Origin of the sequence: Burkholderia mycopellens, assembly GCF_964265025.1 — a bacterium.
Taxonomy (GTDB): domain Bacteria; phylum Pseudomonadota; class Gammaproteobacteria; order Burkholderiales; family Burkholderiaceae; genus Burkholderia.
Map to the genome: position 1 here is coordinate 2,792,994 of NZ_OZ183802.1, position 111,978 is coordinate 2,904,971.

The following is a 111,978-nucleotide window of genomic DNA, read 5'->3' on the forward strand; positions in this document are numbered from 1 at the left end:
GCGAAATCCTCAACCCGCCGAAGCAAGGCACCAATGACTAAGGACATGCTGCTACCGCTGACAGCAGGCGTCGCTCGAAAAAAGTCACTGGAATATCACCTTGCGCTTGCCTCGTTGCAGAGCGGCAGCGGAACCACTGACGCCACAGCCAAGGAATTCAAAACGCTCTACCTTGCGTATTTCGTCCATGAAGCGACCGTCGGCCGTCAGGACCTAGATCAGTTCCGGGTCGCCGAAACCACAGTGGTCGAGTGTGCGGTTGCTGCGAAGAAAACCGGGACCTTCGAAATTCCGGCCAGTGGTCGCGCCGCTGTCGAGCACATCCTGCTAATGCACGATCAGCAACTGGCGAGCGTGCCCGCCCACGTGATCGGGACGGCTCACACCCGTCTGTCTCAATTCATCGCGACCGAAAAGATGTCGCCGATCGCAGATGCGTGAGATTCTGTCGCATAGCAACTGGCCCGAACGCCGAAGCGTCGGAATCGATCGTCCTCAAGCCAGATGGCAAAGGCAAACAGTATTCCAGCGACAACCGCTCCCTGTGCAGCCCAAAGATTCTCTTGCAACGACAAGGTTTGAAGCGACCTGATAGCCTTGTCTGCGGTTGACGGCAAGGTCGAAGCCGCGATGCCCGCTTTCGCCGAAACGTGCCACATCATGGCAGAAAACGCCGTCGCCGCCGCACCAATAGTCGCAGCGGTTCGCCGCATCGATTTTTTGAACATCACGATGGCCTATATGCTTAGAGCTTCAAATGGTTGAATCGGCTTCAGGGGCTACATCGGACGGCGTGCAATCAGACCAGTTCAGATTCATTCTGCAAAGATGAACGATTTGTCCGGCGACGAGGTTTCATCGATGCGCGATTTGTGGATTTCGTCCGTCTCTCAGCGTCGTTGTTAGGGCGATTCAATCGTGTAATTCCACGCTTTTCCGTCTGACGTGATTCCGATCTATATCCGTATTTCGGCAATGGGAATTTTTCGTCAACGTTTACCAAAGCACTTGCAGACTCTGCCCCTCTAGCTAGAAACATCAGAATAAAAGTGGCGGCCGAGCCGAGAAGCATGAGAATCACGGCAGCAACCGGACGGATTGCCCTTGAGTCAGGCAACGTGAGAAACGTAACAAAGTAAATCGATAGCGACAAAAACAAGAACGCCCAAAAATTTTGCCTCACCGTGAATCTCTTAAGCCACTTAAAGCGATTATCCTTGTAGCATCCCTCTTCAGGACAAAATTTCACATATTTACCAGCATATGCGAGCGATCGAAGCAAGGCGAGCGCATTATCTCGCGCGAGTACAAATCTAATTTCATCCCCACTCAATTGCATCCCATACGCCTCTTTAACTGCGAGTTGTAGCGCACCGGATGAGATTTCACGCCACCCCTGATCCTTCATCTTCATTATTTCATATAACCGCTTCGTGCGACCTTGAGAAAAAATCTGGCTTCCGGATCGGTAATTTTTAAATAACATGATGACGCCACCAACCCCAGTCACAATCGCGATGACAGTACTAACCGTTCCTAGGGATTTGATAATATTTTCGACAATCATGCCACACCCCGAAAAATTAGTTAATTCGTGTACTGCAACTCACCTTCTATGCCACTACATGACCTCACGTTTCCAATCACAATGCGATACCTCGTCAACATAAGAAGCGAATCCACAATTTAGACGCTGGCCTTACCCCAGCAACTCATCAACATCACACATCGACCGACATGACCTGCTGCGACGCGATGAGTAACGGCGGCACCGGACACTTGCAAACGCACAGATCGTCACTCAGTGCGACGCGGCGACCGTCCGGTCCTGTCATTGGCAGTCGCGCGCCGACGCATTGAATCTTGCCGATGGTCTTGCACACAGGGCAAAACACATCGTCGTTTTCGTGCGCGATGTGCCTGCCGTCGAGCGCGAACGGCGTAGCCTTGGCTTGGACCGTTCCGGCCACCGAGGTGTGGTCGCCGTCGAGAATCAGGTATCGAATCATGATAGTTAGTCGGTGTATTTTTCATCAGGTGTCGTCCCCGCTGGCTACTTTCGATAACAAGCATAGCTTCGCCTGTCTCGAAATATCGATGGCCCCTGCTTGTGCAAGGACGGGCCGAAACCCTACTTACGTCAATACTTCTTCAAAGCCTCTTCAACTCCCTGACGGTATCTTGCGGGAACGCCGTCAGTTCCAGCCAGTAACTCTTCGAATATCAAACGCTCGTCAATTCTCTCAGAGTTCACATGCTCTTCCAGCAGCTTGTCGAGCTTCCCATGCGCAGTAAATTGACGAAAAAAGTTGACTCGAATTCCTAATGCAACATCCGCAAAAAGAGCCGGGATTCCCCAAACCAGCGTCAGCAGAGACGTTTTCGGTGTAATTGCTTGCTTGAAAATGTTGCATCTATCAACACACGAATCCAAATTCTCAAGCTCCTCGATAAGCCAGTGCCGCTGCGGCCTCACACTCGCTGCCATTATGCGCTCAGCCAGATAGTCTTGAAATCGCAAGTCTTTTTTAATGATTTCCGGACAAATTCGCTCACTGGCCCTATGAATTGCTCGGACACAGGACAAATTCCGCCCCGCAGCCTCAATAAAACCATTGTCCTTGAGCGCGGTACACACTGTACTCAAGACAAACGAATCACATACGCCCGAAATATTTTTCCTGACGATCGCTTTAATCTCATCCGCCATACGTCCCCCTTACACTACTGGTCTTGCTTCTCAGTCGGCGACCAGTGCCAGTTCGTTGTGCCCCACGAACTGCCTTCAATCACGGGCATGATTTCACCCACTTCGAAATACCGGCGACTTCCTACCTTCGCTGGTGTGTGCCACCAGCCAGCTTCCGGGCACGGGTTGCCGCCTCGCACGCTCTGGCGAGTCGGTTCGCGGCTTACGGGCGGCGGAACGATCGTCGGCGGCTCAGGAATCGGCGGAGCATCGGGCAAATCAAAGCGCGCTTGCCATGTTCGGGCGTTCTTGCTGTCCGCATTGTCGAGTTGCGGATCGTACAGATGTAGCCCATCCGGTTTCGGGTTGCGCAATTTGCGAAGCACACTGTTGACGAACACGTATGGCTCCGGCAAGCCCTCTTCGGGCGCACCCAAGCGCGGAAATGGTCCTGCCCTGACGAGAACACAGTGATTGATGCGCTCGATTTGAATGTCATCACGGTCAAGGGCCGCACGCAACGCATCATCACCACCGAGCCGTTCAACAAACAGGTTGCCAAGAATCGTGTACCAACTGACGCCTTTTATAAAACCCCATCGATGAACTTTTGCACCGGGACGAAGGTAATTGAATACTGCCGTCAGGGCGTACGGTTCTCCGTGATGCGAAACGGGATCGTATTCGTCTCGACCAAAATGGGCGCAAGCATCGACCTCGATTCCGCTGAACCGTTCGGCAATCGCCCATTCTTGCGCCTGCCACTTGTGGTAGTCGTACGCGGTCACTGCCGACAAGCCACCGTAGCCGCCCCGCACGTCAAGTTGCTCACAAACGTAGTGCAGGAAATACTCGTACTGCGCTTGACCTTCTGGTTGCGTGACCAACTCCATCGGTACGCTGAATTTCAAGAACGACAGTTCCATTTCCTCCCCTTTCGGAACCTTGTAGCCGGACGGAGCTTCGTAGTCGAATGGGTTTGCACTGCCTGTCAGCGTAGCGATTTGATAGTCGGGTGCGACGGTAGAAGTAGGGGCGCTCGATCGCATGACGCTGACTTGGACGAAGTCAGCGCTATCGCGGATCGCCTTGCGAATTTTCTCAACACCCATCGCCGTTTTTTTACTGAACTTCGCCAAGTCCTCATCTTTGCCGGTGATGAGGTGTTTGCCGAACAGTTCATCAAACTTGTCGAAGCAAGCGAGCAAGCCGCGCCGACCCTCTGGCTTCGAGCCGCCAGCAAAATACACTGTACCGATGACCCCCGGCTTGACAGCAAAGCTGTTGTCGGCCAGACGTACGCTCAACTCTTCGGCGTAGCGTGCATAGGCTGCGAATGGTGTCAGCACCACAGATTCATTGCTCATGTTGAACGTTCTGATTGAGATTCGACAGTAATTTTCCGTGCGATCACGATGCGGCTGCTGTCACGCCTAGCGCGAGCGCAAGCACGGCAAGCGTTTCCGCCGTGGCAGCTGCAACAATCGCGGCGAGCGCAAGCAGTATCGCCAGTAACGCTTCTGAAAGCACGATGATGATAACTACGCCCGCGACAACAGCGGCGACGACAACTAGCCCCTTGATGATCGACGTGCCGATCTGCGCCCAATTTATCTGTTTCAGCATTTCCCACGTCATATCCGTCGAACGGACAATCGCATCCCATCCGGCCTTGAGTTGCGCCGTCGTGTAGCGGTAAATCTCGTTGCCTTTTTCGTCCACCCATCGCCATGTTGCTGTCGCCTTGTCCGAGACCCAACTGCCAGCGGTCAGCGCCCACGGCGCGTGCTGCTGCAACCAAGCGTGCGTTTCGGCGGATAGATACGCCGCCCCGTCATTCACCGCGTCCCACGCGGCTGCAACGGCCGCATGCCCGACTTCTCCTGCTTGCCGAATCCACGCTTCGTACCACGCAGGTTGCGCAATCGGATCGGCCGATCGAATCGGAGCGCGCACTTGTCGTTCGCGACGCTTCTGACGCAACTCTGCTTCGCGTTGCTCCGGCGACATCGCAAGCGCACGTTGTCGCGCTTTCTCCAGATCGCCGTGACAGTCGCTGACATCGATCACTGACATACGACGCGTGTACTCACCCGGCTGTCCGGCAATCTTCCGGTACGCAGCTTCCTGACCTGTGCCCCAATTGTCACCAGGAAATTTAACTTCGACCAACCTTAGCGAATTATCGACGTGTGGCTTGCCGTCGTGATCAACAGGGCTACGCCCCGGCCAGCGATCCGCCGGATTGCGCACGATGATCACGTCCGGTCGACGCATCAACACGAGTTTCTCACCATTGACCACAATATTTTTTCGGCCGGAAGGAAACGGATTCAAAGTGTGCCGCCGCCCGGGACCCTGTTCTTTTTCACTGCTCAGAAACGGTATCGGGGCTTCGATTCCTCTCGACGCATAATCAGGAAACATGTCAAAGCAAACTTCAGCTTTGTACTGCCATCGGAAGTCCGCGATGTCCTCATCGATGCGGATCGCGGCTGTCATCACGACCTGCTTGAGCGCCGAAATCGTGTTCGTGCCGTCAGGCAGCTTGATGTTGACGAAATCCGGAGCTTGCAGTGCGTATTCGATCTTCTCTTGTAAATAACCCTTCGTGTCCGGCGGTAGCTCGGCGTACGTAACCCTGTCCTCATTGACGGTCGTGCAGGTCGCGACCGGTTCCATCGTGCCCGCCATACGTCAGTCCTCCAAGTAGTCGCGTTGAATCATCGGTTTGTCCGAGCCAGCAAACTGCCACGATTCGACCTGAGCAGGCTTTGCCTTCAGAGCTTGCAGCGGCACATCTTGTGCATTCGGCGTGAACACAGGCACCGTCTCGCCGAGATCGTTCGTGTGGCTGAGCACGGTTCGTCCCGATGGCAGCTTCATTTCGTAGGCGTGTCGAATCATCGGCGTGCCGTCTGTCTGATTTTTCAGGACATACCGCGCCTGATACGACGGCTTGAACTGCGGCATCGCATAAGATTCGCTGACCGGCCCGGAGAAACTGAACGACGCACCCTTGAAGTCAACGCTGCCCGGTGCGTGTATCGAGACGTTGCCGCCCTTGACGCGAATTGTCGCTCCACCGCAGTACAGTACTAGTTCCTGATCGGCCGCAATTTCCATCCGTCCGGCCACCGACAACAATTTCACAAGCTGCTGCGCGATCATTTCAAGATCGCCATCTTGCGCCTGTATTTCGACCTTGCCCTTGCCCGCTACGGCTTTGATGCCTTGATTACGCGCAAACAGGCTCAGGTGATCAATCGCGGCCGCGTGCATCGAGCCGCCCGCCGTAAGATACGAATCCTGCCCGCTGATCCAGTTCGCCTGCTGGTCTGCACTTGCGTGTAACGACTGATGCGTGGACAGACCAATCCCGGCCGGACTGCCGAGCAACAACAGCGGCTCAGCGAATGCGTTGGCGTTACCTGTTCCACCGCCCGCCGTACGGCCGCCGGACGACTCGCCCGTGGCCGACTGCTTCGTTGCGTCGGTGAACGCCGTTAGCGCATCAACGCCGGGTTTCAGGCTCTCCGCTTGATGCTGTTCGCTCGCATCCGAAATGCTGCTGAGCAAGTTTTTCGAGCGCGTAAGCTGTTCTCGCGCCTCGTCAACGTCTAGCTGATCGCTGTCGCGCGAAACAGGGTGCGCGCTAATCGACACGCCACGGCCGCCGCGCATCGACGCGTAATGGTCAGCGTGCAGAAGCAACCCCGACCCGAGATACCGCCCGCGCGTATTGCCGCTCTGCTGAATCAAATAGCCCTGCGCGATCGATGCGTAGCTGCTGCCCGTGTAGCTGACGAGCCGCGTACCACCTTGGTTCGTCGCGTCATCGTGGACGAACGCGTTAAACGCCCCCGTACCGCCGAACCCTTGCGACTGAAAACCCGACAGCAGCACATTCGAATGCCATGGGGAAGGCGTCGTGCCACCGTTGACGCGCCCCAAAATAAACGGCTTGTCGCAATCGTTTGCCCAATAGGCGACCAAAACCCACTCACCGGCGCGTGGCACGTGTACCGATCCGTAGCCGTTGCCGGTATCAGCCTGCATGGTCGACAGCAGCGGCGACGAAGCGAACGCGCCATCAGGGTTCTTGCGGTCCCATGCAAAATGAACACGTACCTGGTTCCGCTCGTTTGTCCACGCTTCCGATCCTTGCTGCGTCACGACGATGGCGTGTTCGATCGTCATGTTCGGCTTCGGGTGTGCGAGCGGGCTGCGATATTCAACACTCGCCTCTTGCGCCTCAACCTCAATGACGAAAAATCCCGCTGTTCCGTCTTGCGGGTGCTCCGGCGTCTTGAAGCGCGTCCCGTGTACCGCCAGCTGCTCGGCCAGCGTGGCGCGCAAACTGCGCGGAAATTCCGTCGCTTGTTGACCAATCGACACGTTGTTTTCGATGAACCAACGCGCCTCGATAGCGAAAAATTCACGCTTTTTCGGATCGCTGTCCGCATGGCGCGGATGGTTGTCCAACATGAACCGCAGTCCGGCATCCAGCCAACGCAGACCGCCAACGCAGACCGCCAACGCCGAAATATCTGCGCGCCCTCGAATCCCAACCCTCTACGCGCCGACGTGCACGGGCTGCACCGCTGTCCGAATCCGGGTAGCCGTACGCTGTTGGCTGGTAGACCGTCATAGGTACAGCGGGAATGCTGCGTTCCGATTGCCGCCCGCCGTCCGCCGCGTAGGTTGTGGAGTGCAGCGCGCTTTCGGTTTGAAAATGGGAGGTCGGCCGCTTGTAGTCAAACGCGCGCGACATATAGCGCAGGCTCTGCATGGTCTGCGTGACCGCCCATTGCGTGAACCCGTCGGCTTCGTGATCGGTGTTGCCGCGATAAAATTCGGCCGGTTTTGCCTCCGGCAGCGACGACACGCTATCCAGAATGATGAGCGTCGTTTTCGGCGGCTCACCTTCCTTCGTTTGCTCGTGGACCCAATGAAAATACCAGCCTTCATCTTCGAGAAGGCGGTGTACGAAATGAAGATCGGACTCACTCTGACGGCACCACGACCGCACGACGGGTTCGCGCGTCAGATTGAAGTGGAACCGCCCCTGAAGCTGCGGATACCGGTTGAGAACGTCGGAAACGATTTCGCGCGCATCCTTTTCGAGCCAACCCTCGTCGTTGTGGGACTTGCTCAGGAAAATCAGGGCGGAAGAAAATTCCAGCTGGAACGTTGATACGCTACCGTCGCCGCCCAAATAGCCAACCTGATGAACGAAACCGTGCACGGGTCGATAGACCGAATCGACGTAAAGCGCCGTCCGTTGCTGAATCCACAATGTGACGGGCTGGTGCATCAGCGACAACAAATCGGTGTCACCGCGCAGCGATGCAACGTCGATTGTCCAGTGGTAATCGCCACCGATTCCGGACGATCCGCGCGCACGCAATGGAGTCAACGCGTTCTTGCCAAGCGGCGTGTCCAGCATCAACAACCGGTCGTGTTGCAACAAGCCCCGGTGAACGGCCTCGTACAGGTCGCGACCCTTCAGGTCCCCGGGCGCGGGTGGTCTTAGTACCATTTCTCGTTGTCCTTCTCTCAGGTTCGACTACCGTCAGAGGAGTGGCGCAAAGACGGTCAGCCAGCGGCGACGTAAAATCGCTCTGGCGCGATTCTAGCTAAAGTCTGAGAAATATTGCGGGGCCTGACGATATTTGATGCAACTGAAATATCGAGCCAAGGTGCGTGCCCGGCAAGCGCAGATGTCACTCGAAGCGACTAGCTACCTGCGCGACGCGCGAAGACCGTCGTATTCGAAACAAATATGCAAACTGTTAAACAAACTGCACAACAAATGCACGTTCGTTGGCGTCGAGTCCGTGCATCGTATCGGCAATGGTTGTCAGCCGACGTTTGCCCGCTTCGCATCGATTTCCGCCGGGCATCGGGAGCGGGCGCGGGCCATTCAACTCAAAGCGCTTTTATCGCTCATTGTCTTTCTCGGCCTGAAAACGCCCCATTCATTCCGTCATCCGAAATTGAATAGCGATCGCATATCCGCATCGCCGATTGTAGACAACGCAAATTTTCCGGTATGCAACCGTTAAAATGAGTTCCTGATAAACGATACGAACGCGTGTAGAGACGATGAAAAAGAAAACACTGACGACGATCGCCGGGATCGCAATAGTCGTGTGCGTAGCCTCCAGTTATGCGAGCCCGTACATCACCTTGTATCAGATGCGATCGGCCCTGACCGACAACGATGCCGACTCGTTTTCTTCCCATGTCGATTTTCCATCGATGCGCGAAAGCCTGCGTGCGCAACTCATGACCATGATTCACGCGAAAATGGCGAATTCCCCCGAGATGAACGGCAACTCATTTGCCGACCTGGGAATGATGATGGCGATGGGTTTTGTGAACCAGGCCATCGACACAATGGTTACGCCGGCGGGAGTCATGACCATGATGGCCCAGGGAGCAGCCAAGCCCGCGCACTACAGCGTGCCGACACCCGCTCCCGAACCGTCGGAAACGGCTCATGCGGGGTCCGACGGTCGCACTGCACCGCAAACAACGAGCAGCAAGCCAAAGGCCGACTATTCGGTCGGCTATAAGAACTGGTCGACTGTCACTGCAACTGCGCGAAAAGGAACGGACGACGAGGTGACATTTATCTTCAAGCGGGACAGCCTCTGGTCCTGGAGGCTGAGCGCAGTCAATCTGCCGATCGACAAATTCGGTCCAAATTGATCGCCGCGAAGCGGGCCGGATCCGGCGCCCTTGTGTGGCCGGCCCCCGCTTCCTCATCTGGGCCGAGCGCGAAGCGAATCCCGAACACCGCACGTTAAAGATGTGTATTCTTCTGACGATATCCGAGGTTTCATCTCCGCGAGTCAGATCCATGCGATTCAGTCCACGGTTCGCCATGATGGCTGTCGCTACGACGATGCTGTCCGCTTGCGCAACGGCATTCTCGCCTGCGTCGATCAGCACCACCGTCGCGGTGACGTCTCCCCCGTCGCTCGAAAAATCGTTGCGCGACGGCGGATCGTCGACCGACCTGCCGGTCATCGGTCAGCCCGCATCTCAATTTCGCACGCTTCTTTCCGTTCGCGAATGCGCCGCCGCCAAATGTGCGGCGGGAATTTCCAAGACGACGCTCACAGTCACGGTCCAGCGCGTGTCCGAAGGACAGGCAGCGATACGCTTCTCGGTCAACGGGGAAATCGGCAGCAGCCAGACGCTGAAATCGCAAGCCGGGAAAAACACGTCGGAAGTGACCCTGTCGATCCCGTCGGGCGTGACGCCGATCAACGATCAATTTGCCGTCGAACGGGTCGCGACGATCAAGGTTGGCGAGTTTCGACACGTGGCCTTGCCACACGGCATGCGTGCCTATGTCTGCGTCGCCATCCCGAACGCCAATGGCGTGACGGATGGCAGCTGTGATTTCAGCCGGGTGCAAACGACCAAGGGAGCCGAGCCCGCAATTTCGGCGCTCTGACCGGCCCGTCACTGCGCCGGTACGGGCAGCCATGCCGAACGACCCCAGCGTCACGGATGCCGGATGTAATCCACCAGCGCCCGCGTATATTCATCCGGCTTTCGATCGAACAGACTCACGACGATCGCCACCGCAAACCCCGCCGGCACCCCGAACACCCCCGAACTGATCGGTTCGATCCCGAACCACGTGCGCCCCGCGAACCCCGTCAGCTGCGTGAAGAACGGATAGGTCGACACGATGTAGTACACGCACACCGTGAGCCCCGTCACCATCCCGGCGATCGCGCCGCGCGTCGTCGTGCGCTTCCAGAACACGCCGAGCACGAGCACCGGAAAGAAGCTCGATGCCGCCAGCGAAAACGCCGCGCCGACGAGAAACAAGATCTTCCCCGTATTGAGCGACGCGACATACGACGCGAACAGCGCGACGCCGAGCAGCAACACCTTCGAGATCGTCACGCGCCGCTGGCTCGACGCGTCGGGCGCGACCATGCAGTAGTAGACGTCGTGCGACAGCGCGTTCGCGATCGTCAGCAGCAACCCGTCCGCGGTCGACAGCGCCGCGGCAAGCGCACCGGCCGCGATCAGTCCCGACACCACATACGGCAGTCCGGCGATCTCCGGCGCGGCCAGCACGACCATGTCCGGCTGCATCTGGATTTCCGACCAGTGCACGATGCCGTCGCGAATCACCTCGACGACGCTGATCAGGTCGGGTTCGAAGTGATGCCATTGCGTGACCCACGCCGGTAGTTCGGCGAATGGCCGTCCGACGAGATTCGCGAGGATCTCGTACTTGATCAGCACCGCGAGCACCGGCACGCTGAGATAGAACAGCGCGATGAAGAACAAGGTCCAGCCGACCGAACGCCGCGCCGACGCGACCGACGTGGTCGTGTTGTAACGCGTCAGGATGTGCGGCAGGCTCGCCGTGCCGAGCGAAAGGCACAGCAGCAGCGCAAGGAAATTCCGCTCGCGCGGTTTGCGTTCGTCATCGCTCGCGGCGGGAAATGGTTCATGCATCGGCACGGGCGGCTCGGCCCGGGCCAGCAGATCGTCGCGCGCCTGCGTCCACGCGACGCGCGCCGCCGCCGGATCGCGCGGGAAGTCGGCCAGTTCGCGCTCGCGCTGGCTGATCTCGCGCAGCGGCCCGTTGTGGCGCCGCAGGTCGGCAAGCTGGTCGACGAGATGCCGGCGTGCATCCGCATAGGATGCCGGCAGCCGGTCGAGCCGCGTCTGGATATCCGCGGCTTGCCGGCGATACGCGTCGCGCACCTGCTGCTCGTCGAACGCGTCGCGCACCTGCGCCTCGCGCGCCGCGACGCGCTCCATCAGCTTGCCGTAGCTGAACTGCGGCACGGGGCCGAGCCCGTTCTTCATCGCGATCAGCGACACCGGAATCAGGATCGCGCTGATCAGGATGATGTACTGCGCGACCTGCGTCCACGTGACCGCGCGCATCCCGCCGAGAAACGAGCACACGAGAATACCCGCGAGCCCGCAGAAGATCCCGATCGCGAAATCGACGCCGATGAAGCGCGTCGCGATCAGGCCGATCCCCTGGATCTGCGCGACCAGGTACACGAACGAACACAGGATCGCCGCGCCGGCCGCCAGCGCGCGCACGGCCGTGCTCGAAAAGCGCGTCCCGAGAAAATCGGGAATCGTGTAGCGCGCGAGCTTGCGCACATAAGGCGCGAGCAGGAACGCGACGAGGCAGAACCCGCCCGTCCAGCCCATCACGTAGGCGAGCGCGTCATAGCCGGTCGAGTAGAGCGAGCCGGCCAGACCGATGAACGACGCGGCCGACAGCCAGTCGGCCGCCGTCGCCATTCCGTTGAATGCGGACGGCACGCGCCGCCCGGCCACGTAGTACTCGACGAGATCGGACGTGCGCGACAGCAGCCCGATCACCGCATACACGGCGATCGGCACGAACAGGAACACGTAGCCGATCCAGACGCCGGAGCCGGCGGCACGCTCGATCCGCCACATCAGCAGCACGAAGCCGAGAAAGCCCAGCGTGTAGAGCGCGTATGCGCGAATCAGTCGATGCGTCAGCATGAATCAGCGCCCGCCGTTCGCGTGGCCGGCGCGCGCCGCATGATCGTCGTACGCACGGCGCAGCGTGCGGTCCGCCCGTTGCATCAGCCCGATGTAGACGACGATCAGCACGAGGTACACGAGAATCGCGCCCTGCGCACCGACGTAGAACGGCAGGCTGAACCCGGCGAAGCGAACCTCGGCGAGCGCGGGCCCGTAGAACGGCACGATGAACGACACCGCAAAGCCGATCGCCATCAGCACCGCGATCAGCGCGACGTTGAAGCGCCAGTAGCGTGCGTGGGCACGCGCGAGCGGCTCGGGAACGGGCGGTGGCGCGGCGGGCGCGGGACGAGTCGGAACGGTCATGCCGTTATGTAACAAAAAGCCCCTGCGCGGGCAATCGGGATTGCCGCGCAGGGGCTCGTGCGCGTGATGCGCAACCGGTACGCTCAGCGCACTTCGGCGAGCTGCTCGAGGATGGCCGGATTCTCGAGCGTGGACGTATCCTGCGTGATCGCCTCGCCCTTCGCGAGCGAACGCAGCAGGCGCCGCATGATCTTGCCCGAGCGCGTCTTCGGCAGGTTGTCGCCGAAGCGGATGTCCTTCGGCTTCGCGATCGGCCCGATCTGCTTGCCGACCCAGTCGCGCAGCGTCTTCGCCAGCGCCGCGGCTTCCTCGCCTTCCGGACGCGAACGCTTCAGCACGACGAACGCAACCACCGCCTCGCCCGTCGTATCGTCCGGACGGCCGACCACGGCCGCCTCGGCCACGAGTTCGTGCGACACCAGCGCCGATTCGATTTCCATCGTGCCGAGCCGGTGGCCCGACACGTTCAGCACGTCGTCGATCCGGCCCATGATCGTGAAGTAGCCGGTGTCCTTGTCACGCACGGTGCCGTCGCCGGCCAGATACAGGCGCCCGCCGAGTTCCTCGGGGTAGTAGCTCTTCTTGAAGCGCTCCGGGTCGCCCCAGATCGTGCGGATCATCGCGGGCCACGGGCGCTTGACGACGAGGATGCCGCCCTGCCCGTTCGGCACGTCCTGGCCGGTTTCATCGACCACCGCGGCCATGATGCCCGGCAGCGGCAGCGTGCACGAACCGGGCACGGTCGGCGTCGCGCCCGGCAACGGCGTGATCATGTGGCCGCCCGTCTCGGTCTGCCACCACGTGTCGACGATCGGGCAGCGCTCCTGGCCGACGTGCTTGTGATACCACATCCACGCTTCCGGATTGATCGGCTCGCCAACGGTGCCGATGATGCGCAGGCTCGACAGGTCGTAGCTCTTCGGATGCACCTTGTCGTCGGCCTCGGCCGCCTTGATCAGCGAGCGGATCGCGGTCGGCGCGGTGTAGAACACGGTGACCTTGTGGTCGCCGATCATCTTCCAGAAGCGGCCGGCGTCCGGGTAGGTCGGCACGCCTTCGAACACGACCTGCGTGCCGCCGCAGGCGAGCGGGCCGTACGTGATGTACGTGTGGCCCGTGACCCAGCCGATGTCGGCCGTACACCAGAACACGTCGCTGGGCTTCCAGTCGAAGGTCCACTTCATCGTCTGCGCGGCCCACAGCAGGTAGCCGCCCGTGCTGTGCTGCACGCCCTTCGGCTTGCCGGTCGAGCCCGACGTATACAGGATGAACAGCGGATGCTCGGCGCCGACCCATTCCGGCTCGCACTGGTCGGATTCGCCGGCCGTCAGTTCGTGCATCCACAGATCGCGCTCGGCGTGCCAGTCGATCTTGCCGCCGGTGCGGCGATAGACGATCACGCTCTTCACGGCCTCGCAGCCGCCCAGCGCGATCGCTTCATCCGCGATGCTCTTCAGCGGCAGCGTCTTGCCGCCGCGCGCCTGCTCGTCGGCCGTGACGAGCGCCGTCGCGCCGACGTCGACGAGCCGCTCGTTCAACGACTTCGCGGAGAAGCCGCCGAACACGACCGAGTGCGTCGCGCCGATGCGCGCGCAGGCCTGCATCGCGACGATGCCTTCGATCGACATCGGGATATAGATGACGACGCGGTCGCCCTTGCCGATCCCGCGCTTCTTCAGGGCGTTCGCGAAACGCGATACGCGCGCGAGGAGATCCGCATAGGTGACGCGCGTGACGGTGCCGTCGTCGGCTTCGAAGATCACCGCGACGCGCTCGCCGTTGCCGGCTTCGACGTGGCGGTCGAGGCAGTTGTACGACGCGTTCAGCTCGCCATCGTCGAACCACTTGTAGAACGGCGCGTTGGACTCGTCGAGCACTTTCGTGAACGGCTTGTGCCACGCAAGACCCTCGCGCGCGAGACGCGCCCAGAATCCTTCGTAATCGTTCTCGGCCTCGGCGGCGAGCGCACGATAGGCCGGCATGCCGGAAATGGTCGCCGCCTGTTCGAGCGCCGCGGGCGGCGCAAACTGACGGGTTTCGTGAAGAACCGATTCAATCGCAGACATCGACTACCCCTTGGTGAACATGAATCCTCTGCATGGCGGCGCGATCGTGCGCGCCGCGCGTCTTGGCCGGCGCAAGCGCGCCGCTGTCTCCTACCCACCACCCGCGCACGGCCCGAAGGCTGCTGCGCGATGCTGCGCCGCACCACGTCGCGCGATGGCGACCGGGCGACCCGACAGTGTCCACAATAAGCGTTCGAACTTACCCGTCACTTACGCGGCACGGCCGTTTCGCCCGCCGGGCGGCGCCGTATGTAGCTTTACGCTGTAACGAGCGCGACCCTACAATCCTAACTGAACTCGCCTTCCGGATTCCAGCTTGAATCGCTACGCTTTCTTTCTCGTGCTGTCGATGCTGTTCGTCGGCAGCAATGTCGGTATCGGCAAATCGATCGTCGTCTTCGTCCCCGTCGCCATCCTCGCCACGCTGCGCTTCGTGATCGCGATCGCCGTGCTGTGGCCGCTGTTCAGCCCGGTGAAGATGCGCACGGTCAAGCGCGGCGAATGGCTGAACCTGTTCCTGCAGGCGTTCTTCGGCACCTTCATGTTCACGCTGCTGATGCTGAACGGCGTGCAGCGCACGAGCGCAGTCGCCGCCGGCGTGATCACCAGCACGATCCCGGCGATCGTTGCACTGTTCGCGTGGCTGATCCTGCGTGAAAAACCGAACGGCCGGGCACTCGTGTCGATTGCACTCGCGATCGCCGGCGTCGTGACGATCAACCTCGCGAACGGCAGCACGGCCGGGCACGGCGCTTCGTCGTCGCTGACCGGCAACCTGCTGATCCTCGGCGCGGTGTGCTGCGAATCGATCTACGTGATCCTGTCGCGCCGCCTCACGCAGACGCTCGCGCCGATCGACATCTGCGCATACACGCACCTGTTCGGCCTGTGCCTGATGCTGCCGCTCGGCGCGACGGCGATGTGGCATTTCGATTACGCAAGCGTGCCGGCCGGCACCTGGGTGCTCGTCGTCTGGTACGGCCTGTCGGCCAGCATCTTCTCGTTCTGGCTGTGGATGAAAGGCATCCGGCACGTGCCGGGCAGCCTCGCCGGCGTGTTCAGCGCGGTGCTGCCGGTCGCGGCCGCCGCGTATGGCATCGCGTTCCTCGGCGAGCGCCCGACGCTCGCCCACGGCATCGCGCTCGCGTGCGTCGTCACCGGTATCGTGCTTGCCAGCCTGCGCGTGAAACGCGTGCCGGCCGCCGCCTCCTGATCCGTCCCTGGAAGAGCCGGCGCGTCACTGCAATCGCGCTGGCCGACGCGTTACAATAGCGCGCCTTTTCAAGATTACCCCCGATACCTGCGCACCGCGCCCGACTTTCCACCATGTCTGCCCCGCATTCGCCCGGCCGCCCCGCGCGTCGCCCGCTTCGCCCGCTTCCCGCGCTGATTTTCATGAGCCGCTGGCTCCAGGTTCCGCTCTACCTCGGCCTGATCGTTGCGCAGGCCGTCTACGTGTTCCTGTTCCTGAAGGAAGTCTGGCACCTGCTGTCGCATGCGACCAGCCTCGACGAAATCAGCGTGATGCTCGCGGTGCTCGGCCTGATCGACGTGGTGATGATCTCGAACCTGCTGATCATGGTGATCGTCGGCGGTTACGAAACGTTCGTGTCGCGCCTCGGCATCGAGGGCCACCCCGACGAGCCCGAATGGCTCGACCACGTGAACGCGGGCGTGCTGAAGGTCAAGCTGTCGATGGCGCTGATCAGCATTTCGTCGATCCACCTGCTGAAGACGTTCATCAACCCCGACCAGCACACGATGCACGCGATCATGTGGCAGGTGATCATCCACGTGTCGTTCCTGGTGTCGGCGCTCGTGATGGCGTGGGTCGACCGCCTGACGACGCACACGCACCCGGCCCATTTCCACGAGCCGCACGCCCGCGACGCGCACGCGCCTGCAGCGAACGAGCCCCGCAAGCCGGCCGACGCAGCCGTCAACGCATAAACGCATTCCCCACAGTCCTCACAGAGTCTCAGCCATGACCGTCATCAAACAGGAAGACCTGATCCAGAGCATCGCGGATTCGCTGCAGTACATCAGCTACTACCATCCGCTCGACTACATCCAGGCCCTCGGCCGCGCGTACGAACTGGAAGAAAGCCCGGCCGCGAAGGATGCGATCGCGCAGATCCTCACGAACAGCCGCATGTGCGCGGAAGGCCGTCGCCCGATCTGCCAGGACACCGGCATCGTCACGATCTTCGTGAAGGTCGGCATGGACGTGCGCTGGGACGGCGCGACGATGGGCCTCACCGACATGATCAACGAAGGCGTGCGCCGCGGTTACACGCACCCGGACAACGTGCTGCGCGCATCGATCGTCAACCCGCCGGAAGGTGCCCGCAAGAACACGAAGGACAACACGCCGGCCGTGATCCACTACGAGATCGTGCCGGGCGACAAGGTCGACGTGCAGGTCGCGGCGAAGGGTGGCGGCTCGGAGAACAAGTCGAAGTTCGTGATGCTGAACCCGTCCGACTCGATCGTCGACTGGGTGCTGAAGACGGTCCCGACGATGGGCGCGGGCTGGTGCCCGCCCGGCATGCTGGGGATCGGCATCGGCGGCACGGCCGAAAAGGCGATGCTGATGGCGAAGGAATCGCTGATGGAGCCGATCGACATCCAGGAAATCATCGCGCGCGGCCCGAAGGACTGGGTCGAGGAACTGCGCGTCGAACTGCACGAGAAGGTCAACGCGCTCGGCATCGGCGCACAGGGCCTCGGCGGCCTGGCAACCGTGCTCGACGTGAAGATCATGGCCGCACCGACGCACGCGGCATCGAAGCCGGTCGCGCTGATCCCGAACTGCGCGGCCACGCGCCACGCGCACTTCGTGCTCGACGGCTCGGGCCCGGCCAAGCTTGAAGCGCCGTCGCTCGACGCATGGCCGAAGGTCAACTGGGAACCGAATACCGAAACCAGCAAGCGTGTCGACCTGAACACGCTGACGCCGGAAGAAGTCGCGAGCTGGACGCCGGGCCAGACGCTGCTGCTGTCGGGCAAGATGCTCACCGGCCGCGACGCCGCGCACAAGCGCATCGCCGACATGCTCGCGAAGGGCGAGAAGCTGCCGGTCGACTTCACCAACCGCGTGATCTACTACGTCGGCCCGGTCGATCCGGTCCGCGACGAAGTGGTCGGCCCGGCAGGCCCGACGACGGCCACGCGCATGGACAAGTTCACCGAGACGATGCTCGCGCAAACCGGCCTGATCTCGATGGTCGGCAAGGCCGAGCGCGGCCCGGTCGCGATCGACGCGATCAAGAAGCACAAGGCGGCCTACCTGATGGCCGTCGGCGGTGCGGCTTACCTCGTGTCGAAGGCGATCCGCGGCGCGAAGGTGCTCGCATTCGAAGACCTCGGCATGGAAGCGATCTACGAGTTCGACGTGCAGGACATGCCGGTGACGGTGGCCGTCGATTCGTCGGGCACGTCGGTGCATCAGACCGGTCCGAAGGAGTGGCAGGCGAAGATCGGCAAGATCCCGGTCGCAGCCGCTTAAGCGCGATCGAACGAAAGGCCGGACGTCCGTCCGGCCTTTTTACTTCTCATTCTCATTATTGTGTGTGGCCGGTTATTCGAGGCTGATTCTCATTACACGCAAAAGGCAGGCCCGGCAAGGCTTCGAGGCTTGGCTTTTCTCGTTCGAGCGATTATCTTTCGGGTTCTGAAGCCCCATTGAACAAGGAACAAAGCCATGCAAGGCGACAAGAAAGTCATCGAATATCTGAACGCCCAGTTGAAGAATGAACTCACGGCGATCAACCAGTACTTCCTGCATGCGCGCATGTACAAGCACTGGGGCCTCGAGAAGCTCGGCAAGCACGAATACGACGAGTCGATCGGCGAAATGAAGCACGCCGACTGGCTGATCGAGCGCGTCTTCATGCTCGACGGCCTGCCGAACCTGCAGGACCTGCACAAGCTGCTCGTCGGCGAGGAAACCGAAGAGATCCTGAAGTGCGACCTGAAGCTCGAGCTGATCTCGCAGTCCACCTGCAAGGAAGCGATCGCCTACTGCGAATCGGTTCGCGACTACGTGTCGCGCGAGATCTTCGAAAAGATCCTCGACGACACCGAAGAGCACATCGACTGGCTGGAAACGCAGATCGACCTGATCGGCAAGGTCGGCCTGCAGAACTACCAGCAAACGATGATGGGTTCGCCGGAGTAAGCTCGCTCCACGCTTTCCGTTAGCGCCCCCGGCCCGTTCATGTCGACATCTTCCGTTATTGCTGCGACGGCCACGACCGTCGCCCCCATCGGCATCTTCGATTCAGGGCTGGGCGGCCTGTCGGTGCTGCGCGCCGTGCGCGCGCAGTTGCCCGACGAATCGTTCATCTACGTCGCCGATTCGCACCATGCGCCGTATGGTCCACGCGATGAGGCGTTCATTACGGAACGCACGCTGGCAATCGGCGAGTGGCTGGCCCGCGAAGGGGCGAAAGCGCTCGTCATCGCCTGCAACACGGCGACCGCTCGCGCGATCGCCGCGACCCGCGAACACCTGTCGATGCCACTCGTCGGCGTCGAACCGGGCATCAAGCCGGCCGCCGCCGTGTCCGCGAGCGGCGTCGCGGGCGTCCTCGCCACGCAGTCGACGCTGAACAGCCCGCGCTTCCAGGCGCTGCTCGACCGCTATGGCGCCGGTCGCCGATTCATTTGCCAGCCCGGCCACGGGCTCGTCGAGGCCATCGAGCGCGGTGACACGAATTCGCCTGCCTTGCGCGCGTTGCTCGACAGCTACCTGCAACCGATGCTCGACGACGGCGCCGATACGCTGGTCCTCGGCTGCACACACTACCCGTTCTTCACGGAAACGATTCGTGACCTTGTGGGCGACCGCCTGACGCTCGTCGACACCAGCGACGCGATCGCGCGCCAGCTCATGCGGGTGCTCGACGAACGCAACCTGCGCGCACCGGCCGGCACGCGTGCGGCCCCGCCCCGCTTCTGCTCGACCAGTGACGGCCGCCAACTGCAGGTCCTCGCATCGACGCTGCTCGGCCTCGCTGCGCCGGTCGAATCCGTCACCATTTCCTCGCCCAACGCGCGCACCTGCGCGACTGCCTGACACGGGCCTGCACGCCCTCTTCCGCGTGCCGTTCCACCACCCCGGCGTTTCAAGGGTCCGATGACCTTAAAAAAAGCCCACCCCAGGCTTGTCAACGTCCGCAAATTTAATGATAATAATTCGCATTACCGTTAGCTATCGCAACTCATCATGATCGTCTGCGTGTGCAAGTCTGTTTCCGATCGCAAGATTCGCGCGTCCCTCGCGGAGGGCGTGAACTCTTTCGATGAACTCCAGTTCGAGCTTGGCGTGGCCACGTGCTGCGGCAAGTGCGAGGAGTCCGTGCGCGACCTCATGGCCGAACAAGGCGTCTGCGCGAGCCAATGCGGTGTCGAGCATCATGCTCACCCGATCCCGGTCACGTTCTACGAACGCAAGGCCGCCTGACCGGCACCGAGTGTGCGCATGCGGCCCAGGCCGCATTTTTTGTTTTGACCGTCAGCAAGCCACCGTCTGCGCGAGCCAGCGGCTTACCTGCCAAGGAGCCTGTCATGGAATTGCTGATCGGATTTGTGACCACCGTTTGCATCTCGCTGCTGATCTTCCGCAAGTGATGCCGATTCACCCGCCGCGCCCCGGGTGCGACATCGTTCTTTCAAGCTAACATGCAGGCTTCGCATCTCGCTCCTGCCGGCGTCGTGCCGGCTGCACCACGTATGAACCCCCGAGTGATCGTCGTCGCGGTCGGTGTGCTTGCCGCACACGCGATCATGCTGACGGCCGCCTGGCTCCATCGCAACGCGCCGCCGCCACCGAAGGAGATCGAGGTTCAGTCGATCACCGCACAGCTCATTCCGCCTGCGCCCCCTGCCCAGCCGGTCGCGGTCCAGTCGGCCGCGCAACAGCCTACACCGCCCAAGCCCACGCCGCGCGTGAAGCCGAAGGTCGAGCCGAAGCCGGTGCAGAAAGCGGTCCCGACGCCTCAGCCGGTCTCGCAGGCTCCGTCGCCGACGCCCGCGCCGGCAGTGGCCGATCCGACACCGGCTCCCGCAGCACCTGCGCCTGCTGCACCGGCTGCAGCACCCGGCCCGGCGCGCGAAACGATGCAGGTCAGCGCGCCGAAGAACGTGTCGGCGCTCACCTGCAATTTCGTGAAGCCGACCTATCCGCCGATGTCGCGCCGTCGCGGCGAAACGGGCACGGCCTATGTTCACTTCATCATCGGCGTGACGGGCAAGATCGAAAGCGTCCAACTGCAGAAGAGCAGCGGCTACCCGCGTCTCGACGAAGCGGCGCTCGATGCGACGCGCGCCAGTACCTGTCCGCCGTATATCGAGAACGGCCAGGCGATCCGCGCCGCCCATACGCTGCCCTTCAACTTCACGCTTGACGACTAACCCGTCATATTCGGTAGATTCAAAGGAAACAAGAAAATGCAAAGCTACGGTATCGCGCACGTCTGGGCGCAAGGTGATTTCGTCACGCGCGCCATCGCGATCACGCTGCTCGTGATGTCGATCCTGTCGTGGATCGTGATCGTCATCAAGGGCTGGAACGTGATCCGCCTGAACCGCCTGACGAAGAATGCCGAACAGGCATTCTGGCATTCGGACGACTTCGACGACGGTATCAGGAAGCTCGGGCTCGCCGCATCGACGCCGAACGACAACCCGTTCCTCGCGCTCGCGCTGTCGGGCAAGGAAGCCGCCGATCACCACCACCAGACGCAACCGCACCTGCACGACCGCATGGACGTGTCGGACTGGGTCACGCGCTGCCTCAAGGACACGATGGACGAAGGCATCTCGCGCATGCAGAGCGGTCTCGCGATCCTCGCGTCGATCGGTAGCACGGCGCCGTTCGTCGGCCTGTTCGGTACGGTCTGGGGGATCTACCACGCACTGCTCGCGATCGGCGCGTCCGGCCAGACGTCGATCGACCAGGTCGCAGGCCCGGTCGGCGAATCGCTGATCATGACCGCCTTCGGCCTGTTCGTCGCGATCCCGGCCGTGCTCGGCTACAACGCACTTACCCGTGCGAACAAGGGTGTCGTCAGCAAGCTGCGTCGCTTCGCGCACGGCCTGCACGCGTATTTTGTGACCGGCGCGAGCCTTGCCTCGTCGTCGACGCGTGACGGCCTGCGTCTCGCGACGCGCGCCAGCTGAGGCGGGGTGAACCATGGCAATGAACACCGGTTTCAGCGACGATGACGACGATGCAGTGATGAGCGAGATCAACATGACGCCGCTCGTCGACGTCATGCTCGTACTCCTGATCATTTTCCTCGTGACGATCCCGGCGATGCAGCACGCGGTGAAGATCGACCTGCCGCACGCCAGCAGCCAGCCCGTCGACGAAAAGCCGCAGACGGTCGACGTCGCGATCCAGGGTGACGGCACGATCCTGTGGGACGACCACACGGTCACGCGCGAACAATTGCAGGAACGCATCGCGGAAGCGGCAAAACGCACGCCACAACCGGAGTTGCACCTGCGTGCAGACCGCAAGGTCGCGTACGAACACGTCGCGGAAGTGATGTCGGATGCACAGGCAGGCGGCCTGACGAAGCTCGGCTTCGTGACGGAGCCGACCGCGAAAGCGAAGTAACGCACACGCTATCCGACGCGCCGGCCGCACCTCGCCGGCCGCGCACAAAGTAAAAGGCCTTCATCGCCAGATGAAGGCCTTTTTTCATGCGCACGCGGGCGCCTTCGGGCGGCGGGCTCTTTGGCGGTATCGGTTGCGCCTCGAGCAACGCAAATGCGACTCTGCCGTGGTCTGCACGGACTGCGCGTTCTGCCCTATCTGGCTCGCAATATATGCGGCCACCTGATTTCGCTCAGAACTTCCTTCACGAAATGGGATTTCAATATAGGCCCGCGCGCACGCGCATTCAAGGTTCCGGCGATTGAAACTTGCGATTGCAGGCGACGCTTCAATGACAAAACAAATTTGCCTCGCCGTGCGCGTCGTGTTCAGGTCGCCGAAACATCGGCCGCCGCTTCCTTCTTCGCTCGTTCCGGGCACCCCGGTTCCTTGTAGGCGCCGTGATCGAGCTTCTCGACCAGATAGTCGACGAACGCACGCACCGCGGGCGGCATCCCCTGCCGCGACACGAACACCGCATACAGTTGCGGCACCGGCAGCGTCCAGCCCGGCATCACCGGCGACAACTGCCCCGCACGCAGCGCGTTGCCGTACATCATCTCCGGCAGCGCCGCGATGCCGAGGCCATCGAGCACGGCTTCACGGATCGTCATCAGGTCGGCCGTCACGAGCCGCGGGTCGTGCTCGTGCACGTGGCGCGTACCGTCCGGCGCGATCAGGTTGAACACGTGCCGCCCGTCGACGCTCGGCGTATCGAGTGTCTCGAATCCGCTCAGGTCGTCCGGTGCCAGCGGCGGCGCATTCTGGCTCAGCAGGCTCGGCGCGCCGACCAGCATCTGCTCGGTACGCCATAGCGGCCGCACGACGATATTCGCGTTCTGCGGCGGCTCCGAGCGCACGCGCAGCGCGACGTCGATCGAATCCTCGAACAGGTCGATCACGCGATTCGTCACGCGGACGTGCACCTTCACCTCGGGATAGCGACGCAGGAATTCGGGCAGGATGCGCGACAGCATTGTCTGCGACAGCGTCACGGGCACGCTGACGCGCACCGAACCGCGCGGTGACGAGCGCAACTGCTGGACAGCGTTCATTGCCGCCTGTGCTTCGGCCAGCATCGCCTGGCAATGCTGGTAGAACAGTTCCCCCGCCTCGGTCAGCGCGAGCTTGCGTGTGGAGCGCTGCAGCAGGCGCACGCCGAGCGCCGCCTCGAGTTCGGTCAGGCGCCGCGACAGGCGCGATTTCGAGATGCCCAGCACGCGCTCCGCAGCCGAGAACCCACCATGTTCGACGACCTGCGAAAAGTACATGAGGTCGTTCAGGTTATGTGCATCGATAGTCATCTCATCGTTCCATTTTCAGAACAATCCATTGCGAACCGTCGCGAATCGACCGGTAAAACGCCCAATATAATAGCGCTGTGTTTCAAAAATAACGCTATTCCGATCATTTCGAGGGTATCCGCATGACGACCGCTCGCTCGCTTGACCGCACGTACCCCGCGCTTCGCACGACCGAAGGCGGCGGCTTCGTGGTTCATCGCCCGTTCCCGACCCGGCTGCTGATGGATTTCGATCCGTTCCTGCTGCTCGACGAAATGGGCCCCGTCGACTACGCACCCGGCGAGGCCAAGGGCGCCCCCGACCATCCGCATCGCGGCTTCGAGACCGTGACCTACGCACTCGACGGGCGCTTCCGCCATCGCGATTCGTCCGGCCATGCCGGCACTCTCGGCCCGGGCGACGTGCAATGGATGACGGCGGGCGCCGGCGTCGTGCACAGCGAGATGCCGGATCCTGAATTCGCGCAGGCGGGCGGCCGCTCCCACGGCTTCCAGCTGTGGGTCAACCTGCCGCGCCGAGACAAGCTGATCGCGCCGCGCTACCAGGAGATCCCTGCCGATCGTATCCCGAGCGCAACGTCGCCGGACGGCCGCGCACGCGTACGCGTGATCACCGGCGAAGCGTTCGGCGTGCGCGCCACGATCGAAACACGCACGCCGATCCTCTACCAGCATTTCACGCTGCAGCCCGGTGCATCGGTCACGCAGGCCGTCCCCGCAGGCTATCGTGTGTTTGCCTATCCGATCGACGGAACGGGCCTCTACGGGCCCGCCAGACAGGCTGTCGACGCACGACACATGGTCGTGTACGGCGACGACGGCGACACGGTCACGTTCGCCGCCGGCGACACGCCGCTCGACCTACTGCTGATCGGCGGCGTACCGCTCAACGAGCCGATCGTCCGCTACGGCCCTTTCGTGATGAATACCGAGGAAGAGATTCGGCAGGCGGTCGTCGACTATCAGACCGGTCGCATGGGCCGCATCGAAGCCTGACGCATGAACGGGCGCGCAGGCGCCGCGAAACCGCCCGTTTTGCGTCACAATTGACTTCTCGAACCACGTGGCCGCCTGCCACCAGAAGGAACCCGCCCCCTTGAACTTCGAACATCTGATCCAGATCAATTCCGACGATCCGGCCGTGCCGCCCCTCACCCGCGAACAGCTCTGGGAAGGTCTCGTGCTGCGCGCAGAACAGCCGCAACTGTTCGTGCTCGGCCTCGACAGCTGCGTCGTCCACGAACGGACGGACACGACGCTCGAACGTGAACTGCACTACGGTCACGCGACCGTGCGCGACCACGTCACGTTCACACCGAACCAGCAGGTTCGCTACGACATCCGCGCCGCCGACGGCGAGATCGGCGGCTCGCTGACGATGACGATCGAGGAACGTGACGACCACGAGCTGTTCCTGCGTTTCGAATACCGCACGACGCTGGTTGTCACGGACGACAGCGAAGACGCTCGTCAGACGCACGGGATCGTCAAGGAAGCGTACCGTACGTCGGATATCGACACGGTCCGCCTGATCCGCGAATACGCGCAGGGCCGCAAGGACCCCGATCCGCTGCACTGAACCCGATGGCGGCCCGCAGGCCGCCTCTTTGATTCACGCTATCAGATTCACCATTCCGATCGATAAAGAGTTTTTGTAAATGGGAATAGTTATCATTTAGAATTCATTCCATCGTATCGACAGTCACCGATCAACCGAATGACCGACACCATGCGCCCGACCACGCTGACCTTGCGCCGCACGACCGGCACCGCAGGCAGCAGCCGTCAGAAGACGGCAGCGGTCACCACGCCGGCGAAACCCGCCGGCAACCGCGATGCAGGCACGCGGGTCGTCAGCAGCGATACGCTGCTGCAAGGCCAAAGCCACGTCAGCATCGCGCATAACGGAGAGACCTATCAGTTGCGCGCCACCCGGCTGGGCAAACTGATCCTGACGAAGTAACGACAGAGTATTGTGGGGACCACCTCCCTGAGAGGTGTTGGGCAGTAGCCAGCGTAACGGCTTGCACGCGAGATCTAGACCCCTTCGTGCAAACACACTCAAGCAGCCGTTGCAGCAAGCCAAGCCACTTTTTTTGGTTCTCGCACAAGGAAGAGAAAAGCGACACGTCCTTCGACGTGTCGCTTTTTTGTTTGGGCGGCCAATGCGTGAAGCACGCCGCCCAGCTTCGTTACCGCATCGATGCCTGACCGCCGCAGCGGCACGCGATCCGCTTAGAAACCCCAGAACATCAACCACCATGCGCTGTCGATGACGGCAAGCCCGACGGCGAACCACGCGAACGCCGCAAGCCGGCGCGGCCAGGCCGCATAGCGCCCCGTCACGTTCCACGCGAGCCACGCACTCCATGCGTTGGCACCGACCAGGATCGCGATGCGCACATCGGCCGCCCAGCCGAGCGGCACATGCTCGGCACGCAGCAGCGACAGTGTCGTGGCCGACAGGCCAAGAAATACGCCCGCACCCGCGATCGGGATCAATGCCTGCGCAAGATGATGCAGCCGCACGCGATCGAAGCGACCGAGCATCAGCGTGGCGCCGGCCAGCAGCATCAGCAGCGCCGTGCCGTACACGAGCCCCGTGCCGACGATGTAGCTGACGACCAGCCCCCCGTCGAGCCAGGAGAACACGTCGTTGCGATCCGGGTAGTGCGTGAGCAGGAACCACGGCGCATTGGTCTCGAGCGGCCACGTGATGTCATGGTCGATCAGCCAGCCCGCGAGCCATTGCTTGATCTGCACGAACCACGGGCTGACGGTCCAGTGGAACGCACCGATCGCGACGCCGAGCAGGCCGTACAGGATCAGCGCGGTGTCCCACGGATTCGCCTGCTGCGCGCCGAGGTTCACGACTTCGTCGGACGGCGAGCGCAACGACAGCGAGATCGCATCGCGATGCCCGCTGCAGCGGCCGCACATGTGGCAGTCCGCCGCACCCTTCATGTTACGCAACGGCACGAGCGGCGCGCAGTTGATCGGAATCACGCGATGGCCATGCTCTCCGTTCTTGTACGAACGGCGCCATGCATCCTCGTCGACCTTGTAGCGCATCGGCGCGAGCCGCGCGAGCAGCCCGAACACGCCGTTGACCGGGCACAGGTACTTGCACCACACGCGCTTCTCGCGGCCGTACAGCACGCCGATCACGATCGCACCGACGGTCGAGCCGCCGAGCACGAACAGCACCGCGAGCGGGTACTGGTACACGCTCACCATCTGCCCGTAGATCGTCGTGAGCCCGAACGCGACAAACGGCCAGCCGCCCCACCGTATCCAGCGCGGAATCGGGCCGCCGCGGCCGAACTTGCTCGCGAATTCGGTGAGCGCACCTTCCGGGCACAGCACGCCGCACCAGACGCGGCCGAGCATCACCATCGACAGCAGCACGAACGGCCACCAGATGCCCCAGAACGTGAACTGCGCGATCAGCGTGAGGTTGCTCCACAGGTGTGCGGAGTCATCCGGCAGCGGCAACACCGCCGGCACGATGATCAGGAACGCATAGACGGCGACGACGGCCCACTGGATGCCGCGGATCAGCGGGCCGTGCCGCTGCATCCACTGGCCGGCCTGCGCGAGCCAGCCCTGCTTGCCTGCGGCGACAACACTCATGCCGCGCGACCTGCCGCGACGGCCGGACGACGGCTCGCGCGCTTCATCAGCAGCCAGACCACCGCCCAGTACACGGCATAGGCAACCAGGTTGGTCAGTGCCGGGTGCGCACGATAGCCGGTCAGCGTTGCGACGAGCGAGCCGAACGTGCCCGAATCATCTAGGATCGCGGACGTGTCCCACACCTGCGAAATGCCGAGCGGCAGGATTTCCTTGTCGATCAACTTGTCGACGCCGGTCTGGAACAGGCCCGCGCCGAGAAACAGCAGCATCACTTCGGTGACGCGGAAGAAATGCCGCCACGAGAAGTACTTGCCGCCGAGCTGCAGCAGATAGAACGTGAAGAATGCAAGACCGAGGCCGATCACGACCGCGAGCATCTGGCTGCCGTCGACGTGGCCCGACTGGCCAAAACCGAGACCGTACAGGAAGATCACCGTCTCGCTGCCTTCGCGCGCGATCGCGAGCGCGACCAGCACCGCGACGCCCCACCAGTTCGAATCGCGCGTGCTCTGCTGCAGCGATTGCTCCATGTCGCGCTTCAGCGTGCGGCCGTGCCGGCGCATCCACAGCACCATCTGCACGATCAGCACGCATGCGATCAGCACCATGGCGGTCTGGAAGTAGTCCTGCGCGTCGCCGGACAGCACTTCGGTGAAACCGACCAGTGCGGCACCGAGGCCAACGGCCATCAGCAGGCCGACACCGACGCCGGTCCAGAGGAAAGGCAGGCCGCGGCGCGCGTCGTCGTCACCGTTTTTCAGCCATGCATAGAGAATGCCGACGACGAGCAGCGCTTCGACGCTCTCCCGCCAGACGATGAACAAGATCTGACCCATCGATATCTCCTGACGCGCAGTACACCGGGCAGGTGTGCCCGCGCGCAGATAAAACGCGTTACTTCGCGACGATTACGCCCTGCGCCTGCTGGTGGAAATCGTCGAAAAACTTGTATTCGCCCGGCGACAACGGTGCGACGACCACGAACGAATCGGCGCCCGGCGCGAGCACCTTCTCCTTGCGCAGTTGCACGCTCTCGAATTCGGCGGCGCCCTTGCCGGTGTTCTTGATCTCGATCTTGAAACGCTGGCCGGCCGGCACTTCGATGCGGGCGGGATTCAGCTTGCCGTCCGCCATCTCGAGCTTGAACGTCGGCAGATCGGCAGCGTACGCTGCGCCGGCAAGCCACAACGCAGCAGCTGCGGCAACGATTTTCTGGGGAATTTTCATTCTGGGTTCTCTACGCCGACGGCACGCCGTCCGTGATGCCACCGATCAGTAACCGCCCTTCTTGCCGATACCGGCGAACGGGAAGTCGTACTCGAGGGTAATGGGCTTGAACCATGCGCCCACGCCCGTTTCCTTGTCGATGTGACGGCCGAACGCCATATGGCCCGTCTGCATCGGCGGCTTGACGACCATCGTCAGGTGGTACTTGCCCGGGCCGTTCAGCTTCACGTTGTCGCCGTAGTGCGGGCCGTCGCTCGCGACCATGCCCATCAGGTCGCCTTCCGCCTTCCACTTCGTGTCGCCCTGCTTCGTCAGCTTGTACGTGACCTGCAGGTACGGCATCCAGTCGCCTTCCGCGAAACCCGTCGGGTTGTTCTTGACCGCATGGATGTCGGCCTCGAGGTGGATGTCGGAATCCGACGCCTTGCGCATCATCCCTTCCGGATCCATCGTGATCGGCTGCAGGTACACCGCGCCGATTTCCATGCCGCCCTGGATCTGCTGCTTGCCGATCGGATATTCGGCAGCCGAGGCCGACATCGCGGCAAGCGCCGCCGCTACCGCAACCGTCGTGCGGATGAACGAAGAACCCAACATGGACACTCCTTGTTATTTGATCTGGAACCATGTGGACCGACCGCCAGGCCGGCCCACTGAAAACACTAACGCGACGAAGAACGTTAATGCGAACAATTCTCAATAATGGCGAAGTTTAGCACCGAACCTGTTTCGGAACAAACGGGGAGCCGTGTAAACCCCTGATCCGACAAGGCTTACAGGCTCCCTACCGCAGGGGCTAGGTGACGCTTGGCAAGATTTACCGGCCGCCGTTGACGTGATCGCCGACGTTCGCACCGAACACGCGCTCACGCAGCAGCGCAAGTTGGTCGCGGGTCGCGGCGGCCTTCTCGAACTCGAGGTTCTTCGCGTAGTCGGCCATCTGCTTCTCGAGGCGCTTGATTTCCTTGGCGAGCTGCTTTTCCGACATGTCCTCGAATTTCGCGCGCTGCTGCGCTTCCTTCAGCTCCGCGCGTGCCTCGTCCGCGTTGTAGACGCCATCGATGATGTCCTTGATGCGCTTCACGACACCGCGCGGCGTGATGCCCATCTTTTCGTTGTGCGCGATCTGCTTCGCACGGCGCCGCTCGGTCTCGCCGATCGCACGCTTCATCGACTCGGTCATGTTGTCCGCGTAGAGGATCGCCTTGCCGTTCACGTTCCGCGCCGCGCGGCCGATCGTCTGGATCAGCGAGCGCTCCGCGCGCAGGAAGCCTTCCTTGTCCGCGTCGAGGATCGCGACGAGCGACACCTCGGGAATGTCGAGCCCTTCCCGCAGCAGGTTGATCCCGACCAGCACGTCGAACGTGCCGAGCCGCAGGTCGCGGATGATCTCGACGCGCTCGACCGTGTCGATGTCGCTGTGCAGGTAACGCACCTTGACCCCGTGATCGGCGAGAAACTCGGTGAGCTGCTCGGCCATGCGCTTCGTCAGCACGGTGATCAGCACGCGCTCCTCGGCCTTCACGCGCGCGTTGATCTCGGCCAGCACGTCGTCGACCTGCGAGCTCGCCGGCCGCACTTCGATTTCCGGATCGACGAGGCCCGTCGGCCGCACGACCTGTTCGGCGATCTGCCCGGTCACGCGCTTCTCGTAGTCTGCCGGCGTCGCCGACACGAACACGACCTGGCGCATCTTGCGTTCGAACTCCGGAAACTTGAGCGGCCGGTTGTCCAGCGCCGACGGCAACCGGAACCCGTAGTTGACGAGGTTTTCCTTGCGCGCGCGATCACCGTTGTACATGCCGTTCAACTGGCCGATCAGCACGTGCGATTCGTCGAGCAGCATCAGCGCATCGGGCGGCAGGTAGTCGACGAGGGTCGGCGGCGGATCGCCAGGCTCCGCGCCCGAGAAATGCCGCGAGTAGTTCTCAATGCCCTTGCAGAAGCCGAGCTCCTGCAGCATCTCGAGGTCGAAGCGCGTGCGCTGCTCGAGACGCTGCGCCTCGACGAGCTTGCCGGCGCCGTGAAAGAACTCGAGCCGCTCGCGCAGTTCTTCCTTGATCGTCTCGACCGCGCGCATCACGGTCTCGCGCGGCGTCACGTAGTGCGACGACGGATACACGGTAAAGCGCGGGATCTTCTGCCGCACGCGCCCTGTCAGCGGGTCGAACAGCTGCAGCGTCTCCACCTCGTCGTCGAACAGTTCGACGCGCACGGCCAGCTCCGCGTGTTCGGCCGGGAAGATGTCGATCGTGTCGCCGCGCACCCGGAACGTGCCGCGTTGGAAATCCTGCTCGTTGCGCGTGTACTGCATCGCGATCAGCCGCGCGATCACGTCGCGCTGGCCGAGCTTGTCTCCGGCGCGCAGCGTCAGGATCATCTGGTGATATTCGGACGGGTTGCCGATACCGTAGATCGCCGACACCGTCGCGACGATCACGACGTCGCGGCGCTCCATCAGGCTCTTCGTCGCCGACAGCCGCATCTGCTCGATGTGCTCGTTGATCGACGAGTCCTTTTCGATAAACAGGTCGCGCTGCGGCACGTACGCTTCAGGCTGGTAATAGTCGTAGTACGAGACGAAATACTCGACCGCGTTGCGCGGGAAGAACTCGCGAAATTCCGAGTAGAGCTGCGCGGCGAGCGTCTTGTTCGGCGCGAACACGATCGCCGGGCGGCCGAGCCGCGCGATCGTGTTCGCCATCGTGAAGGTCTTGCCCGAGCCCGTCACGCCGAGCAGCGTCTGGAACGAGAGACCGTCCTCGACCCCTTCGACGAGCGTCTCGATCGCGGTCGGCTGATCGCCTGCGGGCGGATACGGTTGATACAGCTGGAACGGCGACCCTTCGAAGGTCACGAATTTCGATTCGTCGAGCGCGTCGCCGGTTTCGGCTTTATGTTCGGACATGGAATGCGGCCGGAGCGAGGGCAAAGAAAGCATTCTAGCGCTTCGCGGCCTCGCGAACTGCTGTCGGCTCCTGACGTGCGGCGACCGCCCGGCATCTCGATTTGCCGCCGAATTTCGCCGCGGATTCGTCGCCCCCGCCTGCACGAATTCGCTACAATGTCAGGCTGCTGCGCTTTCCGGCGTCGTGCCTGCCCGCGCGCGGTTCGCCGCGCCCGCCCCGCTCGTTGAAAGCCTGACCCTCTTTTCACTACTGCCGAATCATCATGTCGCTCTTCTCCGCTGTCCAGCTTGCTCCCCGCGACCCGATCCTGGGCCTGAACGAAGCCTTCAACGCCGACACGCGTCCGACCAAGGTCAACCTCGGCGTCGGTGTGTACACGAACGAAGAAGGCAAGATTCCGCTGCTGCGCGCGGTTCGCGAAGCAGAGAAGGTGCGTGTCGAGGCCGGCCTGCCGCGAGGCTACCTGCCGATCGACGGCATCGCCACCTACGATGCGGCCGTGCAGAAACTGCTGCTCGGCAACGACTCGCCGCTGATCGCGGCAGGTCGCGTGGTCACGGCCCAGGCACTGGGCGGCACGGGCGCGCTGAAGATCGGCGCCGATTTCCTGCGTACCGTGAACCCGAACGTGAAGGTCGCGATCAGCGATCCGAGCTGGGAAAACCATCGCGCGCTGTTCGAAGCAGCAGGCTTCGAAGTCGTTGCGTACCCGTATTACGACGCTGCCACCAACGGCGTGAACTTCGAAGGCATGCTGTCGGCATTGAACGGCTACGCGGCAGGTACGGTCGTCGTGCTGCACGCGTGCTGCCACAACCCGACCGGCGTGGACCTGACCGAAGCGCAATGGCAACAGGTCGTCGACGTCGTGAAGGCGCGCAACCTCGTGCCGTTCCTCGACATGGCCTACCAGGGCTTCGGCGAGAACATCGAGGCCGATGCTGCGGCCGTGCGCCTGTTCGCCGCGGCCGACCTGAACGCATTCGTGTCGTCGTCGTTCTCGAAGTCGTTCTCGCTGTACGGCGAGCGCGTCGGCGCACTGTCGATCATTACGTCGAGCAAGGAAGAAGCGACGCGCGTGCTGTCGCAACTGAAGCGCGTGATCCGCACGAACTACTCGAACCCGCCGACCCATGGCGGCGCCGTGGTCGCAGCGGTGCTCGCATCGCCGGAACTGCACGCTTCTTGGGTGCAGGAACTCGGTGAAATGCGCGATCGCATCCGCGCGATGCGCAACGGTCTCGTCGAGCGCCTGAAGGCAAGCGGCGTCGATCGCGACTTCAGCTTCATCAACGCACAGCGCGGGATGTTCTCGTATTCGGGCCTGACCTCGGCGCAAGTCGATCGCCTGCGCGAAGAGTTCGGCATCTATGCGGTCGGCACGGGCCGGATCTGCGTTGCAGCACTGAACACGCGCAACCTCGACGCAGTCGCCAATGCAATCGCAGCCGTCCTGAAGTAACGCGGCTTGAGCAGGCGGCAGCCGTCATCGGCCCCGCCCTGCCAAAATGAAAACGCACTCTACGGAGTGCGTTTTTTTATGCCATTCGCCGGCGGGCAGCTACCCCGCCCGCCCCCGCATCACTGCATGAACCAGCCGTGGCTGACGACAACCGACTGGCCCGTGAGCGCGGCGCTCGGGAAGGCCGACAGGAACAGCACCGTCTGCGCGACGTCCTGGACGGTCGTGAACACGCCGTCGACCGTATTGCCGAGCATCACCTTCTTCACCACTTCCTCCTCGCTGATCCCGAGCTCCTTCGCCTGCTCCGGAATCTGCTTGTCGACCAGCGGCGTGCGCACGAAGCCCGGGCACACGACGTGCGAGCGCACGTTGTGCTTCGCGCCTTCCTTCGCCAGCACGCGCGCCAGGCCCAGCAGGCCGTGCTTGGCCGTCACGTACGCCGACTTCAGCGGCGACGCTTCGTGCGAGTGCACCGAACCCATGTAGATCACGACACCGCCGCGATCGTCCTTGTACATGTGCTTGAGCGCGGCCTTGGTCGTCAGGAACGCGCCGTCGACGTGGATCGCCTGCATCTTCTTCCAGTCGGAGAACGAGTAGTTCTCGATCGGGTTGACGATCTGGATGCCCGCGTTCGACACGAGGATGTCGACCGAGCCGAACGTTTCGGCCACCTTGTCGATACCGCTGTTCACGGCATCCTCGTTCGTCACGTCCATCGCGACGCCGATCGCCTTGCCACCCGCCTTGACGATCTCGTCGGCAACGGCGTTCGCGCCGTCCTGGTTCAGGTCGGCGATCGCGACGGCCGCGCCCGCCTTCGCGAGCTCGAGTGCGATTTCCTTGCCGATGCCGCTTGCCGCGCCCGTGACGACTGCGGTCTTGCCGCTCAGATCTGCTGCCATGTCCGTCTCCTCCCGTTGTCGGATCGATAAAACACGCGCCCACCGCATCCGCTACCGTCGCGCGATCGTGCTGGCGGGCCAGCCGTCATTGTGCACGATCGGCCCCGCCGTTCGCGCGCAAAACGTCTAAGCTTAAGGTCGGTTCTGTTACTCGGGAGATTCGCATGCACTATCGACGGCTAGGCCGCTCCGGCTTGCAGATCAGCGAGCTTTCGCTCGGTTCGTGGGTGACGTACGGCAATCAGGTCGACCAGCGGGTCGCGCGCGAATGCCTGGCTGCGGCGCGCGACGCGGGCGTCAATTTCTTCGATAACGCCGAGGTCTACGCCGGCGGCAAATCCGAGGAAATCATGGGCCACGCGCTCAAGTCGCTCAACTGGCCACGCATCAGCTATATCGTGTCCACGAAGTTCTTCTGGGGCCTCGCCGAAGTGCCGAACCAGTATCACACGCTGAACCGGAAATACCTGCTGAACGCCATCGACGGCTCGCTGCGCCGGCTGCAGCTCGACTATGTCGACCTCGTCTATTGCCATCGCCCCGACCCGAACACGCCGATCGAGGAAACCGTCTGGGCGATGAGCGACATGATCGCGCACGGAAAAGCGCTGTACTGGGGTACGTCGGAATGGAGTGCCGACGAGATCCGTGCGGCGTACGAGATCGCCGAGCGGCATCACCTGCGCAAGCCGGTCGTCGAGCAACCGCAGTACAACCTGTTCCACCGCACACGGGTCGAACAGGAATATGCGCGGCTCTACGACGACTACGGTCTCGGCCTCACGACCTGGAGCCCGCTGGCATCGGGCCTGCTCACCGGCAAGTACCGTAACGGCGTGCCGCCCGGCAGCCGCGCGCAATTACAGGGTTACGACTGGATGCGTGACCGCCTGACCGATCCGGCCGCCAACGACATCGTCGAACGGCTCGGCTCAATCGCAGCCGAGCTCGGCTGCAGCACGGCCCAGCTCGCGATTGCGTGGGTACTCGCAAATCCGCGCGTGAGTTCGGTCATCACGGGCGCGTCGCGGATCGAGCAGATCAGTGACAACATGCGCGCGCTCGATGTTGCCGCGAAGCTGACGCCGGATGTGAAGCAACGCATCGAGGACGTGGTCGGCGATGCGTACGAGTAAGGCGATGCGCGGCCACTCGCGTACAATACGCGGCCCGCATCGGCGCCCGGCCTGACGGCCGCGCACGATCGACCGCTTTTATTGATTCACCTTTCGTTTCAGGCAGCCCGCCATGCTCAGTTATCGTCACGGTTTTCACGCAGGCAACCACGCGGACGTGCTCAAGCACGCCGTCGTCGTCCAGCTGCTGCGCTACCTGAACAAGAAAGACAAGTCGTACTGGTACATCGACACGCATGCAGGTGCCGGGGTGTACTCGCTGCGCGACGGCTATGCGGCGAAGACGTCGGAATTCGACACCGGCATCGGCCGGCTGTGGAACGAAAAGAACCTGCCGGAGGTGCTGGGCGACTATGTGGATGAAGTTCGCGCGCTGAACGACGACGGTGAACTGCGCTTCTACCCCGGTTCCCCATACATCGCATGGCGATCGATGCGCGAGCAGGACCGCATGCGCCTGTTCGAAATGCACACCACGGAAATCGACGTGCTGCGCCACAATTTCCGCGATGCGGGGCGACGCGCGATGATCTTCGCCGGCGACGGCTTCGAAGGCGTCAAGGCGCTCCTGCCGCCGCCGCCGCGACGCGCACTCGTGCTGATCGACCCGTCCTACGAGGACAAGAAGGATTACGCGCGCACGGTGACTTGCGTGACGGAGTGTCTGAAGCGTTTCGCGACGGGCTGCTATGCAGTCTGGTACCCGCAGGTGACCCGGACGGAATCGCAGCGTTTTCCCGAGCAGTTGAAGCGCCTGCAACCGAACAACTGGCTGCACCTGACGCTGACGGTGTCGAACCCGCCGACTGACGGGCTGGGCCTCTACGGCAGCGGGATGTTCATTCTGAATCCGCCGTATACGCTCGCCCAGAGCATGAACGAGGCACTCCCCTATCTGGTCGAGATGCTCGGGCAGGATAGCGGTGCCCGCTACCAGATCGAGCACCGCGGAAACTGATCGGGCGACCGGCCGTTACGGCTGAGGTCTCGGGGCGAGCCTCGGCTGGCTGGGCGGCTGTCCACCCCACGCGGGGACATTGATATACGGCGCGACGAACAGTGGAACCGACGTGTTCGGTACCTGCCCGGCCGGGGCCCGCATGCCCGCCGGCTCGACGATCGGCTCGGAAGACAACGGTGCCGTCTGCAGCACCAACCCGCCCTTGCCGTCCTGGATACCGCGGTGCGTATCGAGAATAAGCGGCTTGGACGACGTCGCGGCAGCGGCCGCAAGTCCATGGACAAGCACCGCCGCGCCCAGAACGAGACGCGCGCGGGCACTTCGACGCACATCGAGACGCAAACGCATGATCGTGTCCTTCAGGATGAAAAGCAGGTGCATACCATAGCGCTGCACGTAAGCGACTCGCGATGGCCGTTATAGACCGCAGCGCGGACCGACGCCAAAGTGATGCCCATCATTTTCGAAGTGATGGACACCACTTTGTCAGATACGATGGAGAAACAGGGTAGTCGTAAAGGACGCCCGAACCATAGTGCCGAATTCCGGCGTCGCTTGGCGATGGCAGCTTGCGAGCCGGGTGTTTCGGTCGCCAAGTTGGCTCGCGAGCACGGTCTGAACGCGAATCTCGTGTTCACGTGGCGCCGCCAGTATCGCGCGGAACAGCAGGCTGCGGTGGTGCCACTGTTGCCGGTGGCGATTGTGGATGAGGCGTCGCGAGAAGCGGTGCCTCTGCCCGTGCCCACCATCGAATCTGGGATCGGGAAACCGGCTGTGCCCACCGGCACGATTGAGGTTCGAATCGGCCGAGCGGTGATCAAGGTCGACGGCGTGGTCGACACCGAGATGCTCCGAATGGTGCTGGGGAGCCTGCGGCCATGATCTCTCTGCCCCCGGGTACGCGCATCTGGCTCGCAGCGGGCGTGACCGACATGCGCTGCGGGTTCCAGGGGCTAGCCGCGAAGGTGCAGACCGCGCTCGAAGAGAATCCGCTGGGCGGCAATGTATTCATCTTCCGCGGCCGCCGCGGCGATCTTGTGAAGCTGCTTTGGGCGACCGACGACGGGCTCTGGTTGCTCGCGAAACGATTGGAACGAGGCCGTTTTATCTGGCCGCAGGCCGACGGCGGAAAGATCCATCTGACGAGCGCCCAACTGTCGATGCTGCTCGAGGGCATCGACTGGCGACAGCCACGCCGCACCGCCGCGCTGTCGATGTTGTAAACCGCGTCGAAGGCTCGTAAACTGCGACGCATGTCCAAAGATGCGCCGCTTCCTGCCACCGTCGCTGAGCTCCAGGCCCTGGTGCTCGCGCAGCAAGCATCGCTGCTTGAGCAGCAGGCATCGATCGCAAACATGGTGCGGGAGATCGCCGCCCGCGACGACGAAATCGAGCGCCTGAAGGTGCAGATCGACAAGCTCAGGCGAATGTACTTCGGGAGCAAGTCCGAGAAACTGGCCCGGCAGATCGATAGACTCGAGGCGCAACTCGAAGACCTGACGGCCGGCCAGGGTGCGGCAGACACGCGAGGGCATCGAGACAAGGCGTCGAAAGCGCCCCCCAGTCGAGCGCCCACGCGAGAGCCGCTGCCGCCGCACTTGCCGCGCGATGAAATCGAACTTACGCCGGATCCGGCTTGCCCCAAGTGCGCGACGCTGATGCAGCGGCTCGGCGAGGATGTATCCGAGCAGCTCGCCCGCGTGGCGGCCGCGTTCAAAGTAATCCGCACGATCCGCCACAAGCTGTGCTGTCCTGATTGCGGCCACATAGAACAACCCGCGATGCCCAGCCTGCCGATCGAGCGCAGCATTGCCCATCCGAGCCTGCTGGCCGATATTGCGGTATCGAAGTTCGCCGATCACCAACCGCTGTATCGCCAATCGGAGATTGCCGCACGCGACGGCGTGACGCTGGATCGCGCCAGCATGGGGCGCTGGCTCGGGCAGATTGCCGAGCTTTGCGTGCCACTTGTTGAAGCGATCCAGCGCTACGCGCTGGTCCCCGGCAAGGTGCACGTCGACGACACACCGGTCGCAGTGCTCGCACCAGGCAACGGAAAGACGGTGACCGGACGCTTCTGGGCCTACGTGCGCGACGATCGCCGCTCGGGCTCGACTGACCCGGCTGCGGTATGGTTCGACTTCTCCTCGGATCGCAAAGGGGTTCACCCTCAAACCCGGCTCGTCGCATTCCACGGCATCCTGCAGGCCGATGCCTACGCCGGATTCGATCAACTGTACGCGAGCGGCGAGATCCAGCAAGTGGCATGCTGGGATCACGCGAGGCGGTACATCTACGATGTTCACGTGCGCACGCCGACTCCGGATACCCAGCAACTGCTCGAGATGATCGGCGAGCTTTACAGCATCGAAGCCAACATCCGCGGCAAGGCGCCTGACGAGCGTCTGCGCGTGAGGCAGGAGAAGACCAAGCTGTTGCTCGCGAAGTTCGAAGCGACGATCAGGGCGAAACTCGCGACGCTGTCGACGAAGTCCGCGCTCGCCAAAGCGATCAACTACTCGCTGAACCACTGGGCAGCGCTCGTGTTCTACTGCGAGGACGGTCGGGCCGAGATCAGCAACGTGCTTGCCGAGAACGCCCTGCGCTGTGTCGCGCTCGGACGCAAAAACTATCTGTTCGTCGGCTCCGACAGCGGGGGCGAGCGGGCCGCTGCGATGTATAGCTTGATCGGGACGTGCAAGCTCAACGGAATCAACCCGCGTGCTTACCTGGAATACGTCCTGACCCACATCGCTGATCACAAGATCTCTCGCATCGACGAATTGCTTCCCTGGAACGTGGCCGGCAAACTGAAGCCGGCGACCCCACCTACATCCTAACCGTGTAGGTCACGGACTCCACCACGCCATCACCATCATGCCTCACGCGCGCGCGAATGGGGGACTGGCCTACCCGAGCCGCTTACGCTGCACTGACGATTGCGCCAGATCCGGCGCACAAAAAAACAAAGCCCCGTCAAATACGGGGCTTGCTTATCGTTCGGTGCCACGTGACACCTGACGGTAACTCCGATTACAGCGAGTAGCCGTTGGTTTCGAGCGAGCGGATGCGGCTCTCGAGCTGGACGATGTCCGACGACGTGGCAAGGTAAGCCTCACGGCGTTCACGTTCTGCAGATTCGAACCAGTTGCTCAGCTTTTCGACGATGTAGGCGATCATGACGTTCTCCAAGGAAGGGGGACCCCTGGTGAATCGGTGTTCAGGGATTTCCCGTATAGGGTTATCCCGAATTATAGCGATGCCGCACCAAGATGCTAGTGAAATACTTGCATGGAAACCATTCCATTTTGGAATGATGGTCCAGGAATACCACATAACCCATTGATTTTTATCGAGATCTCATCGAGGCGCGATTGGGGCCTCGAGCGCGCGCACTAATTTGGTTCACTGGCGGGTTCGGATAGACGCGCCAAAATCGGGCATTCGGGCCGCCCGTCACCATGACAGTGCGCAGCAAGATCGGCCAGTGTGTCACGCATGTCGCTCAGATCGGCGATACGCTTGTCGAGCTCGGCCACATGCTCGAGGGCAATCGACTTCACTTCGGCGCTCGCGCGGGAACGGTCTTGCCAGAGCATCAGCAACTTGCGGATGTCCTCGACGAGAAAGCCAAGGCGTCGCGCCTGACGGATGAAGCGTAGGGTATGAATTTCGTCCGTGCCGTAGATCCGGTAGCCGGCATCGGTACGCTTGCTGGGCGCCAGCAGGCCGACCTGTTCGTAGTACCGGATCATCTTTGCGCTGACTCCGGATTCGCGCGACGCGTCGCCGATATTCATTCCTGCCCTCTCCATCAAGCCCTGGTTTTGAACATGAACGTCGACGCATGCAATCGCCGACGGCACTTCGATCGTATCAAATCGCGTGGTTTCGTTCCGGGTAAGGATTGACTGCAGGACGACGGTCGGGTGATCTGGCGTGCATGCCAGTGGGATGCGATGAATAGAGCGCTCTTCCCTCGACGCACAGGCATTTCCGCCGCTGAAATGCAAAAACCCCCGCCTTTCGGGCGGGGGTTTCTGGCTAAGGGAGCCTGACGATTACCTACTTTCACACGGGAATCCGCACTATCATCGGCGTAGAGTCGTTTCACGGTCCTGTTCGGGATGGGAAGGGGTGGGACCGACTCGCTATGGTCATCAGGCAAAGGGGGTTGTTGTGCTGGCTTCGCAGCACAACCAATCTGGGAAGAAGCAGTAATTGAGGTTGTGTGTATCACACACGAGAATCCAACCAGTCCGACGCGCTGTAATCAGCGCGAAACAGACTTGTTATAGGATCAAGCCTTACGGGCAATTAGTATCAGTTAGCTGAACGCATTACTGCGCTTACACACCTGACCTATCAACGTCCTGGTCTCGAACGACCCTTCAAGGGGATCTAGTCCCCAGGGATATCTCATCTTAAGGCGAGTTTCCCGCTTAGATGCTTTCAGCGGTTATCTCTTCCGAACATAGCTACCCGGCGATGCCACTGGCGTGACAACCGGTACACCAGAGGTTCGTCCACTCCGGTCCTCTCGTACTAGGAGCAGCCCCCTTCAAATATCCAACGCCCACGGCAGATAGGGACCAAACTGTCTCACGACGTTTTAAACCCAGCTCACGTACCTCTTTAAATGGCGAACAGCCATACCCTTGGGACCGGCTACAGCCCCAGGATGAGATGAGCCGACATCGAGGTGCCAAACACCGCCGTCGATATGAACTCTTGGGCGGTATCAGCCTGTTATCCCCAGAGTACCTTTTATCCGTTGAGCGATGGCCCTTCCATACAGAACCACCGGATCACTATGACCTGCTTTCGCACCTGCTCGACTTGTCGGTCTCGCAGTTAAGCACGCTTATGCCATTGCACTATCAGCACGATTTCCGACCGTACCTAGCGTACCTTCGTACTCCTCCGTTACGCTTTGGGAGGAGACCGCCCCAGTCAAACTGCCTACCATGCACTGTCCCCGACCCGGATCACGGGCCAAGGTTAGAACCTCAAACAAACCAGGGTGGTATTTCAAGGACGGCTCCACCGAAACTAGCGTTCCGGTTTCATAGCCTCCCACCTATCCTACACAGATCGGTTCAAAGTCCAATGCAAAGCTACAGTAAAGGTTCATGGGGTCTTTCCGTCTAGCCGCGGGTAGATTGCATCATCACAAACACTTCAACTTCGCTGAGTCTCGGGAGGAGACAGTGTGGCCATCGTTACGCCATTCGTGCAGGTCGGAACTTACCCGACAAGGAATTTCGCTACCTTAGGACCGTTATAGTTACGGCCGCCGTTTACCGGGACTTCAATCAAGAGCTTGCACCCCATCATTTAATCTTCCGGCACCGGGCAGGCGTCACACCCTATACGTCCACTTTCGTGTTTGCAGAGTGCTGTGTTTTTATTAAACAGTCGCAGCCACCAGTTTATTGCAACCCCTTCACCCTTTGCGCGCAGGCGCATCAAGCTACAAGGGCGTACCTTATCCCGAAGTTACGGTACCAATTTGCCGAGTTCCTTCTCCCGAGTTCTCTCAAGCGCCTTAGAATACTCATCTCGCCCACCTGTGTCGGTTTGCGGTACGGTCATCGTTAGACTGAAGCTTAGAGGCTTTTCTTGGAACCACTTCCAATTGCTTCGCTCCCTAGGGAGCTCGCGCCACACCCTTGAATCCTGCGCCCGGATTTGCCTAAGCGCCTTCTCCAATGCAGCGACCGGGACTTCCAACACCCGGACAACCTTCCGCGATCCGTCCCCCCATCGCATCTAACAATGGTGCAGGAATATTGACCTGCTTCCCATCAGCTACGCATTTCTGCCTCGCCTTAGGGGCCGACTCACCCTACGCCGATGAACGTTGCGTAGGAAACCTTGGGCTTACGGCGAGGGGGCCTTTCACCCCCTTTATCGCTACTCATGTCAGCATTCGCACTTCCGATACCTCCAGCACGCTTTTCAACGCACCTTCGCAGGCTTACGGAACGCTCTCCTACCATGCGTGCAAAGCACGCATCCGCAGCTTCGGTATATAGCTTAGCCCCGTTACATCTTCCGCGCAGGACGACTCGATCAGTGAGCTATTACGCTTTCTTTAAAGGGTGGCTGCTTCTAAGCCAACCTCCTGACTGTTTTAGCCTTCCCACTTCGTTTCCCACTTAGCTATATTTGGGGACCTTAGCTGGCGGTCTGGGTTGTTTCCCTCTTGACACCGGACGTTAGCACCCGATGTCTGTCTCCCGTGATTGCACTCTTCGGTATTCGGAGTTTGCTATGGCGGGGTAATCTGCAATAGACCCCCCAACCATGACAGTGCTCTACCCCCGAAGGTGAGACACGAGGCACTACCTAAATAGTTTTCGGAGAGAACCAGCTATTTCCAAGTTTGTTTAGCCTTTCACCCCTATCCACAGCTCATCCCCTAACTTTTCAACGTTAGTGGGTTCGGACCTCCAGTACGTGTTACCGCACCTTCATCCTGGCCATGGATAGATCACTTGGTTTCGGGTCTACGCCCAGCAACTGAACGCCCTATTCGGACTCGCTTTCGCTACGCCTGCCCTATACGGTTAAGCTTGCTACTGAACGTAAGTCGCTGACCCATTATACAAAAGGTACGCCGTCACCCCTTTCGAGGCTCCGACTGTTTGTATGCATGCGGTTTCAGGATCTATTTCACTCCCCTCCCGGGGTTCTTTTCGCCTTTCCCTCACGGTACTGGTTCACTATCGGTCGATCACGAGTATTTAGCCTTGGAGGATGGTCCCCCCATCTTCAGACAGGATTTCACGTGTCCCGCCCTACTTGTCGCACACCTAGTTCTTTCATACTGTTTTCGCCTACAGGGCTATCACCTGCTATGGCCGCACTTTCCAGAGCGTTCGGCTAACAATACAAATAAAGAGTGCAAGGCTCATCCCATTTCGCTCGCCACTACTTTGGGAATCTCGGTTGATTTCTTTTCCTGCGGTTACTTAGATGTTTCAGTTCACCGCGTTCGCTTCACATGGCCTATGTATTCAGCCATGGATACTCCAAAAGGAGTGGGTTTCCCCATTCGGACATCTACGGATCAAAGCTCGTTTGCCAGCTCCCCGTAGCTTTTCGCAGGCTACCGCGTCCTTCATCGCCTGTGATCGCCAAGGCATCCACCACATGCACTTGTTCGCTTGACCCTATAACGAGTCTGTCTCGTTACAGGTTGAGTTCTCGCGTTGTGCCGTATTCCAATTGAGTCAAACATAGAGTTCGAATCATCTTGAGATACATCGATACAATCACAACCCGGATAACTTCCACGTCCATCTCAAGACGCTTCCGCTATCCAAATTACTTACTTCTTCCAGATTGTTAAAGAACGACAGCCGATATGGTTTTACTCATATCACTCTGACTGGCTCAATCGCCAATGGCAAATGCTCGTCTCACACGTCACTTTCGTGTGATCCAAACGCTTCCCATTGAAGATTGGTGGAGGCAGACGGGATCGAACCGACGACCCCCTGCTTGCAAAGCAGGTGCTCTCCCAGCTGAGCTATGCCCCCATGAGTACAGATTGCCTCAGGTGTTACCGCCAGACAATGGTGGGTCTGGTTGGATTCGAACCAACGACCCCCGCCTTATCAAGACGGTGCTCTAACCGACTGAGCTACAGACCCCTGAGTCTGTCTTTAAATTTACAGCCGATAAGCGTGAGCGCTCAACTTCGCGAGATAGCTCTGGAAAGGAGGTGATCCAGCCGCACCTTCCGATACGGCTACCTTGTTACGACTTCACCCCAGTCATGAATCCTACCGTGGTGACCGTCCTCCTTGCGGTTAGACTAGCCACTTCTGGTAAAACCCACTCCCATGGTGTGACGGGCGGTGTGTACAAGACCCGGGAACGTATTCACCGCGGCATGCTGATCCGCGATTACTAGCGATTCCAGCTTCATGCACTCGAGTTGCAGAGTGCAATCCGGACTACGATCGGTTTTCTGGGATTAGCTCCCCCTCGCGGGTTGGCAACCCTCTGTTCCGACCATTGTATGACGTGTGAAGCCCTACCCATAAGGGCCATGAGGACTTGACGTCATCCCCACCTTCCTCCGGTTTGTCACCGGCAGTCTCCTTAGAGTGCTCTTGCGTAGCAACTAAGGACAAGGGTTGCGCTCGTTGCGGGACTTAACCCAACATCTCACGACACGAGCTGACGACAGCCATGCAGCACCTGTGCGCCGGTTCTCTTTCGAGCACTCCCGCCTCTCAGCAGGATTCCGACCATGTCAAGGGTAGGTAAGGTTTTTCGCGTTGCATCGAATTAATCCACATCATCCACCGCTTGTGCGGGTCCCCGTCAATTCCTTTGAGTTTTAATCTTGCGACCGTACTCCCCAGGCGGTCAACTTCACGCGTTAGCTACGTTACTAAGGAAATGAATCCCCAACAACTAGTTGACATCGTTTAGGGCGTGGACTACCAGGGTATCTAATCCTGTTTGCTCCCCACGCTTTCGTGCATGAGCGTCAGTATTGGCCCAGGGGGCTGCCTTCGCCATCGGTATTCCTCCACATCTCTACGCATTTCACTGCTACACGTGGAATTCTACCCCCCTCTGCCATACTCTAGCCTGCCAGTCACCAATGCAGTTCCCAGGTTGAGCCCGGGGATTTCACATCGGTCTTAGCAAACCGCCTGCGCACGCTTTACGCCCAGTAATTCCGATTAACGCTTGCACCCTACGTATTACCGCGGCTGCTGGCACGTAGTTAGCCGGTGCTTATTCTTCCGGTACCGTCATCCCCCGACTGTATTAGAGCCAAGGATTTCTTTCCGGACAAAAGTGCTTTACAACCCGAAGGCCTTCTTCACACACGCGGCATTGCTGGATCAGGCTTTCGCCCATTGTCCAAAATTCCCCACTGCTGCCTCCCGTAGGAGTCTGGGCCGTGTCTCAGTCCCAGTGTGGCTGGTCGTCCTCTCAGACCAGCTACTGATCGTCGCCTTGGTAGGCCTTTACCCCACCAACTAGCTAATCAGCCATCGGCCAACCCTATAGCGCGAGGCCCGAAGGTCCCCCGCTTTCATCCGTAGATCGTATGCGGTATTAATCCGGCTTTCGCCGGGCTATCCCCCACTACAGGACATGTTCCGATGTATTACTCACCCGTTCGCCACTCGCCACCAGGTGCAAGCACCCGTGCTGCCGTTCGACTTGCATGTGTAAGGCATGCCGCCAGCGTTCAATCTGAGCCAGGATCAAACTCTTCAGTTTAAACCTGTTACTGTTTTCGGTTCTTTCGAACCGGTCGCTCACTCAAAGCTGACAGGAATATGAATTGCTTCATAAACCTGACTTACTTTAGTGTGAGACTCTTGATACTTTTGCTATCTGACCCGAGGATCAGCTCGCTTCCATCAAGCGCCCACACTTATCGGCTGTTAATTTTTAAAGAGCATTCTGCAAGGAACTTCGTGTTTCCCGGCAGCGCTGCGTTTTCAGCAGCAGAGAAGCGAGATTATGAACCGTGTTTCGCAGTTCGTCAACAACTTTTTAACATCAGCGTTGCGACTTCGGGGCTCAACTTCCAGGCCAGTTGCGCGCGCCAGACTGCCGCACACCACCGACCCTGCTTCCCTCTTCCGCGCCGCGTTTCCGTTAGCGCGAAAGAGGCGTGATTGTAGGCAGCTCGCAGCATTCATGCAAGGGGTTTGAAGCAACTTTTTTACAAAAGCTGCAATTCGGCCGGCCGGCCATGCCGCGGCACGAGACCGCTTACGGCGCAAAGAACGGACTAGAATGTGAGGTTCTTCGCCTCTTTCTATATACGTCTTTAATATGCGCCAGCGAATCGCCAAACGCCTCCCCCCCGATGCCGACAAACTGGTCGGTTTGTCGCTTGCGCTCTTCGCCTCGGGCAGCCGCATCGAGGATCGCTTCTGGGAAGCGAAGCTCGACGCGCTGCTCGCCAAGATTGTCCGCAACGGCAACCAGACCACGCTCGACGCAGCGCTCGACCATCTGCAGCAGAATCATCCCGACGCTTATGGCGCGCTCGCCGACATGGCCGAGACGCACAGCGAGTCGATGGTGGTCGAGCACGACGGCCAACCGTTCGATGCGCTGCTGGTCGCCGTCCCGGTTCTCGCATGGACGCGCTACATGATTCCGTCGGGCCCGCTCAAGGGTGACGTTGCCGACGCGCTGCGAACCCACCTGCAGGCGCACGTCCTTGCGAACGGCACCCTCGTCGGGCTTGCACCGTTCCTCTACAGCATCGACCAGCTGCCGCGACACCACGTCGAGACCTACCGGCTCGCCCAGCAGCTCGCGCATGCGGCGATCAGCCAGCATCCGCCCAAGCTCAGCTTCGGCGACCTGCCCGAAACCTCTCCCATCCTGGCCGACCCGCGCTTCCTGCTCGCCGTCGTCGCTGCCCCCGCCGGCGCACCGCTGTTCCGCTGGCAGGAAGAAGAAAGCGGCAGCCGGATCGAACGCGGCCAGTGCCTCGAACAATGGACGGCCCAGGGCGGCCCGAACCTGTCGATCGCCCTGCCCGGCTGCGAGTTCGAATGCCTACTTCCGGACGCGTACTATTCCGCTTGCCGCGATGCGGACGAACGTGTGCGTCCGCACACGGTGAAAACTGCCATTCGTTATCTTTTCGACACACTTGGTACAGCACCGCAAGAGCTGCGCGCGGTGGTCGCCGGCTTCGGTGAACGCCGTATCGACGAGTACCGTGTCGGCTTCACGCGGCGTGCCAGCAACGACGTAATCTACGGCGTCGTATGGCCGCTCTACGGCCGCGAAAACGGTGACATGTCGATCGACAGCACAACGCTCGAAGGTGAAGCACCGATCGAAGGACCGGTCGAGGAAATCGTGAGCCTGCTGAAGGAATGCGGTGTAACCGACGTCCGGCGGCACGCGGGCCGCTTCGAACCAGAATATTGCGATGACTGCGGCGTGCCGCTCTATGCGGATCCGCTCGGTGAAATCGTCCACGCGGAAATGCCGGAAGACGCGTCACCCGCCCAGCCGCACTTTCACTGACCCGCAGCACAGCAGGCCCTGACGGCCTGCCCGCCCGAAGCCGCTCACGGTTCCCGCCGGAGCGGCTTTTTACTTGTCTGCCATCCCGCCGCCCGAAATTTCATACTTTTCCTAAGCCTTTCAGCCAAGCAGACATCATGTAAGGTCTTTGTCATCATTAGACCCAAGGCATGCCAGACGGCAGATCAATGGCTCACATTACGGAGGTTGAATATGCGGTTCCTGATGCTCAATTCAGACGCCGAGCGGCGTGACGGACTGAAGGCCCTGTTGCGACAGATCGACCGTCACGCCGGCATCAACGATGCGCCCGACAGTTTCCAGGCGCGCAGGCTGCTGCGCAACCAGCGTTTCGACCTCGTCGCGATCGACTGGCTCGACGTCGGCCGGCTCAGCGACCTCCAGGCGCTTTGCAGCGCGTGCTCGCCGGCACCCGTCGCCGTCCTGGTCGACGAAACATCGCCGGAAGCCATCCAGCGCTTCTTCAACTATGGAGTCGCCGGCGTGATCCCGCATTCCACGCGGCCGCACCTGATCGTGCGTGCGCTCGAGATCGTGCTGCTGGGCGGACACTACATTCCGCCGATCGCGCTCCGTCTGCTGCCGTCTACTGCTGCGGCGCGCTACGACGCCCATTTCCAGACACTCGCCGGATCGCTTCCCCGCCGGCCGCCGAGCGGCCTCTTGTCACCGCGGCAAGCGCAGATCATGCGCTTCGTCCACATGGGCAGCACCAACAAGATGATCGCCCGCACACTCGGCATCAGTGAAGGCACCGTCAAGATCCACCTCGCCAGCATCTTCCAGCAGCTCGGCGCCGCCAACCGCGCCGCCGCGGTCGCGATCTACAACGGCTGGCTGTCGCCCCACCTCGAGGTGCTTCTGGCGAACCGCAGTCGCACGCGCAAGCCGCCCATCGGTGAACACGGCCCGGTTCCGCTGCGTACACAACGGAACGACCGCCCGTACCCGTTGCCGTCCTCGATCGACAGCGCGCAGGACCTGCCGATCGCCGCCGAGCCGCCGGCGCGGTTCCGGCGCGAACGCTAGGCAAACAGTCTCGATATTGCGACGGTCGGCGTGTCCGGATTCCCACCTTTGATGCTCAACGAGTAATATGGACGCATGGGTTTTCTCTTCACACCGCTTCCGCTCTGGGTTGGCATCGGTGGCTGGATCGCCGCCGTGGCCCTGCTCGCGCTCGCGATCTGGAATCGTCCCTTCGTGCGCCTGCAGGACGCCACGCTCCAGCACGTGTGGCTCGCGCTCGTCACCGCCATCGCGGTCCTCTGGGCCTCGAATGCATGGCTCGAAGATGGCATCGTCATGCATCTGCTTGGCGCGACGCTGCTCGTCACACTGTTCGACTGGACACTCGCACTGATCGCGATGGGCGCCATCACGGCGGTCGCCGCGATCATCTTCGACGCGCCCTGGCAGGGCATTGGCCTGACCTATCTGATCTACGGCGCGCTGCCGGTCGCCGTGTCGGCATTGCTGCAGCGCGCCGCACTCGCATGGTTGCCGCACAATCTCGCGTCGTTCATTACCGGCCAGGGATTCCTGTCGCCGGCCATCGCGATCGCCGCGGTCGCCGCTGCTGCGGCCGGGGTCCAGCTCGCGCTCGCGGACGGCGTGCCCGTCGTGATTCCCGCCGGCTATCTGCTGAACACTGCGCTGCTCGCACTCGGCGAAGCGTGGTTCACCGGCATGGCGACGGCACTCATCGCCGTCTATCGCCCCGCATGGGTCACGACGTTCGACGTCCGGCGCTATCGTCTCGGCGGCCCGCGCGCCTGAATTGCCCTCTGGCGGCGGCACCGTCATCGCGTGCCGGCAGCCCCTCGCGCAGTACGGCAGAATGCTACATCTACTGCCGCACAACTTTTTTACGCTAAGATTGAACTCCGGTTCTTCATCGGGCATCTATACGTGCCCGATGCCTCATTCGCTCCTCACCAATAACCAGATGGACAGCTCTCCTGCGTCGCTCCGGATTTTCCGGGCGCTCGGCAAGCTGGCAGCCTGTATTGCGGGCCTGTCGCTTGCGCTTCCGACACCGGCATTCGCCGATCTGCTCGACCAGCGCTCCGAACTGATCAACAAATTCGTCAACGAAATGCATGCCGATCCGCTCGCCGCCGATTGTGCAGCGCACGGCAGCTTCATTGCCAGTACGTCGTCTGCCTTCGACCGCGTCGACTTCGCGCCGAACGCATTTGACAGCGGCAACGCGACGATCACGCCATGGAACGACTCGTTCGACCAGGGCAAGCAGCGCGTGAAGGTCGACAATATCGTCACGGTCGACGGCCTCGGCATCCACGGCGACGGCAGCGACCCGACGCCGCTGAAATTCCGATGCGGCTATGTCGGTCAGCAAATGCTCGCGTTCAGCTGGAACGACCCGGTTCCGCCGCTTAAGCCGCGCGTCGAGCGCTCCTCGTCCTCGACGAAGAAATTCAAGGGCAAGACGCACCGAGGCAAGGGCAAGGCAAAGGCATCGAGCCGCACCGGCAGTAAGAAGGCCGTTGCAACGAAAAAGTCGAGCGGCCAGAAGAAGGTCGTGAAGAAAAAAAACGCGAAGAAGTCCTGATACGGCGAAGCATCATCGACAGAAGCAAAAAAGCCGGGGCATCCTGAGATGCCCCGGCTTTTTTTCTCATGTCGCGACGCTACGCTTACGCGAACGTGTCGACGTGCACCAGGATCGCCGCCAGCATCGCCGCGCCAAGCGCCGCGCTGCGCTCGCCGTTCCAGCCGACTCGTTCGTCGGGCAGGTTGGCGTTGTCCTTGAACGGCATCTCGAGCGTCAGCGACAGGCAGCCGAACTGATGGCCGATGTACTTCGACGCGAGCTTGAGCGCGTCCTCCTTGTACTTGCTCGCGGCATAGCCGTGCTCAGTCTGGAAGTCGGGGCTCGCGACCTTGAACGCTTCGATGAACGCGGTCTGCTCCTTACCCTGCTGCTCGGTAAAGCTCGGCAGCATCTCCGACCCTGCAACGAACACGTACGGCAGATCCTCGTCGCCGTGAATGTCGAAGAACATGTCGCAGCCGATCGCGTGGATTGCATCGCGCACGGCCAGCACCTCGGGACTGCGCTCGGCATCGGGCGCCATCCACTCGCGGTTCAGGTTCGCGCCTGCCGCGTTGGTGCGCAGGTTGCCATGCACACTGCCGTCCGGGTTCATGTTCGGGACGATATGGAACGTCGCACGATCGTACAGCTTGCGCGCGACCGGATCGCCCGCCCAATCACCCCATCCGGCCAGCCGCTTGACGAGGCCTTCGACGAACCATTCGGCCATCGACTCACCAGGATGCTGGCGCGCGATGATCCACACCTTCTTCTTCGGCGTGCCGTCGGTTTCCGGCGTACCGAGCGTCAGCAGCGACATCGGACGGCCCTCGACCGTGCGGCCGAGTTCAACGACGCTCGCCTGCGGCAACTGCTGGACCGCGCCGAGAAATGCCGCGTGACGCTCTTCCGAGTACGGTTCGAAATACGCGTAATAGATGCTGTCGAATTCCGGCGTATGGTCGATGGTCATCGTCTTGCCGTCGAACCTCGTCGGCACGCGGAACCAGTCGACCCGGTCATAGCTCGCCACCGCGCTGTAATTGCGCCAGCCCGACGGATACGCGCATTCGGCAGCATTCTCGAACGTCATCACGCAGCGCTCGCCGCGCGCGCCGGTCAAGCGGTAGTAAAACCATTGCGCGAATTCCGAGCGGGTGTCGCCGCGCACGCGCAGCCGAATCGCATCGGGACTGTCGCACGACACGACGTCGATTGCGCCTGCGTCGAAATTGCTGGTGATCGAAAGGGCCATCTGTCTCTCCTTGGACGACCAGAACAGGCGGTGTAGCGCTTGCCCGGCCTCATGCATGCGCCGGCCGTCTCGTGAACGGCCGGCAGGGTCACTCGCCGACTCGCCGGCGATATACGTAAGTCGAATCATTCGACGCAGCCGCATCGAACGCATAGCCTTCCGTCGCGAAATCCTTCAGCGCCTTCGGGTCGGCAATACGGTTCTCGACGATAAAACGCGCCATCAGGCCGCGTGCACGCTTTGCATGGAAGCTGATGATCTTGTAGCGGCCGCCCTTCCAGTCCTCGAAAACCGGCGTGATGACGGGCGCGGCCAGGAGTTTCGGCTTGACCGACTTGAAGTATTCGGTCGATGCGCAGTTGACCAGCACGCGCGCCGCGCCGCTGCGCGTTTCGAGCTGTTCGTTCAGCGCCTGCGTGATGCGGTTGCCCCAGAACGCGTACAGATCCTTGCCGCGCGCGTTCGCGAAGCGCGTACCCATCTCGAGCCGGTACGGCTGCAGCAGGTCGAGCGGACGCAATAGCCCATACAGGCCCGACAGCACGCGCACGTGCTGCTGCGCATAGTCGAGATCGGCGGGTGACAGCGATTTGGCGTCGAATCCTTCATATACGTCGCCATTGAACGCGAGCACGGCCTGTTTCGCGTTGGCCGGCGTAAAGATCGGCGACCAGTCGGCGTAACGCTGGAAATTCAGGCGTGCGAGCGGATCGGAGATATCCATCAGCGTCGCGATGTCCTGCGGCGACAGCTTGCGCAGGCTGTCGATCAGCTCCGACGCGTCGTCGACGAATGCAGGCTTCGTGTAAGACTGGACGTGCGCGGGCGTATCGTAGTCGAGGGATTTGGCTGGAGAGAGAACGATTATCATAGAGGCTCGCTGGCACGCCGTGCCTTGCGGTCAGACGAAAACCACCGATTGTAACGAATGACCCGCTCTCTCGCCCCGCATGCCGCGCATCGCGTCGTGCTCGACTCGAACGTCTGGATCGACATCCTCGTATTCGACGACCCTGCCACGCGCCCGATCCGTGCCGCGCTCGAACGCGGCACGCTTGCCGCCGTGATCGACGGCCGCTGCCTGACCGAACTCGAGTATGTGCTCGATTATCCGCAGTTCCAGGCGCGCGCTGTCGACAAGGCGGCTGCGCTCGCGACCGTCGCCCGCCTGGCGAGCCTCGTGGAGCCGCCGGCCGTCGATGCCGACGCGCCGCCGCTGCCGAAGTGCAAGGACCGCGACGACCAGAAGTTTCTCGAACTCGCCCGCGCCGCCCAGGCCGATTGGCTCGTGTCCAAAGACCGCGCGCTGCTGAAGCTCGCGAAGCGCACTGCACGCGACTTCGGCTTCAGGATCGCGCAGCCTGCGCCCTTTGCCGAGGCTTGCGCGCTCGACGCCACGCCGGCCTGACGCACGCACCACCACCCGATTTCGACCGTATCGATGAACGCTCCTTCAGACATGCCAACGACTCCCGTTTTCCCCTCGCGCCTGCCGAACGTCGGCACGACGATCTTCACGGTCATGAGCGCGCTTGCCGCAGAAAAAGGCGCGGTGAACCTCGGCCAGGGCTTTCCGGATTTCGACTGCGATCCGCGCATCGTCGATGCGGTTGCCGGCGCGATGCACAACGGGCACAACCAGTATCCGCCGATGGCCGGAGTCGCGCCGCTGCGCGACGCGATCGCAGACAAGATCGCGCAGGTCTATGGCCGGCGTTACGATCCGGCGACCGAGATCACCGTCACGGCCGGCGCGACGCAGGCACTGCTGACGGCGATCCTGTGCACGGTGCATCCCGGTGATGAAGTGATCGTCGTCGAACCGACCTACGACAGCTACCTGCCGTCGATCGAACTCGCGGGCGGCAAGCCCGTGTTCGTCACGCTGGAGGCGCCCGACTACGCAATCCCGTTCGACCGTCTGGCGGCCGCGATTACGCCGACAACACGCATGATCCTGATCAACACGCCGCATAACCCGACGGGTACCGTGTGGCGCGAGGCGGACATGCGCAAGCTCGAAGAGATCGTGCGTGGCACCAACGTGCTGATCCTGTCCGACGAGGTCTACGAGCACATGGTCTATGACGGCGCGCGCCACGAGAGCGTCGCACGCTATCCGGAACTCGCCGCGCGCAGCTTCATCGTGTCGAGCTTCGGCAAGACCTATCACGTCACGGGCTGGAAAGTCGGCTATGTCGCGGCGCCTGCGGCACTGACCGCGGAATTCCGCAAGGTCCACCAGTTCAACGTATTCACGGTGAATACGCCGATGCAGATCGGGCTCGCCGACTACCTGCGCGACCCGGCGCCGTACCTGACGCTTGCCGACTTCTACCAGAAGAAGCGCGACTTTTTCCGGACTGGCCTCGAACGCACGCGCTTCAAGCTGCTGCCCTGCACGGGCACGTACTTTCAGTGCGTCGATTATTCGGCGATCAGCGACCTGCCGGAAGCGGAATTCTCGAAGTGGCTCACGTCGGAGATCGGCGTGGCCGCCATTCCGGTGTCGGCGTTCTATCACGAGCCGCACGAATCGGGCGTCGTCCGATTCTGCTTCGCGAAGCAGGAAAGCACGCTCGCGTCCGCGCTCGAACGGCTCGCCCGCCTGTAAGACCCGCACGGGCGGTCGCACGCCGCCCTGCGGGAACCGCGCTTACGAACGCGCGACGCTCGTCGCGTCGATATACGCCTTGCGCTCGGCCGCCACGCGCTGCGCTGCAGGCCGCTCGCCCACCTTCTTCGCATGCGCTTTCCAGTCGATGCCTGCATCGAGCAGGAAATCGCGTCCGAATATGGCTTTCGTCGCCATGCCGATGACCGGCAGGTGGACCCAGGCGGCGATGTCGGCGAGTCCGAACGACTCGCCGAGCACATACGGCGAAAACTGCGTCATCTGCCTAAACGAATCGATCGCGCGCAGCAGGCGCTTCTCGACGTGCGCCTTCGTCCCGTCGCTGACCTTGCCGCCGAAAAACGCTTCGGTGTAGACCTCGCGCGCCACCCATTCGAGATACAGTTCGAGCGTCTCGATCAGTTCGCGCACCTTCGCACCTGCAAACGGGCTTGCCGGAAAGATGCCTTTCTCGGGATAGCGCGCTGCCAGGTACTCGATGATCACCTGCGACTCGAACAGCGCGCCTTCTTCGGTCTTCAGAAATGGAATCTTGCCGAGCGGCGAATCGGCGAGTTGCGCCGGATCGGTGATCGGCAATCCGCATACCGACTCCTCGAACGGAATGTCGTGCTCGAGCAGGACGAACTTCACCTTGTTGTAGTAGTTGGACAACGGAATACCGCACAGCTGTAGCATCAGGGTCTCCTTCCTTGCTGAAGCGCGGCCGTATCGATGCCGGCCGCTTCGGGATTCATCGCGCTGAAAAGCACGTTCGTGCTAGTCTAAAGCAAGTTTTGCGTTCGTCACGGCAACAATATTTCTGCTACTGCATCGGCCGCATCAGCGTGCGCTATGCGCCCGCTGCCGCAGCCCCGCCATCCGATGGAGACACGCTCGCATGAGTGCTGAACTGCTGGCCTCGCGTCCACCCGAGAGCGAATCGACGCTCGTCCTCACGCTATCCAATCCCGGCGCACGCAATGCGCTGCATCCCGACATGTACGCAGCCGGCATCGAAGCGCTCGCCACCGCCGAACGCGATCCCGGGATTCGCGCGGTCGTGCTCACCGGCGCCGATCGCTTCTTCTGCGCGGGCGGCAACCTGAACCGGCTGCTCGACAACCGCTCGAAGGATCCGTCCTATCAGGCCGACAGCATCGATCAGCTCGCCGCATGGGTGACGGCGATCCACGCTTCGACGAAGCCGGTGATCGCTGCGGTCGAAGGCGCCGCGGCCGGCGCGGGCTTCTCGCTCGCGCTCGCGTGCGACCTGATCGTTGCCGCGCACGATGCGAAGTTCGTGATGTCGTACGCGCGCGTCGGCCTGACGCCCGACGGGGGCGGTTCGTGGTTTATTGCGCGCGCGCTGCCGCGTGCGATCGCGGCCGAGATTCTGTTCGAAGGCAAGCCCGTCGCAGCCGAACGTCTGCACACGCTTGGCGTCGTCAACCGGCTCGCCGCGCCCGGCGCGGCACTGGCTGATGCGCTGGCGTGGGCCGATACGCTCGCCGGCATCTCGCCGAATGCACTCACGCGCATCAAGTCACTGCTCGACGACGCAACGTCGCAACCGCTCGACGCGCATCTCGCGACGGAGCGCGATCATTTCGTCGCATCGCTGCATCATGCGGACGGGCTCGAAGGCATCACCGCATTTCTCGAGAAACGCCCGCCCCGCTACAAGCGCTGAACCGTCGCGCCCGCTTTCGAATTGACACGTCGCCACCGCATCGACCCGATGCGGCACGGCCGCGCCTCCATCTCGACGACTGAGGATGACATGCGCCCCCGACGCGATGTAGCCCGACACGCGCGCACGCGCATCGGCGCGCCCATTTCCGTCGCCAGCAGCCCGCATCGATCCATGCTCTAATGACCGCCTGTCACGGCGCTGCCTGCGCCGTTTTCGCGCATGCAACAAAGGAGTTCACGATGATCGACGTCTATAGCTGGGCGACCCCGAACGGCCACAAGGTGCACATCATGCTCGAGGAAACGGGCCTCGCTTATCGTGCCCACCCGGTCGATATCGGCGCCGGCGACCAGTTCAAGCCGGAGTTCCTGAAGATCAGCCCGAACAACAAGATCCCCGCGATCGTCGATCCGGACGGCCCCGGCGGCAAGCCGATCTCGCTGTTCGAATCGGGCGCCATCCTGATCTACCTCGCGGAGAAGACCGGCAAGTTCCTGCCGACCGATCCAGCCGCACGCTATGCGACGCTCGAATGGCTGATGTTCCAGATGGGCGGGGTCGGCCCGATGCTCGGACAGGCGCACCACTTCCGCCTGTATGCGCCCGAGAAGATCGACTATGCGGTCAACCGCTACACGAACGAAGCGAAGCGCCTGTACAACGTGATGGACAAGCGTCTCGGCGAATCCGAATATCTCGCGGGCGACGCGTACACGATCGCGGACATTGCGACGTTCCCGTGGACGCGCTCGTGGCAGAACCAGGGCATCGTGCTCGACGAATTGCCGAATGTGAAGCGCTGGTACGACGCGATCGCCGCACGACCGGCCGTGCAGCGCGGCGTCGAAGTTCTCGCGTCGCTGCGCAAGGCGCTGCAGGACGACAAGGCGCGCGAGGTGCTGTTCGGCGCGACGCAATACGCGAAGCATTGACGCGCATGTGAAAAACGGAGCGGCATCCGTGCATGCCGCCCCGCGCTTCAGAAGTAATGCTGCGTGATGAATTCCGCCGCGCAAACAGGCAGTGGCGCGTCGGGGCGCTCGACCTGCATCGTCACCGACCACGTCACCTGCACACCGTCCCGCGCGGCCTCGGCGGTTTCCTTTACCGCAAAGAGCGCACGCACGCGCGCGCCGACCGGCACCGGCTTCAGGAACCGCACGCGGTTCAGTCCGTAGTTCACGCCCATCTTCTGCTCGAAACGCATCGCATCGGCCATCAACGCCGGAATCAGCGACAGCGTCAGGAACCCGTGCGCGATCGAGCCGCCGAACGGAGATTCGCGCCGCGCGCGTTCGGGATCGACGTGAATCCATTGATGATCGCCGGTCGCATCGGCAAAGCCATCCACACGGCGCTGGTCGATCGCGATCCAGCCGCTCGCGAGCGGCTCTGCGCCCACACGTGCCTGCAGCGCTTGTGCCGATGCGATCAGCGGCATGGTCGCGCCGGTCATGCTTGCTTGCCTCCCGGGTGGCGCAACCCGAAGATCACCTTGGTATGCACGGTGATCACCGTCTCGCCGGCGCCGTTCACGCCGACCCACTCCGTCGACACGATGCCGCGGTCGGGTTTGCTCTCCGACACGCGCTTGTCGTGGACCTTCTGATACATCGTGATCGTGTCGCCGGCGCGCACCGGCTTGAGCCAGCGAATCGAATCGATGCCGGGCGAGCCCATGCTCGTCGAGTCCGACCCGAGCTTCTTGACGAGCAGGCTCATGAACACCGAACACGTATGCCAGCCGCTCGCGACGAGCCCGCCGAAATGCGATGCTTTCCCGGCCTCTTCGTCGAGATGGAACGGCTGCGGATCATAGCGTTGCGCGAACGCCTTGATGTCGTCGGGTTCGAACGTGTAACGGCCCACTTCGGTGGTACTGCCGACCACCAGGTCTTCGTAACTGATGCCCACTAGGTGTCTCCTTGTGTGGCGCGCTCTCGCGTCGCCGTCATGCCGCGTCGGTCTGCGCGAAATCGGGCAGCGCCGCGATGCGGGCAAGATGATGATCGGTGTCGCCGAGCGTCGTCTCGATGATCGTCAGCCGCTTGAACAGGTGCGCGGCGGCGACCTCGTTGGTCACGCCCATACCGCCGTGCAGTTGAACGGCCTGCTGGCCGACGAAGCGAGCGGCAGCGCCGACACGTGCTTTCGCGGCCGACACGGCCTTCCTCCGCGCATCGGCATCGCCGCTCGCGTAGCGTACGGCCGCCAGGTAGGTCAGCGAACGTGCCTGCTCGGCGTGGATCAGCATGTCGACCATCCGGTGCTGTAGCGCCTGGAAACGCGCGATCGGCACGCCGAACTGCTCGCGCGTCTTCGTGTATTCGACCGTGGCGCGATTCAGTTCGTCGAGCGCGCCGACCGCTTCCGCGCACAGCAGGAACGTCGCGTAATCGGCAACCTGCTCGAGGGCCGCAGCATCGCGCGCACCGCCCGTCAGCAGTCGCGCCGGCGTTTCATCGAATTCGATCGTCGCAGCACGCTGACCGTCGATCGTCCGGTAGTCGACCACCTTCGCGTTCGCGGCATTCCGTTCGACGACGAAGAGGCCGATGCCGCCGCCGTCGACGCGTGCGGGCACGATCCACACATCCGCCTGTGCGCCATGCTGAACGACCGACTTTGTGCCGGTCAGCCGCGACGTGCCGCCCTGCTCGCGCGCATGCGTGTCGATTTCGAACAGGTCGTAGCGCGCATGCGGTTCGTGGAACGCAACCGCCACGCGCTTCTGCCCCTGCGCGATCGCCTCCAGCAGCGCCGCATCCTCACCGGCGCCGCCGCCGGCGATACGCAAGGCCTCGACGCCCACCGTCGTTGCCCAGTACGGCTCGATCACGAGCGCGCGGCCGAGCTCCTGCATCACGACCAGCATGTCGACCGGACCGCCGCCGAAGCCGCCCTGCGCGTCCGGCACGGGCAGCGCGGTCAACCCCAGTTCGGTGAACGCGCGCCATTGCGTGTCCGACACGCCCGCGTCACTGCGCACGATGGCCTGGCGCGCTTCGAAGCCGTATTGCTCGCCGAGATAACGACGTAGCGCGTCGGCGAACTGCTGCTGCTCATCGGTAAAGCTGAAATCCATGGTTGTCTCCGTTCCCTGATCACAGCCCCAGAATCATCTGCGCGATGATGTTCTTCTGGATCTCGTTCGAACCGCCGTAGATCGACGTCTTCCGGTAATTGAAGTAGTACGCGGCAAGCGGTGCCGCATCGTCGTCGCCCGCGGCGCTGTGCTCGCGCTGGCCGTCGAGGAACGGTACGTCGAACGGTGCGGCGAGCGGGCCGATCGCGTCGACCATCAACTCGGTGAGCGCCTGCTGCACTTCCGTGCCCTTGATCTTCAGCATCGACGCCTCGGGGCCCGGCCCCTTCCCGCTCGTCTCGCGACTGACGACGCGCAGCACCGTCACCTCGAGCGCCATCAGCTCGACCTCGAGCGCCGCGACCTTCGCGGCGAACACGGGATCGGCGAGCAACGGCTTGCCGTTCTTGCGCTGGTTCGACGCCACGCGCTTCAGGAACGCGAGCTCGCGCTTCGACGCACCGACTCGCGCGATGCCGGTGCGCTCATGGCCAAGCAGGTATTTCGCGTAGGTCCAGCCGCGGTTCTCGTCGCCGACGAGATTGTCGACCGGCACCTTCACATCCTCGAAGAACACCTCGTTGACCTCGTGGTCCTCGTCGAGCATGACGATCGGGCGCACGGTGATACCGGGCGTCTTCATGTCGATCAGCAGGAACGAGATGCCCTCCTGTTTCTTCGCCGCCGGATCGGTACGCACGAGGCAGAACATCATGTCGGCGTACTGGCCGAGCGTCGTCCAGGTCTTCTGGCCATTGACGACGTAGTGGTCGCCCCGGCGCTCGGCACGCGTGCGCAACGATGCGAGGTCGGATCCCGAACCCGGCTCCGAGTAGCCCTGGCACCACCAGTCGGAGCCGTCGAGAATGCGCGGCAGATAATGACGTTTCTGCGCTTCGCTGCCGTATTTCATCAACACGGGCGCGACCATCGATACGCCGAACGGCAGCACGGTCGGCGCGCCGATCCGCGCGCACTCCTCGTCCCATATGTGCCGTTGCGTCGCGTTCCAGCCCGGGCCGCCATATTCAACCGGCCACGCGGGCGCGGACCAGCCGCGCTGGCCGAGAATCCGATGCCAGCTCGCGAAATCCTCGCGGCCGAGTCGTTTGTGATCGAGTACTTTGGCGCGCAGTGCGTGAGGCAGGTTGGCCTCGAGCCAGGCGCGAACGTCGACGCGGAACGCGTCGTCGGCGGGGGAATAATCCAGATCCATGCGCAGTGTCTCCTCGCCACGGCCGTCCGGCCCGGCGAGGATCCACTGCGTACGTCATTGCAGCGGTTCTTTCAGCGCGGCGGGAATCGGCAGCGGCATCACGTCGATGCCTTCTTCGACCAAGGATTGCGCATCTTCCGGCGTCGTAACGCCACGAATGCTGCGTGCCGGCGCCTCGTTGTAATGGATGCGCCGCGCTTCCTCGGCGAAGCGCTCGCCCACGTTCTCGGTTTTCTCCAGCACCTCGCGCAGCGCACGCATCACCTGCGCCTGCAGCGCACGCGGATCAGCCGGCTGTGCCTGCGTCGCGCCCGACAAGTTCAGGCGCGGCGCCGACGGCAGACGGTTGACCTCGGTCGTTCCGCACACCGGACATTCGACCAGCTTGCGGGACAACTGCGCTTCGAATTCATCGGCGGAAGCGAACCAGCCTTCGAACCGATGATCGTGCGGGCACTGTAAATCGAGGACCTTCATGCTGAATCAGGGCGTGTAACGAGTGTAGCGCAAAAAGCGGTTTTGTGAACGGTCGTGCTAAATATCGGTCGCGCGACGCGGCGGCGCCGCGTCACCAGATTGTAACGCGGTGCCCCACCCGCCGCTGACGCCGCGCTCAGGGCGTCAGGACCGGCCCGAGCGGCCACGTGCCGGACAGCACCTTGTCGAGCCACATCGCGCCGATGATCGTCTTCACATCGGAAATCTGGCCCGTACGCACCCATTCCTGCAGATCGGCCTGCGTCGCGATGAAGGTCTCGAGGAATTCGCCTTCGTCGAGCTTGCGCTCGCCGGCCGTGAGCCCGCGCGCCAGGTACAGGTCGATGAATTCGGTCGAATAGGAAATGATCGGGTGAATCCGGGCCAGGAACACGTACTCGCGTGCCGTGTAGCCGGTTTCTTCGCGCAGTTCGCGCACCGCGCATGCGAGCGCGCCTTCGTCAGGATCGAGCTTGCCGGCCGGGAATTCGGCCATCACCTTGCCGATCGGGTAGCGATACTGGCTTTCCATCAGCACGCGGCCGTCGTCGAACAGCGGGATCACCATCACCGCGCCCGGATGCTGGACGTATTCGCGCGTGGCCTTCTTACCGTCCGGAAGACGGACGGTATCACGCTTGAGCTTGAGGAACGCGCCTTCGAAGATCGCCTCGCTTTCGAGGCAGGTTTCGGTCAGTGCGGCGTCGTGATTGGGTAGTTCGGCCATCGGCGGCTCCGGGAATGAGCGCGACGGCCGAAGCCGTCAGCGTCGTTTGACGAGATACTGGAACGTGAAGCCGGGAAACGCGAACACGACGAAAAGACTGAACGTGATCGCGTAGAACTGCCAGCCTTGTTCGAAGCGGTTGCCGGCGCGCGACTCGAGCCAGAAGCCGAGTGCGCCGACGATGAAGTACAGCACGATCAGCTCGCCGATCCGCACCCACCCGCTCTTCTTCGCCGTGCCGAACGGCACGACGGCGAAGAGGCGTTGGTTCAGGAACGGCAGGTTGGCGCAGACGAGCGCCAACAGCACGATAAACCAGCCGGCTGCCGACATTACAGCGGCAGCGTGTGACGAATTGCCTGCAGGCAGGCCGTCAGCAGCGGGCTCGGGATCAGGCCGAGCGCGACGACCGCCAGGCCGTTCAGCACGAGGATCGTGCGCTTGCAGAAATCGCCCGAGATCGGCGTCGTATCCTGCGGTGCATCGAAGTACATCAGCTTCACGATGCGCAGGTAGTAGAACGCGCCGAACAGCGACGTGACCACGGCCAGCACGGCCAGCCACGTGAGGCCCGCGTTGACGGTCGCCTCGAGCACGGCGAGCTTCGCGTAGAAGCCGACGGTCGGCGGAATACCTGCCAGCGAGAACATCATGACCATCATCACGAACGCGAACACCGGGCTGCGCTTGTTGAGGCCCTTGAAGTCGTCGATCGTCTCGGCTTCGAAATCGCGGCGTGCGAGCAGCATCACCACGCCGAACGAGCCGAGCGTCGTGATCAGGTAGACGATCGCGTAGAACATCGCCGAGCTGTATGCGTTCGCCGGCGCCGTCGCGTCGCCCTTCACGATGCCCGCGAGCAGGCCGAGCAGCACGAAGCCCATGTTCGAGATCGCCGAGTACGCGAGCATTCGCTTGATGTTGCGCTGGACGATACCGGTGATGTTGCCGACGATCAGCGACAGCGCGGCGAGGATCACGAGCGCGGTCTGCCAGTTCTGTGCGAGCGGCAGCAGGCCCATCACCAGGAAGCGCAGACCCCATGCGAACGCGGCAACCTTCGGGCCGCCGCCGACGAACAGCGTCATCGCAGTCGGTGCGCCCTGGTAGACGTCCGGCACCCACATGTGGAACGGCACGGCGCCGAGCTTGAACGCGATACCCGCGACGATGAAGACCACGCCGAACATCAGCACGGCTGCGTCGGTGTTGCCGCCGACCGCCTTGTACACCTCGCCCAGCTCGAGCGAGCCGGTCGCGCCGTACAGCATCGAGATGCCGTACAGCACGAAGCCCGATGCGAGCGCACCCAGCACGTAGTACTTCATCGCGGCTTCGCTCGACTGCGCGGCGTCACGGCGCAGCGCGATGACTGCGTACAGCGACAGCGACATCAGTTCGAGACCGAGGTACAGCGTCAGGAAGTTGTTGCCCGACACCATGACCAGCTGACCGAGCAGCGAGAACATGCCGAGCAGGAACACGTCCCCGCGGAACATGTCGCGATCTTCGAGGTACTTGCGCGAATAGACGAGCGAGACCGCGAAACCGAACGACACGACAGCCTTCATCATGCTCGCGAACGAGTCGACGACGACCATCTTCGAGAAGAAGTAGTACTGCTGCGGGTCGAGCGCCTGCACCGCGAACCACACGCCGGCGACGACCGACGATACGACCGCGATCAGATAGGTCAGGCGGCGGCCGGAGGCGCCGGTAAAGGTGTCGTTCAGCCATGCGACGACGATGGCGGCCATCACCAGCGCGTCAGGCAACAGGACATTCATAGGAGCGTTTTGCATGATCTTGAGTTCCTCCGCTCGCGATTACTGCGCCAGCGGCAGCTTGGACTGCGCGACATGGGAGAGGAGGTTTTCCACGGAAACGTGCATCACGTCGGTGAAAGGCTTCGGATAAAGGCCCATCAGCAGCGTGAACGCGGCGAGCACGGCCAGCATCAGGAATTCGCGACGGCCGATGTCCTTCAGCTTGGCGACGTGATCGTTCGCGACCGCGCCGAAGTACACGCGCTTGTACATCCACAGCGTGTAGGCAGCGCCGAGGATCAGCGTGAACGCCGCGCCGAATGCGATCCAGAAGTTGTACTGGACGGCCGCGAGAATCACCATGAACTCGCCGACGAAACCCGACGTACCCGGCAGCCCGCAGTTGGCCATCGAGAACAGCATCGCGAAAGCCGCAAACTTCGGCATCACGTTGACGACGCCACCGTAGTCGGCGATCTGACGCGAGTGCACGCGGTCGTACAGCACGCCGATGCAGAGGAACATCGCGCCCGACACGAAGCCGTGCGAGATCATCTGGATGATCGCGCCTTCGACGCCGAGCTGGTTGAAGATGAAGAAGCCGAGCGTGACGAAACCCATGTGCGCGATCGACGAATACGCGACCAGCTTCTTCATGTCGGCCTGCACCATCGCGACGAGGCCGATGTAGATCACCGCGATCAGCGACAGCGTGATCACGACGGGCGCCAGGAAGTGGCTCGCGTCAGGCGTGATCGGCAGCGAGAAGCGCAGGAAACCGTAAGCGCCGAGCTTCAGCATGATCGCAGCCAGCACGACCGAGCCGCCCGTCGGCGCTTCCACGTGCGCGTCCGGCAGCCAGGTGTGGACCGGCCACATCGGCACCTTCACCGCGAACGCGAGGAAGAACGCGATGAACAGCAGGATCTGCGGCGTCATCGCGATCTTGGCGTTCTGCCACGTCGCGAGGTCGAACGAATGCGTTTCCGTGTACAGGTAGATCAGCGCGACCAGCATCAGCAGCGAGCCGGCCAGCGTGTACAGGAAGAACTTGAATGCCGCATACACGCGGTTCGGGCCGCCCCACACGCCGATGATGATGTACATCGGGATCAGGGTCGCTTCGAAGAACACGTAGAACAGCAGGCCGTCGGCCGCCGAGAATACGCCGATCATGATCCCGGACAGGATCAGGAACGCCGCGAGGTACTGCGCGACGTTCTCGGTGATCACTTCCCATGCGGCGATCACGACGATCACCGTGATCAGCGCGGTCAGCACGACGAACCACATCGAGATGCCGTCGACGCCGAGGTGATACGCGATGTCGAAGCGCTCGATCCAGGTCGACTTCTCGACGAACTGCAGCGCAGCCGTGCTCGAATCGAAGCCGGTGATCAGCGGAATCGTGACCGCCAGGCCGAGCAGCGAACCGATCAGCGCGATCCAGCGGGCCGTCCCCGGATTTTTGTCGTTACCCACCGCAAGCACGAGGAGGCCGAAAACGATCGGCAGCCAGATCGCGGTACTGAGAATCGGAAAAGCGTGCATTAAGTTGTCCCCCCGCCTTATTTGCCGCCGAGCGTTACAAACAGGGTCAGGAGCCCCAGCATGCCGATGATCATGGCGAACGCGTAGTGATAGATGTAACCGGATTGGAGGAAGCGGATCACGCCGGCGAACCAGCCGATGAACCGGGCGCTGCCGTTGACGAGGCCGTCGATCACCACGACGTCACCCTCCTTCCACAGGCCGCGGCCGATCGCCACCGAACCTCGGGCGAACACCACTTCGTTGATCTTGTCCATGTAGTACTTGTTGTCCAGCAGCGTGTAGATCGGGCCGAACGCGCGGCGGATCGACGCCGGCAGCTCCGGACGCTTCAGGTACAGGAACCAGGCGACAACGACACCGGCGAGCGCGAGCCAGACCGGCAGGCCCGACACCGAGTGCAGGCCCATGCTCCACCAGTTGGTGAATTCATGGCCCATTTCCTCGAGCGCCGGATGGTTTTCGCCGATGAAGATCACCTTGTCGAATGCAACGCCGTGCTGGAAGAAGTCACCGAACAGCATCGGGCTGATCGCGAGCGCGCCGATGATGACCGACGGGATCGCCAGCAGAACCAGCGGCACCCACACGACCCACGGGGTCTCGTGCGGTTCGTGCGCGTGATCGTCATGACCGTGGCCATGGCCGTGGTCGTCATGACCGTGCGCGGCTGCCATGCCCATCGGCGATTCCGGATGCTTCGGCTTGCGGAAGCGCTCTTCGCCGTGGAACACCAGGAAGTACATGCGGAACGAGTACAGCGCGGTGACGAATACGCTCGCGACGACCGCGAAGTATGCGAAGCCCGAACCCGGCAGGTGCGACAGCTTCACCGCGTCGATGATCGAGTCCTTCGAGTAGAAGCCCGAGAAGAACGGCGTGCCGATCAGCGCGAGCGAACCGACGAGCGACGTGATCCACGTGATCGGCATGTACTTGCGCAGGCCGCCCATGTTGCGCATGTCCTGGTCGTGGTGCATGCCCATGATGACCGAGCCTGCGCCGAGGAACAGCAGCGCCTTGAAGAACGCGTGCGTCATCAGGTGGAACACGGCGACCGGGTAAGCGGACACGCCGAGCGCGACGGTCATGTAGCCGAGCTGCGACAGCGTCGAGTACGCGACCACGCGCTTGATGTCGTTCTGGACGATACCGAGGAAGCCCATGAAGAGCGCCGTGATCGCGCCGATCACCGTGATGAACGACAGCGCGGTATCCGACAGCTCGAACAGCGGCGACATCCGCGACACCATGAAGATGCCGGCGGTCACCATCGTCGCCGCGTGAATCAGCGCGGAGATCGGGGTCGGGCCTTCCATCGAGTCCGGCAGCCACACGTGCAGCGGGAACTGTGCCGACTTACCCATCGCGCCGATGAACAGGCAGATACAGGCGACGGTCAGCAGGCCCCAGTCGGTGCCCGGGAAGTGCAGGCTCGCGAGCTCAGCGCGCTTCGCGAACACTTCGCCGTAGTTCATCGAGCCGGCGAATGCGAGCAGCAGGCCGATGCCGAGCAGGAAGCCGAAGTCGCCCACGCGGTTCACGAGGAACGCCTTCATGTTCGCGTAGATCGCGCTCTCACGCGTGAAGTAGAAGCCGATCAGCAGGTACGACACCAGACCCACCGCTTCCCAGCCGAAGAACAGCTGCAGGAAGTTGTTGCTCATCACGAGCATCAGCATCGAAAACGTGAACAGCGAGATGTACGAGAAGAAGCGCTGATAGCCGTCTTCTTCCGCCATGTAGCCGATCGTGTACACGTGCACCATCAGCGAGACGAAGGTCACGACGACCATCATCATCGCGGTCAGCGAATCGACGAGGAAGCCGATTTCGAGCTTCAGCGAGCCGACGTTCATCCATTCGTAGACGGTCGCGTTGAAGCTTGCGCCGCCCATCACGTCGAAGAAGACTTTCGCCGACAGGAGGAACGCGATCATGACGCCGAGGATCGTGATCCGGTGTGCGCCCTTGCGCCCGACTGCGTTCCCGAACAGCCCCGCAATCAGCGAGCCGGCCAGCGGAGCGAGCGGAATCGCCAGCAGCAGGTTTTCATTGAGTGTCGTTGACATAACAGCGTTGCCTGAAATTAACCTTTGAGCTGATCGAGATCCTCGACATTGATCGTGTCGAGCTTACGGAACAGGGTCACCAGAATCGCAAGACCGATCGCGGCTTCCGCTGCAGCGACAGTCAGCACGAAGAACACGAAGATCTGGCCGTGCACATCGCCGAGATAGTGCGAAAACGCGACGAAGTTGGTATTCACCGCCAGCAGCATCAGCTCGATCGACATCAGGATGATGATGACGTTGCGGCGGTTCAGAAAGATCCCGACGATCGCGATCGCAAAGAGGATCGCGCCGAGCACGAGGTAGTGAGCAAGAGTCAGCATGGTTTTCTTTTCCTCCGCTTAGCCGTTGGTGCTCGAACCGGCTTCGCTCTGCGCCGTTTCCGGCTGCGGCTTTTCCGCGTCCATCTTCACGAGGCGCACGCGATCGTTGCGGCGCACCTTGACCTGATCCGACACGCGCTGGCGCTTGCTGTCCTTGCCCTTGCGCTCGGTCAGCCCGATCGCGGCAATGATCGCGACCAGCAGCACGAGGCCGGCGATTTCAAACGCGAAGATATAGTCGGTGTAGATCACCTTGCCGATCAGGCGCGTGTTCGACCAGTTGGCCATCTCGCCCGTCGCCATCGCGTGCACCGTCTGCGTGTCGCCGTAGCCGCGCCACAGGATCAGTGCGGTTTCGATCACGATGATCGCGCCGACCACGGTCGCCATCGGGACGAAGCGCTTGAAGTCGCGGCGCAGGTAGTCGATGTTGATGTCGAGCATCATCACGACGAACAGGAACAGCACCATCACGGCGCCCACGTAGACCAGCACCAGCAGGATCGCGAGGAACTCCGCCTCCAGCAGCATCCAGATCGCGGCGGCGTTGAAGAACGCCAGCACAAGGAAAAGCGCAGACGCCACCGGGTTGCGCGAAGTGATCACCTTCAGCCCTGATACCACCAGGAGCAGCGCGAAGATGTAGAACAGTACGGTCGTGAATTCCATGATTACCGGTTCATCGTTAGGCCATAGTCAGGCGCGGCTTGCGGGACGCACTCGCGTGCCGCACCCGTCGCGGCGGCTCGGCCCTGGCTTCGGGCCGGCACTGCAAACACAATCAACGATACGGCGCGTCGGCAGCCTTCGCCGCGGCGATGTCCTTCTCGTAGCGATCGCCCACCGCGAGCAGCATTTCCTTCGTGAAATACAGGTCGCCGCGCTTTTCGCCGTGGTACTCGAGAATCTGCGTCTCGACGATCGAATCGACCGGGCAGCTCTCTTCGCAGAAACCGCAGAAGATGCACTTCGTCAGGTCGATGTCGTAGCGCGTCGTGCGGCGCGTGTTGTCCGCGCGCGTTTCCGACTCGATCGTGATCGCCATCGCGGGGCACACGGCCTCGCACAGCTTGCACGCGATGCAGCGCTCTTCGCCGTTTTCGTAGCGACGCAGTGCGTGCAGCCCGCGGAAACGCGGCGAAATCGGCGTCTTCTCTTCCGGGAACTGCACGGTGACCTTGCGCTTGAACGTGTAACGGCCGGTCAGCGCGAGCCCCTGCAGGAGCTCGGTCAGGAAGAAGGTCTTAAAGAAGTGTTGGATTGCGCTCATGATTTCGTCCGATTACTTCACCCAGATGTTGAGCGGCGACATCATCCAGAAGCCGACCACGACCACCCAGACCACCGTGACGGGCAGGAACACCTTCCAGCCCAAGCGCATGATCTGGTCGTAACGGAAACGCGGGAACGTCGCGCGAACCCAGATGAACACCGACAGCAGCGCGAATATCTTCAGCACCAGCCAGAAGATGCCCGGGATGAACGACAGGAATTCGAACGGTGCGTCCCAGCCACCGAGGAACAGCGTGGAGGCCAGCGCCGAGATCACGATCATGTTGATGTACTCGGCGAGGAAGAACAGCGCGAACGCCATACCCGAGTAATCGATCATGTGACCGGCAACGATTTCCGACTCCCCTTCCACCACGTCGAACGGGTGGCGGTTCGTTTCGGCGATGCCCGAGATGAAGTACACGACGAACGCCGGCAGCAGCGGCAGCCAGTTCCACGACAGGAAGTTCACGCCGTGGCCCGCGAAGAAGCCGTGCTGCTGCGAGCCGACGATTTCCGACAGGTTCAGGCTGCCGGCCGTCATCAGCACCAGCACCAGCGCGAAGCCCATCGAGATTTCGTACGACACCATCTGCGCCGCGGCACGCATCGCGCCGAGGAACGCGTACTTCGAGTTCGACGCCCAGCCCGCGAGAATCACCGCGTACACGCCGATCGACGAGATCGCCATCGCGTACAGCAGGCCCGCGTTCACGTTCGCGAGAACGGCTTCCGCCTGGAACGGGATCACCGCCCACACCGCGAATGCCGGCACGACGGTCATGACCGGCGCGATCAGGTACAGCCAGCGGCTCGCGGCGCTCGGCTGAATGACTTCCTTCAGCAGCAGCTTCAGCACGTCGGCGATCGGCTGCAGCAGGCCGCCGGGGCCGACGCGGTTCGGGCCGAGACGCACGTGCATCCAGCCGATCAGCTTGCGTTCCCACAGAATCAGGTACGCGACGCACAGCAGGATGACGACGGAGACGACGAGGATGCGCACGATTGCCCACACCGTCGGCCACGCGAAGCCGAGAAGCTGGGACCCGCCCGCGTTGATCGTATCGAACAAGCTCATTTACGCCTTCTCCACCACCAGTTCACCGGACAGGCTACCGAGCGCTGCGCCGGCAGGCGTCGCCGCCGACACGCGAACGACGGTCTCCGCAAGATTCGCGTCGCGCACGGCCGGCAACTGCACCGCACGCTCGCCCTGGCGCACGCGCACCGCGTCGCCTTCCTTCAAGCCCAGCTTGTCGAACAGCGCGGCCGGCAGGGCTGCGGCATTCGCCGCCTTCGCGGCGGCCGTCAGGTGCAACGCACCTGCGCGGCGCACGAGTGCGTCGGCGTGATAGATCGGCACATCGGCCAGGCGCTCGAAACCGCCGTTCGCGGCATTCGCCGCAACGCGCACCGGCGCAACCGACGTCTGGTTCGACAGGCGGCTCGCGACGCCGGCGTCGCCAAGTGCTGCGAGACGCACGTCTTCCACGGTCTCGTATTCGAAGTTCGGCAGGCCGAGCAGGCTGCCGAGCACGCGCAGCACCTTCCAGCCCGGACGCGTGTCGCCGAGCGGGCGCACGACGCCGTTGAAGCTCTGCACGGTGCCTTCCGCATTCACGTACGTACCGGCCGTTTCCGTGAACGGCGCAACCGGCAGCAGCACGTCGGCGTAGTCGAGGCCGTGCTTGAACGGCGACATCACGACGACCATTTCCGCCTGGTTCAGCGCGGCAAGCGCCTGTGCCGGATCTGCGGTGTCGAATTCCGGTTCGACGTTCAGCAGCACGTAGCCCTTGCGCGGCTGCGCGAACGCTTCGCGTGCGTTCAGGCCGCCTTCGCCCGGCAGCGCGCCGACGACGTGCGCGCCAACCGTGTTCGCCGCTTCCGTCAGGAAGCCGAACGTGGCGCCGGTGTTATCGGCGATCCACTTGGCGACGGCGTGCAGCTTTGCGAATTCCGGATGGCGGACCGCGACGTTGCCGAGCAGCACCGCGCGGCGTTCGCCGTTCGCGAGCGACTGGGCGACGGCCTGCGCGGCCGACGATGCCGTGACGCCCGCGAGCGTGTCGGGCAGTGCGACGCCGCGCAGTTGCGCGACGGCCGCTGCGATACCGGCCAGCTGGTCGAGCCATGCCGACGGTGCGGCAACGATGCGCTGCGCGGTTGGGATCAGTGCGTCGTCACCGGTCGCGTGCAGGAAGTGCAGCTTCGCGCCGTTCTTCGCGGCCTGACGCAGGCGGGCGGCGAACAGCGGGTGGTCGCGGCGCAGGAACGAACCGACGACGAACGCGGCGTCCACGTTCGACAGGTCGGCGATCGGCATGCCGAGCCACGGTGCGCCCTGGGCCGGCGCCGAGAAATCCTGCTGACGCAGACGGAAATCGACGTTCGGCGTCTTCAGTTCGTTGGCGAGCTGCTTCACGAGGAACAGCTCTTCAGCGGTGCTGTGCGCGCTCGCGAGCATCGCCAGCGCGTTCGCGCCGTGATCCGCGGCGATGCCCTTCAGGCCCTTCGCGACGTATTCGAGTGCGGTCTGCCAATCGGTTTCGATCCACTGGCCGCCCTGCTTCAGCATCGGCTTCGTCAGGCGCTCTTCGCTGTTGAGGCCTTCATACGAGAAGCGATCCTTGTCCGAGATCCAGCATTCGTTGATGGCTTCGTTCTCGAACGGCAGCACGCGCATCACGCGGTTGTTCTTCACTTGGACGACGAGGTTCGCGCCGACGGAATCGTGCGGGCTCACCGACTTGCGGCGCGACAGTTCCCACGTACGGGCGCTGTAGCGGAATGGCTTGCTGGTCAGCGCGCCGACCGGGCACAGGTCGATCATGTTGCCCGACATTTCGGAATCGACCGTCTTGCCGACGAACGTCGTGATTTCCGAGTGCTCGCCGCGGCCCAGCATGCCGAACTCCATCACGCCGGCGACTTCCTGACCGAAGCGGACGCAGCGCGTGCAATGGATGCAGCGCGACATTTCTTCCATCGAGATCAGCGGGCCCACGTTCTTGTGGAACACCACGCGCTTCTCTTCCGAGTAGCGCGACGACGACTTGCCGTAACCGACCGCCAGATCCTGCAGCTGGCATTCGCCGCCCTGATCGCAGATCGGGCAGTCGAGCGGGTGGTTGATGAGGAGGAATTCCATCACCGACTGCTGCGCCTTCACGGCCTTGTCGGATTGCGTATGGACGATCATGCCGGCCGACACGGGGGTCGCGCAGGCAGGCACGGCCTTCGGCATCTTCTCGACTTCGACGAGACACATCCGGCAGTTGGCCGCAACCGACAGTTTCTTGTGATAGCAGAAGTGAGGAATGTACGTATCCGCCTTGTGCGCAGCCTGGATCACCATGCTGCCTTCGGGCACCTCGACCTTCTTGCCGTCTATTTCAAGTTCAACCATGATGGTGAATGGTCCTTAACCTATTTCCGCCCGTTCGCGCCTTCGCCCGACCGTGCGCTCAAATTCCGCAACCGGGTTCGCTTCAGGCTGCCGCCGCGTGCGCGTGGCCGCCGACCATGCAGTGCTTGTGCTCGACGTGGTACGCGAATTCGTCCCAGTAGTGCTTGAGCATCCCGCGTACCGGCATCGCCGCCGCATCGCCGAGTGCACAGATCGTGCGGCCCATGATGTTCTCGGCAACCGAGTTCAGCAGGTCCAGATCTTCCTGGCGGCCTTCGCCGTGCTCGATACGGTTCACGACGCGATACAGCCAGCCGGTGCCTTCACGGCACGGCGTGCACTGGCCGCACGATTCCTCGTAGTAGAAGTACGACAGGCGCAGCAGCGAGCGCACCATGCAGCGCGTCTCGTCCATCACGATCACCGCGCCGGAACCGAGCATCGAGCCCGCCTTCGCGATCGAATCGTAGTCGAGATCCGTCTGCATCATGATGTCGCCCGGGATCACCGGCGCCGACGAACCGCCCGGAATCACGGCCTTGATCTTCTTGCCGCCGCGCATCCCGCCGGCAAGCTCCATCAGCGTCGCGAACGGCGTGCCGAGCGGCACTTCATAGTTGCCCGGACGCTCGACGTCGCCCGACACCGAGAAAATCTTCGTGCCGCCGTTGTTCGGCTTGCCGATCTCGAGGTAATTCTGCGGCCCGATGGACAGCAGGAACGGCACCGCCGCGAACGTCTCGGTGTTGTTGATCGTGGTGGGCTTGCCGTACACGCCGAAGCTCGCCGGGAACGGCGGCTTGAAGCGCGGCTGGCCCTTCTTGCCTTCGAGCGACTCGAGCAGTGCCGTTTCCTCGCCGCAGATGTACGCGCCGTAACCGTGGTGCGCGTGCAGCTGGAACGAGAATTCCGAGCCCATGATGTTGTCGCCGAGGAACCCGGCAGCGCGCGCCTCATCGAGCGCGGCTTCGAAGCGTCGATACACTTCGAAGATTTCGCCGTGGATGTAGTTGTAGCCGACGGTGATGCCCATCGCGTACGCGCCGATGGCCATGCCTTCGATCAGTGCGTGCGGGTTCCAGCGCAGGATGTCGCGATCCTTGAACGTGCCCGGCTCGCCTTCGTCCGAGTTGCAGACGAGATACTTCTGCCCCGGGAACTGGCGCGGCATGAAGCTCCACTTCAGGCCGGTCGGGAAGCCTGCACCGCCACGGCCACGCAGGCCCGACGCCTTGACGTCGGCGATCACCTGCTCGGGCGGAATCTTTTCTTCGAGAATGCGGCGCAGCTGCTTGTAGCCGCCGCGCGCGACGTAATCTTCGAGATGCCAGTTCTCGCCGTTCAGACCAGCGAGGATCAGCGGTTTGATGTGACGGTCGTGGAGGGACGTCATTTCGAGAGCTCCTCAAGCAGCTGGTCGATCTTGTCGCGGCTCATGAAGCTGCACATTCTGTGATTGTTCACCAGCAGCACCGGTGCATCGCCGCACGAGCCCATGCATTCGCCTTCCTTCAGCGTGAACTTGCCGTCGGGCGTGGTCTCGCCGAAGCCGATGCCCAGCTTCTGTTTCAGGTAGTCGGCAGTCGCTTCAGCGCCACCGTCCGGACCCAGCTGGCACGGCAGGTTCGTGCAGAGCGTGATCTTGTGCTTGCCGACCGGGTTGAGCTCGTACATCGTGTAGAACGTCGCGACTTCCTGCACGGCAACGGCCGGCATGCCGAGATAGTCCGCAACGAACTGCATCAGTTCGGGCGACAGCCAGCCGTGCTCTTCCTGAGCAACGGCCAACGCCGACATCACGGCGGACTGTTTCTGATCGGCGGGATACTTCGTCAACGCTCGATCGATTTCCTTCAGGCCTTCAGCTGAGATCATTTTCAGACACGACTCTTTCAATTCCTACCGAACGAACAACCTGCCGCACACTGGGGTGCATGGACGGCAGACCTGGCGCTCACTCTGTTGACAGCTTGCGAAGCCGCGCCGGTTCAGCGCGCATCGCGTGTGACTTACTGCTCGCCGCCCGCTCGCGCGGGCAGCGCAACCATTAGCGATCGATTTCGCCGAACACGATGTCCTGCGTACCGATGATCGTGACGGCGTCGGCGATCATGTGACCGCGCGCCATTTCGTCGAGCGACGCCAGGTGAGCGAAACCCGGTGCGCGAATCTTGAGGCGATACGGCTTGTTCGCACCATCCGACACGAGGTAGATGCCGAACTCACCCTTCGGATGCTCGACCGCCGCGTACGCTTCGCCTTCCGGCACATGGAAACCTTCGGTGAAGAGCTTGAAGTGGTGAATCAAGTCTTCCATGTTGGTCTTCATGCCAACGCGCGACGGCGGTGCAACCTTGTGATTGTCCGTCATCACCGGGCCCGGATTCTTGCGGAGCCACTCAATACACTGTTTCGCGATGCGGATCGACTGGCGCATTTCTTCGACGCGCACCAGATAGCGGTCGTAGCAATCGCCGTTCACGCCGACCGGCACGTCGAAATCCATGCGATCGTACACTTCGTACGGTTGCTTCTTGCGCAGGTCCCAGGCGATGCCCGAGCCGCGCAGCATCGGGCCCGTCAGGCCCATCTGCAGCGCACGTTCCGGGCTGACAACGCCGATCCCGACCAGACGCTGTTTCCAGATCCGGTTGTCGGTGAGCAGCGTTTCGTATTCGTCGACGCACTTCGGGAAGCGCGTGAAGAAGTCGTCGATGAAGTCGAGCACCGAGCCGCTGCGCGCTTCGTTCATCTTCGCGAGCGCCTTCTCGTTGCGAATCTTCGACGCCTTGTATTGCGGCATTGCGTCAGGCAGGTCGCGGTAGACGCCGCCCGGACGGTAGTACGCCGCGTGCATCCGGGCGCCGGACACCGCTTCGTACACGTCCATCAGGTCTTCGCGTTCGCGGAATGCGTACAGGAACACGGCCATCGCGCCGACGTCGAGCGCGTGCGCACCGATCCACATCAGGTGATTCAGCACACGCGTGATTTCGTCGAACAGCACGCGGATGTACTGCGCACGCTCCGGCACGTCGATGCCGAGCAGCTTTTCGATCGCGAGCACGTAGCCGTGCTCGTTGACCATCATCGACACGTAGTCGAGACGGTCCATGTACGGCACGGACTGGATGAACGTCTTGGATTCCGCAAGCTTTTCGGTCGCGCGGTGCAGCAGGCCGATGTGCGGATCGGCACGCTGGATGACTTCGCCGTCGAGCTCGAGCACGAGGCGCAGCACGCCGTGCGCTGCCGGGTGCTGCGGGCCGAAGTTGAGCGTGTAGTTCTTGATTTCTGCCATGACGCCCCCTTAATGTTTCAGACCGCCATAGCGATCCTCGCGGATCACGCGCGGCGTGATTTCGCGCGGCTCGATCGTCACCGGCTGGTACACGACCCGCTTCTCTTCCGGGTCGTAACGCATTTCGACATAGCCCGACACCGGGAAGTCCTTGCGGAACGGGTGGCCGATGAAGCCGTAGTCGGTGAGGATGCGGCGCAGGTCGGGGTGGCCTTCGAACACGATGCCGTACAGGTCGAACGCTTCGCGCTCGTACCAGTTCGCGGAGGTCCAGATGTCGACCAGCGATGCCACGATCGGCAGGTCGTCGTCCGGCGCGAATGCGCGCAGGCGCAGGCGCCAGTTGTTCGTAACCGACAGCAGGTGCGACACGGCCGCGAAACGCGGGCCGTCGTAAGCGCCGTCGCCGAAGGTCTGGTAGTCGACGCCGCACAGGTCGATCAGCTGCTCGAAACGGAGCTTCGGATCGTCGCGCAGTGTCTTTGCGACTTCGAGGTAATCGCTCGCCTTCACGACGAGCGTCAGTTCACCGATCGCTTCGGTGAGGCTCACCACGCGCGCGCCGAGCGCGGCTTCGAGGTTTGCCTTGAGAGTCTCGATTTTGCTTGCCATATTGAGGGGACGCTCGGGGCTTTATTGACGGGCGATGGTATTGGTGCGGCGGATCTTCGCCTGAAGCTGGATCACGCCGTAGACCAACGCCTCGGCCGTGGGCGGACAGCCCGGCACGTAGACGTCGACCGGCACGATCCGGTCGCAGCCACGGACCACCGAGTACGAGTAATGGTAGTAGCCACCGCCGTTCGCGCACGATCCCATCGAGATCACCCAGCGCGGCTCGGCCATCTGGTCGTACACGCGGCGCAGCGCGGGCGCCATCTTGTTGCAGAGCGTGCCAGCGACGATCATCACGTCCGACTGACGCGGGCTCGGGCGGAACACGACGCCGAACCGGTCCAGGTCGTAACGGGCCGCGCCCGCATGCATCATTTCGACGGCGCAACACGCGAGCCCGAACGTCATCGGCCACAGCGAGCCGGTACGCGTCCAGTTGATCAGCTTGTCAGCCGTCGTGGTGACAAACCCTTCCTTCAAGACCCCTTCGATACTCATTTGCTTTCCACTCCAGACGAGCGACCGAGCGTGGCCGCCCATGCAAACCGGCGATTAACCCATCACTCCCAGTCGAGGCCGCCTTTCTTCCAGATATAGGCAAAGCCCAGCAGGAATTCGAGCAGAAAAATCATCATTGCGATGAAACCCGGCCAGCCGATATCCCGGAGCGCGACGCCCCACGGAAACAGGAATGCGGTTTCGAGATCGAAGATGATGAACAGGATAGCGACGAGGTAGTACCGGACGTCGAATTTCATCCGGGCGTCTTCAAAGGCCTCGAAGCCGCACTCGTACGGTGCATTCTTCTCGACGTCCGGCTTGTTGGGACCCAGGAGCTTGCCGATGCTGACCAGCGCTATACCTAAACCAGTGCCCACGAGGAGGAACAACAAGACGGGGTAATAGGCTGCGAGGTTCAAGGCAATCCTCTATCGGTTGGTTCTGAGCGTCCGGAGAATACCACCATCCGGCGGAAGGAATCATTTCGGAGTGCATGCGATCGCAAGACAACCGCAAGCACACCCCAGAAATGAAAAATGCCAGCCACTAGAAGCGGCTGGCATTGAGTAACTTTGGTGCCGACGGCGAGACTCGAACTCGCACAGCTTTCGCCACTACCCCCTCAAGATAGCGTGTCTACCAATTTCACCACGTCGGCACTGCATGCAACCGGGGTTGTAACTACTTGTTTCCCGCGAATCGCTTCAAGAATTAAATTCTAACCTGACTTCCAGAATTGTTCAACGCACAACCGCAAAAATTTTAACTTTTTATTTCGGGACGTCCTGGCCCGGCGCGCTTGCAGCCGAACCCGCGGCAGCGGATGCCGCAACGGCCGGCGCCGATGCTGCAGGCGCGGATGCCGGTGCGGTCGCGACCCCACCCAGCACGCCCGCCGACGGCGTCGACTTGTACGAACCGAGGTACGTCAGCGCGAGCGTCGCGACGAAGAAGATCGTCGCAAGAATGCCCGTCGTACGCGACAGGAAGTTCGCCGAGCCCGTTGCGCCGAACAGGCTGCCCGACGCGCCGCTGCCGAACGCGGCACCCATGTCCGCACCCTTGCCGTGCTGCAACAGCACGAGACCAATCACACCGAGTGCTGACAGCACCTGCACCACAATAATCAGCGTCTTGAATAACAGCATCACACCCACCCGAATGGATCAGGCGACCGGACCGACCGGCCGCCGTCATGGTTCAATTCGATCGCAGACCGCTCAACGCGCGGCCCGGCAGATCGCCAGGAAATCTTCCGCCTTCAGCGACGCGCCGCCGATCAGGCCACCGTCGATGTCCGGCTGCGCAAACAGCTCTTCCGCGTTGTCCGGCTTCACGCTGCCGCCGTACAGCACGGACACGTCCGCCGCGCCCTTTGCCGCGAGACGCGCGCGCAGGAACGCGTGCACGTCCTGTGCCTGCGCCGACGTCGCGCTCTTGCCCGTGCCGATCGCCCAGACTGGCTCGTACGCGACGACGATCCGTGCAGCTTCATCGGCCGTCAGCACGGCCAGCACCGCGTCGAGCTGCGCACCGACCACCTGCTCGGTCGCACCCGACTCGCGCTCGTCGAGCGTCTCGCCAACGCACACGACAGGCGTGAGCCCGGCTGCGAGCGCGCGCTGCGCCTTCGCCGCGACCGTCTCGTTGCGTTCGCCGTGATACGCCCGGCGCTCCGAGTGACCGACGATCGCATAGCGTGCGCCGAACTCCGCGACCATCGCGGCCGCTACTTCACCGGTGAACGCGCCCTGCTCGTGCGCCGACACGTCCTGCGCACCCCACGCGACACGGCCGCCGTCGAGTTGCGCCTGAACCTGCGCGAGATACGGGAACGGCACGCACACGCCAACCGACGTTTCGGCCGCCACCGCGCCCGCGCCCTGCACCACTTCGTTCAGCAACGCCTGGTTGCCGGCCAGCCGGCCGTGCATCTTCCAGTTGCCGATCACACGCTTAGTTCTCTGTTTCGACATCGTGTCTGTCTCGTCACCGCTTGGTCATTAACGCACCGGAATCCGGCCGTCAGGTTTGATCTGGCGAAGCAAACCGGCGATTTTACTGCGCGCGGCTTGAACCGGTCAAACCGCGCATGTCAAGCCCGGCCGCACGGGCCGTCAGGCGTTCGTACCCCAATCGAGCACGATCTTGCCGGTGTGCTCGCTGCTTTCCATCAGCGCGTGCGCCTGCGCGGCGTCCGCAGCCGGCAATACGCGATAGATCACCGGCTTGATGCGGCCGTCGGCAAGTAGCGGCCACACGCGTGCCTTCAGTTGCGCGGCGATCTGCGCCTTGAACTCGACCGGACGCGGGCGCAGCGTCGAACCCGTGATCGTCAGCCGGCGACGCAGGATCTCGCCCAGGTTGACATCGGCCTTCGCGCCGCCGAGCAGCGCGATCAGCACGAGACGGCCGCCATCCGCGAGCGCGGACAGTTCGCGCGGCACGTACGAGCCCGCCACCATGTCGAGGATCACGTCGACGCCGCGATCGTGCGTCAGCGACTTCACGACCTCGACGAAGTCTTCGGTCTTGTAGTTGATCGCGCGTTCGGCGCCGAGCGCCTCGCACGCGCGGCATTTGTCGGCGGTGCCGGCCGTCGCGAACACGCGAAAACCGAGCGCATGCGCGATCTGGATTGCCGTCACGCCGATGCCGCTCGAGCCGCCCTGCACGAGCAGCGTTTCCTGCTCGCCCCCCTCTCCCGCGCCGAGCTGCGCGCGATCGAACACGTTGCTCCACACCGTGAAAAACGTTTCGGGCAGCGACGCGGCCTCGATATCGGTGAGCCCGCCGGGCACCGGCAGGCATTGCGGCAGCGGCGCGACCGCATACTCGGCATAGCCGCCGCCCGCGAGCAACGCGCACACGCGATCGCCGAGCTTCAGGCCGAACGGATTCAGCGCGGCGTCCGACAGATCGCCGCCGACGATCTCGCCCGCGACCTCGAGGCCCGGCAGATCCGACGCACCCGGCGGCGGCGCATACGCGCCCTTGCGCTGGAACACGTCGGGCCGGTTCACACCGGAAGCCGCCACCTTGATCAGCACTTCGCCGCGCTTCGGTTCGGGGCGCGAACGCTCCGCAAGCTTCAGCACGTCGGGGGCACCGAATTCGGTGATTTCGATGGCTTTCATGGTGGTGGTCGCTCCAGGATCAGGTCGGAATCGGATGACGCGCCCGCACGCGGCACGGGCGCCCGGCCGGCGCTGCTGCGCCGCACAACGATGCTACAGAAAAAACGGCCGGCACGCTTTCGCACTGCCGGCCGTTGATCCGCCTGCCCGCTTACTGCTGCGGCGGCGTGTCCGACTGCGGCGCCGCCGCTGCTTCATTCAGCAGCGCCTTCGCCGACAGACGCACGCGACCCTTTTCGTCCGTCTGGATGACCTTGACCTTCACTTGCTGGCCTTCCTTCAGGTAGTCATTGATGTCCTTCACACGCTCGTTGACGATTTCCGAGATGTGCAGCAGACCATCCTTGCCCGGCAGCAGGTTCACGATCGCGCCGAAATCGAGCAGCTTCAGAACCGTGCCTTCGTACACCTGGCCGACTTCGATTTCGGCCGTGATGTTCTCGATACGCTTCTTCGCTTCGGCCATGCCGTCGCTGTTCGTGCTTGCGATCGTCACGACGCCGTCGTCGGAGATGTCGATGGTCGTGCCGGTTTCTTCCGTCAGCGCACGGATCACCGAACCGCCCTTGCCGATCACGTCGCGGATCTTTTCCGGGTTGATCTTGATCGTGATCATGCGCGGAGCGAATTCCGACAGTTGCGTGTTCGCGCCGGAAACGGCTTGCGTCATCTTGCCGAGGATGTGCATGCGGCCTTCCTTCGCCTGTGCGAGCGCGACCTGCATGATTTCCTTCGTGATGCCCTGGATCTTGATGTCCATCTGCAGCGCCGTCACGCCTTGCTCCGTGCCGGCCACCTTGAAGTCCATGTCGCCGAGGTGATCTTCGTCGCCGAGGATATCGGTCAGCACCGCGAACTTGTTGCCTTCGAGGATCAGGCCCATCGCGATACCCGCGACGTGCGCCTTCATCGGCACGCCGGCGTCCATCAGCGCGAGACAGCCGCCGCACACCGATGCCATCGACGACGAACCGTTCGATTCGGTGATTTCCGACACGACGCGGATCGAGTAGCCGAATTCATCGGCGCTCGGCAGGCACTTGACCAGCGCACGCTTCGCGAGGCGGCCGTGGCCGATTTCGCGGCGCTTCGGCGAGCCGACGCGGCCCGTTTCGCCGGTCGCGAACGGGGGCATGTTGTAGTGGAGCATGAAACGCTCGCGGTACTCGCCTTCGAGCGCATCGATGATCTGCTCGTCGCCCTTCGTGCCGAGCGTCGCGACGACCAGCGCCTGCGTCTCGCCGCGCGTGAACAGCGCCGAGCCGTGGGTACGCGGCAGCACGCCGGTGCGGATTTCGATCGGGCGCACGGTGCGCGTGTCGCGGCCGTCGATGCGCGGCTCGCCGTTCAGGATCTGCGAACGGACGATCTTGGCTTCGATGTCGAACAGCACGTTGCCGACGGTTGCCTTGTCTGCCGCGACCGTACCGGCCGCCTGCGCGTCTTCCTCGAGCTTCGCCGAGGTTGCTGCGTAGACTTCCTTCAGCTTCGCCGAGCGTGCCTGCTTGTCGCGGAGCTGGTAAGCAGCGAGCAGGTCGTTCTGTGCCAGCTCGGTCACGCGCGCGATCAGCGCTTCGTTCTTCGGTGCCGGCTGCCAATCCCACTCGGGCTTGCCGCCTTCGCGCACCAGTTCGTGGATCGCGTCGATCGCGACCTGCATTTGCTCGTGGCCGAACACCACGGCACCCAGCATCACGTCTTCCGACAGTTGATCGGCTTCCGATTCGACCATCAGCACGGCACGTTCCGTACCCGCGACGACGAGGTCGAGGCTCGATGCCTTGATCTGGTCACGCGTCGGGTTCAGCACGTATGCATTGTCGATGTAGGCAACGCGTGCGGCGCCGACCGGGCCGTTGAACGGCAGACCCGACACGGCGAGCGCAGCCGATGCGCCGATCAGCGCGGGGATGTCCGCCGGGATTTCCGGATTCACGGACAGCACGTGGATCACGACCTGGACTTCGTTGTAGAAGCCTTCCGGGAACAGCGGGCGCAGCGGACGGTCGATCAGGCGCGACGTCAGCGTCTCGTGCTCCGACGGACGGCCTTCGCGACGGAAGAAGCCGCCCGGGATCTTGCCGGCCGAGTACGTCTTCTCGAGGTAGTCGACGGTCAGCGGGAAGAAATCCTGACCCGGCTTCGCCGACTTCGCGCCGACGACGGTTGCCAGCACGACGGTGTCTTCGACGTCGACGATCACGGCACCACTTGCCTGGCGAGCGACTTCACCGGTTTCGAGGCGCACCTTGTGCTGGCCCCACTGGAATTCCTTCACGACCTTGTTGAACATGGACATGGTTGCTCCTTTGAATTCATGCATTTCATTCGCCGCGCCGGCCATCCCGCGCGGCGGCGTCCCGACCGAATCACCCGGAGCAAGGTGTGTTTTTTATGCCATTCCAGCGCGGCGCTCGTGCAGCGACGCGCTGGAATGACACAAATCCTGCCCCGGTATCGGTCGTTGCGGCGGCCCCGCACCTACGTGCCGGACAGCCTGCGGTGCGCGTGACGCTACGCACCGCGCAAAAACAAAATGCCTGTATCAGCGGACTGACACAGGCATCTTGCTGGCGGCAATCGCCTCGATTACTTACGCAGACCCAGCTTCTCGATCAGTGCGCGGTAACGGTCGGCATCCTTGCCCTTGAGGTAGTCGAGCAGCTTGCGGCGGCGGCTCACCATGCGCAGCAGGCCGCGGCGGCTGTGGTGATCCTTCGCGTGGGTCTTGAAGTGACCCGTCAGTTCGACGATACGTGCGGTCAGCAGTGCGACCTGGACTTCGGGCGACCCCGTGTCGTTGGTACCGCGGGCGAACTGAGCAACAACTTCCGACTTCTTGATATCTGCAACAGACATGTGATTTCCTTTCTAACTGAACAGGCGGACACGGAAGAATGGCCGTGCCGTGACTTACAACCGGCGCGCATTGTAGCACAACTCCGCGCCGTTCTTACCGTCTCCTGTCACGGGCGCGTCATCGAGCAGGCGGACGGCATCTCCGTGCGCTGCGCCGGCACCGCAAGCACCGTCCGGAAGCCGTAGCCCGAACCCTCGTTGTCGAAGCGCACGCCCGGCGTGCCGACCTTGTCCATCTCCATCACGTAAAGGGGCTGGATCAATTGATGATCCTGCGCCCGCATCCGCGACGCGTGGAAGCCGTCGTCGAACGACAGGCCCTCCAGCGCGCGCGCGACCGCGACGGGGTCGGCCGAACCCGCGCGGTTCATCGCGGCGGCCAGCATCTCGATCATCAGGCTCATCCGTCGTACCGGGTAGTCGTCCTGGGCGGCCGGAAAACGGTTCCGGAACGCGCGGTAGAACGCGTCGGATTTCGCGCCGCCCGCGTTCGGGTGCCAGTCCGCCACGGCCACGACCCGCCCGACACCGGCATCGCCGAGTGCGGCCGGCGCGCCCAGGCTGTTGCCGTAGAAGGTATAGAACTTCGCATTCAGCCCCTGCTCGCGCGCCGCCTTCACGAGCAGCGTGAGGTCGTTGCCCCAGTTCCCGGTCACGACGGCGTCGGCGCCGCTCGCGCGGATCTTCGCGATGTACGGCGAGAAATCCTTGATTCGCCCGATCGGGTGGAATTCGTTGCCGGCGATCGCCACGTCCGGGCGCCGCGCGGCCAGCGCCTGCCGCGCGAGCGCGCTGACGTCGTGGCCGAAACTGTAATCCTGATTCAGCAGGTAGACCTTGCGGAGCGCGCGGTCGCGCGCCATCACGTCCGCGAGCGCGGCCATCCGCATGCCCGCGTGCGCATCGAAGCGGAAATGCCAGAAACTGCAGCGCGCCCCGGTCAGCGCCGGATCGTCGGCCGAATAGTTGAGAAACAGCGTCCGGCTGTCCGGATCGCGCGCGTTCAGCTTGTCGAGCGCCGCGACCAGCGCGGCTGCGACGGCCGAGCTATTGCCCTGCGTGACGAACCCGATATGGCGGTCCGCGGCCGCGCGCAACTGCACGAGTGCTTCCTCGGGGCTGCCCTTGCTGTCGAGTACGACGAGTTCGAGCGGATGCGCGCCGTCGCGCAGCTTCACGCCGCCCGCCGCGTTGACCTGCTCGACGCCGAAGCGCAGGTTGCGCTCGACCGCCGCGCCCGCATTCGCGAACGGGCCCGACATCCCTTCGATCAGCGCGATCCGCACCGGCTCGCCGCCGGCAAACGCGGACGACGCCAGCATCCACCCCGCGCTCAACGCGAGCGCACATCGCTTCCATCCCTGCATCGGCCACCTGCCCTTCAATCTGCCCGAGAAGCGCGGATCATAGGCCGTCGCCCCCGCCGCCCGCAAGCGCGGCACGCCCGGCGATCCGCACCGAATTTTTTCGCGCGATGCGCGGTCGCGCGCCGTCCGTGATAAAACGGGACTTGTTTCCGTGTTCTGGAGAATCCCCATGCGCATTCGCATTTCCGCGCGCCTGCCGGTGCTGCTCGCCAGCGCCGCCGCGCTGCTGGCCGGTTGCGCGCAACCGTGGCAGCAATACCAGGCCGGCCAGGACGAGTCGGCGATCGTCGCACGCATGGGCCCGCCGCGCGAGATCTACGACCTGCCCGGTGGCGGCAAGCGCCTGATGTGGCCGACCCAGCCGATGGGAGAAATCACCATCGCGGCCGACGTCGACGCGGCCCACAAGATCGTCAACGTGCGCCAGGTCCTGCAGCCGAACGAGTTCTATCGCGCAGAGATCGGCAAATGGACGAAGACCGACGTCCTCGTCAACTTCGGACGCCCCGTCGAGACGTCCTACTTCCCGCTGATGAAGCGCGAGGTGTGGACCTACCGGTATCTCGAGGACAACGTCTGGTACATGATGTACAGCTTCTACTTCGATCCGCAGGGCATCCTGCGTATCACGCAGAAAACGCCCGACCCGCTGCACGACCCCGACCGCCGCAACCTGTTCTGACCGATTACGCATTTACGCGCAATTTTCACCGTGGCCATTCACGAATCATTGCGTGAATGGCCATTTCCTTTTTCCCGTCTCTCTATTAATTCGGAAAATTCGGCGGAAATCTTTTCCGATCGATGACATTCCGATGGCACCACGCTGACATCCCCGTCATGCGGGCCTTTGCGCGAAAACAGGCACGCGCGGGGCATGTCATGCGGAGAATTGGTGCACGCAATGCACTACGCCCAATCAATTTGAAACAAATTGTTTCAACCCACCCGAAGCACTAGGGCATACCCCTAATATCAGTCAAAACCAAACCTTTCAATTTAGAAAGAATATCATTGCGTCATTTCTGCCGATATCCGTTTGCCTTTATCAAAAAGGAGTCCTCATGAATCGCCCCAAGAGCATGCTGGTTGCCAACATCGCCTGGGCCCGCGAAACGCGTGAATACACGCCCGGCTTCTTCGACGCGCTCGCGCGCGGCCAGAACCCGCGCGTGCTATGGATCGGCTGCGCCGACAGCCGCGTGCCGGCCGAAACCATCACGCACTGCGCGCCCGGCGAGCTGTTCGTCCATCGCAACATCGCGAACCTGTTCCATCCCGACGACGACAATTCCGCCAGCGTGCTCGAATACGCGGTGCGCGTGTTGAAGGTCGACCACGTGATCGTGTGCGGGCACTACGGATGCGGCGGCGTACGCGCATCGCTGCTGCCGCCACCAGCCGACCTGCCGCACGTCGCACGCCGCATCGCGCCGCTGTGCGCGCTCGCGCGGCGCCATCGCGACGCGCTGGACGGGCTCGACGACACGGCCGCCGCAGACCGCCTCGCAGAACTCAACGTGCTCGAACAGGTGCGGCTGCTGCGCGCGTCCCCGATCGTGCATGGCCGCGAACGGCCGCCGCTCGTGCACGGCTGGATTTTTTCCCTCGCCGACGGCCGCCTGCAGGAACTCGATTCCGGCTACACCACACCGGCCGTCGACGTCGAATCCGTGCAGGCCGCGACGGCCGGCGCGCTCGGTTGACCTACCCCGCCCCAAGCCAATGAAATCGCCCCAACCATGAAACTGAACGAGCGCCTGTCCACCCTGCCGCGCGACATCGTCGCCGGCGTCGTCGTTTTCCTCGTCGCGCTGCCGCTCTGTCTCGGCATCGCCAATGCTTCCGGCGTCGAGCCGTTCGCCGGGCTCGTGTCCGGCATCGTCGGCGGCATCGTCGTCGCGCTGCTGAGCGGCTCGTCGCTGTCCGTCAGCGGGCCAGCCGCCGGCCTCGTCGTGATCGTCGTCGAAGGGATCGCGCAACTCGGCAGCTTTTCCGCGTTCCTGCTCGCGGTCCTGCTGTCCGGCGTACTGCAGTTCGGGTTCGGCATGCTGCGCGCCGGCCGTTTCGCCGCCTATGTGCCGTCGCCCGTCATCAAGGGCATGCTCGCGGCGATCGGGCTCCTGCTGATCCTGAAGCAGATTCCGTTCGCATTCGGTATCGGCGGCTCCGCCGCGCAATCGTTTGCGAATTGGCCGGGCCTGCCGGTCGCGTGGGCCGCGACGGCCATCGCGCTCGCGTCGCTCGCACTGCTGGTCGCATGGGACACGCCCGCGCTGCGCCGCTTCGTACTGGTGCGCTCGGTGCCGGCCCCGCTCGCCGTGGTCGTGCTGGGTATCGGCGCCACGCTCGCGCTGAGCGTCGTCGCACCGTCGGTTGCGCCGGGCGCCGCCCATCGCGTGACGCTGCCCGAGCTCGGGTCGTTCGCGGCCTTCGCGGCGTCGCTCAAGCATGCGGAGCTCGGCCCGAACTTCGCGCAGCTCGTCAATCCGGACGTGTGGCGCGTCGCGATCACGCTTGCGGTCGTCGCAAGCCTGGAGACGCTGCTGAGCCTCGAAGCAGTCGAGCAGATCGATCCGAAGCGCCGGCCGACCCAGCCCGACCGCGAGCTCAAGGCCCAGGGCGTCGGCAATCTCGTCGCGGGTGTGGTCGGCGGGCTGCCGATCACATCGGTGATCGTGCGCAGCTCGGTGAACGTCAATGCGGGCGCGCAAAGCCGGATGTCGGCAATCGTGCACGGGATGCTGCTGCTCGCGAGCGTGTTCGCGCTCACCGGCCTGATCAACCTGATCCCGCTCGCGAGCCTGGCCGCGATCCTGATCCACACCGGCTTCAAGCTCGCGAAACCGGCGCTGTTCCGTTCGGTAATGAAACAGGGCCCGGCCGCGTTCGTCCCGTTCGCCGCGACGATTGCCGGCGTGCTCGCGGTCGACCTGCTGTTCGGCATCGCGCTCGGCCTTGCCTGCAGCGTGCTGGCGGTCGCCGCCGCGAACCTGAAGAGCCCCGTCACGCTCGCGCAGCACGACGACCACTTCCTGCTGTCGTTCCGCAAGGACGTGTCGTTTCTCGGCAAGGTCCAGGTCAAGCACCACCTGCGGCACATTCCCGACCGGGCCGCGGTGATCATCGACGCGACGCGCGCCGACTACATCGACCACGACGTGCTCGAACTGCTCGACGCGTTCGTCGCCGATGCGCCGCGACGCGGCATCACGGTCGAGTTCCGGCGGCGCAGCCCGGCGCCGCGCACGGCCACGCGCCGCTGGCTGTTCCGCGCGCCGGCCGCCGAATGAGCGACGAATGAAAAACGCCCCGGCGGCGCAGGGCCGCACGGGGCGTTTCGGTGATGCGCAGCGCGCTGCGATTATGAGCGCTGCGGATTGACCTTGTCATCCTTCGAATGCAGCTTGTTCAGTGCGGAGATGTACGCCTTCGCGGATGCGGCGACGATGTCCGGATCGGTGCCGACGCCGTTGACGATCCGCCCGCTCTTCGACAGACGGACCGTCACTTCGCCCTGCGCCTGCGTGCCGGTCGTGATCGCGTTCACCGAGTACAGCAGCAGCTCGGAGCCGCTGCCGACTTCGCCCTCGATCGCGTTGAACGTCGCGTCGACCGGACCGTTGCCGCGCGCCTCGCCGGTCACTTCCTTGCCTTCGACCCCGAACACGACCTTCGCGTGCGGCTGCTCGCCCGTTTCCGAGTGCTGCGACAGCGACACGAATTTGAAGTGCTCCTGCTCGTGCGCGAGCGCCGATTCCTCGGACACGATCGCGATGATGTCTTCGTCGAAGATCTCGGCCTTGCGGTCGGCCAGATCCTTGAAGCGCATGAACGCGGCATTCAGTTCGCTCTCGCTGTCGAGCGACACGCCAAGCTCCTGCAGGCGCTGCTTGAACGCGTTGCGGCCCGACAGCTTACCGAGCACGATCTTGTTCGCGGTCCAGCCCACGTCTTCCGCGCGCATGATCTCGTAGGTGTCGCGCGCCTTCAGCACGCCGTCCTGGTGGATGCCCGATGCGTGCGCGAACGCGTTCGCGCCAACCACCGCCTTGTTCGGCTGCACGACGAAACCGGTAATCTGCGACACGAGCTTCGACGTCGGCACGATCTGTGTCGTGTCGATGCCGACGTCGAGGCCGAAGTAGTCCTTGCGGGTCTTCACGGCCATCACGATTTCCTCGAGCGACGTATTGCCCGCGCGCTCGCCGAGACCGTTGATCGTGCACTCGATCTGACGCGCGCCGCCGATCTTCACGCCGGCGAGCGAGTTCGCGACGGCCATCCCGAGGTCGTTGTGGCAGTGCACCGAGAAGATCGCCTTGTCCGAATTCGGAATGCGTTCGCGCAGCGTCTTCACGAGGTTGCCGTACAGCTCCGGTACGCCGTAGCCGACCGTGTCGGCGATGTTGATCGTCGTCGCACCTTCGGCAATCACGGCTTCCAGTACGCGACACAGGAAGTCCAGGTCGGAGCGGCTGCCGTCTTCCGGCGAAAACTCGACGTTGTCGGTGAACTTGCGCGCGAAACGCACCGCGAGGCGCGCCTGCTCGAACACCTGGTCGGGCGTCATCCGCAGCTTCTTTTCCATGTGCAGCGGCGACGTCGCGATGAACGTGTGGATCCGGAAGCTCTCGGCCGGCTTCAGTGCGTCGGCCGCGCGCTGGATATCCTTGTCGTTGGCCCGGGCCAGCGAGCAGATGGTGCTGTCCTTCACGAGACCGGCGATCGTGTGGATCGCGTCGAAATCGCCGTTCGAGCTGGCCGCGAAACCGGCCTCGATCACGTCGACCTTCATCCGCTCGAGGTGCTTCGCAATGCGGATTTTCTCTTCCTTCGTCATCGACGCACCGGGCGATTGCTCGCCGTCACGCAACGTCGTATCGAAAATGATCAGCTTGTCTGTCATGGGGGGCTCCAGGGCTCTTTATACGGAAGTCAAACGTAACGAGATCGCGCCACCGCTGGCGACGCTCAACAACAGACGAGGCTTGACGGGGGGCGAGAACGGTCAGCGCGGCAGGCGCGCCGAAGCTAGCGCGCGTAGCGGCGCACCGGCTAGAAGGAGGGAGAGGCGGGAAAATGCAGTCATGCCGATGACTATAGCGGCATTCCGTTAGGTGCGCAATCGGACGGCACCCGGGGCTTCCAGCGGCCCGGTTCGAAAAAGGGGCAAAAGAAAACGGCGGCCCCAGGCCGCCGTTTCCGGGCAAAAAAGCGCGCGTCAGTGATCGCGCTGCGACGAGCGGGCCGGATTCGCGCGCCCGCGGATAGCCATGTAGGCCCAGAACACGTAGCCCGACAGCCCGTACAGCACGAACAGGCAGAACAGCATCAGCGGCGGATCGGACGACACGAGCACGAACGCGACGACGACGAGCAGGATCGCCGCGAACGGCACGCGGTGCCGCACGTCGAGCGCCTTGCCGCTGTAGAACGGCGCGTTCGACACCATCGTCACGCCCGCGTAGATCGTCAGCACGAACGCGACCCACGGCAGCCAGCCGAGCTTCATCGGCACGCGGTTGTCGGTGGCGAGCCACACGAAGCCCGCGATCAGCGCGGCGGCGGCCGGACTCGGCAGCCCCTGGAAGAAGCGCTTGTCGACGACGCCGATGTTCGTATTGAAGCGCGCGAGCCGCAGCGCGGCGCCCGAGCAATAGACGAACGCGGCGAGCCAGCCCCAGCGGCCGAGATCCTTCAGCACCCACTCGTACATCACGAGCGCGGGCGCGACGCCGAACGACACCATGTCCGACAGGCTGTCGAACTGCTCGCCGAACGCACTCTGCGTATGCGTCATGCGCGCGACGCGCCCGTCCATCCCGTCGAGCACCATCGCGACGAAAATCGCGATCGCGGCGATCTCGAAACGCACGTTCATCGCCTGCACGACCGCGAAGAAGCCGCAGAACAGCGCGGCGGTCGTGAACGCGTTCGGCAGCAGGTAGATGCCGCGCGTCTTCAGGAACCGCTGGCGCGCGGCGCGGCGGCTCTCGATGGGTACCGGATCGGCGGCCATCCCCTTGTTGCGGCGGAACGGGCGTGGCGTCTGGCCGGAGCCGTTGCGCGGCCGGCGTGGTTTGAATGCGGCCATCGTGCGCCCCGCCGCTTACTGTTCGAGCTCGGCGAGGATCGTCGACGACGCGTAGACCTTCTCGCCGATCGACACCTTCGCGCGGCTGCCGAGCGGCAGGTACACGTCGACGCGCGAACCGAAGCGGATGAAGCCGTAGCGCTGGCCGCGCGACAGCGGCTCGCCGGCGCGCACGTAGCAGAGGATCCGGCGTGCGACGAGGCCGGCGATCTGCACGGCGGTGACGGTCTTGCCGCTCGCCGTCTGGATCACGACCGCGTTGCGCTCGTTCTCGGTCGACGCCTTGTCGATCGCCGCGTTCAGGAACGCGCCCGGGAAGTACTCGACCTTGGAGATCGCGCCATCGACCGGCGAACGTTGCGAATGGACGTTGAAGACATTCATGAACACGCTGATCTTCAGCGCTTCGCGGTTCGCGTACGGGTCTTGCGCGGTCTCGACCGCGACGATGCGGCCGTCCGCCGGGCACAGCACCGCGTTCGGCTGCGCCGGGATCGGGCGCTGCGGATCGCGGAAGAACTGGACGACGAAGACGAGCAGCAGCCAGAACGGCCACGCGAAGCCGAAGCCCCCGACGGCATGGATCAACAACGCGATGACGGCTGCAATCGCGATGAACGGCCAGCCTTCGCGCGCGATGATCGGATGAGGATAGTTCATGGATTCGTTCTGTGTTCGGTGAATTGCAAAGCCCGTAGGATAGCAAAAGCCGCCCGGGGCACTGCTGCCTTCGGGCGGCTTTTTGGTACCGGCCCTCTATTCGAGGGGCCGGAACAGCACGCGGTGCTTAGTTCTTCGACTGGTCGACCAGCTTGTTCTTCGCGATCCACGGCATCATCGCGCGCAGCTTCGCACCCACTTGCTCGATCTGGTGCTCGGCCGTCAGGCGACGGCGCGACTGCAGCGTCGGCGCGCCCGCCTTGTTCTCGAGAATGAAGCTCTTCGCATACTCGCCCGTCTGGATGTCGGTCAGGCACTGCTTCATCGCCTTCTTCGTCTCTTCCGTGACGATGCGCGGGCCCGTCACGTACTCGCCGTACTCGGCGTTGTTCGAGATCGAGTAGTTCATGTTCGCGATGCCGCCTTCGTAGATCAGGTCGACGATCAGCTTCAGTTCGTGCAGGCACTCGAAGTACGCCATTTCCGGCGCGTAACCTGCTTCGACCAGCGTCTCGAAACCCGCCTTGATCAGTTCGACGGTACCGCCGCACAGCACGGCCTGCTCGCCGAACAGGTCGGTTTCGGTTTCTTCACGGAAGTTGGTTTCGATGATGCCGGCACGACCGCCGCCGTTCGCTGCCGCGTACGACAGCGCGATGTCGCGTGCCGCGCCCGACTTGTTCTGCGCAACCGCGATCAGGTGCGGCACGCCGCCACCTTGCGAGTACGTGCCGCGAACCGTGTGGCCCGGCGCCTTCGGCGCGATCATGATCACGTCGAGGTCGGCGCGCGGGATCACCGCGCCGTAGTGGACGTTGAAGCCGTGCGCAAATGCCAGTGCCGCGCCCTGCTTGATGTTCTCGTGCACTTCCTTCGCGTACACGTCGGCGATCTGCTCGTCAGGCAGCAGCATCATCACGACGTCGGCGCCCTTCACCGCTTCCGCGACTTCCTTGACCGACAGGCCGGCGTTCTCGGCCTTGCTCCACGACGCGCCGCCCTTGCGCAGGCCGACCGTCACGTTGACGCCGCTGTCCTTCAGGTTCAGCGCGTGCGCATGGCCTTGCGAGCCGTAGCCGATGATCGTGACTTGCTTGCCCTTGATGAGGGAGAGGTCAGCGTCTTTGTCGTAGAAAACGTTCATGATGGTTCCTTCGCTAATTCAAAAATTCAACAATTTGTTCGGATGGAGTACTGCGGGCCGGGACTTGACGGCGCACCCGGCGTGCCTGCCTGGCATCACACCTTCAGGATGCGCTCGCCGCGTCCGATGCCGGAGCTGCCGGTGCGCACGGTCTCCAGGATCGCGCCCGCGTCCAGCCCCTGGATGAACGCGTCGAGCTTGTCGCTCGCGCCCGTCAATTCGATCGTGTAGGTCTTTTCGGTCACGTCGATGATGCGGCCGCGGAAAATATCCGCCATCCGCTTCATTTCTTCGCGCTCCTTGCCCACTGCACGTACCTTGATCAGCATCAGCTCGCGTTCGATGTGTGCACCGTCGGTCAGGTCCACCACTTTCACCACCTCGATCAGGCGGTTCAGATGCTTCGTGATCTGTTCGATCACGTCGTCGGAGCCAATGGAAACGATGGTGAGCCGCGACAGCGATTGGTCTTCGGTCGGCGCCACCGTCAAGGTTTCAATGTTGTAGCCGCGTGCGGAAAACAGACCGACCACGCGCGACAGCGCGCCCGGTTCGTTCTCCAGCAGGACGGAAATGATGTGTCTCATGTTCGCTTCTTCCAGAATGTGTCCGTGTCGATTCACTCGCGCCGCGCGCTGCCGCGTGCCGCACCGCCCTTCGTGAAGGCGGCCGCATCGGGCTCAGGCGCGCGTCGCGCCGTTACAGATCTTCCGATCCGAGCAGCATCTCGGTGATGCCCTTGCCGGCCTGTACCATCGGCCAGACGTTTTCGGTCGGATCGGTCTGGAAGTCGAGAAACACGGTGCGGTCCTTCAGGCGCAGCGCTTCCTTCAGCGCCGGCTCCACATCCGAGGTCTTTTCGATCCGCATGCCGACATGGCCGTACGCTTCGGCAAGCTTGACGAAATCAGGCAGCGCATCCATGTACGAATGCGAATAGCGCTTGCTGTATTCGATCTGCTGCCACTGGCGAACCATGCCGAGATAGCGGTTGTTCAGCGAAATGATCTTCACGGGCGTGTCGTACTGCAGGCAGGTCGACAGTTCCTGGATGCACATCTGGATCGAGCCTTCGCCCGTGATGCACAGCACGTCGTCGTCCGGGTGCGCCATCTTGACGCCCATCGCTGCCGGCAGGCCGAAGCCCATCGTGCCGAGGCCGCCGGAGTTGATCCAGCGACGCGGCTTGTTGAAACGGTAGAACTGCGCCGCCCACATCTGGTGCTGGCCGACGTCCGAGCACACGAACGCATTGCCGTCCGTCAGCTCCCACGCCTTCTCGACCACGTACTGCGGCTTGATGATCTCGCTTTCACGGTCGTATTTCAGGCAGTCCTTCGAGCGCCAGCCCTCGATGTCCTTCCACCATTGCGCGAGCGCCTCGGTGTCGGGGCCATGCTCGGCCGTCTGCAGCTGCTCGATCAGTTCCTTCAGCACTTCCTTCACGTCGCCGACGATCGGGATGTCGACCTTCACACGCTTCGAGATCGACGACGGGTCGATATCGATGTGGATGATCTTGCGCGGACGCGACGCGAAGTGCGCCGGGTCGCCGATCACGCGGTCGTCGAAGCGGGCACCGATCGCAATCAGCACGTCGCAGTGCTGCATCGCCATGTTCGCTTCGTAAGTGCCATGCATGCCGAGCATGCCGAGGAATTTCTTGTCCGACGCGCGATAGCCGCCGAGGCCCATCAGCGTGTTCGTGACCGGATAGCCGAGCAGGTCCGCAAACTGGTTCAGTTCGCGCGACGCGTCGGCGAGGATGATGCCGCCGCCCGTGTAGATGTACGGGCGCTTCGCCGTCAGCAGCAGCGACACGGCCTTGCGGATCTGGCCCGAATGGCCCTTCGTGACCGGGTTGTACGAACGCAGCGACACGCTCTTGACGGGCTCGTACTCGCACGGCGTCTTCGAGATGTCCTTCGGGATGTCGATCAGCACCGGGCCCGGACGGCCGGTGCGGGCGATATAGAACGCCTTCTTGACGGTTTCCGCGAGGTCGCGCACGTCCTTCACGAGGAAGTTGTGCTTCACGCACGGACGCGTGATGCCGACGGTGTCGCACTCCTGGAATGCATCTTGGCCGATCGCGGCCGTGGGCACCTGGCCGCTGATCACGACCATCGGGATCGAATCCATGTACGCCGTGGCGATGCCGGTCACCGCGTTGGTGACACCGGGGCCCGACGTCACGAGACAGACGCCGACCTTGCCGGTGGAACGCGCATACGCATCGGCTGCGTGCACGGCCGCCTGTTCGTGGCGCACCAGCACGTGCTGAATCTTGTCCTGCTTGTAAAGCTCGTCGTAGATGTAGAGTACCGAGCCGCCGGGGTAGCCCCAGATGAATTCGACGTTTTCGTCGGCCAGTGCCTTCATGAGCACGGTACCGCCGATGGAGTCGCTATCGGGAGGGGAAAGGGGTTCCGACGTGGAGAATTCCGCGCTGGGCATGTTCATGTTGACCTTTCGAATTTTCGGCAAAAAATTGATCGGGTGCTCTCTGCCGGGCTTGTGGCTCGGGTTCAAGCGGCGCGTCCAGTTTGAAGGGCAGGCTTCTTGGGCCAGCCTCAAATGTGACTATCACTTCATGTTGCGAATCATTGACGATAGCGGGTCGCGAATGGGTCGTCAAGCAAAATATCCCGCAGCGCATCATGGGCACCGCCCGGCACCCCGCCGCCGCGGCTCGCGCGCAACGTGCGGCGCCCAACCCGGTGCCAAGCGGCGCGAAAATTTGATAGCATCCGCGGGTTTTACGAAATTTTTTCGACCTTTTACACCACGCAGCGGCCCGCAGCGCATACCTTCACGGAATGGCATCAGACAAGGAACTCGCCGACTTTCTGGCGGGCGTCGAAAGGCGCGCGTTCAAGCAGGCTGCGTACGCCGTGCGTGACGACGATGCGTCGCTCGACATCGTGCAGGACGCAATGATCAAGCTTGCGGAGAAGTACGGCGACCGGCCGGCGGCCGAGTTGCCGCTGCTTTTTCAGCGGATCCTGCAGAACGCGATCCACGACTGGTTCCGCCGGCAGAAAGTCCGCAACACGTGGGTCACGCTCTTCTCGTCGCTGAACAACGCCGACGACGACGACTTCGACCCGCTCGAAACACTCGAATCCGCGGACGACAACGCGGGCGTCGAGAGCAGCGAGCACCGCCTCGAACGAGAGCAGGTTCTGGCCCTGATCGACGAAGAAATCCAGAAGCTTCCGGCGCGTCAACGGGAAGCGTTCCTGATGCGTTATTGGGAAGATATGGATGTCGCCGAGACTGCCGCCGCAATGGGGTGCTCCGAGGGCAGCGTGAAGACGCACTGCTCACGGGCCACCCACACGCTGGCGCACGCGCTCAAGGCCAAAGGAATCACGCTATGAGCTCCGCTCCCGCAAATCGAGAATACGAATTCGCGCTGAAGGTGCGCCGCGCGCTGGACGAGCGCGCGGCCGACCTGCCTGCCGCGACCACCGACCGTCTGGCCGTCGCCCGCCGGGCTGCGCTCGCGCGCAAGAAGCCCGAGGCCGCGACCGTGCCGGTATTCGTGCCGGTATTCGTGCCGGCCTTCGCCGGCGCGGCCGGTGCGTACGGCACGGCGCCCGCAAGCCGCCCGCAGGCGTCGCTCGCGCGCCGCCTGCTGCGCGCGTGGCCGCTGGCGCTGCTGCTCGCGGGGCTCGTCGGCATCGCCTACTGGGAAGACATGCAGCGCACCGCCGAACTCGCCGACATCGACGCGGCGATGCTCAGCGACGACCTGCCGCTCAACGCATATCTCGATCATGGGTTCAACGCGTATCTGTCGCGCGCTCACTAACAGACAATAACGAGGGGATCGCACGGGTGAGTCAGAAGCGCGGCCTGGCCGTATTTTTCGGATGCGTAATCGCGATCGCCGTTTCCTACGTCGCCACTTACCCACGATTCCACCCGGCCCCCGCGACGACCGCCGCTGCGGCCAGCAGCCCTGCCGCGCCCGCATCGGCCGCGAACGGGCTGACCACCGAACTCCCCCCGCTCCCCCTGCCACTGCCGGCCGCTACCGGCCCGCTGTCGTGGGCGCGCCTCACGCCGGCACAGCACGCGGCACTCGCGCCGTTCGCCGACCAGTGGGACGGCTTCAGCGACGCCCGCAAGCGAAAATGGCTGAAGATCGCATCGCGTTTCTCGAAGTTGACGCCCGATGACCAAAAACGCCTGCAGGACCGGATGACCGAATGGGCGCGGATGACGCCCGAGCAGCGCCGCGTCGCGCGCGAGAATTACCAGAGTGCGAAGGAGCTTTCCGCACAGGCGCGCGAGCGTGCGTGGAAGGCGTACCAGCAACTCCCCGAAGAGCAGAAAGAACGTCTCGCGGCCGCCGAGCGCCGCCGCCGGCCGAGCGTCGTCAGTGCGCCGCCGACCGTTGCCGACCGGGATGTCCGCCGCCTCGTCAATTCGCACGAACACCCGGCAAGCGGCCCGGCCACCGCACCGGCGCCCGTCTCGGCCGCCGTCGCGCCGCCAGTGCCCGCGTCGTCGACGGCCGGCGCCGCATCCGCACCGGCTGCCGTGGCGCCGGTGTCGCCCGCCGACGCACCTTCGCTGTTCAAGGGCTCCTGAGCGCCCGTGGCGAACGCCCGCGCACCCGAAACCCCAGCCGCCGCGCCGTCCGTGCGGCGGCGCCTCGCCGCGCTACTCTACGAAAGTGTGCTGCTGTTCGGCGTGGTGTTCTTCGCCGGACTCGCGTTCAGCCTCGCCACGCAGCAACGCAACGGCCTCGTCCACCACAACCTGCTCGCCGCCTGGATCGCGCTCGTGGTCGGCGCGTACTTCGTCTGGTTCTGGACCCACGGCGGCCAGACGCTGCCGATGAAGACCTGGCGGCTGCGGCTCGAATCGTCGAGCGGCCGGCCGCTGAGCGCGGGTCACGCGCTCATCCGCTATGCGCTTGGCTGGCTGTGGTTCCTGCCGCCGCTCGCGCTGCATCCGCTCCTCGGCCTGTCGGTCCCCGTCACGCTCGCGCTCACTGCCGCATGGATCGTCGTGTGGGCCGGCGCCGCGCAGCTGCATGCCGGCCGCCAGTTTCCGCACGACCGGATCGCCCGCACACGTGTCGTTGCGATGCCACGTTGACACGCCGCATTCGCCAGACGAAAACACCTTGCCGAGGCGACTCCCGCCTGGCCTGACAGCCTTGCCGGACAACGGTCGGCCGTTCCGTACGGCAGATTGCACAACGCCCCGTCATTCACTGCTAAACACCCTGCGGCAGTCGTAATAAGAACGTCTCGTGACTGTCACGGTACAGTCACGCCCGCATGGCGGAATGCCGGTAATGTCAACCGGCGCGAGTCATGCATGGGCCAGAAAACGTCCGCGACCTCACTGTTCCGTCACCCCATCGGCGCCCGCGCCGCCACAGCTTTCCTGTCCGGTTCTGCCGCAACCGACGGGCTGGTGTCGCAAGACCCGCCTGCCGGGCACGCCACGCAGCATGACGATCCCGATTCGTCTGCCCACCGCTACCGCACCATCTGGCTGTCCGACATCCACCTCGGCTCAAGCGGTTGCCAGGCGCCGTACCTGCTCGACTTCCTGCGCCACAACGATTCGGAGTACCTGTACCTCGTCGGCGACATCATCGACGGCTGGCAGCTGAAGAAGGGCTGGTACTGGCCGCAGGCACACAACGACGTCGTGCAGAAGATCCTGCGCAAGGCACGCAAGGGGACGCAGGTCGTCTACATCCCGGGCAACCACGACGAAGGCGCGCGGCAGTTCTGCGACCTCGCGTTCGGCGACATCCAGGTGCGCGGCGAGGCATTTCACACGACGCTCGCGGGCAAACGTTTGTGGATCGTGCACGGCGACCTGTTCGACGGCGTGATCCAGCACGCGAAATGGCTCGCGTACCTCGGCGACACGCTCTACACGCTGATCCTCGTGCTGAACCGCTGGTTCAACCGGATCCGCAGCCGGCTCGGCTTCCAGTACTGGTCGCTGTCGCAGTACCTGAAGCACCAGGTCAAGAACGCCGTCAACTTCATCTCGCAGTTCGAGACCGTGATGACCGACGAGGCGCGCCGCCGCGGCTGCGACGGCGTCGTGTGCGGCCACATCCACAAGGCGGAGATCCGCGACATCGACGGCGTGCTGTACTGCAACGACGGCGACTGGGTCGAAAGCCTGTCCGCGCTCGTCGAAACGATGGAAGGCGAACTGAAGATCGTCTACTGGACGGTGATGCGCACCGCACCGACAGAGACCACGTCGCGCAAGGCCAAGGCCACTGCCTGACATCCCCTACTTACAGGACAAAGCCGCGATGAAGATCATGATCGTCACCGACGCGTGGGAACCGCAGGTCAACGGCGTCGTGCGCACGCTGAAGAGCACGTCGCGCGAACTCACCGCGCTCGGCCACCGCGTCGAACTGCTGACGCCGCTGGAATTCCGCACGGTGCCCTGCCCGACCTACCCCGAGATCCGCCTGTCGATCCTGCCGTACCGCAAGCTGCGCGCACGGATCGATGCGTTCGCACCCGACGCGCTGCACATCGCGACCGAAGGCCCGCTCGGCCTCGCCGCACGACGCTACGCGCGTTCGCGCAAGCTGCCGTACACGACTGCGTACCACACGCGTTTTCCGGAATACGTGCAGGCGCGCTTCGGCATCCCGCTCGCCGCCACCTACCGCTTCCTGCACTGGTTCCACGGCCCGTCGCTCGCGGTGATGGCGCCGACGCCGGTCGTCAAGCAGGATCTCGAGAAATTCGGCTTCACGAACGTCGTGCTGTGGACGCGCGGCGTCGATCTCGACGTGTTCCGGCCGATGGAATCGAAGGTGCTCAATACCGCGCGGCCGATCTTCCTGTACGTGGGCCGCGTCGCGATCGAGAAGAACGTCGAGGCCTTCCTGCGCCTCGACCTGCCTGGCTCGAAGTGGGTCGCGGGCGAAGGCCCCGCGCTTGCGGAACTGAAGTCGCGCTATCCGGAAGCAAACTATCTCGGCGTGCTGTCACAGGCCGAGCTCGCGAAGGTGTATGCTGCCGCCGACGTGTTCGTGTTCCCGAGTCGCACCGACACGTTCGGCCTCGTGCTGCTCGAGGCGCTCGCCTGCGGCACGCCGGTTGCCGCGTATCCCGTGACGGGCCCGATCGACGTGCTCGGCGATGGCGACGCCGGCGCAATGCACGAAGACCTGCAGGAAGCCTGCCTCGAGGCGCTGAAGATCGAACGCACCACTGCGCGCGAGTGGGCCGAACGCTTCTCGTGGCGCGCGGCATCCGAGCAGTTCGCGTCGCATCTGAAGCCGCTGCCGAAGACCGCGTACTCGCCAGCAGAAGGTGCCGCCGTTTGAAACGAGACCTGAACGACAAGACCCCGCCCCCCGACGCAACGCCGCAACGGCACCGGCCGTTCGACGAGGAAGAGCCGCACGCCGACGCCGACGTGCACGCGCACGAGCCGCTCGGCCCTGACGATCGGCTCGCGCCGCTGCCGCCGAACCCGTACAAGCGCCACCGCGGCATCACGCGCGCCTGGTACGCCCTCAAGCATTCGCTGAACGGCTTTCGTGTCGCGATCCGCGAGGAGAGCGCGTTTCGCCAGGAGCTCACGCTCGCCGCGCTGATGCTCCCGATCGGCGCGTTCGCGCCGGTGCCGGCCGCATCGCGTGCATTGCTGATCGCGTCGGTGCTGCTCGTGTTGATCGTCGAGTTGCTGAACTCGAGCGTCGAGGCCGCGATCGACCGCATCTCGCTCGAGCGCCACGAACTCTCGAAGCGCGCGAAGGACCTCGGCAGCGCAGCCGTGACGGTCGCGCTGTTCGCGTGCGTGACGACGTGGGGCTTCGTGCTCGGACCGGTCGTCGCACACTGGCTCGGCTTCTAGGCGACTGCCCGGCGGGTACTTGATGTACGGCCAGCGTGCGGCGCTGCAACATGCGCCGCACGGGGCTGCGCTCACGAAATGCCCCGATGTGGCGAAACCCCGGTTTATAATCGTCCGCTAGACATAGAACAGCAACCCGCGCCGGACGAATCACGCAGCATCGATTGCAGCGCCCGCCAGTCCGGCACACACAGGGCCGGACGACATGGAAGCGAAACCTCCCCGCCGCACCCGCGAACGGATTCTCGAGTTGTCGTTGAAACTCTTCAACGAGATCGGCGAGCCGAACGTCACGACCACGACAATCGCCGAGGAAATGGAAATCAGTCCAGGCAACCTGTACTACCATTTCCGCAACAAGGACGACATCATCAACAGCATCTTCGCGCAGTTCGAGCAGCAGATCGAACGGCGGCTGCGCTTTCCCGAAGATCATCGTCCGACAATCGACGAAACCTGGTCATACCTGCAGTACATGGCCGATTTCATGTGGACCTACCGGTTCCTGTATCGCGACCTCAACGACCTGCTTGCCCGCAACCGCACGCTCGAGACGCACTTCAAGCAGATCATCAGCCACAAGGTGCGCTTCGCGCGCGACATGTGCGAACTGCTCGTGTCCGACACCGAGATGGTCGCGACGCCCGCCGAGATCGAGGTCATCGCCACCAACATGGCCGTCATTTCGACGTACTGGCTGTCGTATCAGTACGTGATGCATCCGCGCAAATACAACGACCAGGACGCGATCCGCGAGGAACTGCACCAGGTCAGCATGCACGTGATCTCCGTGATGGCACCTTACCTGCGCGGCCGTTCGCGCCAGTTGTTCGACGACCTGGTCTCCGGCAAGCTGCCGAAGCGCCAGTTCACCGACTACCTGCCGCCGCGCGACGGCTCGCCGCGCCCCGCCGGCAGCCCGGTCGTCGTTGGGCAAGCCCCCGCCAAGGATCCCAAGCAATGAAGGCAGTGTGTGTTTACTGCGGCTCGTCGTCCGGCGTGCGGCCCGTCTATGCCGACGCCGCGCGCGCATTCGGCCGCGCGCTCGTGGATGCGGGCCTCACGCTCGTCTACGGCGGCGGCCGGGTCGGCCTGATGGGCGTGATCGCCGACGAAGTGATGGCGGCCGGCGGCCGTGCGGTCGGCGTGATCCCCGAACTGCTCGTCGACAAGGAAGTCGGTCATACGGGGTTGTCGGAACTGCACGTCGTGCCCGACATGCACCACCGCAAGAAAATGATGGCCGACCTGTCCGACGCGTTCGTCGCGATGCCCGGCGGCGCCGGCACGCTCGAGGAGCTCTTCGAGGTCTACACGTGGGCGCAGCTCGGCTATCACCGCAAGCCCGTCGCGCTCTACAACATCGATTCGTTCTACGATCCGCTGATCGCGCTGCTGCGCCATACGGTCGACGAGGGCTTCATGCGTCCGGCCTATTTCGACGCCCTGTGCGTCGAATCGGAACCCGTCGAACTGATCGAGCGACTGCGACGCTACCAGCCGCCCGCCCGCGACAAGTGGGCGCCCGACGCAGCCAAGTAACCGTCACCGGAACCCGCACGCGATGACCGCACCGTCCGACCGCAAGGCCGTCCTCATCACCGGCGCGAGCCGTGGCATCGGCCGCGCGACCGCCGTACTCGCGGCCGAACGCGGCTGGGACGTCGGCATCAACTACGCGCGCGACGCGGCGGCGGCCGAACTCACCGCGCAGGCCGTCCGCGACGCGGGTGGCCGTGCGTGCGTCGTCGCGGGCGACGTCGCGAACGAAGCCGATGTCGTCGCGATGTTCGACACCGTGACGGCTGCGTTCGGCCGCGTCGACGCGCTCGTCAACAACGCGGGCATCGTCGCGCCGTCGATGCCGCTCGCCGACATGCCGGCCGACCGGCTGCGGCGGATGTTCGACACCAACGTGCTCGGCACGTACCTGTGTGCGCGCGAAGCCGCGCGCCGGCTGTCCACCGACCGCGGCGGCCACGGCGGCGCGATCGTCAACGTATCGTCGATTGCCTCCCGGCTCGGCTCGCCGAACGAGTACGTCGACTATGCGGGGTCGAAAGGCGCGGTCGACTCGCTGACGATCGGCCTGGCGAAGGAGCTTGGCCCGCACGGCGTGCGTGTCAACGCGGTACGCCCCGGCCTGATCGAGACCGACATTCACGCGAGCGGCGGCCAGCCGGGCCGTGCGGCCCGCCTCGGCGCAACGACGCCGCTCGGCCGCGCGGGCGAAGCGCAGGAGATCGCCGAAGCGATCATCTGGCTGCTCGGCGACGCGGCGTCTTACACGACGGGCGCCCTGCTCGACGTCGGAGGCGGCCGGTAATTCCGCCCAGCGGCACTTCAAAATCGCCGCCCGAAACAATCCGTCGTCACGACACCACAAATCTCCACAATTCCGTGACACGAACGGTAAACCTCCGTAACAATTCCGTGGTCTACTAGCGGACATTCAGACAGATGTCATAAACACCTGTCCGCCACCCCTTGATATGGCCCTAATCGGTCCTGCCCATGTCGCCGGACCGGCTCGACTCGACCCGAGATTCCTTCCATGCCTGGAACCGCAGCGCCCAGCCGGCGACGCACGTCCGTGCCCGCCCCGGCCCAGCACACCCGCTCGACCGCCGACGCCGGCCTCACTGCAATGCTCGACGCCGCCGGCACGCCCGTCGCCGCCTCGACCGCCGCAGCCAGCACCACGCGCGAACGCTCGCTCCTGCTCGGCTGGCGCACGTGGCTGTTCGTTGCCGCGCTGATCTGCGCCTATACGCTGCCGGGCGTGCTCGGCCACGATCCGTGGAAGCAGGACGAAACCTACACGTTCGGCATCATCCAGCACATGCTCGAGACCGGCGACTTCGTCGTGCCGACCAATGCCGGCCTGCCGTTCATGGAAAAGCCGCCGTTTTACGCGTGGGTCGCGACCAGCCTCGCATGGATGCTGCAGCGCGTGATGCCGCTGCACGACGCGGCACGGCTCGCGAGCGCGCTGTTCGCCGCACTGGCGTTCGGCTTCATCGCGCGCGCGGCGCGCGTCGCCAGTCGCGCAGACTCCTGGTTCGATCTGCGGGTGATCGGTCCCGTCGTGCTGAGCGCGGGCACGCTCGTCGTCATCAAGCACGTACACGACATGATGACCGACGTCGCGCTGTTCGCCGGCACGGCAATCGGCTTCTGCGGGTTGCTCGAACTCGTGATGCAGCACGTCGCCCGCGCGCAGCAGATGCGGCACGGGCTGCCGGTCCGGCCGCCGGGCCGCTGGGCCGCGCCGATCTTCGGCGCGGGCGTCGGCATCGCGCTGATGACGAAGGGGCTGTTCGTGCCGCTCGTGTTTGCCGCCACGCTCCTCGGCGCACTGATGCTCTATCCGGCCTGCCGCACCCGCTCGTTCGCGCGCTCGCTCGGCGTCGCCGCACTGGTGTTCGCGCCGTTCGCGCTCATCTGGCCGACCGCGCTGTTCCTGCGCTCCGAGACGCTGTTCATGACGTGGTTCTGGGATAACAACGTCGGCCGCTTCTTCGGTTTCTCCGTCCCCGAACTGGGCGCGGAAAACGACAAGCCGTTCTTCATCCTGCGCGCGTTCCTGCTCGTCGGCTTCCCGGTCGCGCCGCTCGCGATCGTCGCGCTCGCGCGCGGTGCGTGGCGTGACTGGCGCACACCGCGCATCGCGCTGCCCGTGATGTTTGCGGGCATCGGGCTCGTGGTGCTGCAAGTGTCCGCAACGTCGCGCCAGCTCTACATCCTGCCATTCTTCGCCCCGCTCGCCCTGGTGGCTGCGCAGGCGATCGAACGCCTGCCGCGCCAACTGCATCTCGCGTGGGACTACCTGAGCCGCATCCTGTTCGGCACGGCCGCCGCGCTCGCATGGGCAATCTGGGCGGTGATGGCCGATCCGGCCTCGTCGCGCAAGGATCTCGCGCTGCTTGGCCGCTGGCTGCCGCTCGACTGGACGATGCCGATCGAACCCGCGCTCGTGATCGGTGCACTCGCGCTGACGGTCGGCTGGCTGACGCTGCTGCCGAAGCTGCGCGCGACGGGCGTCTGGCGCGGCGCGCTGTCGTGGGGCGCCGGCGCACTCGTCGCATGGGGGCTCATTTACACGCTGCTGCTGCCGTGGCTCGACATCGCGAAGAGCTACCGCTCGGTGTTCGACGACCTGAACGCGCACCTCGCGCTCGAATGGAACGACGGCGACTGCATGGCGAGCCTGCACGGGCTCGGTGAATCGGAAGCGCCAATGCTGTACTACTTCTCGGGCATCCAGCACACGCCGATCGCCGACGCGAAGACGACGCGCTGCACCTGGATGATCGTCCAGGGTGTGCGGGCCGTCGATCCGGCGCCCGGCAACGAATGGAAACTGTTCTGGACGGGCGCACGCCCGGGCGACAACGAGGAACTGCTGCGCGTGTACGTACGCACGCCCGAACAGCACTTGGAGTAATGCGGGGAGGCACGGCGTCGTGCTTGCCCTCATGCCGGGCGTGGAAGGACCGGCACCACCGCCTGAGCAACGAACAGCCACTTGGAAGTGCGCGCCGCCGCCCAACACTCCCGGCTAACATTGTGCCCGCACGACTCCGCGGGCCTGCCCCCTCCCCCGCGTCACGCCGCCGGCCCGGATCGTCAGAACGAGGAACCTGGCTCGCGAAGAAACGCCATCTCCTCGTCGCTCGACGCCCGACCGAGAATCGCGTTCCGGTGCGGAAAACGGCCGAAGCGCTCGACGACGGCCGCGTGCAGCACCGCGAAGCGGTGATAGCGCTCGCACCCTGCCTCGTCCCGGATGCCCGCGCACAGGCGCACGGCCTCGCGCTGGCTCTCGACCGACTCGTCGTGCTCGAACGGCAGATACGCAAACGCGCGGTGATGCCCGCTCGGCAACTGCGCGTCCCAGCCGGCCGCAACGACGCGGCGCGCGAGCGCGAGTGCCTTCGGATCGGCGGCAAACGCGCGCGGGGTGCCGCGATGGATGTTGCGCGAGAACTGGTCGAGCACGACGATCAACGCAAGCGCCCCCGACGGCGAGCCCGCCCAATGATCGCAAGCGCCGTCGCACGCGGCGTCGAGCAATGCGCCGTAGCGCGTGCGCAGCACGTCGTCGAACGCCGCGCCGCCGTTGAACCAGACCTTGCGGTTCTGCCCGAATTCGGCCGAACCCGGCTCGCCGAACCAGAAATCCAGAATCTCGCGCGCTTGCGGATCGAGCGCCGCCGCGCCCGCGTGGGTGGCGTCAACCGTCATGCAAACTCCAGCACGAGGCGCCGGGTGCGCGCACTCTTCTTTTCCAGTTTCGCGACCCGCAGCGCGCCGATTTCGGACGTGTTGCGCACATGCGTGCCACCGCACGGCTGCAGGTCGACCTGCTCGATGCGCAGCAGCCGCACACGACCGAGGCCCATCGGCGGCTTCACGCTCATCGTGCGCACGAGGTCCGGCCGTGCAGCCATCTCGTCGTCGGTGATCCATTCGGTCGTGACCGGGTGTGCGCCGGCCACCAGGCCGGCGAGGCGCCGCTCGACGTCATCGCGATCGATCGGGTCGGAAGTCGCGAAATCGAGCCGCACGTAGTCGGCCGTCACGCTGCAGCCGTCGACCGCGTACGGCAGCACCGCGCACATCAGGTGTGCCGCCGTATGCAGCCGCATGTGGCGGTAGCGGCGCAGCCAGTCGATCTCCGCGACCACGCGCGTGCCCGGCACGAGCGCCGCGACACTCGCCTCCTGCCCCGGTGCGGGCACGTGCACGGCGTCGTCGGGCGTCGCGCCGTCGAACCTGGCCTTGCGCGTATCGGCAATCGCAATCGGGCTGCCGTCGGGCAACGTCAGCGTGCCGGTGTCGCCGGCCTGGCCGCCGCCAAGCGGATAGAACACGGTGCGGTCGAGCCGGATGCCGTCGTCGCCGACGGCCAGGACGACCGCGTCGCATTGCGTGAGGTATGCGTCTTCGCGAAACAGCGCTGGTGTCGTCATCGGGCGAGCCTCGTATCGATTGGGGGGAAGCGGCCAGTGTCGCGCCGCTCGGCGCGCGCGCCCAGACGCAGATCGTCCCGCGCGCGGGCGGCGGCGTACCGGTCGATCAACCGGGCCGGTTGCGCATCCAGTCGGCCGTGTCGTAGAACGAATGCATGAGCCGCTCGCGCAGCGGCTCGGGCAGCCCGATGTCGTCCATCGCCCACGCCATGCAGCGCAGCCACTGGTCGCGCTCGACCGACGCGATCGGGAACGGCAGGTGCCGCGCGCGCAGCCGCGGATGGCCGAACCGGCTGATGTAGTGGTCCGGGCCGCCGAGCCACCCGCACAGGAACCAGAACAGCTTGTCGCGCGAACCGTCGAGCGATACCGGATGCAGCGCGCGAATCTGCGCGAACTCGGGCTCGAGGTCCATCAGGTCGTAAAAGCGGTCCACCATCTCGCGCACGCGGGCTTCACCGCCCACGAGCTCGAACGCCGTCGGCTGCGACGGCGCATCGTCATTCACATCGGTCATACGGATAGTCGGAAAACGGGATCTTCGGGGCCGCCGGCGACGCTCATGCGTCGCGCAGCGACTGCAGCGCGGGGCGCCGCAACACATTATGCAGGCTCAACCAGCCGGCCGCACCGGCGCACGCGACGCCGGCCACGATGCCGGCCGGCACGAGCCACGGATCGACGGCGAGCTGGAAGTCGAACACGCGCGACGCAAGCACCCAGCCGACCGCGATCGCACCCGCCGATGCCAGCGCACCGGCCAGCGCGCCGACCACGACGAACTCCGCGCGCTGCACCGCGTTGACCTGCGCCCGTGACGCGCCGAGCGCGCGCAGCAGCGCGGCTTCGCGCACCCGCTCGTCGCGCGTGCCGGCCAGCGCCGTGTACAGCACGAGCACGCCGGCCGCAAGCGTGAACGCGAACAGGAACTGCACCGCGCCGACCACCTGCAGCATCATCCGCTGCAACTGCGCGAGAATCGGCGCGACGTCGATCGCGGTCAGGTTCGGGTAGCGCGCGATCAGCGGATCGAGCAGCGCGGCGTCCGATGCCGGCAAATGGAAGCTCGTCAGGTACACGGCCGGGAAATCCTTCAGCACCTGCGGCGGCATCAGCACGAAGAAATTGACGCGGAACGAACCCCAGTCGAGCTTGCGCACACTCGTGATCGGCGCGTCGACCGTCAGCCCCGTCACGTCGAAACGCAGCACGTCGCCCCGCTTCACGTTCAGTGTCTTCGCGAGGCCCGCCTCGATCGACATCTGCGGCGTGGCCGCGGTGCCGAACCAGTCGCCTTCGACGATCCGGTTGTCGGACGGCAGCTCGGTCGTATAAGACAGGTTGAACTCGCGGTCGACGAGCCGGCGCGCCTCCTCGGACGGGTACGCGTCCGGATTCACCGGCTTGCCGTTGATCGCGACGAGCCGGCCGCGCACCATCGGCGCGGGCACCGCGTCGCGCACACCGTGCGCGCTCAGGTAGGCCGCGACGTCAGCGCGCTGGTCCGGCTGGATGTCGATCAGGAATTGATTCGGCGCATCGGGCGGTGTCGACTGCCGCCAGCCCGCGACGAGGTCGTTGCGCGTGATCGCGATCAGCAGCAGGCACATCAGGCCAAGCGAGAGCGCGGTGATCTGCAGCGCGCTGGCCGTGCCGCGCCGGTGCAGCGACGCGAGTGCGTAGCGCCAGCCGATGCCCGCGGCCACGCGTGCATTGCGCACCGCGCGCGCGGCGGCGAACAGCACGAGCCGCGCGATCAGCGCGAAACCGACCAGCGCGCCGGCGAACCCGCCCGTGACGATCAGCCCGAGTTTCAGGTTGCCGGCGGCCACGATCAGCAGCCCCGCGAACAGCACGACACCAATCGCATACGCGGCCCATGCCGTGCGCGACGCGTCGCCCCACTCGCGCCGCAACACGCGCACCGGCGGCACGCGCGTGAGCGGCACGAGCGGCGGCAGCGCGAAGCCGAGCAGCAGCACGAGCGCGACACCCACGCCGATCAGCGCCGGCCACAGCGTGGGCGGCGGCAGCACCACGTCGATCAGGCCGCCGAGCGCGGCCAGCAGCGCCCAGTGGCCGCCGTAGCCGAGCACCGCGCCTGCGGTGCCGGACACGATCCCGATGCCGGCGAATTCGAGTGCGAACAGCGCGCCGAGCGTGCGGCGGCTCACGCCAAGGCAGCGCATCGTCGCGCAGCCGTCGAGATGGCGCCGCATGTAGCGCTGCGCGGCCATCGCGATCGCGACCGCCGCGAGCAGCGCGGTGAGCAGTGCGACGAGCGTCAGGAAGTGGCGCGCGCGATCCAGCGTCTGCCGCACTTGCGGCTGGCCTTCCTGCAACGACTCCAGACCGACGCCGCGCAGTTTCCCGCCATCGACACGTGCGTGCGCATACGCTTCGAAGCGCGCGACGGCCTGCTGGTCGCCGGCAACCAGCAGCCGGTACGTGACACGGCTGCCATAGCCCGTGAGCCCCGTCGCGGCCAGCTCGTCCGCGCGCATCATCAGCCGCGGCGAAAAATTGACGAAGGAAAAACCGCGATCGAGTTCGCGGGAGATCGATGCGGCGACCTTGAACACGCGCAGCCCGACGCGCACCGTATCGCCCGCTTTCAGGTGCAGCGCATCGAGCAGCGCCGGATCGGCCCACACGGTGCCGGGCGCGGGAATCCCGGCGGCCTTCTGCGCGGCGGCAGCGCCGGCCGGCAGGATCTCGACCGCGCCGCGCAACGGATAGCCGGGGGACACGGCCTTCACGGCCGCGAGGCGCGAGGGCGCAGCGTCGGCCGCCTGCCCGCCCGTGGCGGACGCGATCATGCTCGGGAAGATCGCGGTCGTCGCGGTACGCAGGCCGAGCGCGCGGGCCTGCCCGTCGAACGACGGGTCGACGGGGCGATCGGCCCGCACGACGAAATCGGCGCCCAGCATCTGGCGCGCGTCGCGCTCGAGCCCCTGGCGCAGCCGGTCGGCGAGGAAGCCGACGCTCGTCAGCGCCGCGACCGCGAGCACCAATGCAAGAACGAGCAGCGTCAACTCGCCCGCGCGCCAGTCGCGCGCGGTCATGCGTGCGGCCTGGCGGACCAGGTCGCGCAGGCCGAAGCGGCCGGCATGCGCGCTCACCTCACGACCAGGTTGCCCGGCCGGCGGCTGCGCCGCGTGCTGCCGCTCCTTCAATCGCGCTTCCCCCCGATCGAGTTCAGCCGCGACACCATGTGGTTCGCCATGCCGCGAAAGCCGCCGGAGACGCCGCGCCACAGGCGCGGGAGCGCCCACGCGGAGGCCGCGATGAAGGCGGCAAGCAGCACGAGGAACGCGAGCGGAACGAAGAACGCGAGCACGAGCCCGCCGACCACGAGGCCGTCCTCGGTCGACGAGGCGATCCAGTTCGAAATCGGTTCGGGCGACAGGTTGATCATCGCTCGCGTGCCGGCCTTCGCCACATGTGCGGCACCGGCGAGCGAGCCGCCCGCGAGCCCCGCGACCGCGAGCACGGTCGGATCCGCATGGCCGAGCGCGCCGGCTGCGAGCACGGCACCGGCCGGAATGCGGATGAAGGTGTGCACGGCATCCCACAGCGAGTCGAACGCGGGGATCTTGTCGGCAAGGAATTCAGTGACGGTGAGCACGGCTGCGGCGCCGATGACCCACGGCGACATCAGGACGGCCAGCGTGTCGGGCAGGTGGAGCCAGCCGAACCGCGCCAGCACGCCGGCGATCAGCACCGTCAGGTACAGGCGCAGGCCGCTCGCCCACGCGAGCCCCGCGCCGAGCGAAATGGCTTCGATCATGGCCCTCTCCTTGCACTTTCCGTGCGCTTTGCCGATTGATCGGATCGAGGCGGACAGACCAGCCGCGCGGCGCGTGGCGACCGGCACCGCGTGCCGCGAAAAGCACGACGGTATTCAGGCCCGAATGCGTTCCATTATAGACAGGCTGGACGGGCGGCCGGCGCAATTCCGCAGTGCGGCGCCCGGGCACGGAGGCACCCGGGTGCCTTCGTCAGGCAGCCGACGACAGCTTGAGGCCGATCAGCCCCGCGACGATCAGCGCGGCGCTCGCGACGCGCGCGACGGTCAGCGCCTCGCCCATCATCACGATGCCGAACACGAACGCACCGACCGCGCCGATGCCCGTCCACACCGCGTACGCGGTGCCGAGCGGCAACTGGCGCATCGCGACCGCGAGCAGCCCGAAGCTGGCCAGCGCCGTCACGATCGTAAACACCGACGGACCGAGCTTCGTAAAGCCGTCCGACGATTTCATGCCGGCCGCCCAGGCCACTTCCAGCAAACCGGCAATGAACAACCATACCCACGCCATCTCGACGTACTCCGTATCGGATGGGGCCGTCCCCGTTGAAACGAATGACCCGGGGTCGTCCCCGGGCGGCGCCGAGTATAACAAGATGCTTACGGACGCGGCGCGCGGCCGGGGGCCGATCGGGGACGCGACCGGCCGGGCCCGGTCAGTTCGATACGCGCTTCGGCGTGGCGCCGCCGACGCAGCGGTCATCGCGGTACAGCGCCCACTCCTCGCACACGCGACCATCCTTGAACACGCACATGCCGACCTGCCCGCTCGACAGGTTGCGGATCGTGTGGCGACCGCCGAGCTTGGCGCAATTGACCGACGCGGGATTGGCCATCGCCTGCTGGGACGACGACGGTTGCTGCCCGGGCGGCAGCGGTTGGGCGAACGCGCCAGACGCAGCAAGCGCCAGCGCACAGATGACGACCAGACGGACGGACATTGCACGCTCCTCGTTTTCGTTCGCGGAACGGTCAGGATAACGGGGAATGAGCGCCGGGTGTACAACGCGCTCGTCGGCCGCGAGACTGTCGCGCCGGCGCAACCGTGCGGGCGCGCGACGTCATGCTCACGTGCGCCGCCGCGACCCGGCCGGGCCCGTCATGCGGCGCCGACGAGCCGGTAGCCGACGCCCGTCTCGGTAACGATGTACTCGGGCTGCGCCGGGTCGCGTTCGAGCTTCTGGCGCAGGTGCGCCATGTAAATCCGCAGATAGTGGTGGCTCTCGACGTGCGACGGCCCCCACACGTCGCGCAGCAGCTGGCGGTGCGTGAGCACGCGCCCCGCGTGCCGCACGAGCGTCGCGAGCAACCGGTACTCGAGCGGCGTCAGGTGCACGATCTCGTTGTCGCGCCACACCTGGCGCAGCGCGAGATCGACGCTCACGGTGCCGAAGCTCACCTTCGGCGATTCGTTCGCACCGCCCTGGTTGCGCCGGCGCAGTTGCGCGCGGATCCGCGCACGCAGTTCGGACACGCCGAACGGCTTGGTCAGGTAATCGTCGGCGCCGGCGTCGAGCGCCGCGACCTTCTCTTCCTCCTGCGTGCGCGCGGACAGCACGATCACCGGCACCTCGGACCAGCCGCGCAATTCCCGGATCACGTCGAGGCCGTCGGTATCGGGCAGACCGAGGTCGACGATCACGAGGTCGGGCTTGCGCGTCGCCGCGTCGATCAGCCCCTGCTTGCCCGTCTCGGCCTCGAACACCGCGATGTCCTCCTCCTCGAGCGCGGCGCGCACGAAACGGCGGATCTGCTTTTCGTCCTCGATCAGGACGACGGTCAGGCTGGGTTCACTCATGGTCTGGCAATGATTCGGATGGGGACGACGCGCCCGGCACATCGGGTTCGTCGTCGGGTACGGCAGGCGCGGCCGGCGGCGTCTCGACCGGCAACGTGAACCAGAAGCGCGCGCCCGTCACGTGGCCGTCGGGCGCGGTGCGGTTGAGCGCGCCAATTTTACCGCCGTGCGCCTCGACGATCGCGCGGCAGATCGCGAGGCCGAGGCCGATGCCCGGCGTCGCCGATTCCTTCTCGCCGCGCGTGAACTTGTCGAAGATTCGCGTTTCCATCCCGGCCGGCAGGCCGGGGCCGTAGTCGTCGACGAGCACGCGCACGAACGGCAGCCCGTCTTCCGTCACGCGCTCGGCGCCGATGTCGAGCGGCGTATCGGGCGGCGTGTACTTCGCCGCGTTCTCGAACAGGTTGGTGAACAGGCGCTCCATCAGCACCGCGTCCATCTGCAGCAGCGGCAGGTCGGCCGGCAGCACGACGCGCGCGGAATGACGCGCAAGCACGCGCTTGCATGCGGCGAGTGCGGCGCCGACGGTTTCCTCGAGCAGCGACCACTGGCGCTTCAACTGCAGGCTGCCGGCCTGCAACCGCGCCATGTCGAGCAGGTTCGTGACGATGCCCGTCATCCGCAGCGCCTCGTCGTGGATCGCGTCGACGAGTTCGCCCTCGCGCTGCGCGAAGCGCTCGGCCGCCGCGGCGTCGCCGCCCTGCGCGGCCGCGCGCCCGTTCGCGAGCATCGACGAGAAGCCGACGATCGTCGTGAGCGGCGTGCGCAGGTCGTGCGAGATCGCCGACAGCAGCGAGTTGCGCAGCCGCTCGGACTCCATGCTCACCAGCGCGTCGCGCGCGATCTCCACGTAGTGCACGCGTTCGAGCGCGAGCGCGATCTGCGCGGCGAATGCGTCGAGCATCCGCTGCTGCTCCGGCACCTCGAGTTCGCGCGGCTCGCGCGACGCAACCGCGAGCACCCCGCGCGTGCGCATCGGCGCCTTCAGCGGCAAGTACAGCGCGACCGTCGCAGGCAACGTATCGGTGCCGCGGCCGGCCGGCTTCTGCTGGTCGTACACCCACTGGCCGACATCGCTGTCGAGATCGGCGCCCGTCAGCGTGACGGCCGCGTCGGGGTCCTCGATCTTCTGCCGCACCTTGTCCGCGCTGTCGGGCAGCAGGAACGCGACGCGCGCGCGGAACACCTCGCCCACGTGGCGGCTGCCGATCTCGACGATCTGCTCGGTCGTCAGCGCCGCGCCCAGTTCGCGCGCCATCGCATAAATCGCGCCGGTGCGGCGCTCGCGGCGCTGCGCGACGCTCGCCTGGCGCGTCAGCGTCGAGGTCAAGTGGCTGATCACGAGCGACGTCAGCAGCATCCCGAAGAAGGTCAGCAGGTATTGCGTGTCGCTGACCGAGAACGACATGCGCGGCGGCACGAAGAAATAATCGAACGCGGCCACCGACAGGAACGACTGCAGCACGCCCGGGCCGCGCCCGAGCCGCACGGCCGAGAACACGACGCCGAGCAGGTACAGCATCACGAGGTTCGTGAGGTCGAGCCGCTCGGAGACGAGGCTCGCGACGACCGTGATCGCCGCGCAGATCGCGGCCGCATACACGTAGTGCCGCGGCGGCGAACGATGCGTGCCGAACTGCGCGAACGCATCGCGCCAGTCGCGCGCACGCGCGTCGAGCGGTGCGGCGCGCGCCTCGTCGCTCGCGGACGCACGGATCAGCATCAGGTCGACGTCGCCCGCGCGTTCGGCGAGCTTCTCGCCGAACGGCCGCACGAAGCGACGCATGAGTCCGACCTTCGGCGAGCCGCCCGCGACGATCTTCGACACGTTGCGCACCTTCGCATAGCCGATCAGCGCGGCAACCGCGTCGGCGCCGGCGAGTGTGGCCGTCTCCGCACCGAGTTC

The 111,978-nt window shown here is 63.7% G+C and carries 108 protein-coding genes, 3 tRNA genes, 3 rRNA genes and 1 pseudogene (1 of these 115 cut by a window edge); 44 read left to right on the forward strand and 71 right to left on the reverse strand.

Annotated features, from left to right (window positions below):
* Positions 1-45: 45 nt before the first annotated feature.
* A complete protein-coding gene (locus ACPTTC_RS12870; RefSeq protein ID WP_423392703.1) occupies positions 46-441 on the forward strand; it encodes a hypothetical protein in 396 nt (131 codons plus the stop codon).
* Here the strand turns inward: ACPTTC_RS12870 and ACPTTC_RS12875 are convergent.
* From ACPTTC_RS12875 to ACPTTC_RS12905, 7 genes and pseudogenes are all read right to left on the reverse strand, one after another.
* Positions 396-728 (reverse strand): hypothetical protein, encoded by a 333-nt coding sequence (locus ACPTTC_RS12875; protein WP_423392704.1) that lies wholly within the window; start codon positions 726-728, stop codon positions 396-398. The two genes, ACPTTC_RS12870 and ACPTTC_RS12875, sit on opposite strands and share 46 nt — an antisense overlap.
* A 71-nt stretch (positions 729-799) precedes the next feature.
* Entirely contained in the window at positions 800-1,567 is a 768-nt protein-coding gene (locus tag ACPTTC_RS12880; protein ID WP_423392705.1) for a hypothetical protein, read from the reverse strand.
* A gap of 154 nt (positions 1,568-1,721) precedes the next feature.
* Positions 1,722-2,009, reverse strand: coding sequence for a PAAR domain-containing protein (locus ACPTTC_RS12885; protein WP_423392706.1), 288 nt, complete (start codon positions 2,007-2,009; stop codon positions 1,722-1,724).
* A 131-nt stretch (positions 2,010-2,140) separates the two neighbouring features.
* Positions 2,141-2,710: a hypothetical protein gene (locus tag ACPTTC_RS12890; protein ID WP_423392707.1), complete on the reverse strand. Its 570-nt coding sequence runs from the start codon at positions 2,708-2,710 to the stop codon at positions 2,141-2,143.
* A gap of 14 nt (positions 2,711-2,724) precedes the next feature.
* On the reverse strand, positions 2,725-4,056 hold the full coding sequence (locus ACPTTC_RS12895; protein WP_423392708.1) for a type VI immunity family protein: 1,332 nt from the start codon (positions 4,054-4,056) through the stop codon (positions 2,725-2,727).
* A gap of 43 nt (positions 4,057-4,099) precedes the next feature.
* Positions 4,100-5,383, reverse strand: coding sequence for a VRR-NUC domain-containing protein (locus ACPTTC_RS12900; protein WP_423392709.1), 1,284 nt, complete (start codon positions 5,381-5,383; stop codon positions 4,100-4,102).
* Between the two features lie 3 nt (positions 5,384-5,386).
* Positions 5,387-8,231 (reverse strand): annotated as a pseudogene (locus ACPTTC_RS12905) (type VI secretion system Vgr family protein).
* A gap of 136 nt (positions 8,232-8,367) precedes the next feature.
* Here ACPTTC_RS12905 and ACPTTC_RS12910 point away from each other — a divergent pair.
* From ACPTTC_RS12910 to ACPTTC_RS12920, 3 genes are all read left to right on the forward strand, one after another.
* On the forward strand, positions 8,368-8,757 hold the full coding sequence (locus tag ACPTTC_RS12910; protein WP_423392710.1) for a hypothetical protein: 390 nt from the start codon (positions 8,368-8,370) through the stop codon (positions 8,755-8,757).
* A 40-nt stretch (positions 8,758-8,797) separates the two neighbouring features.
* Positions 8,798-9,406 (forward strand): DUF2939 domain-containing protein, encoded by a 609-nt coding sequence (locus ACPTTC_RS12915; protein ID WP_423392711.1) that lies wholly within the window; start codon positions 8,798-8,800, stop codon positions 9,404-9,406.
* 151 nt (positions 9,407-9,557) lie between these two features.
* A complete protein-coding gene (locus tag ACPTTC_RS12920; protein WP_423392712.1) occupies positions 9,558-10,160 on the forward strand; it encodes a hypothetical protein in 603 nt (200 codons plus the stop codon).
* A gap of 50 nt (positions 10,161-10,210) precedes the next feature.
* Here ACPTTC_RS12920 and ACPTTC_RS12925 read toward each other — a convergent pair whose 3' ends face one another.
* The 3 genes from ACPTTC_RS12925 to acs all read right to left on the reverse strand — a co-directional run bounded on the left by ACPTTC_RS12925 (position 10,211) and on the right by acs (position 14,640).
* Positions 10,211-12,226: a sodium:solute symporter family protein gene (locus tag ACPTTC_RS12925; protein ID WP_423392713.1), complete on the reverse strand. Its 2,016-nt coding sequence runs from the start codon at positions 12,224-12,226 to the stop codon at positions 10,211-10,213.
* A 3-nt stretch (positions 12,227-12,229) separates the two neighbouring features.
* Positions 12,230-12,574, reverse strand: a complete 345-nt coding sequence (locus ACPTTC_RS12930; protein ID WP_175953656.1) for a DUF4212 domain-containing protein — start codon at positions 12,572-12,574, stop codon at positions 12,230-12,232.
* 83 nt (positions 12,575-12,657) lie between these two features.
* The gene (gene acs, locus ACPTTC_RS12935; RefSeq protein ID WP_089495221.1) at positions 12,658-14,640 is read right to left on the reverse strand and encodes an acetate--CoA ligase; all 1,983 of its coding nucleotides are present in this window, start codon (positions 14,638-14,640) and stop codon (positions 12,658-12,660) included.
* A 316-nt stretch (positions 14,641-14,956) separates the two neighbouring features.
* On the opposite strand from acs, the gene ACPTTC_RS12940 reads away from it, so the two are divergent.
* The 9 genes from ACPTTC_RS12940 to ACPTTC_RS12980 all read left to right on the forward strand — a co-directional run bounded on the left by ACPTTC_RS12940 (position 14,957) and on the right by ACPTTC_RS12980 (position 22,267).
* Positions 14,957-15,853, forward strand: a complete 897-nt coding sequence (locus ACPTTC_RS12940) for a DMT family transporter (RefSeq protein WP_423392714.1) — start codon at positions 14,957-14,959, stop codon at positions 15,851-15,853.
* A 113-nt stretch (positions 15,854-15,966) separates the two neighbouring features.
* Entirely contained in the window at positions 15,967-16,590 is a 624-nt protein-coding gene (locus ACPTTC_RS12945; protein WP_175953659.1) for a TIGR00645 family protein, read from the forward strand.
* 34 nt (positions 16,591-16,624) lie between these two features.
* Positions 16,625-18,148: a fumarate hydratase gene (locus ACPTTC_RS12950; RefSeq protein ID WP_039370104.1), complete on the forward strand. Its 1,524-nt coding sequence runs from the start codon at positions 16,625-16,627 to the stop codon at positions 18,146-18,148.
* Between the two features lie 195 nt (positions 18,149-18,343).
* Positions 18,344-18,820, forward strand: a complete 477-nt coding sequence (bfr, locus tag ACPTTC_RS12955; RefSeq protein WP_226201362.1) for a bacterioferritin — start codon at positions 18,344-18,346, stop codon at positions 18,818-18,820.
* Between the two features lie 39 nt (positions 18,821-18,859).
* Entirely contained in the window at positions 18,860-19,720 is an 861-nt protein-coding gene (murI, locus tag ACPTTC_RS12960) for a glutamate racemase (protein WP_423392715.1), read from the forward strand.
* Between the two features lie 150 nt (positions 19,721-19,870).
* Positions 19,871-20,107 (forward strand): (2Fe-2S)-binding protein, encoded by a 237-nt coding sequence (locus ACPTTC_RS12965; protein ID WP_011352654.1) that lies wholly within the window; start codon positions 19,871-19,873, stop codon positions 20,105-20,107.
* Between the two features lie 218 nt (positions 20,108-20,325).
* Positions 20,326-21,057, forward strand: coding sequence for an energy transducer TonB (locus ACPTTC_RS12970; protein ID WP_423392716.1), 732 nt, complete (start codon positions 20,326-20,328; stop codon positions 21,055-21,057).
* A gap of 36 nt (positions 21,058-21,093) precedes the next feature.
* The gene (locus ACPTTC_RS12975) at positions 21,094-21,825 is read left to right on the forward strand and encodes a MotA/TolQ/ExbB proton channel family protein (protein WP_175972041.1); all 732 of its coding nucleotides are present in this window, start codon (positions 21,094-21,096) and stop codon (positions 21,823-21,825) included.
* Between the two features lie 13 nt (positions 21,826-21,838).
* Positions 21,839-22,267 carry an ExbD/TolR family protein gene (locus ACPTTC_RS12980; protein ID WP_021163407.1) on the forward strand — a complete coding sequence of 143 codons (429 nt, stop codon included), beginning with the start codon at positions 21,839-21,841 and terminating at the stop codon, positions 22,265-22,267.
* 368 nt (positions 22,268-22,635) lie between these two features.
* Here ACPTTC_RS12980 and ACPTTC_RS12985 read toward each other — a convergent pair whose 3' ends face one another.
* Positions 22,636-23,610: a LysR family transcriptional regulator gene (locus ACPTTC_RS12985; RefSeq protein ID WP_423392717.1), complete on the reverse strand. Its 975-nt coding sequence runs from the start codon at positions 23,608-23,610 to the stop codon at positions 22,636-22,638.
* A gap of 122 nt (positions 23,611-23,732) precedes the next feature.
* On the opposite strand from ACPTTC_RS12985, the gene ACPTTC_RS12990 reads away from it, so the two are divergent.
* From ACPTTC_RS12990 to hemP, 3 genes are all read left to right on the forward strand, one after another.
* Positions 23,733-24,605: a pirin family protein gene (locus ACPTTC_RS12990; RefSeq protein WP_423392718.1), complete on the forward strand. Its 873-nt coding sequence runs from the start codon at positions 23,733-23,735 to the stop codon at positions 24,603-24,605.
* Positions 24,606-24,705: 100 nt separating this feature from the next.
* Positions 24,706-25,188 (forward strand): SRPBCC family protein, encoded by a 483-nt coding sequence (locus ACPTTC_RS12995; protein ID WP_175953675.1) that lies wholly within the window; start codon positions 24,706-24,708, stop codon positions 25,186-25,188.
* Between the two features lie 138 nt (positions 25,189-25,326).
* Positions 25,327-25,572 (forward strand): hemin uptake protein HemP, encoded by a 246-nt coding sequence (gene hemP, locus ACPTTC_RS13000; RefSeq protein WP_423392719.1) that lies wholly within the window; start codon positions 25,327-25,329, stop codon positions 25,570-25,572.
* Between the two features lie 272 nt (positions 25,573-25,844).
* On the opposite strand, the gene ACPTTC_RS13005 is transcribed toward hemP, so the two are convergent.
* From ACPTTC_RS13005 to uvrB, 5 genes are all read right to left on the reverse strand, one after another.
* Positions 25,845-27,242: a 4Fe-4S binding protein gene (locus tag ACPTTC_RS13005; RefSeq protein WP_175953679.1), complete on the reverse strand. Its 1,398-nt coding sequence runs from the start codon at positions 27,240-27,242 to the stop codon at positions 25,845-25,847.
* On the reverse strand, positions 27,239-28,081 hold the full coding sequence (locus ACPTTC_RS13010) for an FTR1 family iron permease (protein ID WP_166960528.1): 843 nt from the start codon (positions 28,079-28,081) through the stop codon (positions 27,239-27,241). Before ACPTTC_RS13010 ends, ACPTTC_RS13005 begins: the two co-directional genes overlap by 4 nt.
* Positions 28,082-28,139: 58 nt before the next feature.
* Positions 28,140-28,472 (reverse strand): cupredoxin domain-containing protein, encoded by a 333-nt coding sequence (locus tag ACPTTC_RS13015; protein WP_047898577.1) that lies wholly within the window; start codon positions 28,470-28,472, stop codon positions 28,140-28,142.
* Positions 28,473-28,517: 45 nt separating this feature from the next.
* The gene (locus ACPTTC_RS13020) at positions 28,518-29,069 is read right to left on the reverse strand and encodes an iron transporter (RefSeq protein ID WP_021163417.1); all 552 of its coding nucleotides are present in this window, start codon (positions 29,067-29,069) and stop codon (positions 28,518-28,520) included.
* 220 nt (positions 29,070-29,289) lie between these two features.
* Positions 29,290-31,380: an excinuclease ABC subunit UvrB gene (gene uvrB / locus ACPTTC_RS13025; protein ID WP_423392720.1), complete on the reverse strand. Its 2,091-nt coding sequence runs from the start codon at positions 31,378-31,380 to the stop codon at positions 29,290-29,292.
* A 263-nt stretch (positions 31,381-31,643) separates the two neighbouring features.
* Here uvrB and ACPTTC_RS13030 point away from each other — a divergent pair, with 263 nt between their 5' ends.
* The gene (locus ACPTTC_RS13030) at positions 31,644-32,843 is read left to right on the forward strand and encodes an amino acid aminotransferase (RefSeq protein ID WP_423392721.1); all 1,200 of its coding nucleotides are present in this window, start codon (positions 31,644-31,646) and stop codon (positions 32,841-32,843) included.
* 119 nt (positions 32,844-32,962) lie between these two features.
* Here ACPTTC_RS13030 and ACPTTC_RS13035 read toward each other — a convergent pair whose 3' ends face one another.
* A complete protein-coding gene (locus ACPTTC_RS13035) occupies positions 32,963-33,751 on the reverse strand; it encodes a 3-hydroxybutyrate dehydrogenase (protein WP_423392722.1) in 789 nt (262 codons plus the stop codon).
* Between the two features lie 164 nt (positions 33,752-33,915).
* Here ACPTTC_RS13035 and ACPTTC_RS13040 point away from each other — a divergent pair, with 164 nt between their 5' ends.
* Complete coding sequence (locus ACPTTC_RS13040) at positions 33,916-34,887, forward strand: potassium channel beta subunit family protein (protein ID WP_423392723.1); 972 nt, start codon at positions 33,916-33,918, stop codon at positions 34,885-34,887.
* Between the two features lie 112 nt (positions 34,888-34,999).
* Positions 35,000-35,845: a 23S rRNA (adenine(2030)-N(6))-methyltransferase RlmJ gene (locus ACPTTC_RS13045; protein WP_175958559.1), complete on the forward strand. Its 846-nt coding sequence runs from the start codon at positions 35,000-35,002 to the stop codon at positions 35,843-35,845.
* Between the two features lie 15 nt (positions 35,846-35,860).
* Here ACPTTC_RS13045 and ACPTTC_RS13050 read toward each other — a convergent pair whose 3' ends face one another.
* Entirely contained in the window at positions 35,861-36,229 is a 369-nt protein-coding gene (locus ACPTTC_RS13050; protein WP_175958558.1) for a hypothetical protein, read from the reverse strand.
* Between the two features lie 69 nt (positions 36,230-36,298).
* Between ACPTTC_RS13050 and tnpA the strand changes: the two genes are divergently transcribed.
* Genes tnpA through tnpC form a run of 3 tightly spaced genes read left to right on the forward strand, consistent with a single transcriptional unit; the run spans position 36,299 to position 38,688 of the window.
* A complete protein-coding gene (tnpA, locus tag ACPTTC_RS13055; RefSeq protein WP_423391977.1) occupies positions 36,299-36,730 on the forward strand; it encodes an IS66-like element accessory protein TnpA in 432 nt (143 codons plus the stop codon).
* On the forward strand, positions 36,727-37,071 hold the full coding sequence (gene tnpB / locus ACPTTC_RS13060) for an IS66 family insertion sequence element accessory protein TnpB (RefSeq protein WP_089339208.1): 345 nt from the start codon (positions 36,727-36,729) through the stop codon (positions 37,069-37,071). Before tnpA ends, tnpB begins: the two co-directional genes overlap by 4 nt.
* Before the next feature lie 30 nt (positions 37,072-37,101).
* Positions 37,102-38,688, forward strand: coding sequence for an IS66 family transposase (tnpC, locus tag ACPTTC_RS13065; protein WP_423391976.1), 1,587 nt, complete (start codon positions 37,102-37,104; stop codon positions 38,686-38,688).
* A gap of 193 nt (positions 38,689-38,881) precedes the next feature.
* Here tnpC and ACPTTC_RS13070 read toward each other — a convergent pair whose 3' ends face one another.
* From ACPTTC_RS13070 to ACPTTC_RS13100, 7 genes are all read right to left on the reverse strand, one after another.
* Complete coding sequence (locus ACPTTC_RS13070; RefSeq protein ID WP_006478295.1) at positions 38,882-39,028, reverse strand: DUF3563 family protein; 147 nt, start codon at positions 39,026-39,028, stop codon at positions 38,882-38,884.
* A 215-nt stretch (positions 39,029-39,243) separates the two neighbouring features.
* Positions 39,244-39,648, reverse strand: coding sequence for a Cu(I)-responsive transcriptional regulator (gene cueR, locus ACPTTC_RS13075; RefSeq protein ID WP_226201376.1), 405 nt, complete (start codon positions 39,646-39,648; stop codon positions 39,244-39,246).
* Between the two features lie 252 nt (positions 39,649-39,900).
* Positions 39,901-40,013: ribosomal RNA gene (gene rrf / locus ACPTTC_RS13080) — 5S ribosomal RNA — on the reverse strand.
* A 131-nt stretch (positions 40,014-40,144) separates the two neighbouring features.
* Positions 40,145-43,026: ribosomal RNA gene (locus tag ACPTTC_RS13085) — 23S ribosomal RNA — on the reverse strand.
* Positions 43,027-43,319: 293 nt separating this feature from the next.
* Positions 43,320-43,395 (reverse strand) — tRNA-Ala (locus ACPTTC_RS13090).
* Positions 43,396-43,432: 37 nt separating this feature from the next.
* A tRNA-Ile gene (locus tag ACPTTC_RS13095) sits at positions 43,433-43,509 on the reverse strand.
* A 64-nt stretch (positions 43,510-43,573) separates the two neighbouring features.
* Positions 43,574-45,106, reverse strand: a 16S ribosomal RNA gene (locus ACPTTC_RS13100).
* Together the 16S, 23S and 5S rRNA genes with 2 tRNA genes alongside form the textbook arrangement of a ribosomal RNA operon.
* A gap of 564 nt (positions 45,107-45,670) precedes the next feature.
* Between ACPTTC_RS13100 and ACPTTC_RS13105 the strand changes: the two genes are divergently transcribed.
* From ACPTTC_RS13105 to ACPTTC_RS13120, 4 genes are all read left to right on the forward strand, one after another.
* Positions 45,671-46,888 (forward strand): DUF2863 family protein, encoded by a 1,218-nt coding sequence (locus ACPTTC_RS13105; protein WP_423392724.1) that lies wholly within the window; start codon positions 45,671-45,673, stop codon positions 46,886-46,888.
* A 213-nt stretch (positions 46,889-47,101) separates the two neighbouring features.
* Positions 47,102-47,938: a LuxR C-terminal-related transcriptional regulator gene (locus tag ACPTTC_RS13110; RefSeq protein ID WP_423392725.1), complete on the forward strand. Its 837-nt coding sequence runs from the start codon at positions 47,102-47,104 to the stop codon at positions 47,936-47,938.
* 75 nt (positions 47,939-48,013) lie between these two features.
* Positions 48,014-48,688: an energy-coupling factor ABC transporter permease gene (locus ACPTTC_RS13115; RefSeq protein ID WP_423392726.1), complete on the forward strand. Its 675-nt coding sequence runs from the start codon at positions 48,014-48,016 to the stop codon at positions 48,686-48,688.
* Between the two features lie 139 nt (positions 48,689-48,827).
* On the forward strand, positions 48,828-49,484 hold the full coding sequence (locus ACPTTC_RS13120; RefSeq protein WP_423393358.1) for a BspC domain-containing protein: 657 nt from the start codon (positions 48,828-48,830) through the stop codon (positions 49,482-49,484).
* Positions 49,485-49,569: 85 nt separating this feature from the next.
* Here ACPTTC_RS13120 and ACPTTC_RS13125 read toward each other — a convergent pair whose 3' ends face one another.
* Together ACPTTC_RS13125 and yaaA are read right to left on the reverse strand one after the other, a co-directional pair.
* Positions 49,570-50,724, reverse strand: a complete 1,155-nt coding sequence (locus ACPTTC_RS13125; protein ID WP_423392727.1) for a M14 family metallopeptidase — start codon at positions 50,722-50,724, stop codon at positions 49,570-49,572.
* An 88-nt stretch (positions 50,725-50,812) separates the two neighbouring features.
* A complete protein-coding gene (gene yaaA / locus ACPTTC_RS13130; protein ID WP_423392728.1) occupies positions 50,813-51,595 on the reverse strand; it encodes a peroxide stress protein YaaA in 783 nt (260 codons plus the stop codon).
* Positions 51,596-51,652: 57 nt separating this feature from the next.
* On the opposite strand from yaaA, the gene ACPTTC_RS13135 reads away from it, so the two are divergent.
* Positions 51,653-52,132, forward strand: coding sequence for a putative toxin-antitoxin system toxin component, PIN family (locus tag ACPTTC_RS13135; protein ID WP_423392729.1), 480 nt, complete (start codon positions 51,653-51,655; stop codon positions 52,130-52,132).
* Positions 52,133-52,165: 33 nt separating this feature from the next.
* Positions 52,166-53,338 carry a pyridoxal phosphate-dependent aminotransferase gene (locus ACPTTC_RS13140; protein ID WP_423392730.1) on the forward strand — a complete coding sequence of 391 codons (1,173 nt, stop codon included), beginning with the start codon at positions 52,166-52,168 and terminating at the stop codon, positions 53,336-53,338.
* 42 nt (positions 53,339-53,380) lie between these two features.
* Here ACPTTC_RS13140 and ACPTTC_RS13145 read toward each other — a convergent pair whose 3' ends face one another.
* Positions 53,381-54,037: a glutathione S-transferase gene (locus ACPTTC_RS13145; RefSeq protein WP_423392731.1), complete on the reverse strand. Its 657-nt coding sequence runs from the start codon at positions 54,035-54,037 to the stop codon at positions 53,381-53,383.
* A gap of 202 nt (positions 54,038-54,239) precedes the next feature.
* Here ACPTTC_RS13145 and ACPTTC_RS13150 point away from each other — a divergent pair, with 202 nt between their 5' ends.
* Entirely contained in the window at positions 54,240-55,031 is a 792-nt protein-coding gene (locus ACPTTC_RS13150; protein ID WP_423392732.1) for an oxepin-CoA hydrolase, alternative type, read from the forward strand.
* A gap of 242 nt (positions 55,032-55,273) precedes the next feature.
* Entirely contained in the window at positions 55,274-55,966 is a 693-nt protein-coding gene (locus tag ACPTTC_RS13155) for a glutathione binding-like protein (RefSeq protein ID WP_423392733.1), read from the forward strand.
* A 47-nt stretch (positions 55,967-56,013) separates the two neighbouring features.
* On the opposite strand, the gene ACPTTC_RS13160 is transcribed toward ACPTTC_RS13155, so the two are convergent.
* The 28 genes from ACPTTC_RS13160 to ACPTTC_RS13295 form a co-directional block, all read right to left on the reverse strand.
* Positions 56,014-56,490: a MaoC family dehydratase gene (locus ACPTTC_RS13160; RefSeq protein WP_423392734.1), complete on the reverse strand. Its 477-nt coding sequence runs from the start codon at positions 56,488-56,490 to the stop codon at positions 56,014-56,016.
* Positions 56,487-56,948, reverse strand: a complete 462-nt coding sequence (locus ACPTTC_RS13165; RefSeq protein WP_175971442.1) for a MaoC family dehydratase — start codon at positions 56,946-56,948, stop codon at positions 56,487-56,489. Before ACPTTC_RS13165 ends, ACPTTC_RS13160 begins: the two co-directional genes overlap by 4 nt.
* Before the next feature lie 37 nt (positions 56,949-56,985).
* On the reverse strand, positions 56,986-58,119 hold the full coding sequence (locus ACPTTC_RS13170; protein ID WP_423392735.1) for an acyl-CoA dehydrogenase family protein: 1,134 nt from the start codon (positions 58,117-58,119) through the stop codon (positions 56,986-56,988).
* Between the two features lie 19 nt (positions 58,120-58,138).
* Complete coding sequence (locus ACPTTC_RS13175) at positions 58,139-59,335, reverse strand: acyl-CoA dehydrogenase family protein (RefSeq protein ID WP_423392736.1); 1,197 nt, start codon at positions 59,333-59,335, stop codon at positions 58,139-58,141.
* 54 nt (positions 59,336-59,389) lie between these two features.
* On the reverse strand, positions 59,390-59,812 hold the full coding sequence (locus tag ACPTTC_RS13180; RefSeq protein ID WP_423392737.1) for a DUF1178 family protein: 423 nt from the start codon (positions 59,810-59,812) through the stop codon (positions 59,390-59,392).
* A gap of 136 nt (positions 59,813-59,948) precedes the next feature.
* Positions 59,949-60,539: an NUDIX domain-containing protein gene (locus ACPTTC_RS13185; RefSeq protein ID WP_175951142.1), complete on the reverse strand. Its 591-nt coding sequence runs from the start codon at positions 60,537-60,539 to the stop codon at positions 59,949-59,951.
* A 36-nt stretch (positions 60,540-60,575) separates the two neighbouring features.
* Positions 60,576-60,872 carry a DUF2818 family protein gene (locus ACPTTC_RS13190; protein WP_046544751.1) on the reverse strand — a complete coding sequence of 99 codons (297 nt, stop codon included), beginning with the start codon at positions 60,870-60,872 and terminating at the stop codon, positions 60,576-60,578.
* Positions 60,872-62,326: an NADH-quinone oxidoreductase subunit NuoN gene (gene nuoN, locus ACPTTC_RS13195; protein ID WP_175971534.1), complete on the reverse strand. Its 1,455-nt coding sequence runs from the start codon at positions 62,324-62,326 to the stop codon at positions 60,872-60,874. The genes ACPTTC_RS13190 and nuoN overlap by 1 nt, the downstream gene beginning before the upstream one ends.
* A 39-nt stretch (positions 62,327-62,365) precedes the next feature.
* Positions 62,366-63,856, reverse strand: a complete 1,491-nt coding sequence (locus ACPTTC_RS13200) for an NADH-quinone oxidoreductase subunit M (RefSeq protein WP_021162817.1) — start codon at positions 63,854-63,856, stop codon at positions 62,366-62,368.
* Positions 63,857-63,873: 17 nt separating this feature from the next.
* Positions 63,874-65,928, reverse strand: coding sequence for an NADH-quinone oxidoreductase subunit L (nuoL, locus tag ACPTTC_RS13205; RefSeq protein WP_226198855.1), 2,055 nt, complete (start codon positions 65,926-65,928; stop codon positions 63,874-63,876).
* Between the two features lie 17 nt (positions 65,929-65,945).
* Complete coding sequence (gene nuoK / locus ACPTTC_RS13210; protein WP_006478272.1) at positions 65,946-66,251, reverse strand: NADH-quinone oxidoreductase subunit NuoK; 306 nt, start codon at positions 66,249-66,251, stop codon at positions 65,946-65,948.
* Positions 66,252-66,269: 18 nt separating this feature from the next.
* Positions 66,270-66,920, reverse strand: coding sequence for an NADH-quinone oxidoreductase subunit J (locus ACPTTC_RS13215; protein ID WP_069747466.1), 651 nt, complete (start codon positions 66,918-66,920; stop codon positions 66,270-66,272).
* 112 nt (positions 66,921-67,032) lie between these two features.
* Positions 67,033-67,521, reverse strand: coding sequence for an NADH-quinone oxidoreductase subunit NuoI (gene nuoI / locus ACPTTC_RS13220; RefSeq protein WP_011352695.1), 489 nt, complete (start codon positions 67,519-67,521; stop codon positions 67,033-67,035).
* Between the two features lie 12 nt (positions 67,522-67,533).
* Positions 67,534-68,601, reverse strand: a complete 1,068-nt coding sequence (gene nuoH / locus ACPTTC_RS13225; protein ID WP_175951140.1) for an NADH-quinone oxidoreductase subunit NuoH — start codon at positions 68,599-68,601, stop codon at positions 67,534-67,536.
* Entirely contained in the window at positions 68,602-70,932 is a 2,331-nt protein-coding gene (nuoG, locus tag ACPTTC_RS13230; protein WP_423392738.1) for an NADH-quinone oxidoreductase subunit NuoG, read from the reverse strand.
* An 82-nt stretch (positions 70,933-71,014) separates the two neighbouring features.
* Positions 71,015-72,325, reverse strand: coding sequence for an NADH-quinone oxidoreductase subunit NuoF (nuoF, locus tag ACPTTC_RS13235; RefSeq protein WP_006478267.1), 1,311 nt, complete (start codon positions 72,323-72,325; stop codon positions 71,015-71,017).
* Complete coding sequence (nuoE, locus tag ACPTTC_RS13240) at positions 72,322-72,807, reverse strand: NADH-quinone oxidoreductase subunit NuoE (protein WP_175951137.1); 486 nt, start codon at positions 72,805-72,807, stop codon at positions 72,322-72,324. The genes nuoF and nuoE overlap by 4 nt, the downstream gene beginning before the upstream one ends.
* A gap of 172 nt (positions 72,808-72,979) precedes the next feature.
* Positions 72,980-74,233: an NADH-quinone oxidoreductase subunit D gene (locus ACPTTC_RS13245; RefSeq protein WP_034184888.1), complete on the reverse strand. Its 1,254-nt coding sequence runs from the start codon at positions 74,231-74,233 to the stop codon at positions 72,980-72,982.
* Positions 74,234-74,242: 9 nt separating this feature from the next.
* Complete coding sequence (locus ACPTTC_RS13250; RefSeq protein ID WP_006478264.1) at positions 74,243-74,845, reverse strand: NADH-quinone oxidoreductase subunit C; 603 nt, start codon at positions 74,843-74,845, stop codon at positions 74,243-74,245.
* Between the two features lie 21 nt (positions 74,846-74,866).
* Positions 74,867-75,346, reverse strand: a complete 480-nt coding sequence (locus ACPTTC_RS13255) for a NuoB/complex I 20 kDa subunit family protein (RefSeq protein WP_006398799.1) — start codon at positions 75,344-75,346, stop codon at positions 74,867-74,869.
* A 62-nt stretch (positions 75,347-75,408) separates the two neighbouring features.
* Positions 75,409-75,768, reverse strand: coding sequence for an NADH-quinone oxidoreductase subunit A (locus tag ACPTTC_RS13260; protein ID WP_006398798.1), 360 nt, complete (start codon positions 75,766-75,768; stop codon positions 75,409-75,411).
* Positions 75,769-75,922: 154 nt separating this feature from the next.
* A tRNA-Leu gene (locus ACPTTC_RS13265) sits at positions 75,923-76,007 on the reverse strand.
* Positions 76,008-76,119: 112 nt separating this feature from the next.
* Entirely contained in the window at positions 76,120-76,497 is a 378-nt protein-coding gene (gene secG, locus ACPTTC_RS13270) for a preprotein translocase subunit SecG (RefSeq protein ID WP_011352700.1), read from the reverse strand.
* Positions 76,498-76,569: 72 nt separating this feature from the next.
* On the reverse strand, positions 76,570-77,325 hold the full coding sequence (gene tpiA, locus ACPTTC_RS13275) for a triose-phosphate isomerase (RefSeq protein ID WP_152856377.1): 756 nt from the start codon (positions 77,323-77,325) through the stop codon (positions 76,570-76,572).
* Positions 77,326-77,466: 141 nt separating this feature from the next.
* Positions 77,467-78,486 carry an NAD(P)H-quinone oxidoreductase gene (locus ACPTTC_RS13280; RefSeq protein ID WP_175951135.1) on the reverse strand — a complete coding sequence of 340 codons (1,020 nt, stop codon included), beginning with the start codon at positions 78,484-78,486 and terminating at the stop codon, positions 77,467-77,469.
* A gap of 151 nt (positions 78,487-78,637) precedes the next feature.
* Positions 78,638-80,785, reverse strand: coding sequence for a polyribonucleotide nucleotidyltransferase (gene pnp, locus ACPTTC_RS13285; RefSeq protein WP_226198851.1), 2,148 nt, complete (start codon positions 80,783-80,785; stop codon positions 78,638-78,640).
* 290 nt (positions 80,786-81,075) lie between these two features.
* Complete coding sequence (gene rpsO / locus ACPTTC_RS13290) at positions 81,076-81,345, reverse strand: 30S ribosomal protein S15 (RefSeq protein WP_006398792.1); 270 nt, start codon at positions 81,343-81,345, stop codon at positions 81,076-81,078.
* 107 nt (positions 81,346-81,452) lie between these two features.
* Entirely contained in the window at positions 81,453-82,712 is a 1,260-nt protein-coding gene (locus ACPTTC_RS13295) for a branched-chain amino acid ABC transporter substrate-binding protein (protein WP_423392739.1), read from the reverse strand.
* A gap of 169 nt (positions 82,713-82,881) precedes the next feature.
* Here ACPTTC_RS13295 and ACPTTC_RS13300 point away from each other — a divergent pair, with 169 nt between their 5' ends.
* The 3 genes from ACPTTC_RS13300 (at position 82,882) to ACPTTC_RS13310 (ending at position 86,005) form a co-directional block, all read left to right on the forward strand.
* Entirely contained in the window at positions 82,882-83,394 is a 513-nt protein-coding gene (locus ACPTTC_RS13300; protein ID WP_174915878.1) for a hypothetical protein, read from the forward strand.
* 382 nt (positions 83,395-83,776) lie between these two features.
* Positions 83,777-84,418, forward strand: coding sequence for a carbonic anhydrase (locus tag ACPTTC_RS13305; protein WP_423392740.1), 642 nt, complete (start codon positions 83,777-83,779; stop codon positions 84,416-84,418).
* Between the two features lie 36 nt (positions 84,419-84,454).
* Positions 84,455-86,005, forward strand: a complete 1,551-nt coding sequence (locus ACPTTC_RS13310; RefSeq protein ID WP_423392741.1) for a SulP family inorganic anion transporter — start codon at positions 84,455-84,457, stop codon at positions 86,003-86,005.
* Between the two features lie 71 nt (positions 86,006-86,076).
* Here the strand turns inward: ACPTTC_RS13310 and ACPTTC_RS13315 are convergent, their stop codons facing one another.
* The 6 genes from ACPTTC_RS13315 to ACPTTC_RS13340 form a co-directional block, all read right to left on the reverse strand.
* Positions 86,077-87,621, reverse strand: a complete 1,545-nt coding sequence (locus tag ACPTTC_RS13315) for a 2-isopropylmalate synthase (protein ID WP_226198847.1) — start codon at positions 87,619-87,621, stop codon at positions 86,077-86,079.
* Between the two features lie 315 nt (positions 87,622-87,936).
* Positions 87,937-88,809, reverse strand: coding sequence for a CDP-diacylglycerol--serine O-phosphatidyltransferase (gene pssA, locus ACPTTC_RS13320; RefSeq protein ID WP_069747452.1), 873 nt, complete (start codon positions 88,807-88,809; stop codon positions 87,937-87,939).
* A 15-nt stretch (positions 88,810-88,824) separates the two neighbouring features.
* Positions 88,825-89,469, reverse strand: a complete 645-nt coding sequence (locus tag ACPTTC_RS13325) for a phosphatidylserine decarboxylase (RefSeq protein WP_011352710.1) — start codon at positions 89,467-89,469, stop codon at positions 88,825-88,827.
* Positions 89,470-89,596: 127 nt separating this feature from the next.
* Positions 89,597-90,613: a ketol-acid reductoisomerase gene (gene ilvC, locus ACPTTC_RS13330; RefSeq protein ID WP_423392742.1), complete on the reverse strand. Its 1,017-nt coding sequence runs from the start codon at positions 90,611-90,613 to the stop codon at positions 89,597-89,599.
* Between the two features lie 95 nt (positions 90,614-90,708).
* Complete coding sequence (ilvN, locus tag ACPTTC_RS13335) at positions 90,709-91,200, reverse strand: acetolactate synthase small subunit (RefSeq protein WP_011352712.1); 492 nt, start codon at positions 91,198-91,200, stop codon at positions 90,709-90,711.
* A gap of 112 nt (positions 91,201-91,312) precedes the next feature.
* Positions 91,313-93,076 (reverse strand): acetolactate synthase 3 catalytic subunit, encoded by a 1,764-nt coding sequence (locus ACPTTC_RS13340; protein WP_423392743.1) that lies wholly within the window; start codon positions 93,074-93,076, stop codon positions 91,313-91,315.
* 356 nt (positions 93,077-93,432) lie between these two features.
* Here ACPTTC_RS13340 and ACPTTC_RS13345 point away from each other — a divergent pair, with 356 nt between their 5' ends.
* The 11 genes from ACPTTC_RS13345 (at position 93,433) to ACPTTC_RS13395 (ending at position 102,935) form a co-directional block, all read left to right on the forward strand.
* Positions 93,433-93,996 carry an RNA polymerase sigma factor gene (locus tag ACPTTC_RS13345; protein WP_226198873.1) on the forward strand — a complete coding sequence of 188 codons (564 nt, stop codon included), beginning with the start codon at positions 93,433-93,435 and terminating at the stop codon, positions 93,994-93,996.
* Positions 93,993-94,430 carry a DUF3619 family protein gene (locus tag ACPTTC_RS13350; protein ID WP_423392744.1) on the forward strand — a complete coding sequence of 146 codons (438 nt, stop codon included), beginning with the start codon at positions 93,993-93,995 and terminating at the stop codon, positions 94,428-94,430. Before ACPTTC_RS13345 ends, ACPTTC_RS13350 begins: the two co-directional genes overlap by 4 nt.
* 26 nt (positions 94,431-94,456) lie before the next feature.
* Positions 94,457-95,215, forward strand: a complete 759-nt coding sequence (locus ACPTTC_RS13355) for a DUF3106 domain-containing protein (protein WP_423392745.1) — start codon at positions 94,457-94,459, stop codon at positions 95,213-95,215.
* 6 nt (positions 95,216-95,221) lie between these two features.
* A complete protein-coding gene (locus ACPTTC_RS13360) occupies positions 95,222-95,728 on the forward strand; it encodes an RDD family protein (protein ID WP_423392746.1) in 507 nt (168 codons plus the stop codon).
* A 225-nt stretch (positions 95,729-95,953) separates the two neighbouring features.
* Positions 95,954-96,892: a UDP-2,3-diacylglucosamine diphosphatase gene (locus tag ACPTTC_RS13365; protein WP_069248481.1), complete on the forward strand. Its 939-nt coding sequence runs from the start codon at positions 95,954-95,956 to the stop codon at positions 96,890-96,892.
* 28 nt (positions 96,893-96,920) lie between these two features.
* Positions 96,921-97,955, forward strand: coding sequence for a glycosyltransferase family 4 protein (locus tag ACPTTC_RS13370; protein WP_423392747.1), 1,035 nt, complete (start codon positions 96,921-96,923; stop codon positions 97,953-97,955).
* Complete coding sequence (locus tag ACPTTC_RS13375; RefSeq protein ID WP_226198840.1) at positions 97,952-98,488, forward strand: diacylglycerol kinase; 537 nt, start codon at positions 97,952-97,954, stop codon at positions 98,486-98,488. The genes ACPTTC_RS13370 and ACPTTC_RS13375 overlap by 4 nt, the downstream gene beginning before the upstream one ends.
* Before the next feature lie 205 nt (positions 98,489-98,693).
* Positions 98,694-99,452: a TetR/AcrR family transcriptional regulator gene (locus tag ACPTTC_RS13380; RefSeq protein WP_423392748.1), complete on the forward strand. Its 759-nt coding sequence runs from the start codon at positions 98,694-98,696 to the stop codon at positions 99,450-99,452.
* A complete protein-coding gene (locus tag ACPTTC_RS13385) occupies positions 99,449-100,030 on the forward strand; it encodes a TIGR00730 family Rossman fold protein (RefSeq protein ID WP_043188888.1) in 582 nt (193 codons plus the stop codon). The genes ACPTTC_RS13380 and ACPTTC_RS13385 overlap by 4 nt, the downstream gene beginning before the upstream one ends.
* Before the next feature lie 22 nt (positions 100,031-100,052).
* The gene (locus tag ACPTTC_RS13390; protein WP_423392749.1) at positions 100,053-100,814 is read left to right on the forward strand and encodes an SDR family oxidoreductase; all 762 of its coding nucleotides are present in this window, start codon (positions 100,053-100,055) and stop codon (positions 100,812-100,814) included.
* A 228-nt stretch (positions 100,815-101,042) separates the two neighbouring features.
* Complete coding sequence (locus ACPTTC_RS13395) at positions 101,043-102,935, forward strand: ArnT family glycosyltransferase (RefSeq protein WP_423392750.1); 1,893 nt, start codon at positions 101,043-101,045, stop codon at positions 102,933-102,935.
* 182 nt (positions 102,936-103,117) lie between these two features.
* On the opposite strand, the gene ACPTTC_RS13400 is transcribed toward ACPTTC_RS13395, so the two are convergent.
* The 9 genes from ACPTTC_RS13400 to ACPTTC_RS13440 form a co-directional block, all read right to left on the reverse strand.
* Positions 103,118-103,735, reverse strand: a complete 618-nt coding sequence (locus tag ACPTTC_RS13400) for a DUF924 family protein (protein ID WP_423392751.1) — start codon at positions 103,733-103,735, stop codon at positions 103,118-103,120.
* The gene (locus tag ACPTTC_RS13405; RefSeq protein ID WP_423392752.1) at positions 103,732-104,463 is read right to left on the reverse strand and encodes an alanyl-tRNA editing protein; all 732 of its coding nucleotides are present in this window, start codon (positions 104,461-104,463) and stop codon (positions 103,732-103,734) included. Before ACPTTC_RS13405 ends, ACPTTC_RS13400 begins: the two co-directional genes overlap by 4 nt.
* A gap of 106 nt (positions 104,464-104,569) precedes the next feature.
* Complete coding sequence (locus ACPTTC_RS13410) at positions 104,570-104,980, reverse strand: group II truncated hemoglobin (protein ID WP_175971469.1); 411 nt, start codon at positions 104,978-104,980, stop codon at positions 104,570-104,572.
* A 43-nt stretch (positions 104,981-105,023) separates the two neighbouring features.
* Positions 105,024-107,639 carry an ABC transporter permease gene (locus tag ACPTTC_RS13415; RefSeq protein ID WP_423392753.1) on the reverse strand — a complete coding sequence of 872 codons (2,616 nt, stop codon included), beginning with the start codon at positions 107,637-107,639 and terminating at the stop codon, positions 105,024-105,026.
* Entirely contained in the window at positions 107,636-108,253 is a 618-nt protein-coding gene (locus tag ACPTTC_RS13420; RefSeq protein ID WP_011352729.1) for a DUF4126 domain-containing protein, read from the reverse strand. The genes ACPTTC_RS13415 and ACPTTC_RS13420 overlap by 4 nt, the downstream gene beginning before the upstream one ends.
* A gap of 211 nt (positions 108,254-108,464) precedes the next feature.
* Positions 108,465-108,785: a quaternary ammonium compound efflux SMR transporter SugE gene (gene sugE / locus ACPTTC_RS13425; protein ID WP_423392754.1), complete on the reverse strand. Its 321-nt coding sequence runs from the start codon at positions 108,783-108,785 to the stop codon at positions 108,465-108,467.
* 145 nt (positions 108,786-108,930) lie between these two features.
* Positions 108,931-109,215 (reverse strand): DUF333 domain-containing protein, encoded by a 285-nt coding sequence (locus ACPTTC_RS13430; RefSeq protein WP_423392755.1) that lies wholly within the window; start codon positions 109,213-109,215, stop codon positions 108,931-108,933.
* Positions 109,216-109,373: 158 nt separating this feature from the next.
* Positions 109,374-110,072, reverse strand: a complete 699-nt coding sequence (kdpE, locus tag ACPTTC_RS13435; protein WP_175951114.1) for a two-component system response regulator KdpE — start codon at positions 110,070-110,072, stop codon at positions 109,374-109,376.
* Positions 110,065-111,978 carry the 3' portion of a DUF4118 domain-containing protein gene (locus ACPTTC_RS13440; RefSeq protein WP_175951113.1) on the reverse strand. The gene runs 930 nt beyond the window's last position, so the window shows 1,914 of its 2,844 coding nt (coding positions 931-2,844); its start codon lies beyond the right edge, outside the window; its stop codon occupies positions 110,065-110,067. The genes kdpE and ACPTTC_RS13440 overlap by 8 nt, the downstream gene beginning before the upstream one ends.

What these genes read in the sequence shown, in the direction of transcription:
- ACPTTC_RS13325 (WP_011352710.1), bottom strand. Translation starts at nt 89,469, where the DNA reads ATGAACTATCCTCATCCGATCATCGCGCGCGAAGGCTGGCCGTTCATC.
- ACPTTC_RS13200 (WP_021162817.1), bottom strand. Translation starts at nt 63,856, where the DNA reads ATGCACGCTTTTCCGATTCTCAGTACCGCGATCTGGCTGCCGATCGTT.
- nuoN (WP_175971534.1), bottom strand. Translation starts at nt 62,326, where the DNA reads ATGAATGTCCTGTTGCCTGACGCGCTGGTGATGGCCGCCATCGTCGTC.
- ACPTTC_RS12890 (WP_423392707.1), bottom strand. Translation starts at nt 2,710, where the DNA reads ATGGCGGATGAGATTAAAGCGATCGTCAGGAAAAATATTTCGGGCGTA.
- ACPTTC_RS12920 (WP_423392712.1), top strand. Translation starts at nt 9,558, where the DNA reads ATGCGATTCAGTCCACGGTTCGCCATGATGGCTGTCGCTACGACGATG.
- ACPTTC_RS13105 (WP_423392724.1), top strand. Translation starts at nt 45,671, where the DNA reads ATGCGCCAGCGAATCGCCAAACGCCTCCCCCCCGATGCCGACAAACTG.
- ACPTTC_RS13175 (WP_423392736.1), bottom strand. Translation starts at nt 59,335, where the DNA reads ATGGATCTGGATTATTCCCCCGCCGACGACGCGTTCCGCGTCGACGTT.
- ACPTTC_RS13115 (WP_423392726.1), top strand. Translation starts at nt 48,014, where the DNA reads ATGGGTTTTCTCTTCACACCGCTTCCGCTCTGGGTTGGCATCGGTGGC.
- ACPTTC_RS13390 (WP_423392749.1), top strand. Translation starts at nt 100,053, where the DNA reads ATGACCGCACCGTCCGACCGCAAGGCCGTCCTCATCACCGGCGCGAGC.
- ACPTTC_RS12990 (WP_423392718.1), top strand. Translation starts at nt 23,733, where the DNA reads ATGACGACCGCTCGCTCGCTTGACCGCACGTACCCCGCGCTTCGCACG.
- ACPTTC_RS13190 (WP_046544751.1), bottom strand. Translation starts at nt 60,872, where the DNA reads ATGTCGGCAGCCGGCTGGTTTATCGTGCTGTTGGCGCTCGTCTGCGCC.
- ACPTTC_RS12975 (WP_175972041.1), top strand. Translation starts at nt 21,094, where the DNA reads ATGCAAAGCTACGGTATCGCGCACGTCTGGGCGCAAGGTGATTTCGTC.
- ACPTTC_RS13280 (WP_175951135.1), bottom strand. Translation starts at nt 78,486, where the DNA reads ATGAAAGCCATCGAAATCACCGAATTCGGTGCCCCCGACGTGCTGAAG.
- ACPTTC_RS12880 (WP_423392705.1), bottom strand. Translation starts at nt 1,567, where the DNA reads ATGATTGTCGAAAATATTATCAAATCCCTAGGAACGGTTAGTACTGTC.
- ACPTTC_RS13160 (WP_423392734.1), bottom strand. Translation starts at nt 56,490, where the DNA reads ATGACCGGCGCGACCATGCCGCTGATCGCATCGGCACAAGCGCTGCAG.
- ACPTTC_RS13340 (WP_423392743.1), bottom strand. Translation starts at nt 93,076, where the DNA reads ATGAACATGCCCAGCGCGGAATTCTCCACGTCGGAACCCCTTTCCCCT.
- ACPTTC_RS12885 (WP_423392706.1), bottom strand. Translation starts at nt 2,009, where the DNA reads ATGATTCGATACCTGATTCTCGACGGCGACCACACCTCGGTGGCCGGA.
- ACPTTC_RS13030 (WP_423392721.1), top strand. Translation starts at nt 31,644, where the DNA reads ATGTCGCTCTTCTCCGCTGTCCAGCTTGCTCCCCGCGACCCGATCCTG.
- ACPTTC_RS13300 (WP_174915878.1), top strand. Translation starts at nt 82,882, where the DNA reads ATGCGCATTCGCATTTCCGCGCGCCTGCCGGTGCTGCTCGCCAGCGCC.
- ACPTTC_RS13250 (WP_006478264.1), bottom strand. Translation starts at nt 74,845, where the DNA reads ATGGCAAGCAAAATCGAGACTCTCAAGGCAAACCTCGAAGCCGCGCTC.
- ACPTTC_RS13395 (WP_423392750.1), top strand. Translation starts at nt 101,043, where the DNA reads ATGCCTGGAACCGCAGCGCCCAGCCGGCGACGCACGTCCGTGCCCGCC.
- ACPTTC_RS13070 (WP_006478295.1), bottom strand. Translation starts at nt 39,028, where the DNA reads ATGATCGCCTACATCGTCGAAAAGCTGAGCAACTGGTTCGAATCTGCA.
- nuoH (WP_175951140.1), bottom strand. Translation starts at nt 68,601, where the DNA reads ATGAGCTTGTTCGATACGATCAACGCGGGCGGGTCCCAGCTTCTCGGC.
- nuoE (WP_175951137.1), bottom strand. Translation starts at nt 72,807, where the DNA reads ATGATCTCAGCTGAAGGCCTGAAGGAAATCGATCGAGCGTTGACGAAG.
- tnpA (WP_423391977.1), top strand. Translation starts at nt 36,299, where the DNA reads ATGCCCATCATTTTCGAAGTGATGGACACCACTTTGTCAGATACGATG.
- ACPTTC_RS13370 (WP_423392747.1), top strand. Translation starts at nt 96,921, where the DNA reads ATGAAGATCATGATCGTCACCGACGCGTGGGAACCGCAGGTCAACGGC.
- ACPTTC_RS12965 (WP_011352654.1), top strand. Translation starts at nt 19,871, where the DNA reads ATGATCGTCTGCGTGTGCAAGTCTGTTTCCGATCGCAAGATTCGCGCG.
- ACPTTC_RS12925 (WP_423392713.1), bottom strand. Translation starts at nt 12,226, where the DNA reads ATGCTGACGCATCGACTGATTCGCGCATACGCGCTCTACACGCTGGGC.
- ACPTTC_RS12930 (WP_175953656.1), bottom strand. Translation starts at nt 12,574, where the DNA reads ATGACCGTTCCGACTCGTCCCGCGCCCGCCGCGCCACCGCCCGTTCCC.
- ACPTTC_RS13245 (WP_034184888.1), bottom strand. Translation starts at nt 74,233, where the DNA reads ATGGCAGAAATCAAGAACTACACGCTCAACTTCGGCCCGCAGCACCCG.
- pssA (WP_069747452.1), bottom strand. Translation starts at nt 88,809, where the DNA reads ATGGCCGCATTCAAACCACGCCGGCCGCGCAACGGCTCCGGCCAGACG.
- ilvN (WP_011352712.1), bottom strand. Translation starts at nt 91,200, where the DNA reads ATGAGACACATCATTTCCGTCCTGCTGGAGAACGAACCGGGCGCGCTG.
- sugE (WP_423392754.1), bottom strand. Translation starts at nt 108,785, where the DNA reads ATGGCGTGGGTATGGTTGTTCATTGCCGGTTTGCTGGAAGTGGCCTGG.
- ACPTTC_RS13215 (WP_069747466.1), bottom strand. Translation starts at nt 66,920, where the DNA reads ATGGAATTCACGACCGTACTGTTCTACATCTTCGCGCTGCTCCTGGTG.
- ACPTTC_RS13380 (WP_423392748.1), top strand. Translation starts at nt 98,694, where the DNA reads ATGGAAGCGAAACCTCCCCGCCGCACCCGCGAACGGATTCTCGAGTTG.
- ACPTTC_RS13140 (WP_423392730.1), top strand. Translation starts at nt 52,166, where the DNA reads ATGAACGCTCCTTCAGACATGCCAACGACTCCCGTTTTCCCCTCGCGC.
- nuoK (WP_006478272.1), bottom strand. Translation starts at nt 66,251, where the DNA reads ATGCTGACTCTTGCTCACTACCTCGTGCTCGGCGCGATCCTCTTTGCG.
- nuoL (WP_226198855.1), bottom strand. Translation starts at nt 65,928, where the DNA reads ATGTCAACGACACTCAATGAAAACCTGCTGCTGGCGATTCCGCTCGCT.
- tnpC (WP_423391976.1), top strand. Translation starts at nt 37,102, where the DNA reads ATGTCCAAAGATGCGCCGCTTCCTGCCACCGTCGCTGAGCTCCAGGCC.
- rpsO (WP_006398792.1), bottom strand. Translation starts at nt 81,345, where the DNA reads ATGTCTGTTGCAGATATCAAGAAGTCGGAAGTTGTTGCTCAGTTCGCC.
- ACPTTC_RS12985 (WP_423392717.1), bottom strand. Translation starts at nt 23,610, where the DNA reads ATGACTATCGATGCACATAACCTGAACGACCTCATGTACTTTTCGCAG.
- ACPTTC_RS13110 (WP_423392725.1), top strand. Translation starts at nt 47,102, where the DNA reads ATGCGGTTCCTGATGCTCAATTCAGACGCCGAGCGGCGTGACGGACTG.
- ACPTTC_RS13120 (WP_423393358.1), top strand. Translation starts at nt 48,828, where the DNA reads ATGCCTCATTCGCTCCTCACCAATAACCAGATGGACAGCTCTCCTGCG.
- ACPTTC_RS13350 (WP_423392744.1), top strand. Translation starts at nt 93,993, where the DNA reads ATGAGCTCCGCTCCCGCAAATCGAGAATACGAATTCGCGCTGAAGGTG.
- ACPTTC_RS13170 (WP_423392735.1), bottom strand. Translation starts at nt 58,119, where the DNA reads ATGGATTTCAGCTTTACCGATGAGCAGCAGCAGTTCGCCGACGCGCTA.
- ACPTTC_RS13385 (WP_043188888.1), top strand. Translation starts at nt 99,449, where the DNA reads ATGAAGGCAGTGTGTGTTTACTGCGGCTCGTCGTCCGGCGTGCGGCCC.
- ACPTTC_RS13035 (WP_423392722.1), bottom strand. Translation starts at nt 33,751, where the DNA reads ATGGCAGCAGATCTGAGCGGCAAGACCGCAGTCGTCACGGGCGCGGCA.
- ACPTTC_RS12945 (WP_175953659.1), top strand. Translation starts at nt 15,967, where the DNA reads ATGTCTGCCCCGCATTCGCCCGGCCGCCCCGCGCGTCGCCCGCTTCGC.
- pnp (WP_226198851.1), bottom strand. Translation starts at nt 80,785, where the DNA reads ATGTCCATGTTCAACAAGGTCGTGAAGGAATTCCAGTGGGGCCAGCAC.
- ACPTTC_RS12900 (WP_423392709.1), bottom strand. Translation starts at nt 5,383, where the DNA reads ATGGCGGGCACGATGGAACCGGTCGCGACCTGCACGACCGTCAATGAG.
- ACPTTC_RS12895 (WP_423392708.1), bottom strand. Translation starts at nt 4,056, where the DNA reads ATGAGCAATGAATCTGTGGTGCTGACACCATTCGCAGCCTATGCACGC.
- ACPTTC_RS12980 (WP_021163407.1), top strand. Translation starts at nt 21,839, where the DNA reads ATGGCAATGAACACCGGTTTCAGCGACGATGACGACGATGCAGTGATG.
- ACPTTC_RS12970 (WP_423392716.1), top strand. Translation starts at nt 20,326, where the DNA reads ATGCAGGCTTCGCATCTCGCTCCTGCCGGCGTCGTGCCGGCTGCACCA.
- ACPTTC_RS13430 (WP_423392755.1), bottom strand. Translation starts at nt 109,215, where the DNA reads ATGTCCGTCCGTCTGGTCGTCATCTGTGCGCTGGCGCTTGCTGCGTCT.
- ACPTTC_RS12915 (WP_423392711.1), top strand. Translation starts at nt 8,798, where the DNA reads ATGAAAAAGAAAACACTGACGACGATCGCCGGGATCGCAATAGTCGTG.
- ACPTTC_RS13150 (WP_423392732.1), top strand. Translation starts at nt 54,240, where the DNA reads ATGAGTGCTGAACTGCTGGCCTCGCGTCCACCCGAGAGCGAATCGACG.
- ACPTTC_RS13410 (WP_175971469.1), bottom strand. Translation starts at nt 104,980, where the DNA reads ATGACCGATGTGAATGACGATGCGCCGTCGCAGCCGACGGCGTTCGAG.
- ACPTTC_RS13365 (WP_069248481.1), top strand. Translation starts at nt 95,954, where the DNA reads ATGGGCCAGAAAACGTCCGCGACCTCACTGTTCCGTCACCCCATCGGC.
- murI (WP_423392715.1), top strand. Translation starts at nt 18,860, where the DNA reads ATGTCGACATCTTCCGTTATTGCTGCGACGGCCACGACCGTCGCCCCC.
- ACPTTC_RS13020 (WP_021163417.1), bottom strand. Translation starts at nt 29,069, where the DNA reads ATGTTGGGTTCTTCGTTCATCCGCACGACGGTTGCGGTAGCGGCGGCG.
- ACPTTC_RS12950 (WP_039370104.1), top strand. Translation starts at nt 16,625, where the DNA reads ATGACCGTCATCAAACAGGAAGACCTGATCCAGAGCATCGCGGATTCG.
- acs (WP_089495221.1), bottom strand. Translation starts at nt 14,640, where the DNA reads ATGTCTGCGATTGAATCGGTTCTTCACGAAACCCGTCAGTTTGCGCCG.
- ACPTTC_RS13145 (WP_423392731.1), bottom strand. Translation starts at nt 54,037, where the DNA reads ATGCTACAGCTGTGCGGTATTCCGTTGTCCAACTACTACAACAAGGTG.
- cueR (WP_226201376.1), bottom strand. Translation starts at nt 39,648, where the DNA reads ATGAATATCGGCGACGCGTCGCGCGAATCCGGAGTCAGCGCAAAGATG.
- ACPTTC_RS13255 (WP_006398799.1), bottom strand. Translation starts at nt 75,346, where the DNA reads ATGAGTATCGAAGGGGTCTTGAAGGAAGGGTTTGTCACCACGACGGCT.
- yaaA (WP_423392728.1), bottom strand. Translation starts at nt 51,595, where the DNA reads ATGATAATCGTTCTCTCTCCAGCCAAATCCCTCGACTACGATACGCCC.
- ACPTTC_RS13310 (WP_423392741.1), top strand. Translation starts at nt 84,455, where the DNA reads ATGAAACTGAACGAGCGCCTGTCCACCCTGCCGCGCGACATCGTCGCC.
- ACPTTC_RS13015 (WP_047898577.1), bottom strand. Translation starts at nt 28,472, where the DNA reads ATGAAAATTCCCCAGAAAATCGTTGCCGCAGCTGCTGCGTTGTGGCTT.
- nuoG (WP_423392738.1), bottom strand. Translation starts at nt 70,932, where the DNA reads ATGGTTGAACTTGAAATAGACGGCAAGAAGGTCGAGGTGCCCGAAGGC.
- ACPTTC_RS13045 (WP_175958559.1), top strand. Translation starts at nt 35,000, where the DNA reads ATGCTCAGTTATCGTCACGGTTTTCACGCAGGCAACCACGCGGACGTG.
- nuoF (WP_006478267.1), bottom strand. Translation starts at nt 72,325, where the DNA reads ATGACGTCCCTCCACGACCGTCACATCAAACCGCTGATCCTCGCTGGT.
- hemP (WP_423392719.1), top strand. Translation starts at nt 25,327, where the DNA reads ATGACCGACACCATGCGCCCGACCACGCTGACCTTGCGCCGCACGACC.
- tnpB (WP_089339208.1), top strand. Translation starts at nt 36,727, where the DNA reads ATGATCTCTCTGCCCCCGGGTACGCGCATCTGGCTCGCAGCGGGCGTG.
- ACPTTC_RS13295 (WP_423392739.1), bottom strand. Translation starts at nt 82,712, where the DNA reads ATGCAGGGATGGAAGCGATGTGCGCTCGCGTTGAGCGCGGGGTGGATG.
- ACPTTC_RS13180 (WP_423392737.1), bottom strand. Translation starts at nt 59,812, where the DNA reads ATGAAGGTCCTCGATTTACAGTGCCCGCACGATCATCGGTTCGAAGGC.
- ACPTTC_RS13135 (WP_423392729.1), top strand. Translation starts at nt 51,653, where the DNA reads ATGACCCGCTCTCTCGCCCCGCATGCCGCGCATCGCGTCGTGCTCGAC.
- ACPTTC_RS13050 (WP_175958558.1), bottom strand. Translation starts at nt 36,229, where the DNA reads ATGCACCTGCTTTTCATCCTGAAGGACACGATCATGCGTTTGCGTCTC.
- ACPTTC_RS12870 (WP_423392703.1), top strand. Translation starts at nt 46, where the DNA reads ATGCTGCTACCGCTGACAGCAGGCGTCGCTCGAAAAAAGTCACTGGAA.
- ACPTTC_RS13315 (WP_226198847.1), bottom strand. Translation starts at nt 87,621, where the DNA reads ATGACAGACAAGCTGATCATTTTCGATACGACGTTGCGTGACGGCGAG.
- ilvC (WP_423392742.1), bottom strand. Translation starts at nt 90,613, where the DNA reads ATGAACGTTTTCTACGACAAAGACGCTGACCTCTCCCTCATCAAGGGC.
- ACPTTC_RS13155 (WP_423392733.1), top strand. Translation starts at nt 55,274, where the DNA reads ATGATCGACGTCTATAGCTGGGCGACCCCGAACGGCCACAAGGTGCAC.
- ACPTTC_RS13005 (WP_175953679.1), bottom strand. Translation starts at nt 27,242, where the DNA reads ATGAGTGTTGTCGCCGCAGGCAAGCAGGGCTGGCTCGCGCAGGCCGGC.
- ACPTTC_RS13305 (WP_423392740.1), top strand. Translation starts at nt 83,777, where the DNA reads ATGAATCGCCCCAAGAGCATGCTGGTTGCCAACATCGCCTGGGCCCGC.
- kdpE (WP_175951114.1), bottom strand. Translation starts at nt 110,072, where the DNA reads ATGAGTGAACCCAGCCTGACCGTCGTCCTGATCGAGGACGAAAAGCAG.
- ACPTTC_RS13400 (WP_423392751.1), bottom strand. Translation starts at nt 103,735, where the DNA reads ATGACGGTTGACGCCACCCACGCGGGCGCGGCGGCGCTCGATCCGCAA.
- nuoI (WP_011352695.1), bottom strand. Translation starts at nt 67,521, where the DNA reads ATGAGCGCAATCCAACACTTCTTTAAGACCTTCTTCCTGACCGAGCTC.
- ACPTTC_RS13010 (WP_166960528.1), bottom strand. Translation starts at nt 28,081, where the DNA reads ATGGGTCAGATCTTGTTCATCGTCTGGCGGGAGAGCGTCGAAGCGCTG.
- bfr (WP_226201362.1), top strand. Translation starts at nt 18,344, where the DNA reads ATGCAAGGCGACAAGAAAGTCATCGAATATCTGAACGCCCAGTTGAAG.
- ACPTTC_RS13405 (WP_423392752.1), bottom strand. Translation starts at nt 104,463, where the DNA reads ATGACGACACCAGCGCTGTTTCGCGAAGACGCATACCTCACGCAATGC.
- secG (WP_011352700.1), bottom strand. Translation starts at nt 76,497, where the DNA reads ATGCTGTTATTCAAGACGCTGATTATTGTGGTGCAGGTGCTGTCAGCA.
- ACPTTC_RS13345 (WP_226198873.1), top strand. Translation starts at nt 93,433, where the DNA reads ATGGCATCAGACAAGGAACTCGCCGACTTTCTGGCGGGCGTCGAAAGG.
- ACPTTC_RS13040 (WP_423392723.1), top strand. Translation starts at nt 33,916, where the DNA reads ATGCACTATCGACGGCTAGGCCGCTCCGGCTTGCAGATCAGCGAGCTT.
- ACPTTC_RS13185 (WP_175951142.1), bottom strand. Translation starts at nt 60,539, where the DNA reads ATGGCCGAACTACCCAATCACGACGCCGCACTGACCGAAACCTGCCTC.
- ACPTTC_RS13420 (WP_011352729.1), bottom strand. Translation starts at nt 108,253, where the DNA reads ATGATCGAAGCCATTTCGCTCGGCGCGGGGCTCGCGTGGGCGAGCGGC.
- ACPTTC_RS13125 (WP_423392727.1), bottom strand. Translation starts at nt 50,724, where the DNA reads ATGGCCCTTTCGATCACCAGCAATTTCGACGCAGGCGCAATCGACGTC.
- tpiA (WP_152856377.1), bottom strand. Translation starts at nt 77,325, where the DNA reads ATGTCGAAACAGAGAACTAAGCGTGTGATCGGCAACTGGAAGATGCAC.
- ACPTTC_RS12910 (WP_423392710.1), top strand. Translation starts at nt 8,368, where the DNA reads ATGCAACTGAAATATCGAGCCAAGGTGCGTGCCCGGCAAGCGCAGATG.
- ACPTTC_RS12875 (WP_423392704.1), bottom strand. Translation starts at nt 728, where the DNA reads ATGTTCAAAAAATCGATGCGGCGAACCGCTGCGACTATTGGTGCGGCG.
- uvrB (WP_423392720.1), bottom strand. Translation starts at nt 31,380, where the DNA reads ATGTCCGAACATAAAGCCGAAACCGGCGACGCGCTCGACGAATCGAAA.